The organism is Methylocella sp. (assembly GCA_037200525.1).
In the GTDB taxonomy this organism is placed as follows: domain Bacteria; phylum Pseudomonadota; class Alphaproteobacteria; order Rhizobiales; family Beijerinckiaceae; genus Methylocapsa.
Genome location: JBBCGG010000001.1, coordinates 1,708,441 through 1,822,412, shown reverse-complemented (window position 1 = coordinate 1,822,412; position 113,972 = coordinate 1,708,441). Strand labels below are relative to the sequence as shown.

The 113,972-nt window shown below is 58.0% G+C and carries 108 protein-coding genes, 1 tRNA gene and 2 pseudogenes (1 of these 111 running past the window's edge); 44 read left to right on the top strand and 67 right to left on the bottom strand.

Features of this window, described 5'->3' with window-relative positions:
* On the top strand, nt 1–453 hold the 3' portion of the coding sequence (locus WDN46_08815) for a GyrI-like domain-containing protein (protein ID MEJ0093525.1). The gene continues 231 nt to the left of window position 1, outside the view; only the last 453 of its 684 coding nucleotides appear in the window; its start codon lies off the left edge, out of view; its stop codon occupies nt 451–453.
* Between the two features lie 90 nt (nt 454–543).
* Here WDN46_08815 and WDN46_08810 read toward each other — a convergent pair whose 3' ends face one another.
* On the bottom strand, nt 544–726 hold the full coding sequence (locus WDN46_08810) for a hypothetical protein (protein ID MEJ0093524.1): 183 nt from the start codon (nt 724–726) through the stop codon (nt 544–546).
* Nucleotides 727–824: 98 nt separating this feature from the next.
* Entirely contained in the window at nt 825–3,566 is a 2,742-nt protein-coding gene (locus tag WDN46_08805) for an ATP-binding protein (GenBank protein MEJ0093523.1), read from the bottom strand.
* A 247-nt stretch (nt 3,567–3,813) separates the two neighbouring features.
* Between WDN46_08805 and WDN46_08800 the strand changes: the two genes are divergently transcribed.
* Nucleotides 3,814–3,890, top strand: a tRNA-His gene (locus tag WDN46_08800).
* Between the two features lie 586 nt (nt 3,891–4,476).
* Here WDN46_08800 and WDN46_08795 read toward each other — a convergent pair.
* Nucleotides 4,477–4,713, bottom strand: a complete 237-nt coding sequence (locus WDN46_08795) for a hypothetical protein (protein ID MEJ0093522.1) — start codon at nt 4,711–4,713, stop codon at nt 4,477–4,479.
* A 1,242-nt stretch (nt 4,714–5,955) separates the two neighbouring features.
* Between WDN46_08795 and WDN46_08790 the strand changes: the two genes are divergently transcribed.
* Nucleotides 5,956–6,360, top strand: coding sequence for a PRC-barrel domain-containing protein (locus WDN46_08790; GenBank protein MEJ0093521.1), 405 nt, complete (start codon nt 5,956–5,958; stop codon nt 6,358–6,360).
* Nucleotides 6,361–7,633: 1,273 nt separating this feature from the next.
* Here the strand turns inward: WDN46_08790 and WDN46_08785 are convergent.
* Both WDN46_08785 and WDN46_08780 read right to left on the bottom strand, forming a co-directional pair.
* Entirely contained in the window at nt 7,634–8,074 is a 441-nt protein-coding gene (locus WDN46_08785) for a hypothetical protein (protein MEJ0093520.1), read from the bottom strand.
* 2 nt (nt 8,075–8,076) lie between these two features.
* Entirely contained in the window at nt 8,077–8,394 is a 318-nt protein-coding gene (locus WDN46_08780) for a hypothetical protein (protein ID MEJ0093519.1), read from the bottom strand.
* 269 nt (nt 8,395–8,663) lie between these two features.
* On the opposite strand from WDN46_08780, the gene WDN46_08775 reads away from it, so the two are divergent.
* Nucleotides 8,664–8,972 (top strand): hypothetical protein, encoded by a 309-nt coding sequence (locus WDN46_08775; protein ID MEJ0093518.1) that lies wholly within the window; start codon nt 8,664–8,666, stop codon nt 8,970–8,972.
* A gap of 68 nt (nt 8,973–9,040) precedes the next feature.
* Nucleotides 9,041–9,430, top strand: a complete 390-nt coding sequence (locus tag WDN46_08770; protein MEJ0093517.1) for a hypothetical protein — start codon at nt 9,041–9,043, stop codon at nt 9,428–9,430.
* A gap of 154 nt (nt 9,431–9,584) precedes the next feature.
* Here WDN46_08770 and WDN46_08765 read toward each other — a convergent pair whose 3' ends face one another.
* The 6 genes from WDN46_08765 to WDN46_08740 all read right to left on the bottom strand — a co-directional run bounded on the left by WDN46_08765 (nt 9,585) and on the right by WDN46_08740 (nt 14,660).
* Nucleotides 9,585–11,177 (bottom strand): IS66 family transposase, encoded by a 1,593-nt coding sequence (locus WDN46_08765; GenBank protein ID MEJ0093516.1) that lies wholly within the window; start codon nt 11,175–11,177, stop codon nt 9,585–9,587.
* Between the two features lie 74 nt (nt 11,178–11,251).
* On the bottom strand, nt 11,252–11,596 hold the full coding sequence (gene tnpB, locus WDN46_08760; protein MEJ0093515.1) for an IS66 family insertion sequence element accessory protein TnpB: 345 nt from the start codon (nt 11,594–11,596) through the stop codon (nt 11,252–11,254).
* Nucleotides 11,593–11,946 carry a transposase gene (locus tag WDN46_08755; protein MEJ0093514.1) on the bottom strand — a complete coding sequence of 118 codons (354 nt, stop codon included), beginning with the start codon at nt 11,944–11,946 and terminating at the stop codon, nt 11,593–11,595. Before WDN46_08755 ends, tnpB begins: the two co-directional genes overlap by 4 nt.
* Nucleotides 11,947–12,031: 85 nt before the next feature.
* Nucleotides 12,032–12,712 carry a hypothetical protein gene (locus WDN46_08750; GenBank protein MEJ0093513.1) on the bottom strand — a complete coding sequence of 227 codons (681 nt, stop codon included), beginning with the start codon at nt 12,710–12,712 and terminating at the stop codon, nt 12,032–12,034.
* Nucleotides 12,709–13,335 (bottom strand): 7-cyano-7-deazaguanine synthase, encoded by a 627-nt coding sequence (locus tag WDN46_08745; protein ID MEJ0093512.1) that lies wholly within the window; start codon nt 13,333–13,335, stop codon nt 12,709–12,711. Before WDN46_08745 ends, WDN46_08750 begins: the two co-directional genes overlap by 4 nt.
* Nucleotides 13,332–14,660 (bottom strand): nucleoside 2-deoxyribosyltransferase, encoded by a 1,329-nt coding sequence (locus WDN46_08740; GenBank protein ID MEJ0093511.1) that lies wholly within the window; start codon nt 14,658–14,660, stop codon nt 13,332–13,334. The genes WDN46_08745 and WDN46_08740 overlap by 4 nt, the downstream gene beginning before the upstream one ends.
* 904 nt (nt 14,661–15,564) lie before the next feature.
* Between WDN46_08740 and WDN46_08735 the strand changes: the two genes are divergently transcribed.
* Nucleotides 15,565–15,726, top strand: coding sequence for a hypothetical protein (locus WDN46_08735; protein MEJ0093510.1), 162 nt, complete (start codon nt 15,565–15,567; stop codon nt 15,724–15,726).
* 74 nt (nt 15,727–15,800) lie between these two features.
* Here the strand turns inward: WDN46_08735 and WDN46_08730 are convergent, their stop codons facing one another.
* The 5 genes from WDN46_08730 to WDN46_08710 are packed head-to-tail and all read right to left on the bottom strand — an operon-like array spanning nt 15,801 to nt 18,824.
* Nucleotides 15,801–15,947: a hypothetical protein gene (locus tag WDN46_08730; GenBank protein ID MEJ0093509.1), complete on the bottom strand. Its 147-nt coding sequence runs from the start codon at nt 15,945–15,947 to the stop codon at nt 15,801–15,803.
* Between the two features lie 37 nt (nt 15,948–15,984).
* Nucleotides 15,985–16,569, bottom strand: a complete 585-nt coding sequence (locus tag WDN46_08725) for a hypothetical protein (GenBank protein ID MEJ0093508.1) — start codon at nt 16,567–16,569, stop codon at nt 15,985–15,987.
* On the bottom strand, nt 16,566–16,745 hold the full coding sequence (locus WDN46_08720; GenBank protein MEJ0093507.1) for a hypothetical protein: 180 nt from the start codon (nt 16,743–16,745) through the stop codon (nt 16,566–16,568). Before WDN46_08720 ends, WDN46_08725 begins: the two co-directional genes overlap by 4 nt.
* A gap of 10 nt (nt 16,746–16,755) precedes the next feature.
* Complete coding sequence (locus WDN46_08715) at nt 16,756–17,376, bottom strand: hypothetical protein (GenBank protein MEJ0093506.1); 621 nt, start codon at nt 17,374–17,376, stop codon at nt 16,756–16,758.
* On the bottom strand, nt 17,376–18,824 hold the full coding sequence (locus tag WDN46_08710) for a hypothetical protein (protein ID MEJ0093505.1): 1,449 nt from the start codon (nt 18,822–18,824) through the stop codon (nt 17,376–17,378). The genes WDN46_08715 and WDN46_08710 overlap by 1 nt, the downstream gene beginning before the upstream one ends.
* 204 nt (nt 18,825–19,028) lie before the next feature.
* On the opposite strand from WDN46_08710, the gene WDN46_08705 reads away from it, so the two are divergent.
* A complete protein-coding gene (locus WDN46_08705; GenBank protein ID MEJ0093504.1) occupies nt 19,029–19,283 on the top strand; it encodes a hypothetical protein in 255 nt (84 codons plus the stop codon).
* A 564-nt stretch (nt 19,284–19,847) separates the two neighbouring features.
* On the opposite strand, the gene WDN46_08700 is transcribed toward WDN46_08705, so the two are convergent.
* The 5 genes from WDN46_08700 to WDN46_08680 all read right to left on the bottom strand — a co-directional run bounded on the left by WDN46_08700 (nt 19,848) and on the right by WDN46_08680 (nt 24,130).
* The gene (locus WDN46_08700; protein MEJ0093503.1) at nt 19,848–21,023 is read right to left on the bottom strand and encodes an AAA family ATPase; all 1,176 of its coding nucleotides are present in this window, start codon (nt 21,021–21,023) and stop codon (nt 19,848–19,850) included.
* Nucleotides 21,020–21,490 (bottom strand): hypothetical protein, encoded by a 471-nt coding sequence (locus WDN46_08695; protein ID MEJ0093502.1) that lies wholly within the window; start codon nt 21,488–21,490, stop codon nt 21,020–21,022. The genes WDN46_08700 and WDN46_08695 overlap by 4 nt, the downstream gene beginning before the upstream one ends.
* The gene (locus tag WDN46_08690) at nt 21,487–21,738 is read right to left on the bottom strand and encodes a hypothetical protein (GenBank protein ID MEJ0093501.1); all 252 of its coding nucleotides are present in this window, start codon (nt 21,736–21,738) and stop codon (nt 21,487–21,489) included. The genes WDN46_08695 and WDN46_08690 overlap by 4 nt, the downstream gene beginning before the upstream one ends.
* 479 nt (nt 21,739–22,217) lie before the next feature.
* A complete protein-coding gene (locus tag WDN46_08685) occupies nt 22,218–22,874 on the bottom strand; it encodes a hypothetical protein (protein ID MEJ0093500.1) in 657 nt (218 codons plus the stop codon).
* The gene (locus tag WDN46_08680; GenBank protein ID MEJ0093499.1) at nt 22,871–24,130 is read right to left on the bottom strand and encodes a tyrosine-type recombinase/integrase; all 1,260 of its coding nucleotides are present in this window, start codon (nt 24,128–24,130) and stop codon (nt 22,871–22,873) included. Before WDN46_08680 ends, WDN46_08685 begins: the two co-directional genes overlap by 4 nt.
* Before the next feature lie 534 nt (nt 24,131–24,664).
* Here WDN46_08680 and WDN46_08675 point away from each other — a divergent pair.
* The 3 genes from WDN46_08675 (at nt 24,665) to WDN46_08665 (ending at nt 27,858) form a co-directional block, all read left to right on the top strand.
* Nucleotides 24,665–25,438: a methyltransferase domain-containing protein gene (locus WDN46_08675; protein ID MEJ0093498.1), complete on the top strand. Its 774-nt coding sequence runs from the start codon at nt 24,665–24,667 to the stop codon at nt 25,436–25,438.
* A 93-nt stretch (nt 25,439–25,531) separates the two neighbouring features.
* Complete coding sequence (trpC, locus tag WDN46_08670) at nt 25,532–26,335, top strand: indole-3-glycerol phosphate synthase TrpC (GenBank protein MEJ0093497.1); 804 nt, start codon at nt 25,532–25,534, stop codon at nt 26,333–26,335.
* Between the two features lie 305 nt (nt 26,336–26,640).
* The gene (locus WDN46_08665) at nt 26,641–27,858 is read left to right on the top strand and encodes an MFS transporter (GenBank protein ID MEJ0093496.1); all 1,218 of its coding nucleotides are present in this window, start codon (nt 26,641–26,643) and stop codon (nt 27,856–27,858) included.
* Between the two features lie 99 nt (nt 27,859–27,957).
* Here WDN46_08665 and WDN46_08660 read toward each other — a convergent pair whose 3' ends face one another.
* A complete protein-coding gene (locus tag WDN46_08660; GenBank protein MEJ0093495.1) occupies nt 27,958–28,902 on the bottom strand; it encodes a hypothetical protein in 945 nt (314 codons plus the stop codon).
* Nucleotides 28,903–29,102: 200 nt separating this feature from the next.
* On the opposite strand from WDN46_08660, the gene WDN46_08655 reads away from it, so the two are divergent.
* Both WDN46_08655 and mtnA read left to right on the top strand, forming a co-directional pair.
* On the top strand, nt 29,103–29,429 hold the full coding sequence (locus tag WDN46_08655) for a hypothetical protein (protein ID MEJ0093494.1): 327 nt from the start codon (nt 29,103–29,105) through the stop codon (nt 29,427–29,429).
* 80 nt (nt 29,430–29,509) lie between these two features.
* On the top strand, nt 29,510–30,625 hold the full coding sequence (mtnA, locus tag WDN46_08650; GenBank protein ID MEJ0093493.1) for an S-methyl-5-thioribose-1-phosphate isomerase: 1,116 nt from the start codon (nt 29,510–29,512) through the stop codon (nt 30,623–30,625).
* Between the two features lie 33 nt (nt 30,626–30,658).
* Here the strand turns inward: mtnA and WDN46_08645 are convergent, their stop codons facing one another.
* The gene (locus WDN46_08645; protein MEJ0093492.1) at nt 30,659–31,243 is read right to left on the bottom strand and encodes a hypothetical protein; all 585 of its coding nucleotides are present in this window, start codon (nt 31,241–31,243) and stop codon (nt 30,659–30,661) included.
* 704 nt (nt 31,244–31,947) lie between these two features.
* Here WDN46_08645 and WDN46_08640 point away from each other — a divergent pair.
* Complete coding sequence (locus tag WDN46_08640) at nt 31,948–33,663, top strand: hypothetical protein (protein ID MEJ0093491.1); 1,716 nt, start codon at nt 31,948–31,950, stop codon at nt 33,661–33,663.
* A 412-nt stretch (nt 33,664–34,075) separates the two neighbouring features.
* On the opposite strand, the gene poxB is transcribed toward WDN46_08640, so the two are convergent.
* Nucleotides 34,076–35,806, bottom strand: a complete 1,731-nt coding sequence (poxB, locus tag WDN46_08635) for a ubiquinone-dependent pyruvate dehydrogenase (protein ID MEJ0093490.1) — start codon at nt 35,804–35,806, stop codon at nt 34,076–34,078.
* A 532-nt stretch (nt 35,807–36,338) separates the two neighbouring features.
* On the opposite strand from poxB, the gene WDN46_08630 reads away from it, so the two are divergent.
* The 4 genes from WDN46_08630 (at nt 36,339) to WDN46_08615 (ending at nt 41,390) form a co-directional block, all read left to right on the top strand.
* A complete protein-coding gene (locus WDN46_08630) occupies nt 36,339–38,036 on the top strand; it encodes an NAD-dependent malic enzyme (GenBank protein MEJ0093489.1) in 1,698 nt (565 codons plus the stop codon).
* A 133-nt stretch (nt 38,037–38,169) separates the two neighbouring features.
* Nucleotides 38,170–39,576 (top strand): class II fumarate hydratase, encoded by a 1,407-nt coding sequence (fumC, locus tag WDN46_08625; protein ID MEJ0093488.1) that lies wholly within the window; start codon nt 38,170–38,172, stop codon nt 39,574–39,576.
* Nucleotides 39,577–39,594: 18 nt separating this feature from the next.
* On the top strand, nt 39,595–40,959 hold the full coding sequence (locus WDN46_08620; protein MEJ0093487.1) for a threonine/serine exporter family protein: 1,365 nt from the start codon (nt 39,595–39,597) through the stop codon (nt 40,957–40,959).
* Between the two features lie 200 nt (nt 40,960–41,159).
* Nucleotides 41,160–41,390 carry a hypothetical protein gene (locus tag WDN46_08615; GenBank protein MEJ0093486.1) on the top strand — a complete coding sequence of 77 codons (231 nt, stop codon included), beginning with the start codon at nt 41,160–41,162 and terminating at the stop codon, nt 41,388–41,390.
* A gap of 422 nt (nt 41,391–41,812) precedes the next feature.
* Here WDN46_08615 and WDN46_08610 read toward each other — a convergent pair whose 3' ends face one another.
* Complete coding sequence (locus WDN46_08610; GenBank protein MEJ0093485.1) at nt 41,813–42,343, bottom strand: SRPBCC family protein; 531 nt, start codon at nt 42,341–42,343, stop codon at nt 41,813–41,815.
* A gap of 427 nt (nt 42,344–42,770) precedes the next feature.
* Here WDN46_08610 and WDN46_08605 point away from each other — a divergent pair, with 427 nt between their 5' ends.
* Entirely contained in the window at nt 42,771–43,316 is a 546-nt protein-coding gene (locus WDN46_08605) for an extensin family protein (protein ID MEJ0093484.1), read from the top strand.
* A gap of 51 nt (nt 43,317–43,367) precedes the next feature.
* Here the strand turns inward: WDN46_08605 and WDN46_08600 are convergent, their stop codons facing one another.
* On the bottom strand, nt 43,368–43,751 hold the full coding sequence (locus tag WDN46_08600; protein MEJ0093483.1) for a nuclear transport factor 2 family protein: 384 nt from the start codon (nt 43,749–43,751) through the stop codon (nt 43,368–43,370).
* Nucleotides 43,752–44,181: 430 nt separating this feature from the next.
* On the opposite strand from WDN46_08600, the gene WDN46_08595 reads away from it, so the two are divergent.
* The gene (locus tag WDN46_08595; GenBank protein MEJ0093482.1) at nt 44,182–44,886 is read left to right on the top strand and encodes a Crp/Fnr family transcriptional regulator; all 705 of its coding nucleotides are present in this window, start codon (nt 44,182–44,184) and stop codon (nt 44,884–44,886) included.
* A gap of 57 nt (nt 44,887–44,943) precedes the next feature.
* Here the strand turns inward: WDN46_08595 and WDN46_08590 are convergent, their stop codons facing one another.
* From WDN46_08590 to WDN46_08575, 4 genes are all read right to left on the bottom strand, one after another.
* Nucleotides 44,944–45,246: an EthD family reductase gene (locus WDN46_08590; protein ID MEJ0093481.1), complete on the bottom strand. Its 303-nt coding sequence runs from the start codon at nt 45,244–45,246 to the stop codon at nt 44,944–44,946.
* Nucleotides 45,247–45,339: 93 nt separating this feature from the next.
* Nucleotides 45,340–47,148 (bottom strand): AsmA family protein, encoded by a 1,809-nt coding sequence (locus WDN46_08585; protein ID MEJ0093480.1) that lies wholly within the window; start codon nt 47,146–47,148, stop codon nt 45,340–45,342.
* A 282-nt stretch (nt 47,149–47,430) separates the two neighbouring features.
* Nucleotides 47,431–47,817: a response regulator gene (locus tag WDN46_08580; protein MEJ0093479.1), complete on the bottom strand. Its 387-nt coding sequence runs from the start codon at nt 47,815–47,817 to the stop codon at nt 47,431–47,433.
* 119 nt (nt 47,818–47,936) lie between these two features.
* Nucleotides 47,937–48,332, bottom strand: coding sequence for a DUF423 domain-containing protein (locus tag WDN46_08575; protein MEJ0093478.1), 396 nt, complete (start codon nt 48,330–48,332; stop codon nt 47,937–47,939).
* Nucleotides 48,333–48,482: 150 nt separating this feature from the next.
* Here WDN46_08575 and WDN46_08570 point away from each other — a divergent pair, with 150 nt between their 5' ends.
* On the top strand, nt 48,483–49,067 hold the full coding sequence (locus WDN46_08570; protein MEJ0093477.1) for an invasion associated locus B family protein: 585 nt from the start codon (nt 48,483–48,485) through the stop codon (nt 49,065–49,067).
* Between the two features lie 159 nt (nt 49,068–49,226).
* A complete protein-coding gene (gene mepA, locus WDN46_08565) occupies nt 49,227–50,156 on the top strand; it encodes a penicillin-insensitive murein endopeptidase (GenBank protein ID MEJ0093476.1) in 930 nt (309 codons plus the stop codon).
* 18 nt (nt 50,157–50,174) lie between these two features.
* On the opposite strand, the gene WDN46_08560 is transcribed toward mepA, so the two are convergent.
* From WDN46_08560 to WDN46_08550, 3 genes are all read right to left on the bottom strand, one after another.
* Nucleotides 50,175–50,426: a hypothetical protein gene (locus WDN46_08560; GenBank protein MEJ0093475.1), complete on the bottom strand. Its 252-nt coding sequence runs from the start codon at nt 50,424–50,426 to the stop codon at nt 50,175–50,177.
* A 129-nt stretch (nt 50,427–50,555) separates the two neighbouring features.
* Nucleotides 50,556–51,215, bottom strand: coding sequence for a peptide-methionine (S)-S-oxide reductase MsrA (gene msrA / locus WDN46_08555; protein ID MEJ0093474.1), 660 nt, complete (start codon nt 51,213–51,215; stop codon nt 50,556–50,558).
* A 191-nt stretch (nt 51,216–51,406) separates the two neighbouring features.
* Entirely contained in the window at nt 51,407–51,724 is a 318-nt protein-coding gene (locus tag WDN46_08550) for a hypothetical protein (GenBank protein MEJ0093473.1), read from the bottom strand.
* A 346-nt stretch (nt 51,725–52,070) separates the two neighbouring features.
* Between WDN46_08550 and WDN46_08545 the strand changes: the two genes are divergently transcribed.
* A complete protein-coding gene (locus tag WDN46_08545; protein MEJ0093472.1) occupies nt 52,071–52,787 on the top strand; it encodes a cell cycle transcriptional regulator TrcR in 717 nt (238 codons plus the stop codon).
* A gap of 948 nt (nt 52,788–53,735) precedes the next feature.
* On the opposite strand, the gene WDN46_08540 is transcribed toward WDN46_08545, so the two are convergent.
* Nucleotides 53,736–54,248, bottom strand: coding sequence for a DUF2244 domain-containing protein (locus WDN46_08540; protein ID MEJ0093471.1), 513 nt, complete (start codon nt 54,246–54,248; stop codon nt 53,736–53,738).
* A gap of 45 nt (nt 54,249–54,293) precedes the next feature.
* Here WDN46_08540 and nth point away from each other — a divergent pair, with 45 nt between their 5' ends.
* Nucleotides 54,294–55,058: an endonuclease III gene (gene nth / locus WDN46_08535; GenBank protein ID MEJ0093470.1), complete on the top strand. Its 765-nt coding sequence runs from the start codon at nt 54,294–54,296 to the stop codon at nt 55,056–55,058.
* Between the two features lie 14 nt (nt 55,059–55,072).
* On the opposite strand, the pseudogene WDN46_08530 reads toward nth, so the two are convergent.
* The 3 genes and pseudogenes from WDN46_08530 to WDN46_08520 all read right to left on the bottom strand — a co-directional run bounded on the left by WDN46_08530 (nt 55,073) and on the right by WDN46_08520 (nt 56,797).
* Nucleotides 55,073–55,839, bottom strand: a pseudogene (locus tag WDN46_08530) (IS5 family transposase).
* 83 nt (nt 55,840–55,922) lie between these two features.
* A complete protein-coding gene (locus WDN46_08525; GenBank protein MEJ0093469.1) occupies nt 55,923–56,678 on the bottom strand; it encodes an ABC transporter permease in 756 nt (251 codons plus the stop codon).
* Nucleotides 56,675–56,797, bottom strand: coding sequence for a hypothetical protein (locus tag WDN46_08520; GenBank protein MEJ0093468.1), 123 nt, complete (start codon nt 56,795–56,797; stop codon nt 56,675–56,677). The genes WDN46_08525 and WDN46_08520 overlap by 4 nt, the downstream gene beginning before the upstream one ends.
* Before the next feature lie 276 nt (nt 56,798–57,073).
* On the opposite strand from WDN46_08520, the pseudogene WDN46_08515 reads away from it, so the two are divergent.
* The 3 genes and pseudogenes from WDN46_08515 to WDN46_08505 all read left to right on the top strand — a co-directional run bounded on the left by WDN46_08515 (nt 57,074) and on the right by WDN46_08505 (nt 58,542).
* Nucleotides 57,074–57,244, top strand: a pseudogene (locus WDN46_08515) (transposase).
* Entirely contained in the window at nt 57,211–57,834 is a 624-nt protein-coding gene (locus WDN46_08510) for an IS5 family transposase (protein MEJ0093467.1), read from the top strand. The pseudogene WDN46_08515 and the gene WDN46_08510 overlap by 34 nt, the downstream one beginning before the upstream one ends.
* A 93-nt stretch (nt 57,835–57,927) precedes the next feature.
* Nucleotides 57,928–58,542 carry a lipase family protein gene (locus WDN46_08505; GenBank protein ID MEJ0093466.1) on the top strand — a complete coding sequence of 205 codons (615 nt, stop codon included), beginning with the start codon at nt 57,928–57,930 and terminating at the stop codon, nt 58,540–58,542.
* A 47-nt stretch (nt 58,543–58,589) separates the two neighbouring features.
* On the opposite strand, the gene WDN46_08500 is transcribed toward WDN46_08505, so the two are convergent.
* The 4 genes from WDN46_08500 to WDN46_08485 are packed head-to-tail and all read right to left on the bottom strand — an operon-like array spanning nt 58,590 to nt 62,779.
* Nucleotides 58,590–59,525 carry an ABC transporter ATP-binding protein gene (locus tag WDN46_08500; protein MEJ0093465.1) on the bottom strand — a complete coding sequence of 312 codons (936 nt, stop codon included), beginning with the start codon at nt 59,523–59,525 and terminating at the stop codon, nt 58,590–58,592.
* 37 nt (nt 59,526–59,562) lie between these two features.
* A complete protein-coding gene (locus WDN46_08495; GenBank protein ID MEJ0093464.1) occupies nt 59,563–60,711 on the bottom strand; it encodes an ABC transporter permease in 1,149 nt (382 codons plus the stop codon).
* Between the two features lie 50 nt (nt 60,712–60,761).
* Nucleotides 60,762–61,652, bottom strand: a complete 891-nt coding sequence (locus tag WDN46_08490; GenBank protein ID MEJ0093463.1) for a glycine betaine ABC transporter substrate-binding protein — start codon at nt 61,650–61,652, stop codon at nt 60,762–60,764.
* A 35-nt stretch (nt 61,653–61,687) separates the two neighbouring features.
* Nucleotides 61,688–62,779, bottom strand: coding sequence for an AAA family ATPase (locus tag WDN46_08485; protein MEJ0093462.1), 1,092 nt, complete (start codon nt 62,777–62,779; stop codon nt 61,688–61,690).
* Nucleotides 62,780–63,023: 244 nt separating this feature from the next.
* Between WDN46_08485 and WDN46_08480 the strand changes: the two genes are divergently transcribed.
* The 4 genes from WDN46_08480 to WDN46_08465 all read left to right on the top strand — a co-directional run bounded on the left by WDN46_08480 (nt 63,024) and on the right by WDN46_08465 (nt 65,721).
* Nucleotides 63,024–63,533 (top strand): DUF3455 domain-containing protein, encoded by a 510-nt coding sequence (locus WDN46_08480; GenBank protein ID MEJ0093461.1) that lies wholly within the window; start codon nt 63,024–63,026, stop codon nt 63,531–63,533.
* 111 nt (nt 63,534–63,644) lie between these two features.
* Nucleotides 63,645–64,520 (top strand): S-methyl-5'-thioadenosine phosphorylase, encoded by an 876-nt coding sequence (locus WDN46_08475; protein ID MEJ0093460.1) that lies wholly within the window; start codon nt 63,645–63,647, stop codon nt 64,518–64,520.
* Nucleotides 64,517–65,050, top strand: coding sequence for an adenine phosphoribosyltransferase (locus tag WDN46_08470; protein ID MEJ0093459.1), 534 nt, complete (start codon nt 64,517–64,519; stop codon nt 65,048–65,050). The genes WDN46_08475 and WDN46_08470 overlap by 4 nt, the downstream gene beginning before the upstream one ends.
* 140 nt (nt 65,051–65,190) lie before the next feature.
* On the top strand, nt 65,191–65,721 hold the full coding sequence (locus WDN46_08465; protein ID MEJ0093458.1) for a copper chaperone PCu(A)C: 531 nt from the start codon (nt 65,191–65,193) through the stop codon (nt 65,719–65,721).
* A gap of 20 nt (nt 65,722–65,741) precedes the next feature.
* Here WDN46_08465 and WDN46_08460 read toward each other — a convergent pair whose 3' ends face one another.
* Nucleotides 65,742–67,934, bottom strand: a complete 2,193-nt coding sequence (locus WDN46_08460; protein MEJ0093457.1) for a TonB-dependent receptor — start codon at nt 67,932–67,934, stop codon at nt 65,742–65,744.
* A gap of 191 nt (nt 67,935–68,125) precedes the next feature.
* Here WDN46_08460 and WDN46_08455 point away from each other — a divergent pair, with 191 nt between their 5' ends.
* Nucleotides 68,126–70,132, top strand: coding sequence for an acetyl/propionyl/methylcrotonyl-CoA carboxylase subunit alpha (locus WDN46_08455; GenBank protein ID MEJ0093456.1), 2,007 nt, complete (start codon nt 68,126–68,128; stop codon nt 70,130–70,132).
* Nucleotides 70,133–70,213: 81 nt separating this feature from the next.
* On the opposite strand, the gene WDN46_08450 is transcribed toward WDN46_08455, so the two are convergent.
* Nucleotides 70,214–70,729 carry an Hsp20/alpha crystallin family protein gene (locus tag WDN46_08450; protein ID MEJ0093455.1) on the bottom strand — a complete coding sequence of 172 codons (516 nt, stop codon included), beginning with the start codon at nt 70,727–70,729 and terminating at the stop codon, nt 70,214–70,216.
* Nucleotides 70,716–70,877, bottom strand: coding sequence for a hypothetical protein (locus tag WDN46_08445; protein MEJ0093454.1), 162 nt, complete (start codon nt 70,875–70,877; stop codon nt 70,716–70,718). The genes WDN46_08450 and WDN46_08445 overlap by 14 nt, the downstream gene beginning before the upstream one ends.
* 120 nt (nt 70,878–70,997) lie before the next feature.
* Between WDN46_08445 and WDN46_08440 the strand changes: the two genes are divergently transcribed.
* Nucleotides 70,998–71,351: a hypothetical protein gene (locus WDN46_08440; GenBank protein ID MEJ0093453.1), complete on the top strand. Its 354-nt coding sequence runs from the start codon at nt 70,998–71,000 to the stop codon at nt 71,349–71,351.
* An 87-nt stretch (nt 71,352–71,438) separates the two neighbouring features.
* Here the strand turns inward: WDN46_08440 and WDN46_08435 are convergent, their stop codons facing one another.
* The 4 genes from WDN46_08435 to glyA are packed head-to-tail and all read right to left on the bottom strand — an operon-like array spanning nt 71,439 to nt 74,997.
* Nucleotides 71,439–72,053, bottom strand: a complete 615-nt coding sequence (locus WDN46_08435) for a riboflavin synthase (GenBank protein ID MEJ0093452.1) — start codon at nt 72,051–72,053, stop codon at nt 71,439–71,441.
* Entirely contained in the window at nt 72,053–73,165 is a 1,113-nt protein-coding gene (gene ribD, locus WDN46_08430; GenBank protein MEJ0093451.1) for a bifunctional diaminohydroxyphosphoribosylaminopyrimidine deaminase/5-amino-6-(5-phosphoribosylamino)uracil reductase RibD, read from the bottom strand. The genes WDN46_08435 and ribD overlap by 1 nt, the downstream gene beginning before the upstream one ends.
* On the bottom strand, nt 73,162–73,680 hold the full coding sequence (gene nrdR / locus WDN46_08425) for a transcriptional regulator NrdR (GenBank protein MEJ0093450.1): 519 nt from the start codon (nt 73,678–73,680) through the stop codon (nt 73,162–73,164). The genes ribD and nrdR overlap by 4 nt, the downstream gene beginning before the upstream one ends.
* Nucleotides 73,681–73,692: 12 nt before the next feature.
* On the bottom strand, nt 73,693–74,997 hold the full coding sequence (gene glyA / locus WDN46_08420) for a serine hydroxymethyltransferase (GenBank protein MEJ0093449.1): 1,305 nt from the start codon (nt 74,995–74,997) through the stop codon (nt 73,693–73,695).
* Nucleotides 74,998–75,431: 434 nt separating this feature from the next.
* Here glyA and WDN46_08415 point away from each other — a divergent pair, with 434 nt between their 5' ends.
* Nucleotides 75,432–76,832, top strand: a complete 1,401-nt coding sequence (locus WDN46_08415; protein ID MEJ0093448.1) for an OmpA family protein — start codon at nt 75,432–75,434, stop codon at nt 76,830–76,832.
* 68 nt (nt 76,833–76,900) lie between these two features.
* On the opposite strand, the gene WDN46_08410 is transcribed toward WDN46_08415, so the two are convergent.
* The 3 genes from WDN46_08410 to WDN46_08400 all read right to left on the bottom strand — a co-directional run bounded on the left by WDN46_08410 (nt 76,901) and on the right by WDN46_08400 (nt 80,632).
* Nucleotides 76,901–78,208 (bottom strand): L,D-transpeptidase family protein, encoded by a 1,308-nt coding sequence (locus tag WDN46_08410; protein ID MEJ0093447.1) that lies wholly within the window; start codon nt 78,206–78,208, stop codon nt 76,901–76,903.
* Between the two features lie 460 nt (nt 78,209–78,668).
* The gene (locus WDN46_08405) at nt 78,669–79,181 is read right to left on the bottom strand and encodes a winged helix DNA-binding protein (GenBank protein MEJ0093446.1); all 513 of its coding nucleotides are present in this window, start codon (nt 79,179–79,181) and stop codon (nt 78,669–78,671) included.
* Between the two features lie 695 nt (nt 79,182–79,876).
* Nucleotides 79,877–80,632, bottom strand: coding sequence for an acetoacetate decarboxylase (locus WDN46_08400; protein ID MEJ0093445.1), 756 nt, complete (start codon nt 80,630–80,632; stop codon nt 79,877–79,879).
* Between the two features lie 1,263 nt (nt 80,633–81,895).
* On the opposite strand from WDN46_08400, the gene WDN46_08395 reads away from it, so the two are divergent.
* Complete coding sequence (locus WDN46_08395; protein MEJ0093444.1) at nt 81,896–82,492, top strand: hypothetical protein; 597 nt, start codon at nt 81,896–81,898, stop codon at nt 82,490–82,492.
* Between the two features lie 396 nt (nt 82,493–82,888).
* On the opposite strand, the gene WDN46_08390 is transcribed toward WDN46_08395, so the two are convergent.
* The 10 genes from WDN46_08390 to WDN46_08345 form a co-directional block, all read right to left on the bottom strand.
* Entirely contained in the window at nt 82,889–83,668 is a 780-nt protein-coding gene (locus tag WDN46_08390; protein ID MEJ0093443.1) for a cupin-like domain-containing protein, read from the bottom strand.
* A 214-nt stretch (nt 83,669–83,882) separates the two neighbouring features.
* Nucleotides 83,883–87,014 (bottom strand): beta galactosidase jelly roll domain-containing protein, encoded by a 3,132-nt coding sequence (locus WDN46_08385; protein MEJ0093442.1) that lies wholly within the window; start codon nt 87,012–87,014, stop codon nt 83,883–83,885.
* Between the two features lie 345 nt (nt 87,015–87,359).
* Complete coding sequence (locus WDN46_08380) at nt 87,360–89,579, bottom strand: polysaccharide biosynthesis tyrosine autokinase (protein MEJ0093441.1); 2,220 nt, start codon at nt 89,577–89,579, stop codon at nt 87,360–87,362.
* A 266-nt stretch (nt 89,580–89,845) separates the two neighbouring features.
* Nucleotides 89,846–91,024, bottom strand: a complete 1,179-nt coding sequence (locus tag WDN46_08375; GenBank protein MEJ0093440.1) for a hypothetical protein — start codon at nt 91,022–91,024, stop codon at nt 89,846–89,848.
* A gap of 201 nt (nt 91,025–91,225) precedes the next feature.
* Complete coding sequence (locus WDN46_08370; protein ID MEJ0093439.1) at nt 91,226–92,440, bottom strand: glycosyltransferase; 1,215 nt, start codon at nt 92,438–92,440, stop codon at nt 91,226–91,228.
* 47 nt (nt 92,441–92,487) lie between these two features.
* Nucleotides 92,488–93,702 carry a hypothetical protein gene (locus WDN46_08365; protein ID MEJ0093438.1) on the bottom strand — a complete coding sequence of 405 codons (1,215 nt, stop codon included), beginning with the start codon at nt 93,700–93,702 and terminating at the stop codon, nt 92,488–92,490.
* A 51-nt stretch (nt 93,703–93,753) separates the two neighbouring features.
* Nucleotides 93,754–94,872: a glycosyltransferase family 4 protein gene (locus WDN46_08360; protein ID MEJ0093437.1), complete on the bottom strand. Its 1,119-nt coding sequence runs from the start codon at nt 94,870–94,872 to the stop codon at nt 93,754–93,756.
* A gap of 484 nt (nt 94,873–95,356) precedes the next feature.
* A complete protein-coding gene (locus tag WDN46_08355; protein ID MEJ0093436.1) occupies nt 95,357–96,016 on the bottom strand; it encodes a hypothetical protein in 660 nt (219 codons plus the stop codon).
* Nucleotides 96,017–96,320: 304 nt separating this feature from the next.
* Entirely contained in the window at nt 96,321–97,664 is a 1,344-nt protein-coding gene (locus WDN46_08350; protein ID MEJ0093435.1) for a WcaI family glycosyltransferase, read from the bottom strand.
* 549 nt (nt 97,665–98,213) lie between these two features.
* Nucleotides 98,214–98,480 (bottom strand): hypothetical protein, encoded by a 267-nt coding sequence (locus WDN46_08345; GenBank protein MEJ0093434.1) that lies wholly within the window; start codon nt 98,478–98,480, stop codon nt 98,214–98,216.
* A gap of 424 nt (nt 98,481–98,904) precedes the next feature.
* On the opposite strand from WDN46_08345, the gene WDN46_08340 reads away from it, so the two are divergent.
* From WDN46_08340 to WDN46_08325, 4 genes are all read left to right on the top strand, one after another.
* Nucleotides 98,905–99,741, top strand: a complete 837-nt coding sequence (locus WDN46_08340; protein ID MEJ0093433.1) for an FkbM family methyltransferase — start codon at nt 98,905–98,907, stop codon at nt 99,739–99,741.
* A gap of 446 nt (nt 99,742–100,187) precedes the next feature.
* Nucleotides 100,188–100,775: a serine acetyltransferase gene (locus WDN46_08335; GenBank protein ID MEJ0093432.1), complete on the top strand. Its 588-nt coding sequence runs from the start codon at nt 100,188–100,190 to the stop codon at nt 100,773–100,775.
* The gene (locus WDN46_08330) at nt 100,775–101,800 is read left to right on the top strand and encodes an NAD-dependent epimerase (GenBank protein ID MEJ0093431.1); all 1,026 of its coding nucleotides are present in this window, start codon (nt 100,775–100,777) and stop codon (nt 101,798–101,800) included. The genes WDN46_08335 and WDN46_08330 overlap by 1 nt, the downstream gene beginning before the upstream one ends.
* Nucleotides 101,801–101,988: 188 nt before the next feature.
* Nucleotides 101,989–103,161 carry a glycosyltransferase family 4 protein gene (locus WDN46_08325; protein MEJ0093430.1) on the top strand — a complete coding sequence of 391 codons (1,173 nt, stop codon included), beginning with the start codon at nt 101,989–101,991 and terminating at the stop codon, nt 103,159–103,161.
* A gap of 823 nt (nt 103,162–103,984) precedes the next feature.
* Here the strand turns inward: WDN46_08325 and WDN46_08320 are convergent.
* Nucleotides 103,985–104,443, bottom strand: coding sequence for a hypothetical protein (locus tag WDN46_08320; GenBank protein MEJ0093429.1), 459 nt, complete (start codon nt 104,441–104,443; stop codon nt 103,985–103,987).
* A 111-nt stretch (nt 104,444–104,554) separates the two neighbouring features.
* Here WDN46_08320 and WDN46_08315 point away from each other — a divergent pair, with 111 nt between their 5' ends.
* The 3 genes from WDN46_08315 to WDN46_08305 all read left to right on the top strand — a co-directional run bounded on the left by WDN46_08315 (nt 104,555) and on the right by WDN46_08305 (nt 107,489).
* The gene (locus WDN46_08315; GenBank protein MEJ0093428.1) at nt 104,555–104,779 is read left to right on the top strand and encodes a hypothetical protein; all 225 of its coding nucleotides are present in this window, start codon (nt 104,555–104,557) and stop codon (nt 104,777–104,779) included.
* 129 nt (nt 104,780–104,908) lie between these two features.
* Nucleotides 104,909–106,153 carry a DUF2252 family protein gene (locus tag WDN46_08310; GenBank protein ID MEJ0093427.1) on the top strand — a complete coding sequence of 415 codons (1,245 nt, stop codon included), beginning with the start codon at nt 104,909–104,911 and terminating at the stop codon, nt 106,151–106,153.
* A gap of 355 nt (nt 106,154–106,508) precedes the next feature.
* Complete coding sequence (locus WDN46_08305) at nt 106,509–107,489, top strand: alpha/beta hydrolase (GenBank protein MEJ0093426.1); 981 nt, start codon at nt 106,509–106,511, stop codon at nt 107,487–107,489.
* 600 nt (nt 107,490–108,089) lie between these two features.
* On the opposite strand, the gene WDN46_08300 is transcribed toward WDN46_08305, so the two are convergent.
* Nucleotides 108,090–108,617 (bottom strand): DUF4142 domain-containing protein, encoded by a 528-nt coding sequence (locus WDN46_08300; GenBank protein ID MEJ0093425.1) that lies wholly within the window; start codon nt 108,615–108,617, stop codon nt 108,090–108,092.
* 550 nt (nt 108,618–109,167) lie between these two features.
* Between WDN46_08300 and WDN46_08295 the strand changes: the two genes are divergently transcribed.
* From WDN46_08295 to WDN46_08285, 3 genes are all read left to right on the top strand, one after another.
* The gene (locus WDN46_08295) at nt 109,168–109,416 is read left to right on the top strand and encodes a hypothetical protein (protein ID MEJ0093424.1); all 249 of its coding nucleotides are present in this window, start codon (nt 109,168–109,170) and stop codon (nt 109,414–109,416) included.
* 172 nt (nt 109,417–109,588) lie between these two features.
* Nucleotides 109,589–109,792 (top strand): hypothetical protein, encoded by a 204-nt coding sequence (locus WDN46_08290; protein MEJ0093423.1) that lies wholly within the window; start codon nt 109,589–109,591, stop codon nt 109,790–109,792.
* 454 nt (nt 109,793–110,246) lie between these two features.
* The gene (locus WDN46_08285) at nt 110,247–111,650 is read left to right on the top strand and encodes an aldehyde dehydrogenase family protein (protein MEJ0093422.1); all 1,404 of its coding nucleotides are present in this window, start codon (nt 110,247–110,249) and stop codon (nt 111,648–111,650) included.
* Between the two features lie 396 nt (nt 111,651–112,046).
* Here the strand turns inward: WDN46_08285 and WDN46_08280 are convergent, their stop codons facing one another.
* The 4 genes from WDN46_08280 to WDN46_08265 all read right to left on the bottom strand — a co-directional run bounded on the left by WDN46_08280 (nt 112,047) and on the right by WDN46_08265 (nt 113,953).
* Nucleotides 112,047–112,691 carry a hypothetical protein gene (locus WDN46_08280; GenBank protein MEJ0093421.1) on the bottom strand — a complete coding sequence of 215 codons (645 nt, stop codon included), beginning with the start codon at nt 112,689–112,691 and terminating at the stop codon, nt 112,047–112,049.
* A 9-nt stretch (nt 112,692–112,700) separates the two neighbouring features.
* Nucleotides 112,701–113,036, bottom strand: coding sequence for a hypothetical protein (locus WDN46_08275; GenBank protein ID MEJ0093420.1), 336 nt, complete (start codon nt 113,034–113,036; stop codon nt 112,701–112,703).
* 336 nt (nt 113,037–113,372) lie between these two features.
* Nucleotides 113,373–113,576 carry a hypothetical protein gene (locus WDN46_08270; GenBank protein ID MEJ0093419.1) on the bottom strand — a complete coding sequence of 68 codons (204 nt, stop codon included), beginning with the start codon at nt 113,574–113,576 and terminating at the stop codon, nt 113,373–113,375.
* The gene (locus WDN46_08265; GenBank protein ID MEJ0093418.1) at nt 113,573–113,953 is read right to left on the bottom strand and encodes a hypothetical protein; all 381 of its coding nucleotides are present in this window, start codon (nt 113,951–113,953) and stop codon (nt 113,573–113,575) included. The genes WDN46_08270 and WDN46_08265 overlap by 4 nt, the downstream gene beginning before the upstream one ends.
* Between the last annotated feature and the right edge of the window lie 19 nt (nt 113,954–113,972).

Genomic DNA, 113,972 nt, shown 5'->3' with positions numbered 1-113,972 from the left:
ACCGTGGACGTGCCGGCCCGCCCGGTCGCCCTATTGACCGGCGATGCGGAATGGGCGGACGGATTCAAGTCCATCGTCGGCTCCATCGAGAAGGTACAAGCCGCGATCAAGACCGCCGGGCTGAAGCAGGCAGGACATCCCTTCGTGGTGTTTCTATCAACCGACGAAACCAGCTTTCACTTCGAAGCGATGGTCCCCATCGGCGACAAACCCGAGGGCAAGGGCGACCTGCCCGATGGCGTCAAACTCGGCGCATCGCCGGCAGGCAAGGCGATCAAATTTCTGCATCGCGGAGCCTATGACGATATCGATTCGACCTACGATCTCATCACCGCCTATCTCGATGAAAAAGGTCTCGAAGCGCAAAACCTGTTCATCGAGGAATATCTCACGGATACGAAAGAGAGCGACGACGCCAGCCTCGAGGCGGATATTTATGTTTTCCTGAAGTGAGCTAGAAGAATCGGAGAGACCTGACAGCATCCAAATCTGTCTCGGCGCGGGGGGGACCCCTCTCCCGCGTCCGGTCTGGTCGAAGCGAGACTATTTGGCCTTTCGGCCCTTGTGGTCCGGCGCGCCCGCCGTCGCTCTTGGCTGCGTCACCGATGGCGGATCGCTCGCGGGAAAGGAATCCTCAAGCTCCTGCTCAAGCTCGGCATCTTGGCTTTTTTTGCCCTGTTCCTGCTTTGCCTTGTCGCTCGCCTTCGACTTCGCTTTCTCAGTCATGCTGATCCCTTCCTCTGATGCGCCGCAGGGACAGTAACGGTCCCTGCCGCCAACCGTTCCTTTACCTCGCCGAGAAAACCGAAACCAGCGTTCGGCGGTTATTCCGTCAAAATCGGAGCCGGTGGAAAAGCCACCTCGACCAAGGTGCCTTCGTATTTCTTGCTCTTGATCGAGAAGAAAGCGCGGTTGGCCTCGACCAAAGCCTTCGTCAGCGGCAAACCCAACCCGGTGCCCCCTACCGCGCGCGAGGTCGCAACCTGCCGAAACGGTTCGAGCGCGACTTCAATATCGGCCGCTGACATGCCGACGCCCGTATCGCGAATGCGCAGCACAGCGTGGCCGCCATCGGTCAGCGCCGTCGCTACAATCACCTGACCGCCCGGCTGATTGAACTTCACCGCATTGGAGAGGAGGTTCAGGACGATCTGACGCAATGAGCGTTCGTCGGCGGAAATATGCGGCAGCCGGTTCGCGAGGGAGAGCCGCATGATGACACGCGCGCGGCTCGCCTGAGGCTGCATGATCGAGACGCACTCGGTCACGATGCGATTGGCGTCGACCGATTTGAACTCCAGCTCCATCTTGCCGGCCTCGATTTTAGAGAGGTCGAGAAGATCGTTGACGAGACTCATGACGAGCGCGCCGGAGCTATGAATGTCCTTGAGATAATCCTTATAGCGTTCATTGCCGATAGGCCCGAAACGCTCGTCCATGATGACCTCGGCAAAGCCCAGAATCGCATTCAGCGGCGTGCGGATTTCATGGCTGATCTTGGCCAGAAAATCCGATTTCAAAGCATTCGCGCGTTCGGCCTGTCGCCGCGCGTCGTCGAGTTCGCGCTCGACCTTTTTCCAATGCGTCATGTCGCGCAAAAGCGCGCAGTAACGCAGATCCTGGTCTGTTTCAGAGCCCAATCCGAAATGAACGCCGGAGCTGACCCGGCCGAGGGTCATGAAGATGGGAATTGCGCCGCCTTGCCGGGCAAGGCCGGTGATCTCGCGCCCATCATTCAGCAGACTGGCGACCCCATGCGATTTAAGCCCCTCGAGATAAGCTTCCATCCGCTCGCGGCTCTCAGGCGCGATCAGCATGGTGAAAGGCTCTCCGGCGACTTCGGCTTTATCATAGCCAAATAGCGCCTCTCCGGAGCGGTTCAGGGTCACGATGCGGCCTTGCGAATCCAGAACCGCGACGCCGTCCGTCGCCGTGTCCAAGATCGCGTTGAGTTCGCGCGCCTCATTTTGATAATGGCGCAGCTCCGCTTCGAGACCCGCTCGGTTGCTTTCCGCGCGAGGCTGTAGAGAGACGAGGGTAAGCTTCTGGGAAAGCCCGTCGAGGCTTTCCGCACGCATGCGCAAGGAGACGGTTTGTCCGACGCTATCCCGCGCGTCGACGCTCCCGCCTTCGCGCGAAAGACGCGGCAGGCGATGGATGATGGGCTCCAAGGCCCCGACGGCGCGGGCGCTGAGAAGATCGACGCAGCCGAGAAGATCAAGCAGAAAGCGGTTGGCGAAGATGGGCGCCTCATCGCGGCAAACGAGTACGCCAATCGGGAGCGCATCCAAGATCGCCTCGGCATCCGCCAGGATCTCTCCCGGCCGCGCGGCTGGCGCCCCATCCATCGCCGTCCACGGCCATTCCGCCTCAAGCTTTCGGGCGAGATCGGCGACGCTGGCTTGATTGACGAATGGCGGGACGTTGCCGACGCCTGCATCCGCCCCAAGACCTGCATCTGCCAGAAGACCTGTATCCGCCCCAAGAGTCGTCGCGATGGCGCGGAAGGCCTTCTGCTCGTCCGGGGTCAATGCGCCGGCGGTTAAAGCCGCATCATCGCCGTGCGGAAACTCCCCGGCCTTCGGAGTTGGCGCAAGCGGCCGCAAAGGTATGACATTGGCATTCGACGCGAATCGCGGCGGTCGGGCCTCAAGGCTCGTCGCGCCCGATAGGGTGGCGGCGACGCGCTCGGCGGGGATCCGCTGCGCGGCGGAGCGCAGACGCTCCAGATGGATCAACCCAAAGCCACGGTAACCCAAAAAGCGCCGCTCGCCGTCAAAACTCGGCGAAGCGGCAAGGATGATCGGAACGGCGGCGGTGGCGCCGGAGATCGGCCAGTCGATTTCAACTCCGCTCCAGCTCTTCTTTTGCTGTAGCGATTGAGCGAGCCGCGCGCCCTGCCCAGCCTCGAGACGCTCCGCCGCTTCGGCTAGGTCCCGACCCGTAAGATCGGCCGCCGCCTCGCCGACGATCTCCGCCAGCAATGCGCCGACATTGATGATTCGATGCTCGGCGTCCGTCCGCCAAAGAAATCGCAGCGCGCCCGCGTCTTTGAACGGCGCAAGCATGACGCGGACATCCTCAACCCCGCGGGGTCCGCGCTGCAAACGGGCGCCGCTTTTCTCAGCAGAACCGCGCGGGGGTGGCTCCGAGTCGACGAGAGCGCTTGGAATGTCGAGCGCGGCCGCCAGGAAAAGCGGCCGGCCGTGCGCATCCGCCACCCGCCGGCAAAGAAAAGTTACGCTTCGCGCCGATGACCCAAAGCGGAACCGCAGCCTTTCGAGGCGCGCCGGTCCCTCGAGCGGCAGAGTCGCGGCGAGTTCCCTGAGCCGGCTCAGACCCGGCGCATCGGCCTTCGCGATTTGCTCGGAGAGATCCGCGAGCGTAACGGCGCCAAAGAGACGCATGACCGCGCCGCTCGCGAAAACAGCCCGCTCCGCTTCCGCCGCACGGCCGCCTTCCAACGCAAGGACCGGCGTGTTGGCGGCGAGCCTTGGCGACAGGCTGCGCAACGCATCCGCGACGTCTTGTCCGGTCAAGCCGGACTCAATGCAAATGTCGGTCATGCCGCCCCAACGGCTTCCTTCTGATAACCTTAAGCAAATCCTAACGGCGCTATCGCGGCGGGTCCATCGACAGAAGCGATTTCAGTTAAAATTGATAATCTATCCTTAACTTTTCAATCACACGCGGCAATGATTGCCTTTGGGCCAAAAGAATGGTTTGAAATAGGACCGATCAGGCCTAAAGACGCGTCGCGCTAGGCCTTGCAATCGGATTTCGTTCCTTTTAGGGTCCGGCGCTTGTTGATGCGCCGCCATAGCTCAGTTGGTTAGAGCGCTAGATTGTGGATCTAGAGGTCCCCCGTTCGAGCCGGGGTGGCGGTACCAAACAAATCAAAGGCTTAACGCGCCATTTCGACCCGTCATTAGGATCGATGGGCTTTCGGGGCAACGTTTGGGGCAACAGCGCCAATATTTCGTTGTCAATCACGAATCCGTGAACGGTCTTCTACCGAGGCCCCGCCGACACAGCCGTCGAGGGGCAGGTGTAAAACATCCCGGAAATTTTGACGGTAGAGCAAGTGCAGCCGCGACACTCGTGACGATTGACAATTGTGGTAACGTCATCTTCGCCGCAGTAAAGGGCTTACTGCGGGCTAGAGCCGCCGTGGGGGCGACGGCTGTAACTGAGGCTATGCCTGCGCTGGTGGGGACCTTCGCGCGGTCATAGTTGGCAGATAGGAATTTCCGATCGGGCTACCTGACGGGCACGATTCCGACTTCTTCTGACTTGGGACCAGGCTTTCGAGCCTGGTTCTTATTACGCCCTTGGCGGAGCCTTTAGCCGATCCACCAAACACTCCAGTGCACCATGGCACAAAGAAGGCTTCCAGTTTGTCGGGCCGCCCACGCATGCCCGCGCTCCTAGGCCGAACGACGCCATCGAGGTGCGAGAGGCGGAAAGTAACAATCGCTACTTTGGAGCCATTTTGTCTGACGGCTTAGCCCCGCTCTGGGAACCGCTTTTTCCCTCGACGCCGGGCGTTTCTACGGCTGGCGGCGTGCCCGTCATGCCTGGATCGGTGTCCGCGCCTTTTTGCATCGCGGGGTCCGGGGATCCGCCACTTGTTTTCCCCATAGAATCAGCAAGGGCCACACCACCCATAAACAGGGTTGCTGCAGCCGCAAATGTCACGATTTTCCTATTCAAGCTAACCTCCCAAGTTTTGGTTGATTAACCGGATAACTTGTCTTCCAGAGTTTCGTTCCTTCAACTTGAAGTTGAACTAAACGATGACATGGTCGTTAGTTCCTCAGCATTGGAGGTTATTATGTTTAAGGTCCAGCTTTATGGGCGCGGCTTAAGGATGCGCGAAGTCGCCAGATCTTTCCTGACCCTTAAAGACGCACTCGACCAGGCTGAATCTTCAGTGTCGGCGAGAAGTGATCTTTTCGGCAAAGTGACGAACTACAGTATTAGCACTGACTGCGGAACGGTACTGCTGGAGGCGGAAGTTTGTGGCGGCCAAAGACGTTTTGTTCACAGGAACCTGAAGGCCTAGTGTTGGTACTGCGACTAGATAACGTTTGCGAGATTGCGTCTTCAACTCGCGTCTTCAAATGGAGGAGCAAATGGATACGACCACGCTTCTTATCATCGTGTTAATCGTTTTGCTCGTTGGTGGCGGTGGATGGTATGGCCGCGGACGGTGGTACTGAACGCCCTTGATTGAAACTCGTCTCATCCGTCGGAATGGCTCCTGCTACCGCAAAGAAGCCCGCCTTAGCGCTGGGCCTTTTTTGCTGCTGGATCGGTCGTTGCCGGCACGGTCAGCGCCTTGTCTCCGAGGAGCGGGCCAAAAAAAAAAGCGATCCATTCGGGCGTGCTCATAATTGAGCGTATCGCAGATCAAATCATCGAACAGTTCCCGGCGGTTGGCGGTTAGGGCAAGCGACCTGGGAGGAAAACATGAATTTGATCGCGACGCTATCTGCAGCCATGCTTACGTTCTCACCGATCGCACTGGCGCAAGGCTATGACACAAATCGGACTGGGCAAACCATGGGTCAAAGTGGGCAGAAGGGCGATTCCAACCCGTCTACTGGCTCCAAAGAGCCCGGAGGCGCCGGAAACGCCGCGGGTCAAGACGGGCTGCCTTCGCCAAACAGACTCGGCCACGGTAGCTCATCGGGTGATCCGAAAGGCCACGACCAATAGGCCGATCGTGAGTAATCGACTGCGCGACGTCCAACTCCGCCATCCGCCGGCTCCTGCCGCTAGAACGGGGCAGCTACAGATGCGCGATCGCACTGGCCGGTATACCCAATTTTTCATGGTTTCTCTTTGTCGCTCATTATTTTGCCCCCCTCAATTGAACCGAAAGGCCCTGCCGCTGTTCATTGGGAAACTGCGACCGCTGGCTCTCGAACTTCCGCGGACCGCGAGCTTCAAATGAAAGGAAACGACATGAGACGCGCGATCACACTTCTGGCGAGTGCGGCCTTCACCGCAACCGCATTTAGCACTGCGGCCATTTCCCAGGGCGCGCCACAAACGGTGACTCTGATGCGAGTTGACCCTGCATCCCTGGCGACCGGATATAGGACTTCTAAGGTTGTTGGCAGCACCGTCGTGAACGAGGCCGACCAAAACGTAGGAACGATCGACGATTTAATCGTCACCCCCAGCGAGAAGGTCCCCTTCGCGGTGCTATCGGTTGGCGGCTTTCTAGGAATCGGCACTAAGTACGTGGTCGTGCCGTTCAGCTCATTGCAAGTGCAAGGCAAGAAGATGGTCCTGCCCGGCGCTACCAAAGACTCGCTAAAGAGCCTTCCCGATTTTAAATATAATACCTGATTGTTTCAGTGATCGATCTTGGCCGGGTTTATCCGCGCTTATCTGGGCCAAAACGCGGGGACTTGAGGCTCGCCACCTCGGCCGCGTTTCTCAGCGCTCGGTTCTCAACGTGACCGGCGTCGTCCCTCTCGCATCGCATTTTGTTTCGCTGAACATTACCGCCAGCTGCACGCCCTTTCGATATAATGCGCTGCCATCTTCAAGATGGCTCGGTTCTTGCGTCTGTCTGTATGCGCCTCGGCAGGGAATCGCCGTTGCGGCTTTTCGGCTTTTTCCTCGTTTCCCCAACTAATAGCTCGGCTTAGCGCTGGGCTTTTTTCTGCGCGGGCTAACCCTTGACCCGCACGGGCCGAACCCATCGCGAAGTGGCGCGTTACGACGAGCATCCTTTTGGCCGAGGGCTCCAGGTCCCCCGGCCAAAAACGCGGGAGGCTTCAGCCCGCGCGGGAACCGGCCGTTTCGCCACCCCCTCGATCCATATTCGACGAATCCAATTGGACCGAGGCCCAACGATCGTGATCCGGTAGCTTTGTTGTCCCGGCTGCCCCCGCCGCGTCTTCGCTGGCCGGCGGGGGTTCCCACTCAAAGGGCTCGGTCTCAACATGCTCAGCGAGAAAGGCGCATTCCTGCGTAGGCGCTCAGATCCGGAAGCCGCAGAAACAGTCCCCGCTTCTTACGGCATTTATTTCTTTGAATGCTCGTGAGCGGTGGTTGTGTGCTTGTGAGCAGCGGTGCTGTGTTCGTGAGCCGACACAGCGTGCTCTTTGGCCTCGGTGTCCCGGCCGTGCTCGTGGTGATGCGCCGCCTGCCGGTGGTGATGTGCGGCCGTTTCGTGGTGTGCTGCGGCCTGATGGTGGTGGTCTATAGATGGATGTTTTGTAGTGGCCATGGTCCAGTTCCCTTGATTTCGGGAGGTTTCCCGGTTGATTGGACGCGCACTTGGAATAGTCTCGGTGCGCGACGCCGGAAGCAGACCACAGCTTTCGACCTCCGTGAAGAGTTCCGGCGGTCGATAATGCCCTTACCTATCGAGAGTTCATTAAAATCGCGCTGTATTGATAGATTATAGCTATTGATTGGCAGTAGTTGAATAGTCAAGCTGTTCCAGTATTTGGAGTTTGTTGGCGATTCTAAGGTCAAGCTTTCCGCCTAAATTGGTTATCTCCAGCACGCGATCTTTCGAGGTCATCGGTTATCCGAGCCGCCAGACCCAATAAGCTCATAGCGACCCAAATCCGAATACGCGCCCATAACGTGCGGTGAAGCGGCTGGGTCATGCCGCAGCCCTCTTCACGAACTTCCGTCTGAGCTCTCTTTCGCGCGTTTGGCCCATACGTAGGATGTCAGCCTTGATAGCGTCGAGCGCCTGCAATGCAAACAATTCGGCCCACGAGGCTTCACCGTGCTTGGTGATGCAATAGGTGGCGACCTCAAACTTACGAAATATCATCCATTCATAAGGCACCGGCGCGGTTAGGATGAGCTGTATCAATTCGTCCTCGCGCTCGAAGAGTTTGTCATCTTCGGCCTCGTCAGCCCCCTCGGCGGTCGTGCGCTGTAGCAACCACTCGTTGAAATCCGCCTCGAACTGAAGGCGAGTGGCATAGTCCGCTTCCCAGAGCCTACGCTCGTCCTCGGTCTCGTGGAGATGGGCGTTGGTCGGACGGTCTCGTCTAAATTCCCTGGCCTTGGCCATTGCTTCTTCATGCGTCATGGTCAGAGCCCCTCCCGTTTGGCTTCGGGCACGAAGGCGTGGAACCACGTCTTAACGGTCGTGATCTGGTCGAGCGCCATCGTAAAGAGCTCTTCCATCGCCTCCCGCTCGCCGCCGAAAGTGGTTTCGAGGCTTCGTGCAGCGAGCCCCCCGATGAGCATCAACGATTGGGTGCGGTCGATGGCAAGCTCGGCGTCGATGTAATCCGGCCATTGACGCCCGGGGGCCGCGGATTCGGACATCGATGGCTTTTGGTCTTTCGATTGGTGATTGAGATTTGGCAAGCCGGTATCGGCTGCCGGAACTGTGCTGTTCGGCATTGTGGTTGCTCCCTTGATGGTATTGCTGTACACCATGTACATACATGGACCAGACATCTCATGTCAATACATGATGCAAGGGAATCGATGCCGCTTATAAACGACAAGCAATTCCAGATGCGAGCTTCGCAGGAGTTTCTGACAACGTTGGACGAATGGCGTCGGTCGCAGCCGGACTTACCTGGGCGAGCGGAAGCCATCCGGCGGCTGGTCCACTACGCGCTCGAGAAGATGGCTAAAGAGCCCAAGCCGAAACCGACGGGGAAGTGATGACTGATTACGCTAAAACAACAAGGCCAGACGAGTTCAATGTTGGGGACGAAAGAACCGACAAAGAACTTAGGGAGATAGCCCGCGCTATCTACGGCGATGATGTTGGAATCCCGCCGAACGCCGCTGTCTGTCGGGGGCCCGCCGGAACCTGGGTCGAGGCATTCGCTTTTATCCCCGTCCTACCGAAAAAACCCGAGCCGGATAAATGGTCGCGCGTCGTGTACAAAAAGAAACTATTCACAGGCCCGGATGGGAAGTTGCACACGACGGTGGTCAAGAAGAAGCTCACAAATAAAATACCTTGACCCTGACGGCGTGGATTCCTCTCCGACAATGGCGGAGGAACTGGCGTGAGGCTGAGGAAGGGCGAATAATGGCACGACCTCCGATTGGAAAGCGCGCGATGACTCCGGCGGAGCGCCAGAGACGCCGACGCAAGTTGCTTGTTTCAAAACAATCAGCAGCAGTCGCAAAAGCGCTGCGGGCCAAAGCGAGACAGAAGGCGGCGGAGAAATATATACCCGCGCCGCCTGGAATCACTTATTGGGAGAAGGTCGAAGTGACGCTCCCGTCAGGGGAACACAAGGTAATATACACCCCGACGACGAAGCCACTCGCCGCCTGCGAAACGATGCTGGATGACGACGACGTCATCGCGCTTGTTCGCCGCCTCGGCTCTGTAGCGACCGAGCGCGGGATAATTGACGCGGCGTTGTCCGCGCTTCGGGCCGGAAGCGGAACCGCCGGGATAATGATTTCGTGACTCGCGCTGTCACGAAATAGCTCCTTTTTGCAGGCGGCCGGGGCGAATAGCTTCGGACACCTGTTCTTCGTGATCGGCACGGGGAACGCGCGAGAACTGGTGAAACTTTAGATGAGAGATAACTGACCATTGGTAAGCGCTTAGCCGAGGCCGTTCAGGCGGCGTATTTCCAGGGCATGAGGGCATCGATTTCGGCATTGGGCCAGCCGTTTGCGACGCGCTCGAGTGTCTGGGTGAGCCAGGCCTGAGGATCGATGTCGTTCATTTTTGCAGTTTGCAGCAATGTGGCTATGGATGCCCAAGTACGGCCTCCACCATCGCTGCCGGCGAAGAGTGAGTTTTTTCGTGTGATTGTTTGCGGCCGGATTGCACGCTCTACGATGTTGGAGTCGATCTCGATGCGGCCATCATTCAGGAAGCGTTCGAGCGTCGCCCGGCGTGAGATGGCGTAACGTATCGCCTCGGCGAGCTTAGACTTGCCGGAGATACGTGGGAGCGCATCTTGCCAAAGCCTGAACAGATCAGCGACGATCGCCACCGCAGTTTCTTGCCGGGCCGCAGCGCGCACTTCTGGCTCTTTGCCCCGGACGTTTTCCTCGACCTCCCATAGATGGGTCATGCGTTCAATCGTAGCCGTGGCAAGCTCGGAGCTGCCATTGACGTGCAGTTCGTAAAATCGTCTCCGGACATGGCTCCAACATCCCGCGAGCGTGACGGCGTCATTGCCGCGGTCTGGCCTCGCGAGGCGATTGTAGGCCGTATATCCGTCGACCTGCAGAATGCCCCTATAACCACCGAGATGACGGGCGACACAATCGCCAGACCGGCTATCTTCGAAGCGATAGGCAACCATCGGCGGGCCGCTGCCGCCAAAGGGGCGATCGTCTCTCGCATAGGCCCAGAGATAGGCTGTCTTTGTGCTGCCGGAACCGGGCGCCAAGGTCGGCAAGGTCGTTTCGTCGGCGAAGATTCTTTCCGCCTGTTTGATCCGGGTGAGGACGTGTTCAGAGAGGATCTCAAGTTCAAACCCGAGCCGGCCCATCCATTGGGCCATCAGGGCGCGATTGAGTTCCACCTTGTCGCGCGTGTAGATGGCCTCTTGCCGGTAAAGCGGCAGGCCATCGGCATATTTGGAAACGGCAATAAGCGCCAGGAGAGCTTCCGTCGGAACGCCGCCCTCGATGATATGGGCCGGCGCTGGAGCCTGGATGACACCATCCTCATTCTTGAATGCGTATTTAGGCCGGCGCGTGACGATGACGCGGAACTTGGCCGGCGTGACATCGAGCCGCTCGGAGACATCTTCGCCGATCAGGATCTTCTGTTTGCCTTCATTCTCGGGAAGAGTGTCCGGTTCGATGACGATTTCGAGCCGCTCGAGATGGGCGGCAAAACCTTTGCGGGGACGTGCGGCTCGTTTGGCCTTATCGGGACTGGGCCGCTTGTCGAGTTCGGCCTGGATGGCTCCGATCCCCGTTTCAATCTCGTCGAAGACGAAGGCACTCTGTTCGTCATCAAGAGCTTTCGAGCCAAGCTTCTCGGAGCGGCGCCCGAACCTTGCCCGTTCCAATGCCTTGAGGATGGAGGTCAGTCGCGCGATGCGTTCGTCGGCGCTCGCATTCAAGGCTTTGAGATCGGCAACTTCGGCTTCAAGAGCTTCCGCGCGAGCCGCTTTTTCAGTCATGGCCAACACCATGGCCTTGAGCGCATCAACGTCGTCGGGGAGCTTGGAGCCAGGCACTACCATGGGGCTCATAAGAGCACATTTTGCCCGCGATTGCCGCCCTATTGAAACGCCCGATTCACTCTGTCGCAGGCGTTTTATCCAGCAAACTCCGGCCGTTTCACTGCCACCGCGTGAACGCGTTTCCAGTCCATCCCATCGACCAGCGCCATTAACTGAGCCTGGTTGAGTTGAATCCGGCTATGCCCGATCTTCGGCCAGCAAAACTGCGCTTTCTCAAGACGTTTCGCATAAAGACAAACGCCGGATCCATCCCAAAATACAATTTTGATTCTGTCGGCCCTTTTTGCACGGAAGACGTAAAGCGCGCCATCGAATGGATCGCTGCCGCTGTCACGGACCAGGGACAGCAAACCGTCTACGCCCTTGCGAAAATCGATCGGGTGACTTGCCAGAAACACTTTGACGCCCGATGGGATCATGCCGAACGAACCGCGCGGATCACGCGCCGCAAATGTGTTTCGTCGGCCGTCGCATCCGCGCGGATGACAACGCCGCCGACAACAATTTCGATAACGCAAGGCGTGGGCTGCGTGACTTCAAGAGATGCATCCGCCGGTGGCGCTGGCAGGCTGGCCGATCCCTTACGTAAGGCCATGCGCCGCCAATCAAAAAGCTGCGCGGGACTGATGCCGATGCCTCGGGCGATCGCCGAGACATTCGCTCCAGGCACCAGAGATGCAGCTACGGCCTGTTCTTTGATCTCGTCCGACCATCGCCGCCGCAGCTGCGACGGTGCTCCCTCAAGACGATCAGGAAGCACCTCGATCATATGGAAGCTTCTATCCCTAGACCTATGCGCAGACATAGAAGTTCAAACCAGCATTTATTGCAGCTCCCGCATAAATACCTGCTCGTCAGACGCTCCGCCATATGGGTCCAGCTTGGCGCTTACGACCATTGCTCGCTCTACGAGCCGAAATAGTCCGCCAGATCCAGGCGTCGAAGTCCCGGCGTGCCACGCCGAGCAGATCCGCCGCCCAAGAAACAATCGATTTGAGGTGTTCGTAGTCGCTGACTGACACCCCCGCCTCGCTCGCAAACGTCTTGACGTGTCGATCGACTGCGATGCAGTCGACACCAACTAGACAACACAGATAGTCGTAAGTCTTCGGACCGATGCCATGCAATTCAAGCAAACCCTCTCGTATGCCGCTAACGCCAAGCCCGCGTTTGAGATCAGTGGTTGTTTCAATGCCTTGTTCAGCCAGGAATTGTGCTAGAATCACGAACCGTAGTAACTTGGTGGGGTGGTTCCAAAGCAGAAAATCGCCGACCTCTTCACGGTCGATGAGCGCGGTAACGCCAGATAGCGTTGCTGTGTCAGGAAATCGTGATTTAATTCGTTCGACGCGCACTCGCACCACTGTCCGGTAGCTCATGCCAGCTTGTAGAACAGAGTCAGCAAGCACCGCACCGAGGTGATCCGAAACGGCCCGCGAGGCAACTGGCCAACGGTGAACGCCGAGCCGATCAGCGTGATCAGCAATTTGGCGTGCGAATGCAAGTTGCTCTAGGATGCCGGGCGAGGAGGTCAAGCGACTACTCTGTTGGCTTCGATTGCATTTAATCTTTCGACGCAATTTGGGCATGCTCCGCAAGGAACGTCGCTGAGTAATTGACATGAATAGGTAGCACCAATCGCAACGCCCAACCTCACCGCCTCCGCCACCACCTGTGTCTTCGACCAAAAGCGAAAGGGCATGTGAAAGCGGACTGGGCCGACGCTCTCCGCTAGCGCATCAAGTCCATTCAGAAATCGCGCCGAACAGTCCAATTCCTTAGCGTGATTGCTATTGATGAAACCACTGTAGACGTCGGTTAGTCCCCGAGTTTGCGCACATGCCGCTCCCATCGAAAAGAAAAGGAGTGTGCGGTATGGTATGTATAGATCATCATCAGCGACTGGCTCGCGCCACAGATCAGCTTCGACGATAAGCCGAGATCTCGACCCACGAAAGATGGCGGAGACGTCGATCCGTTCCGCTGGGAGCACGTCCTTCCTCGGGAGCACCCGTCTAAGCGTCTGCCATTCCTTCTCGACGCAGTGTTGGCCATAGTCGAAAAAGATTGGAAGGATCTCAATCTCACGTTCACGCAGCCAGTACCCTAGCGTTGTGGAATCGAGACCACCTGAGCAAAGCAGTAGCGCGGGCGTCATTGAACCGAGGCTCGCGATAGAATTTCGAACACGGCATTAAGCGAGGCATCTAGATCAGCCGAATAGTGCGCCGCACCAGCGATCACCATTGTATTCGCGTTTTCGCGTGCCGGGTCGTAGACTACGACTGGGATGTCGGCCTCGATCGAAATGCCGATTTCCACAAGCGTCCCTGGATCTCGCCCCGTCGGAACGGCAAACACCAACGAGCATCGCTTCAGCATCTCATAGTCCGCCTGATAAGTCTGCTGGAGGGCGAATGGGGCCGATTCGGGCGGCAACTCGCCATTTTCGAGAACGGGGCGCCGGACGGGGAAATTATGATAGCTTAGAGAAGCGATTGCTTTGTCTAATGCGCGCCGATCGGCGGTGCTGAAATCCGGTGCGGCGAGGTAAATCTGATATTGGCGCCGCTTCTCCCATGGTAAAAATACGCCCCAAAGCTGTCTCATGTCATCAAGACTCAACTTTAGGTCGCGCTGAACATATGTCTTGAAAAGATCGGGATAGGTTGTCTGCGAGTATGCGGCCGCAGCGTAAGTCGCTCGCCAAGCTGCTCCAACGTACCCGCGGTCGACATGCACGACATACGCGGCCGCGAACACGTCGCCGACGCCCACCGAATTAATCGTCGTTCCGAGCTGAGCGGGCAATGCTTCTATTGCCGTGCTGCCGGCGACAACCATTCTCGCGCCACCGCGATTCTCTTTAAGGATGAGCGTCGCAGCAGGGCACGAAGCGAACGCCGCAATTACACCGCTAAAGCCCTCGCCAGCGACCGATTTGAACAACGGTGATGACGTTGAGATTAGGATGGTCTGAATACGCTGGGGAAGCTCCGCAAGGATCTTGGGATCATCAAGGTCGTAAGCAACGTCTATATGCAGTAGCGCATCCGAGGGTAGCGTTGCGCAAACTTTCGCGAGATCATAACTCCCTGGGAAGATTAAGATATCTTTACATGACGCGCGGTCGAAATCGACGGAAAATAACTCAATCGTCTTCTCTTCACGCAGCAGCGTGTCATATCCTTGGTCCGCGACTTCGGTCGCATCAAGAATCACTGTAACGTTCGGCGCGCCGTGGACGCGCCCCACCACATAGAAATCGACGCAACCGAGGGCGACGAAATAGTTGCGCGCTAAGACTTCTAAATAACCTGGCAAAATGACCGCGGCACTGAATGGCGCATTGAGCGCCCAAAAGCCGCGCGCGGCATGCGTAATGCCACCAAGTCTTAGCTTGTTCTCAGCTCCATGTTCGGACACCGTAAAATCGACGAAGATTTCGCCAACCAAAAGTGGGGCCGATTGCTGTGTGCTCATGGAGGAGACGTCGCGGCGAAATCAGCCGATATGAAAATTACCGGCGGACCATTAGAGACACCTTGGACTGCCCCGACGTACTTCCACCCGGCGCTCAGGCATGAGGCAAGGTAATTGTGCGACGTCGGGAGATTACCGACGCTTTCCCCGTTCGCGGCCTGAGCAACAAGCCGTTTGCGTTGAACTACTTCCAATCGCGTACCCACCGACGGGGCCGACCCGCGTGCCAGATAGTGGTCAGACTGCTCGACGTCCTCTAAGCGCACGCTAAATGCGCGGGCACAGCGATCCTCGGGAGGACCGCCGTTGCTACCGGCCCCACCGCCAGGTTGGTCCTGTGATGACGAACCTGGATAATCGCTAATTCTTCCGGACCCGCTGCTTCCCATGGCCTCTCCCCCTAGACTAAAGGCTGCACCGACGAAGTCACAGCATCATTATTTTCCCAGAAACTTATCGTCCGAGACCTTAGTCCCCTGTAAAATTTCTGGGTTGCCCGACGATCCTTAGATCTTGAGTGTCGTTCCGGCCACCAACTCCGCTCGCATCACTGTGCCGCCGGGCTCATGTTGCGGACGAGATCGCTGTCCATGATTAACCGCAAGCTACGTTCATGCCCGGCGGTCCACACATGGCGTAGCCGCCATGATGAGACGCCCGCGTCGGGTGCAGAGCATAAGCCATCCGGACCTTCGTCAGCACAAGTCCTGTAACCGCGACCCTCAGATCAGTTGAGCATAACGCCCAAGCTCAGGCTTTAACTTATAACATTCGTTTGTAACCAATTCGCTCAGTTTTCGTAGTCGATATGTAGCAACACCTGCCTATTATGCGGCGCTCCCACTCAACTTATCGTGTCGTTCGCGATCGCCAAGATCGCCGGCGACTATTTTCAGTAAAGACTGTGAGCATGCGTTACATACGGCTTTTAGGCACTATCGTCTTGTCCGCTGGAGCTGGCCTTCTCCTGGGCATCAATCTGGGCGCAACCGATACATCGGTCGAGGCTGCATTGCTTGGTCTGACACTGGGCTTCGGCGGCGGTCTCGCCATAGTAGTGCTCTAATGCAGCAATGAGCGAGCGCTACGTGCGAGGCATTTGCTCACGATGGTGCCGACTTCGGCGTAGGCGTCGGCGCGTCAATTGTTCTGTCGGTCATTGACGAACTCTTTGTAAGCCTTCTTGATCTCGCGGCCGATTTCCCGAAGCAAATGGATGATCTCACGCAGCTCTCGGTAATTCGGACCGCCCTGCATCAAAGCGCCATGGACGAGACGCCTCCCCATCCCATGAATCGCCGGTCTCCCGTGCTCATCAGAAGCCTCAAGCAATGACGGTTGGAGCAACAGCGGCGGCTCGAGCCTCAAGTTCTGCAACGATGGCCGCCTTATGCTGCCGAACCTTCCCCAGATCAGCCGGCGTTAGCAGCGACGCCCGAACAGCGGCGACGGAGCCGTCTTCAGCAAGTGTCAGCGTGATTCCGCGGCCAGTTACCTCGGCGATAAAGGTCGCCGCGTTGAAGGATTGTGCCTGCTGCGCAGCGATGTTGGCCCACACGGATTGCTCCGCCTCAAGCTTTTCTTGGTGGGCACGATTCGCGGCGTCTATGTCGAGAATGCCGCGATAAGCAGCCTGCTGCCGCTCCGTGGGCGTGGCTGTCGCATAGCGTGCAAAGATGTCAGCAGCTGCGTTCAGCGCCTTGATTGCAAGTTGCGGGTTCAAGGACTTGATCTGTTCCTTCGTCGAAAAATACTTCTGCTGGGCACGGGGATTGCCGCTGACTTCGACGGTCCACGCATTGATATATTCCCGCTCAAAACGGGCCTGTGCCTCGGTGAGCTCCGCACGCGTAGATGCGGCGACGGGGTCAAGCTGGTTGATGAGGCCTTCGGGATTCAACATGTTCATTTCTGTTCTCCATCGTTGGTGTTGGGTTTGCCAAAAAGGTGTTCGATGTTTGCTTCGGATTCCGCCTTCATGCGCTCAGCGCGTCTGGCGCTATAGGCGTCAATGCCGGTCAAAACCCGCTGCCATTGCTCCTCTGTGAGCTCCCGGGCATGCTTCTGTGTGATGTCGTCAGTCATTCAACTGTTCCTATGTGCGGCCGGCGATGAAGCCGGGCCGATGGTTGCTGCGGTAAATTGGATTGTCGATTTGGGGTAAGGGCGCCTTGCGCTCCAGCCACCAGATCGGCAACGCGACCGCCCGCGCGAGACCGTCGACGGCGCCATCGCGGGCATTGGCGAGTTCTGCGGCCAGCGCCGATGCGGCGGGCAAGTCTTGGGCGATCCTCAGTCGTCCGGCGTCAAGAATTGAGGACAGCGCCGACGCCAAATTCAACGCCGGAATGCTGAATTTGAAATCGGCAGATTTGTTTTCGGTCGCACCATCGTGAACGAGGCAAGTCAGCGGCCGTAACCCCGCCTTCTTCATATCAACGCCAACGGGGCGACCGACAGTCGTTAAGTCCGCTAGCAACATTGGCGAGCACGGAGCATTCGGCAGCGCCTCCATAATCCTGACGAGGTCGTCGATCTGCTTGCCGATTGAATCATCCGCGGCGAACTGTGCGACCGCCGGGACGTTATGGATTGGCGGCATGCGCTCATCGTTCTCAATCCGCGCCACCCGTTCGATAACGGCGATTGATGTCCGGGCGCCAAAACTGACGCCGACGACGAAGCCGATGCGGCTGGTGTAAGAGGACGTTGTCATCACCAAGTTGGCAGCTCCAGTCGGAGGGGTTTGACGTCGGCGCTGAACGCCGCATCGATTGATGCACGACGGAAAGACCGCTGCCCGCTAACGGCTTGAGTGAGCGCGCCGCTGCAGCTATTGGCATAGTCGTCATGTTGAGACGGCGGATGGTCGATGCTGTCACGGCCGCCGCGTGCGGTACGACGTTCCAAATTGCATAGCTCGGCAATCAAAACCGGATGATCAAGCAATCGAGCCTTGCTGGAATTCAGCAAAGGCAGCTCGCGATATAGATCCGATTTCGGTTTCGCAGATTGCTCGCAAACAATGCCGTGGCGCATGAAGGCCTCAGTCACGAATTCCGAGCCCCATCGGTCAGCCGTAACCCGGCGAATGCCATAGCGCTTCAGCGTTTCGGCGAAATCAGCGACGACGCTTTCGGGCGAGAACGGCGGTTTCACTCCGCGCAGGCAATCGAGGACGGCAACCTCGCCCTCGGCGTGAGCTACGGCCATCGCCATGCTGTCCGATCCAGAGCCACCTGCGGCGTCGACAAACCCAACGTAACCGATGGAATGCTGAGGCCCGATTTCGTGGCAATCTGGCTCGATGCAAGAGTCGATGACGTCGCGAGATACGAATGCTTCCAGGTCGGTGCGGAACGCCGCCCCATATTCCGCCGCCGCCGAGGCGGCATCGCGCTCAAACTCCGCGTCAATGAAGCTTTGCGGGACGGACGGGTTCATCACACGTGTCGCAGCCTGCCAAAACAGGTTCCGCGGGTCATTTTTGCCGTAATATTTGCGGTGGGCGTCCCAGAGCAACCCGCGACGGCTGTATGGCGAAGAAGCAATGACCATCATGGCTTCGTCGCCAAACGTTGCCATCGATGCGCGAATGGCGGTGAAGACTTCAAAATCTGGGCTGGCCGACCCTTCGGAGCGCCAGAACGCGACCTCATCGAGCAAGGCGCAGCAAACCGAACGCCCACGGGTGGTGCGATACGAACAGGTCACCACTTCAACGATGACATTGCCACGGAGCTCGATCGAATCCGCCGTCTCCGATTCGACGTGTTGCGACAGGATCGGAGACGATAGGATGCCGGAGATATAGCGCCTCAGGATCTTCGCTTGCTCTCTATCGGCGGCGACTGATAGCACGACCGCACGCTCGCCTGGCGATAGGCTATCCGCCCAGTCCTTGAACACGGCGATGTAGACCGCCATGACGGCCATGGCGAACGTCTTTCCGCCGCGCCGGCCAATGGCTAGCCACAGAAAGCCGAATGCGGCTGACGGAAGCTCAGCGCGGCCCGTACACTGCCGAAAAAGGCCCGCGCCGTCACTATCTAGCGGCAAACCGAAGAGAGCCGCCAGCAGCGCGCGCCAGGGCCGCCACGACTCGGGGTCACGAATGGCGGACCCGAGCAAGCGCTCGTCGTCAATGGCTTCAATGATGTTCATCGAGTGAGCACGAACCCCCGGAGAGCTACGCCCTTGAATGTCCGGGCCGGACAAGGCTGTCGCCTTGCCCGACGCCGCGACAGCTTCCTCGGATTACGGGTGTCAATGTGCCCCGCCTGCTGCACCGCGAGCCGCGATGCCTCATTTTGCGCCGACCGATCCGAGGCGTCGTTGCCCTCTTCGCTGTCCTGAACCGAGGGGGAAATGGCGGACGGGGAATTCATTACTGCTCTAGCCACGCTTCGGGTAATTCGCCGCGATGTAGCTGGCCAGATCCGGCGTTACGTCACGCTTGGTGCGCTTGAGACCGAGGCGTTGAAACGCGCGCCCGATGCGGTCGGAGAGCTGGCCAAAGACATCCAAGTCAATTGCCTCGCCAGCAACCGACTTTGCTTCCATCTTCTCGCATTCCACGCTCATCAGGGCGCATCGACGCGCAAGCTGGCGCTGGCCTTCTGACAAGCCATCGGCGCCGCCAAGATCGGAGATAATCTCCGCAAGGACGTCACGAAATCGGCGAGCCTCTTTTGAGCGGCCATCGACATTGTCGACAAACAGCTGCGACCCGTTGGAGACTGCGCTCCGACTGGCGGGCGGTGGTGAGGCGAGGAGTGGGCCATCCATTAGTTTGAGCATCCAAATCAGCAAAAAGATGCCCCATTGTTGCCCCATACGCTATATTTTTCAATACTAACAATCTATCTAATTGATTATCATTGTGTTTATTATTTTGGGCACGAGACTATATTCATGGGCGCGGCCGGCGTTTGAGCCCCGAAACGCTGAATTAACGTGCAGTCGCTACAGCTGGGCCGGCCGCGAAAAAATTAAGGTGGGTTTGCCTTTTTACCTTTCGTCTCAACTTGAGATGAAAGTCGGTCACCGCGAGGCATTCCGGCCTTCCCGCTCGGAACAAAAGGAACAAAGGGAACAATGTGCCTCTGTGTTCCGGGTGTACCGGGGCGGAACAAAAGGAACAGGGTTCTATAAGAACCTGTTCCTGTTCCTCCCACCTGTTCCTCTTCATACTGGCCACGCGTATGGTTCCCAGATTGCAACGGCCGTTGCGGCGACAAGCGCCTCTGATGCACGTTGGAAGGCCATGCGTTTCGCTCTGGGCTCGTCCGATGAACAAATGCCGCGCCGGAAGGCGTAGTCTCGCCACTGGGCTACCGTGACTGTCCTCACGGCTGGCGGGATATGGCTCGCAGCGAGAGGAACCACCCCAACGTCACTGATCGCCTCCTGCAAGGCGGCAAGTGCGATCTTAGCGCCCTTGGTTAGCCTAGACCGTCCTGTGCTCCGGGAAAACGCTAAGCCTTCGACTGGCACGATGACGCATGACGTGATCGGATCTCCATCATCGTCGACTCCAACTTCGACGACTTCGAGTTGGCTTGCCACCTCTTCGCCCTGTGCGCCGTCTTTCATAAGATCGATGGTGGCGATGATATTGTCGGCTGCGTCGCGTTTGACGGACAGCTGAGCGTCGACAGCGCCCATGAGACTGCTGTGGCCCCGCGGACGGCTGGCGTCGTGGCCGCAATGATGAACGATAATGACCGCACACTTGAACGCGTCTCTGATGGCATCGGCTGCTTTCACATAGGCCGCCATATCTCGGTCATCGCTTTCCGAGCCGGCTAGTGATCTGTTTAGCGTATCGATGACGACGACGCCGGGGCTGACGGTCCCCAGCGTATCGCGGATCGACGCGACCAGGGCCGCATGGTCAGCGACCAGAGTCATCGGCGAGGCCATGAGATGGAACGGTACTTCTACTGAGGTCTCCGCTAACCGAGTAAACCGGAAAGCCTCGACTCGGCCTCTAAAACCTTCTGCTCCCTCCAAGGCGCAATATACGACATGCCCCTGCCTGACGCGTTTGCCCCTGTACTCCCAACCGAGCGCGACATGCATAACGAGGTCAAAAACGAAAAACGATTTGCCGCACTTCGGTGGTCCCCATACGACTGTGAGGCCGACGCGAGGAACCAAACCTTTGACGAGATAGGCAGGCGTTGTATCGAGCGCGATCTTTTCGAACGGAACAAGTTGGAATCGCGGGGCCGATTGGGCAGTGATTTCGCTCTTGCCTGTGGGTCTCGCCCACCAAGCGTTTTTCCTTTCTTGCGTCCAGTCTTCATATCCAACCGGCGCAATGTTCATGGGATATGGATCGTGGGCGGACTCCATCATTGCACCCACCCTTTGTCGATCTGCGTCCACAACGCGATGCGAATACCGTCGCCGTGTCGGCCACGGACGACTTTGACCCATTCATTGACACGCGACTGCCTAGTAGAAATGACGACCGAATGCAGGCGCAGTTCTTTCGCAACCCTCACGGCATCGCAGTACGCCTGCGGGCATTTACAAGCGATGATCGTGACCAATGCGGCTATGTCGAAGAGCTTGGCCAAAGAGTCTGCGTCGAATCCGGCCGGCCCTGCGTGGTCGTCATCGGCATCAAATATTTTGACAACCGTCGGCTTTACGAGAGACGCCGGCATAAAGGGTTGGCCGCTCAACCAATCCTGCAGAACGGGTATGTATCCGCACTGATGATCGCGGACTGCGGCAAGAATCGAGTGACTCGTCTTGCTGCCCTTCGCGAGCATTTTGGCGGCGGTAGCCTCTGAGCAGGTAGGAAGGCGTACGGTCATTCGGCGCCTCCATTTCGGAGTTCGCCGATACGCTGACTTACGAGCGTCGCCGAGGTCACGTGCGCGGACAAGAACTTCAGCTGGCGCGCAACGCCGGCAATGTCATTGATGTTGCAAAACGTCTTTATCAGCGTCACCTGATGGTCGACGTGGTTCATCCGCTCGAAAATGCGATCAAGCAGAGTATCGACATCATCGATGCTGTTCGCATCAACAGGCGGCGAAGTTTCGTTGCCAGCGACACTCATGCGTCACCGCCTAGCTCGGCGGTGTAACGGCACGAAGCGAAGAAAACAGTTTGGACTTCTGCGAGTGGAAGTGCTATAACTCGGTAGTCAATCGCCTGGCAGCAAGAGACATTTCCGAGCCCCGCCGCGACGCCATCGCGCGCGGGGTTCGCTGTTTCTAAAACCATGTTTTAGACGGCCTCCCCGCAGGACACGAGGGACTGCTTAGGCTGTCCTTCAGCGTTTGACGGCATGCGTCGAGGACGGGATTCGAGCCACTCGTTGAGCTCGTCTTCAAACCACCCAATTCCGCCGCCGATCTCGACAGCCAGCGGAAATCCACGCTCTTTCCGCATTCGATGCAGGGTCATTCGACTCCCGCACACGCCCCGCTCTACCAAATCATTGTATCGCAAAACCTTGCGCATATTGGACATCCTCTCACGTTATCGCTCCGTGTCTCAGCGGTGCTTATGGTGAAAGTGATGGATGTTAGCGCTTCACATAAGTGTCGAAACTTCAGGTTTTTGGGATTGTTTTGACACCTTCACCGCGCGCCTCAAGAGCTCGGCAAACCCACGCTTGAATTCGGCGGCGTCTGGAAGCATCCCGGCAGCTATCGTTACAAATTGCGAGAAGGTGGTGTTCGGCTTTTCAAAAGTCGTGCTGCCGGAAATATGGGGCTTTTCGCCGGTGCCCCGAGTCCATGCCTCGGCAAGATGAGCGGCAAAAATCGTTGTAGCCTTCGTCGGAGATCCCGGCTGTTCTAGTTTATCCAGTGCGGCGGCCGCGCCATTGCAAATGAGCGCAAGGGTTGCTTCCAAGTCATGTAACGCCTGCAGATGTTTGTTAACTGCTGCCGTCTCAGCGACTGTTACGGGAGGCACTATCGCCTCCAAGAATCGGATATATTCCTTAGAGCCGAGCTTCGGCATAACCTTACACAATTTTTCAGCAGCCGTTCGGACAGTCTGAAGGCGATACTTTAAACGCTCATTCTCTTGGGCGTGCCCATACCTGCCGATTGCGATGTTAACGTCGTTAAGCATCTGATCACGGCGCGCAGGGTCAACCTTGTGCTTTTCAAGGAAAGCAATCAGAGGGCGTTGATCGATCTGGCTAGGGTGCAAAGAAAAGAAAAAGGACATGGCGGTCATACCCTTGCCAGATAAGGCGCAACGGCAAGGCATTCTTTGGTCTCAACGATCGACGAAAGACGCTTCGCCCAAAGCTCCAGCGCACGCCGCTTTTCCTCGCGATAGGTGTGGCGATCATAGACTTTATGCAGCCCCGGCTGAGCGTGCGCGATGACGAGCTCGGCGGCGTTCGTCGGCACCGGCAGTCCGCCTAAGTGGGTACGCATAGTGCGTCGGAGGTCATGGAAGGTCCAGTTTTCCACTTCGCTATCCAAAAGTTTATCCAGCCGAGCCTTGGCTTTCGAAAATCCAGAAACAGGACGATGGCCGCCGGTTGTGGAGAAAACGCAAGGTCCGGTGCCCCGCGGCAACGAACTGAGTAGAGCTAGGGCCTCGGGGGCCAATGGAACTTCGTGCGCAACCTTGCCTTTCATCCGACCTGCGGGAATCGTCCAAAGGCCCCGATCGAGATCGACCTCACGCCATTCCGCATTCGCGACTTCGCGCAAGCGCTGACCAGTTAGAAGTAAGAAGTGCATGAAGTCGCTGAATGGATAGCCGAGCCGTGAGGATGCGCTCCAAATCGCCCGGAGCTCGGCGTCGCCAAGAACGCGAGCCCGAGGCTCGCTCTTACCGATCAAATCTGAAGCGGTGACGCCGCGGTCGCATGGCGAGGCGGTTAGCCCATAACAGTCCTGGGCCACAGCCCATCCAAACAGCTTTTTGCAATAGGCCAAAAGGTGACGGCTCGCAGTCGGATGTGCCTCCGCGTCTTTCTTAACGATTTTGATAACGTCGGATCGAGTGATATCGCTAATCGGCCGATCGCCCCACGCGGGGATGAGCTTCTGCCTGATTGCTGATGAGACGTTAGCTGCCGATCGCAGGTTTTTGACGTGCTGTGCGATGAAGGCCTCGGCGACGACACCGAAGCTGTTTTCCTGCTGTTTTTGTTTTTCGTTCCGCTCGGCGCGCCTTTTTTCCTTGGGGTCGACTCCCCTCGTTATGTCAAAAAGCGCCGACCGCGCCTCTTCTCGCGCCACGGCCAGCCCGACTGGCAATTCCTTAGGGCCGCGAAGGGGAACCTGCCAAGCAGGCCCAATGCTGCGGCGAATAAGCTTCCCGCCGAGTCGGCGCATGATGACGAACGTGGCCGAACCCTTGTCGGTCACACGGACGCCGAAGCTCGGCACGACGGCATCCCAAATCATGACGCGCTCGCCGGGGGGCGCAGGCACCAATGCCTTCAGACGGCGGTCGGTCAAAACTTCTTTCATGAATTGCTCCCGTGCTCCGTATGGGCAACAATGGGGCAACACATGGCCTATGTCAACGGATGTTTTTGGTTGATACGTTTTGGGATGCTGCTTTGGCCTAACCCACTCAAATCGCTTGGTATACTGTCGTGCTTTGGTAAAATATGAGAAGGGATGATAAATGGATTTGTCTGATTGTGGATCTAGAGGTCCCCCGTTCGAGCCGGGGTGGCGGTACCAAACAAATCAGAGGCTTAACGCCACTTACAAGCACTCGCGTCGCCTTGATCGCTGTCCGAGCAACGCCTGCGGCGACGGAATGCGTCGATCCGAGCGCGCTTCCTCAATTTATTTTGGCTGAGGCGCGCCGCTTCGCTTTCTTGCCCCATGCGGTTATCCGCCTCGATCGACGGCGCGTTACGCCCGCAACCAACTTCCTCTGCGGTGAAATCGCGAAGTAGTGTAGCCAATCGACGATTCGAGGCGAATGGCCGTTCACGACGAGCTATGATTCGCAGCCTCAGTTACCCCCGCCCGACCATAATAGGACAAACGATGCTCCCGGCAGTCATCTCCATTCCGTACCGCATCGCCATCTGCGGCATTGCGCTCGCCGCAATGCTCGGCGCGCATAATGGCGCAGCTGGGCAGACTGTCGCGCCCGACTACGCGGCGATCGTGGCCGCGCCTGAACGCAGCGACGCGGACCGACAAACTGATCAGCCGCGGGACCCGGCGAAGCTCTTGGCGTTTGCAGGCGTTCGTCCAGGCATGAAAGTTCTGGATGTAGGCGCAGGCGCCGGCTACAGCACCGAGCTGCTTGCGCGCGCCGTGGGCGACGGGGGCGTCGTATACGCGCAGGACTCGACTCAGGTGATCGAGCGCTATGTGAAGGACCGCTTCGATCTGCGCGCAAAGGCCCTCGCGATGGAGCATGTCGTGCATCTTGTGCGGGATTACGATGACCCCTTGCCGCAGGATGTCCGCGATCTCGACCTTGTAACTATATTCTTCTTCTATCACGCCATAAGCTTACAGCCAGTCGACCGCGCGAAGATGAATCAGCGGCTGTTCGATGCGTTGAAACCTGGCGGGTACCTTGTGATTGCTGACCACTCGGCCCGCCTCGGCGACGGGACGGCGGTTGCAAGCACATTGCTTCGCATTGAGGAGAATGTGGTGCGGCGCGAGGTCGAAGCGGCCGGCTTCAAGCTTGTCGCCGAAGGCGATTTCCTGCGTCATCCAGATGACCCCCGCGATGCGCTGGTCGCCGGGTCTAAGACTCCAGTGGACGAGTTCGTCCTCAAATTCGAAAAGCCGCTCCGATAGCCTTGCAATTGTAACGCTCTTTTCGGGTCTTGAAATATTTACATAGCATGTTCCCGACACAGTCCGGCGACTGATTACGTCGCTGGAGAGACTATGAGCGATATCCTCGCCAAAATCGAACGCTACAAGCGCCAGGAGATCGCCGCGGCGAAAGAGGCGATTTCTCCAGCTGAAATCGAGCGGCGAGCGGCCAAAGCAGCGCCGCCGCGAGGCTTTGCTGCAGCCATCAAGGCCCGCGTGGCAACGGGGCGTCCCGCTCTTATTGCCGAAATTAAAAAGGCGAGCCCGTCTAAAGGCTTGATCCGCGCGGACTTCGATCCTCCGAATCTTGCGAAGGCCTATGCGGAAGGGGGAGCGACTTGTCTCTCCGTGCTGACCGACAGCCCTTCGTTCCAGGGGCGTCCCGAATATCTCGCCGCCGCGCGGGAAGCATCCGGGCTGCCGGCCCTGCGCAAGGATTTTCTTTTTGAGCGCTACCAGGTCTTCGAAGCGCGCGCTTGGGGCGCCGATTGCATTCTGGTGATCATGGCGAGCGTCACGGATGCGGATGCCCGCATCCTGACCGAAACGGCGCGGGAACTGAGCATGGATGCATTGGTCGAAGTCCACGATGAACAGGAGCTCGACCGGGCGCTAAGCCTCGACACGACGCTCGTTGGCATCAACAACCGCGATCTCCGGACTTTCGAAACAAATCTCGAGGTATGTGAAGAATTGGCCCCGAAAGCGCCGGGCGATCGGATTGTCGTCGCCGAAAGCGGCATCTTCACGCATGACGACATTCTGCGGCTTTCCCGCGTTGGCATCGGCGCCTACCTGGTGGGCGAAAGCCTTATGCGCAAAACGGATGTCGCGGCGGCGACCCGCGAGCTGTTGGGGACCAATCCCGCGGCATGATCGCTGGCGGGCGAAAGCGCTTCGACAAATTCGGCGATGGGGAAGGCCTGCGATTGGCCTCCAACAGTTCATGCGGGAGCCGGTAGATTGAAGCCCCCGATCCCCCAAATCAGGACCGTTCGTGACTTCGCAACCCTGTTGAGATTACGGAACGCCAATGGCATGGCGCAAATTGTGCGTCATCCAAACGTGTTTTGACAATGTGTGAGAATGGCTGATAAGCGAAATTCTCGGATTGTCGACCTGGAGGCTGAGGGTCCACGCCGCGCCGGCGGCTCCAAGCCTCTGAAATCAAAGCTGGCTCCATGGACGCGAAAACGACCCAACTGGCGCGCGACGCCGGCAGGGATCAGTCTACCCATCTTACGATTCTCATGGCGCTCAGCCTCACTCATGGCTTGAACGACCTCGTCCAGTCGTTAATTCCGGCGATCTACCCGATTCTGAAGACGACCTTCGCGCTCGATTTCAGACAAATCGGCTTCATTACCCTCGCCTACCAGCTCACGGCCTCTCTATTGCAGCCCTTTGTCGGCCTTTACACGGACCGCAAGCCGGTCCCCCATTCTTTGGCGGCCGGCATGGGACTGACGCTCTGTGGCCTGTTCCTTTTATCTGTCGCGCCGAGCTTTATCATGGTGCTCGCCGCCGCAGCGCTGGTCGGGCTGGGATCTTCGGTATTTCACCCAGAGGCCTCCCGCGTGGCGCGCGCCGCCGCGGGGACTCAGCACGGACTGGCGCAATCGATTTTTCAGGTCGGCGGCAACGCCGGCACCGCGCTTGGGCCTTTGGTCGCCGCTTTCATTGTCGCCCCATATGGTCAAAAGAGCGTCGCCTGGCTCGCCTTCTGCCCGCTCGCCGGGATTTTGATCCAGTTTCTGATCGGACGATGGCACATTGCGCGGATGAAGGCGGCGCGGGCGCGCCCGAGGTTGGCGCTAAAACCTCTTAATATCCCTCGAAAAACAGTGGTGGCCTCGATCCTGATCTTGCTCGCGCTGATTTTTTCAAAGTATTTCTACATAGCGGCGCTCAGCAACTTCTATACCTTCTACCTCATCGAAAAATTCGGGCTTTCCGTCCAGACCGCACAGGTTTTCCTGTTCTTCTTCCTCGGATCGACCGCGGTCGGCACATTCCTTGGCGGCCCGATCGGGGACAGGATCGGCCGCCGCCTCGTGATCCTCGTCTCGATCTTCGGCGTGCTGCCCTTCACGCTCCTGCTGCCTTACGCCAACCTCTTCTTCACCGGCGCGCTCAGCGTTCTCATCGGTCTGATCCTATCCTCGGCTTTCGCCGCGATCCTTGTTTACGCAACCGAGCTTCTCCCCGGAAAAGTCGGCGCCGTGGCGGGCCTGTTTTACGGATTTGCTTTCGGCATGGGCGGCCTTGGCGCGGCCGTGCTGGGCGCGCTCGCCGACGCGACGAGCATCGGGTTTGTCTACCGCCTCTGCGCGTTCCTGCCGGCGATTGGCCTTCTGGCCTATTTTCTTCCCCGGCTGGAGAGATACGAACTGAATTGAGAGCTCGGCCGAAGACGAGAAGGCCGCAAAACAAGAAAGCCGTTCGGCGCCCAGAGACCGTTGAGGCTTCCGGGCGCCGTAACGGCGATTCGTCGGGTCTTAATTCATCGGAAACATGTTTCCGCGGTCGTAGTCGACAAGGCCGCGGCTTGTGATGACGATCCAGCCGGGGCCGCGCCGTTCAATCGCCTTCACTGTGCCGGCCCCAGGAATGGTTTCGCCAAGCGCTACCTCCAACGAGCCCCGGGCATTTTCCACTAGGGCGACGCCGTCATAGACGTCGCGCACCACCCAGTCGGTGATCAACGCCAGATGTTGTTTTGGCGGGCTCGCGCTATCGGCCGGCGACTTCGCCTGCGCCATGTCCGGCCGGCCTTGCGTCGCGGCCTTGACCATCGTGGCGGACGAACTTGTGGAAAGCGGCGCCGCCGTCTGTTTTTCGATGCGATCCAGCCGCTCGACGACCTGTTTCAATGCCGGATCATGCTGCATGTGGTCGACTTTGTTCGAAAGCTCGGCCAAAGCGCCGCTGGTCTCGGCCTTCGCCGCATCCAGCCTCGTCTTTAGGGCCTCGACGTTCTTTTCGAGTCCATGCTGATCTTTCGCGCTTGAGTTTTGCGCGACGGTGGATCGCAACGCATCGACATTGGCTTTGAGCTCGCGAATGTCCTCGACCATTTTTTGTGTCGTGCGCAGCATTTCGGCGCGCTCGGCGCCCTCCTGCGAGACGACCGCCGCTGTTTTCAGCCCCTTGCCCGGAATATCGCCGCCAAAGAAATAAGTGCCCGCCGCGAAGGCGAACCCCAAAACCCCAGCGACAAAAGCAGCGTTCGAGGCGAAATTCAGCAGGGGCTGGAAGCGTCCCCGCCGTCCTTCTCCCGCCGCCGCGCGCTCAAACAGCTGGGCGAGATCGATGGGAGCGGCGTCCAGCGGACTTAGATCCTTACCCTGCGCCTTGCCTGATCCCGTTCCGGATGTTCCGCCCGAATTCTCTGGCCGCCCGTCGCCTGCATTGGAGCCGGCATTATCTTCAGGATGGTCCATACGCGTCCTCCACGGAGGTTAAACATTTAACAACGAGGATTGAACCGTTTCCCTTAAATCCGCGTTAAGGGTTCGGCGTCTGCATCGGACAAGAAAGCCCGAAAATAAGTCTTTTTCGGCACATTTTGCCTCTTGCGGCCCCTGAATCGGCAATACTGCGCTTCAACTTGAGTTGATGATGGGTTTGTTGTTTCAGCGCAATGACAGCTTCCAAAACGGCTGCAATTATTCGGCGCCGGGGCGATGCAGGCGGAACGGTGCAGGAGAAAGCGATGATCAAAATCAGTCTAGCGACCGTCTTTTTTGTCGCGATGGCGGGTGTTTCCGCTAACGCCGATCCTTCTAATGTCGGGAGGTCCGTTGGCGGATCGGCTCCGCGCCTTTTAAATCAGGATTATCTGACGTCGACGGGTGAAACGGTTCCTCGGCTGGGAGCAGCCCCCCTCGAACCCACCGGGACGCCGCTCGATCGACACATCCTCGATTTGGATGATCACGTGGAGCACGGCATTTGCAGCAATTGCTGAACGCCGCTCTTTCCGCCCGCCTGTAATCGCAATTGAGTCCGGAATGCTCTATGTCTCCATGCGAGACGAGGAGCTGACGGATGCGGGTCGAGGGCAAAGCGCTTAGAACAATTTGGGTTGGCGACGACGCGGCGAGCGTTAAAATCATCGATCAGACGCGGTTGCCGCATCGGTTCGAAATTGTGACAATCGCCAATGTCGCCGACGCAGCGCGGGCCATCAAGGATATGCAGGTGCGCGGCGCGCCGCTGATTGGCGTGACGGCGGCGTATGGAGCCGCGCTAGCGATGCGCGCCGATCCCTCCGATCTCAATCTCGAAAAAGCGTGCGCCGTTCTGGCGGCGACGCGGCCGACCGCCGTCAACCTGCAATGGGCGCTGACTTCTATGCGCCGGCTGTTGGCGGCTTTGCCGCCAACTGAGCGCTTTGCAGCCGGCTTCAAGCATGCCGCCGCTATTGCCGCCGAGGATATAGCGCTTTGCGAAGCGATCGGCGATCATGGGCTCGGCCTGATCACCGCCGTCGCCGCTCGGAAAGTCGCCGGTCCTAAGGCCGGGCAGCCCGTCAATATTCTCACCCATTGCAACGCCGGCTGGCTGGCGACAGTGGATTGGGGCACCGCCACGGCGCCGATTTACAAGGCGCATGAGGCCGGCGTCGCGCTGCATGTCTGGGTGGACGAGACTCGCCCGCGCAACCAAGGAGCCTCGCTGACCGCCTGGGAGCTCAAGCAGCATGGCGTGCCCCACACGATCATCGTCGACAATGCCGGCGGCCATGTGATGCAACATGGCGAGGTTGATCTCGTCATCGTCGGCACCGATCGCACGACTGCCTCGGGCGACGTCTGCAACAAGATCGGCACCTATCTGAAGGCGCTGGCGGCGCGAGACAATGGCGTGCCCTTTTATGTCGCGGCTCCTTCGCCCTCGATCGATTTCTCAATCTCCGACGGCGTGGCGGAGGTCCCGATCGAGGTTCGATCGGAGCGCGAGATCACCCATATATCGGGGCTTGGCGACGACGGCGACGTCAAAACCGTTCGCCTCGCCCCCGCGGGAAGCGCCGCTCACAACCCCGCTTTTGATGTGACGCCCGCCCGTCTCGTCACCAGACTGATTACCGAGCGCGGCGTGATCGCCGCGAATCGCGACGCTTTGGCGAAGGCTTTCCCTGAACGCGTCGCGCTGCGTTAGCCGCTTTGGCCCTTCGTTCGCCGCATCTGGCGTTCAAACTTCAAAGTGGTGAGCAATCTTCTCGCGCCGATCGCTGCGTCGGCGCCACAGCACCGTCGCGACGACGGCTACTATAAAGAGCGCTGCTAAAGCTACGATGAGAGCGGATTGATCAAGCCAAGCGATTCCCGGCACGCTGATCGCCATGACGAAGCCGATAAAGCAAATCTGCCATGACGAAATGTGAACCCCCGAGATGAACGTGCCGAGGGCGAGCAGCATCAGAAGCGTCAGCCCGGTTGCCTCCGAATTCAGCATTCTCTGCACGCTCGGGAGCAGCACCAGATTCATCGCGAACAAAAACGCCAGCCAGTGGAGCGCTTGAGTCCACACCAAACGCAATCGCGCTTTGCTATCGTCAACGCGCAGCCAGCCAGTAATGATGCAGGCGATTCCTATGAGGATAGCCAGAAATTCCCAATAGGTGACCAGCGGCTGTTTCGAAAAGCTAGTATAAGCAACGCCAATCACCGCCAACAAAAGCACGACAAGATACGGCGATTCGCGCAGCCAAAATCCCGCTTTTGGCGAAGGCGCGGGGGCGACATCCGGACTCGTGTCTAGCATCGGTGCGCTCATCAGAATCCGCCCATCAAGTCTGTCCCGCGCCCCACAGACGCCGCGCTTGCAGTCAACATAGCGCGTCTGCGCTAAAACGCTATGAGCTGCCGCTGGAATTCCAAATTTGCTTGGCGGAGTTGGGAATTGCCCTGCATAGCGCCAAACGAAACAAGCACGACCGTAGCAGCAAAGTTGCCAGCCGCAGCGTATTACTGTTAACTGCACTATATAAGTGCGTTCAGTCGGCGCACCAAAATATACGCATGAAACAACAAATAACAGCTCATTGCGTTATACCTTGCATGACCTATAAATAGCAGATCCAATATTTTGGTACGTGCATATATGTTCAAAAATTTATTTCAATAAACATTTCCATCCGCAGACTTGCGTTATACGCTGCATATTCGGAGAACGTCTTATAGGCTGCCCATTTTTTCATCACACGAGACAGATTTTTAGTTGCGTTTGTAATTTTAGCGCTGACAGATATTGGGCAACGTCAGAATTTCAGCGTGACAAATAAGGCACATTCATTTCGAATCATTATAGCAAGCAGCCCCGCGCTACGGCCACAATCTTGAATATCCTTTATTTTCAAGGTGTTACAGTAGAGACAGTCTAGCTAGACAATTGAGGGGCCGTCACTTAGCTGTCATCGAGATACTGTGAATCAGCACTAGGTACATTCGTGCCTTTCGCCGATTGAAGGGGCAACTTTTATGAAACGACGAGAACGCAATCAGGCCCTAGCGGCCTTGACCTTGGGGGCGCTTGTAGCGTTCCAGGGGACTGCGCGCGCAGACGACACTTCCGAGGAAATTCGCCTGCTCAAGGCTCAGCTGAAGAAGCTTGAAGAGAAGGTCAACGACCAGGCGCGCAAGCAAAAAGAGACGCAGGTTCAGATCCGCAACGTCGAGGCGCGCCCCGCCCCGGCTGGGGCAGGATGGGGACAGGCCGGGTCAGGCATCGGAGTGGGCAGCCTTGGCGGCGCGGCGCCCACAGGACTCACCGCGCAGGAGGCCGCGATCCAAGGCCGTCCCGTGGCTGGCTCCCCCAGTCTGTTTATTAACGGCGTCACAATTACGCCCGGGGGCTTCCTTGCCGCGGAAAGCGTTTTCCGCACCCGCAACATTGGCGCGGACATAACGACCCCGTTCCAAAACATTCCTTTCAACAACGTGCGCACCGGCAACGCCAACGAGTACCGCATGAGCGCGCGTCAAAGCCGCGCCTCGCTTCTCGTGCAGGGCGACGCCACGCCGACGACGCATCTCGCCGGCTGGATGGAGCTCGACTTCCTCGGCGCAGCGCAGACCGCCAATAACAACGAGAGCAACTCCTTTACGCCGCGTATCCGCAATATCTACGCGACGATCGATCAGGACGATTTCGGCGCGCATCTCCTCGCCGGTCAGAACTGGTCGTTGCTGACGCCAAATACGAGAGGCATCACGCCGCGCACGGAGGACATCCCTCTGACAATCGACGCGCAATACGTGCCTGGCTTTAACTGGGCGCGTCAGCCGCAGATCCGCGTCGTCAAAGACTTCGACCAAACCTTGTGGTTCGGTTTGTCGGCGGAAAGCCCGCAGACGAACACCTTCGTCGGACCCGGCGCGACGAATGGCGGATTTACGAATGGCATCGCGCAAGCCGGACCGACAGCCGCTCTCCCCAGCACCCTCGTAGACACCTTCGTGCCCCCGGGCTCGTCTTTGTTCAATTCCGGGAACTCGATATCTCTCAATCACATGCCGGATATCATCGGCAAGGTGGCGTGGGATCCGACTATTGCCGATCGCCATATCCATGTGGAAGCCTTCGGCCTGTTCCGCGATTTTTATAACCAGGTCAACGGCAGCAATCAGGACGTCGCAGCCGGCAGCTACGGCGGCACCATCATTGTTCCCGTGCTTCCGCACGTACTCGACGTCCAGTTCACCGGCATGAACGGGCGCGGCATCGGACGCTATTCCTCCGGGCAACTTCCTGACGTCAGCGTCAATGCGAATGGCTCGCTTTCGCCCATCCAGGAAACGACCTTGCTCGCCGGGCTGACATGGCATGTTACGCCAGAGTTCGACTTCTACACCTACGCGGGTCAAGAACAACAGCAGGCCAGCTTCTCCAACAGCATCACCACGGCTGGCGGAAAGACAACGGTCAACGCGTTCGGCGATGGCAATCCGCTGTACACCAATGCGGGATGCTCGAATATTCTCAGCTCCGCTTGCGTCGGCAACGTCAAGTTGATCCGGAATATCACCGCCGGCTTCTGGGATAAGGTCTATCAAGGCTCCTTCGGCCAATTGCGGGTTGGCCTGCAATATGCCTTTACCGAGAAATACTCTTTCCAGGGCTTCGGCGGCGCAGCCAAGGCCACGGAGAACTCGTTCTTCACCAGCCTTCGCTACTATCCGTTCCAGACGAATTGAGCCGCTCGCTCTCGCCTGGCTGGCTAGACTCTCTGCCTGACAGGACGAGCGACCTAAATCTCTCAGCCGAACGCAGGTTCGGCTGATAGCGCGCTACCAAAACGCAGCATCGCTAAAGAGCATGATGGCTTCCTCTTGAAGCAGTCATGCTCTTTTTGTTTGTCGTCGACAGACGCCTGGCCGCGCGAAAGGCAGGCGGTCGACAAGATTGTCCTGCGTCATCCCAACCGATTTCCGCGCAAAAGCAATCGCAGTCGCGACCGCGCGTCCGGCATCGGCGAGCAACGCCCAGCGCTCGCATTTCGCGCGCGAAGATAAGCTTCTCGGAGACTGTCGCCAATTTACCGGGTTTTAGGCCTCAACATGCGAGCTGGGAAACCCGCCGGCGACTGCCCACGTCCGCCTCGGAGAATCAGCGCCAGAGATTTGTCCGCGCCAAATCGATGACTGCGTCGGCGCGGCCGCTCATCACCGCCTTCACCATATAGAGAGTGAAGCCCTTGGCCATCTCGGCTGTCACCTTGGGCGGCATGGCGAGCTCCAGCCGGTTCACCACAGCGTCGACCAGCACCGGCCCGTCATGGGCGAGCGCCTCGGCTATGCCGCGCTCGACGTCGGCTGGATCCTCAAGTCGGATTCCGCGCACGCCAACGGCTTCGGCCATCGCCGCGAAATTCGGGTTCTTAAGCTCCGTGCCATTATCGATGAAGCCGCTCGATTTCTGTTCCAGCTCGATGAAACCAAGAGCGCCATTGTTGAACACGATCACCTTTACGGGCAGGCCAAGCTGCGCCATGCTGAGGAAGTCGCCCATCAGCATTGTGAACCCGCCATCGCCCGACAGTGAAATTACCTGCCGGCCGGGGAAAGCCGTTTGCGCGCCAATCGTCTGCGCCATCGCATTGGCCATGGAGCCGTGCCAGAACGACCCGATAAGTCGCCGCTTGCCATTCATCGCGAGATAGCGGGCGGCCCATACCGTCGGCAAGCCGACATCGCAGGTGAAGATGGCGTCGTCCGCGGCCAATTTGCTGACCGCGCTGGCGACTTGCTGCGGGTGAATGACCTTGCCAGGCGTTCCGACCGCAAGCGCATCGAGGCCTTCGCGCGCCTTGCGATAATGCTCCAGCGCTTGATCGAGATGCGCGCGATCGGTTTTCTCATTGAGCAGCGGCAATAATGCCTCGAGCGTCGAGCGGACATCGCCGACGAGACCAAGATCAACCGAGGCGCGGCGGCCGATCTGTTCGGCCCTGATGTCGATCTGCGCGATGCGCGTCGCTCCCCCTTGCGGGTAGAACTGGCGATAGGGAAAGTCAGTCCCCAGCATGAGCAGGACGTCGCAGTCGTTCATCGCGAAATAGCCGGACGAGAAGCCAATCAGCCCGGTCATGCCGACGTCATAGGGATTATCCCACTCGACATGCTCCTTGCCCTTGAGCGCATGAACCATCGGCGATTTAAGTCGATCGCCCAGCGCAATCAGCTGATCGTGAGCGCCCTCACAGCCCGAGCCGCAAAAAACGGTGACGCGGCGGCTGCCGTTGAGTAGATCGGCGAGCTGCGTCAGAGCGGCGCGCGGCGGCGTCACAAGGGCCTGAGGCGGCAGAAGGCTGGAGAGTTTAGGCGCAGGCGCTTCAATGGCGGGCTCGAGGGCGACGTCGCCCGGAATTACGATGACGGAGACGCCGCGCTTGCCTACCGCGGTGCGGATGGCGATCTCGAGCACGCGCGGCATCTGGTTTGCGCCGGAGATCAGCTCGCAATAGTGGCTGCATTCGCGGAACAAATCCTGCGGATGAGTTTCCTGGAAATAGCCGGAGCCGATCTCAGCCGAGGGAATCTGCGCGGCGATGGCGAGCACCGGCAGGCGCGACCGTTGGCAATCGAACAATCCATTGATGAGATGCAGATTCCCCGGCCCGCAGCTGCCCGCGCAGACTGCAAGGTCGCCAGTGAGATGCGCCTCAGCCCCGGCCGCGAAGGCGGCGACTTCCTCGTGCCTGACATGGATCCATTCGATTTTGCCCTGGCGACGGATCGAGTCGGTCAGTCCGTTGAGGCTGTCGCCGACGATGCCATAGATTCGCTTGACGCCCGCCGCCGCAAGCGTCTCCGCAAATTGATCCGCCACGGTCTTCATGATCGAGCTCCTTTAATTCTGATGCAGGCATCTCAAGGCAGAGCGGCCATTATGCAGAACCGCAATCGGGACGCCATCAGAAGTTATGGTTGCAAGTATCGAAAGCCGAGGCGTCAATCAACCACGATTACCGGCTCCGCGCCATGAGTTAGCTGATTAAGACATGCGTTAATTGCGTGAGCGCCGACCTAATGCTAATTTCATGTGGGTGCAGGTAACGAACTCTGCTGTATAGAAAACGCGTCTGGCATCGCCGCGCTGTGCTTCGGTCACATTGGCGTTAGAATCGCGCAACGCTGTAGCAAGGCTAAGCTGGAGCGGCGGGTTTTAACGTCGCTGCTCCCCAAACAAAAGCAACTGACATCCTGTGGCCATTCCTTGATCGACGACGCCATGTTGTGCGAGGAGGTGCGTGCGCAGACAGCGCGGGCGGCGCATCTTCGCACGGTCTGAACGATGATGGAACCGATCGCGCTATCCGCCTTGTTCGCGGCCCCGGATTTTGGCCGGCGCGTAGTCAGGAAAAAGTACAATGACGACAGCCCCTAGCATGGACTCCCCTCTCGAGACTGATCTGACCGGCTTCGCTTTGATCAACCAACCCATGCTCAATAAAGGAACCGCTTTCACTGAAGAGGAGCGCGATCTTTTCCATTTGCATGGGCTGTTGCCGCCGCACATCGGCTCGCTCGACCAGCAGATGGCGCGGCGGCTTAAAGTCTTGCGCGCTTTTGAGACGAATTTTGAACGTTACGCCTTCTTGCGCGATTTGCAGGACACCAATGAAACGCTGTTTTACGCGTTGCTGGTAGGCAATCTCAAGGAGATATTGCCATTGGCCTACACGCCGACGGTCGGCGAGGGTTGTCAGCGTTTTAGCGAGATCTGGCGCAAGCCGCGCGGATTGTTTCTAAGCTATCCGAACAAGCGGCGCATCCGCGAAATTCTGGCCGATTCGCGGTTGGACGCCGTTCGCATCATTGTCGTCAGCGATGGCGAGCGCATCCTGGGGCTTGGAGACCAAGGGGCCGGCGGCATGGGGATCCCAATCGGCAAACTCTCCCTCTATACGGGTTGCGCCGGAATTCATCCCAATCAAACCTTGCCCATCCTTCTCGACGTTGGAACCAACAATCAGGATCGTCTGGACGATCCGCTCTATATCGGCTGGCGGCACGAGCGGGTGCGCGGCGCCGAATATGATGCTTTTGTCGAGGAGTTCGTCTCCGCCGTTTCCGAGCGTTGGCCGAACGTTCTTCTGCAGTGGGAGGATTTCGCCGGGCCCAACGCCGGTCCCCTCCTCGAGCGCTACCGCGATCGCCTTTGCACCTTCAACGACGATATCCAGGGCACGGCGGCGATCGCCGCCGCGACGCTTCTCGCCGCGATCAATGTGACGGGCGTAAAGCTGACGGATCAACGGATCGCCTTTCTCGGCGCGGGCTCTGCGGGATGCGGGATCGCCTCGCTTTTGCTGCGGACGATGATCGAAGGCGGCTTGAGTGAGGCCGAGGCGAGGAGCCGTTTCTATGCCGTCGATCGCGACGGGCTGCTTGTCGAAGGCATGTCGGGCATTCGCCCCGCGCAGGCGCCCTTTGTTCAGACGCGGGAAGCCGTGGCCGGCTGGACGCTCGCCAAGCCAAATGAGATCAGTCTTTTCGACGTCATGGTGAACGCCAAGCCGACGGCGCTGATCGGCGTCTCAGCCCAGGGCGGCGCCTTCAACGAACCGATCGTGCGCGCTATGGCCGCAAACGTCGACCGCCCCGTGATTTTCCCGCTGTCGAATCCGACATCGCGCAGCGAGGCGACGCCGGAGCAACTTTTGGCATGGACCGATGGGCGGGCGCTGATTGGCACGGGAACCGCCTTTCCGCCAGTCACATGGAATGGCAAGCCGGTACCGATGAACCAAACCAATAATTCTTACGTTTTTCCCGGCGTGGGCCTTGGCGTCCTGGCCGTTGGAGCGCGCCGCATCAACGACGCTATGTTTGCGGCAGCCGGCAAGGCTGTGGCCGAATTATCCCCGACAAAGAACGACAAGAACGGGCCGCTGCTGCCTTCTGTGGATCAATTGCGCGCGGTGGCGGTTGCGGTCGCGACAGCAGTTGCGCGCCAAGCGCAAGCGGATGGCCTTGCCGAGCCCTGCGATGACGCGGCCTTGGCCGAGCGCATCCGCGCCCATGTTTGGGAGCCGCGCTATCGGCCCTATAAAAAGCGGGGTTAAGCCGATCTCGTTCGGGCGAGGCGCCGCGCCTATCTCGCGCATGGTTGCTGGACGACCGCCGCGACCGCCCTTATCCTCCATCCGTCGACGCGCGCGGCCTAAGGATGCGTCTCCACGGCTCAGGAGAATGACCATGACTGACTTTCGCACCGAAACCGATAGCCTCGGTGAGGTTCGCGTGCCTGCCGACAAGCTCTGGGGCGCGCAGACCCAGCGGTCGCTGGAGCATTTCAGCATCGGCAAGGATCTGATGCCTCGGGAAATGATCGGCGCATACGCGATCTTGAAGAAGGCGGCGGCTAACGCCAACCATGCCGGCAAGAGGCTCGACGATCGCGCCCATAGTCTGATCGTCGAGGTTTGCGACGAGATTCTAGCCGGCCAGCATCAGGACATGTTCCCGCTGCACGTGTGGATGACCGGCAGCGGCACGCAGTTCAACATGAATGTGAACGAGGTGATATCCAATCGCTGCAGCCAGCTCGCCGGCGCGCCGCTTGGCGGCAAGACTCCGGTTCATCCAAACGATCACGTCAACATGTCGCAATCGTCGAACGACACGTTTCCCTCCGCGATGTATATGGCCGCCGCGATCAATGTCACGCAGCGCCTGATCCCCGCGGTGAAGGCCCTGCGCGACGCCATTGCGGCGAAGGCCGCGGATTGGGCCGATATCGTCAAGATCGGCCGCACTCATATGCAGGATGCAACGCCGATCACGCTCGGACAGGAATGGTCTGGCTATGCGGCCATGCTCGCGGACGATCTGGAGCGCATCGACGACGCGCTGAAAGGCGTCTACCGCCTGGCGCTAGGCGGTACGGCCGTCGGCACCGGCATCAACGCGGCGCCGGGATTTGCCGAAGCGGCCGCCGCCGAAATCGCCAGACTGACGAGCCTGCCTTTCGTCACCGCGCCGAATAAGTTCGCCGTGCAGGGCGCCCATGATGCTTTGGTGCAGCTCTCAGGCACGCTCCGCACCTTGGCGGCATCGCTCTATAAGATCGGCAACGATATCCGGCTGATGTCCTGCGGCCCTCGCGCAGGCTTCGCCGAACTGCTGATTCCGGAGAATGAGCCAGGCTCCTCGATCATGCCGGGCAAAGTCAATCCGACGCAAGCCGAAGCGCTGACGATGATCGCGGCGCAGGTGATGGCGAATGACGTGGCGGTCGGGTTCGGCGGGGCCGGCGGCTATCTGGAGATGAACGTCTATAAGCCGCTGATGATCTATAACATCGCTCATTCAATCACGATCATGACCGATGGATGCGTGAATTTCCGCAAATATCTGGTTGAGGGAACAAAGCCGAATCTCAAGAAGATCAAGGAGTATGTGGACCGCTCGTTGATGCTGGTGACGGCGCTGGCGCCAGTGATCGGCTACGACAAGGCCTCGAAAATCGCGCATTACGCGATGGACAATGACCTCACGCTAAAAGCTGCGGCTCTAAAACTCGGATTCGTCACTGAAGAGGAATTCGACCGTGTGGTCGACCCGGTGAAGATGGTCAAACCCTACGTCGCAACCAATGGGTAAGAGACTGCGTGCGAAAGCATGAGCAATTCCGACGCGGGGAGAAACGCCGCGCATTCGCCCGATGCGCCGCGGGATCCCGCAGCCGCGCCTTCTTGTGCAACGCTGTCGCGGAAAGACGCCGCGGATCTGATCCTGACCTGCCTCAGGCTTCTAATGGTCAACGGCCAGACGACTGAGCAAATGGCGGCGGCCGCAACGCATCTCGCCGAGGCTCTGGGCTTTCAGGCGATTCTCTTTCCGCATTGGGGGGAGTTGACCCTCCGCATCGAGGACGACGCCGGCGTCCATTTCGAGATTATCGCCGTCGCGCCCACAGGCGTCGACATGAACAAAGTCGCAGCGACGATGAATGTGATCGACGATCTCCGCGATGGGCGGATCAATGCCGAAGCGGCGCGATCGGATCTTGAGGCGATCACGCAATATCCGCCCGTCTCGATTGTGCGTTTCGCATTGCTGGCGGCCGCTGGAGCCGCGGCGCTGGGGGTCATCTTTGGCGCCGCTGACCCGCTTAGCCTTATTCTGATCGCGTTCAGCGCGGGGGCGGGCGCTGTTCTGCGGCGCGGAGTGGCAAAGGTAACCGCCAGTCCATTCGCGCCGCCTTTGTGCGCCGCATTGCTTGCCGGCGTCATTGGCGCGATCGTCGCAAAATTTAATCTCAGCCCTTCGTTGCGCCTTATCGCGGTATGTCCGTGCATGGTGCTGGTGCCCGGCCCGCATCTCCTCAATGGCATGCTTGATCTTGCCCGGACGCGCATTGTGCTTGGGGCGGCGCGCATTGGCTATGCGAGCCTGATCATTCTCATGATTTGCGCGGGTTTGCTCCTTGGTCTTTCGCTCGGCGGCGTGACCGTGCCCGTTTCAGAGTCTTCAAGCTCGGCTCCGTTTCTGTGTGACGTGGCCGCCGCCGGCGTCGCCGTTGCGGCATATGGCGCATTTTTCTCAATGCCGTGGCGGATGCTGCCGATCCCGATTCTTGTCGGAATGCTCGCCCATGCGTGCCGCTGGGGCATGATCTCGGCATTAGGCGCCAGCGTTGAGGCTGGAGCGTTCGTCGCTTGCCTTGTGGCGGGGATTATCACCACGCAGGCCGCGGATCGGTTGCGGCTGCCTTTCGCGGCGGTCGCCTTCGCGTCGGTGGTGTCGCTGATACCGGGCGTCTTCATCTTCCAAATGGCGGGCGGCCTCGCCGAACTGATGACTCTCGATGGGCGCGCTCCTTTCGGTCTGCTCCCTGCGGTGTTCAAGGACGGAATGACGGCGTTCCTCATTACTCTGGCGATGGGCTTTGGCCTGATCATTCCAAGAATGTTCATCCCGCGATTCTGCTCGGCTTCAGCCAGATTCGGGCGAGCTAGCTCGGGCCGCCGGAGGGCCGGTTGAGAGGCATCAGCAGTTCTCACGAACCGAAGCGCAAAACGTCTTCGGCGGCGACTGCCCCGAAGCGAAATTTAATTTCACTTCAGGTAATCCGTCACCAAATGATATTAAATATCAGCCGAAGCGGAACTATTCCTTGTTCGGATCGTTTATTTGCGCGGGTTTCTGGGGAGGATGCCTGTCTTAAATAGGGGGAGAAAATCATGAAGACGATTCAATTGCTTGGAGCCATTGTCTTTCTCGCGGCTTCGATGGGCATCAGCTATGCTCAGAGCGAGGAGCCAAGGGAGCAATCCGGGCGCTCGATCGAAGAGAAAGAACGTCCGGCGAATGAAAAATATGTCCCGAGGAACAATTGCACGCGGGGTGAGCCTTCAACGACGCCCGAGGGGACGCCATCGTTGGACACGCTCGAAATCTGCCACGACGATTAAGGATAGTTCTTTAGTTGAGCGGTCGCGCTTACGAAGAGCGGAGTCATCCAGCCAGTAGCCAGGTGCTCTCGCCGTCAGTCATTTGGCCGTAGAGCAGTTCCGCTCAACTCCAATGAGTGACGGCCGCAGGTTCAAACGTCGTTTCGTCTATCTATTCAATGGCGGTCAAGCAGTGGATGTCGTCGCGCTGGCCGGCGGCACGCCACTTCGCCGGTCACGCTCGCGGGGTGTGACCAGCGCTTGGGTAATTTCCGACATCATGTTCTGGCGGTTTCGGGAAGGCGGTTTCCTGCGGCTGCGATGCAAGCGAGTCCAGCCGAAACCGGCGGGATTCGCGAAGACTTCCGCAGCCGAGGCGTCATAAGCCGCGGTCAGGCGATGGCGAACCCAAGGCAAGCGAGGGATGGTGGCCCTTACGCTTCCTACATGGCGGCTTTGGCTTTCACCGCGTCAAGGCCGGATTGATAGATGCCGCTAACGGCGGTGTCCGCATCAGCTTCCTTGCCGCTCACCGGCGTGAAAGTGCTGAACCAGGTGATCGTCGACATGCCGTCGCCCTTGGGAACGACCTTGATCGTCGAGAGGTAATTGCTGAGCGGCAGCGGGCTTGACTTGATGGCGTAGGAATAGCTCATCCCTTTGTCGTCGCGGGCGGTCTCCAGCTCTACAAAAGTAGCTGCGCCATCTTTGGTGACGAGCGTGCGGGTTGGCTCCGGCTTACCATCCGAAGTGCACGTGCCGATGGCCGGATGCCAAGCGCTGATCGAGCAGAACGGACCGATCATCGCCCACACCTTTGCCGGCGGGGCGTTGACATCAATGCTTTTCGTCACTGAGGCGGCGGAGGCGGAGCCCGCGGCAATACTCAAAAGCGTCGCGGCGACAATCGTCCCGATATGCATTGGCTTCACTCCCATGATTGCTCTTTTCAGGCTTTTAGCGCCTGCGCGCATTTGATGCTGCGCCGAATCTTATCGCGTGCTTTGCCACATCCTGTCCAGCCCCGCGCCGCGGACCGCTCGCACGTTTGGCTCAGAACTTCTCCTCGCGCGAGCGAACTATTTTGCTTCGAGAATATTGTTCGTTGCAGACAGGAGAAACGCCATCAGATTTGAAATCGAAACAAAGCGCGAGAAAAACCCCGCGCAGGCGAATTCTAGCGAGGTCTCCCGCCAACGTATCTTGCTGAGCGTCGCGCTTATCTGCGTCTTGCAGAGCTTTACGTTATCCGACGCTAAGTCTGCTCCCATCGAGCTTCCACGGGACGAGAGGGCGGACGTTCCTCTTCCTCCCGAAAGACCAAAATCGCCAAAGCCAGCCGAGGTCGCCCGCCCGCCTGAGCCGCTCGCAGCCCCAGCGCCTGCAACGTCAGAGGGCTGCATGGAAACGCTCGCGGCCCAAGGCGTCGTCGCAAAGCCGGCCGCGATTGAGGCGTCGAGCGATCGGCGCTGCCTTATTGCGCAACCGGTTACGCTTGAGGCTCTGACGCTCCGAGGCGGGCAGCGCGTCGATTTGCCGGATCGTCCGACGGTAGCTTGCATTACCGCCGCGACCTTCGCCAATTTCACGAATGAACTGCTAGTCCCCCTCGCCAAAGGCGCATTTGACGCTTCCATCATTGCGATTGGGACCGGCCCCGGCTTCGAATGCAGAACCCGCGACCACGTCGTGGGCGCGAAGCTGAGCGCGCATGCTACGGGTCTCGCGATCGACATCGCCGAAATCAAATTTACGGGCGGGAGGACATATCAGGTCGGGAAAATGGCCGACGAGACGGAGCGCGGATTCGACCGCGCCGCCCGCTCCGCAGCTTGCGGCTATTTCCATACGGCGCTAGGTCCGGGCTCCGACGCCTTTCACGCCAACCATTGGCACTTTGATCTCGAACCACGCGGAAGCGATGGAACATCGAAGTTTTGTCAGTAGCGAAAGGCCGGCGCTTCGATGGATCAAACGATGCCGAGAGCCCTTTTTCCTTCACGCGAAAAAGGCGTTCATGCCTTCGACATCCGACAAATAGGTTTCAATGGCGCGGATGATTTCGCCGTCAAGTAAGCAGACCGTCGCCAGATGCTCATCGAGCAAAGCATCCCCGCGCCGCGCCGTATTGTGCAAGCCAAGCGCGACATTGTCCCGGCTAACGAGAATGTGCTCGAGTTTGAAATTCACGCCGAAGGCTGCGATTTTCTGAAAATGGGCGATCACCGCGTCGCGGCCAGCAATTTCGCCCGACACCTGATTATCGCCCGGCAACGTCCAGACGACATTTTCCGCGAGCATCGCGCCGAGCGCAGCCCAATCGCGCGCGACCAGGCTCGAATGGAGGAGGCGTCCAATGGCGGTTTTTTCAGCGTAAGTCATTTGCGGACTATCCTCTCATCGTTGCGTTGATCACCAATTGAGCCCGGGAGAGCCCAATTTCAAACGGAGGAATACGCAGCTCACTCACCCGGCGGATATTTCGCTTGCCCACCAATGCCTGCAGTGCGGCATTTCCGATCCAACCGACGCTGATCATCGCCCAATAGTCGAAGCAAGTCGATCGAACGGCGGCACTTCGGATGATGCGTCACGCAATAGTCGTCGGCCTAGCACTATTAATTGGCGTGGGGAACTACTCAACGCGCAAGGCGTAGTATTATAGGGCGTCTCTGGCGCGGCGGCGTTCCGGGAGATTGACAGGACTCGCTAAAACGCGATGCAATCGAAGATACGATCAATCTTATGGCTTTTGCTAATCTTCCATCCTATGACCGAATTGAAGTGAAATAATTTTTATGGTTTTTTGATTATGACCCAACGCCCCCTGCAAACCCTTGCTCGCGTTCCGTTTTTCAAGGATGTCGCCGATATTGATTTCGATCGCTTCGACCGGCTCTGCAATTGGCGCCGTTTCGATGATGGCGAATTGGTTGTCGATTATGAGGACGAATCCTCGGACGTTTATTTCATCATCATCGGCGAGGTCCGCGTATTGATTCGCACCGCAGCCGGCAAGGAGATCATCCTTGGCGAGAGCCGGGCGGGCCAGTTCTTCGGCGAAATGACGGCGATCGATGGGGCCAAACGCTCGGCCAATGTCACCGCCCTGACCAAGTCCGAGCTTTGCATTATGCCGGCGTCCGTGTTCCGCGAGGTGATTTTTGCCTCAAAAACCGCCTGCGATCGGATTTTGCGGCTCCTCACAGGGCGCGTGCGCGAACTCAATTCACGGCTCGCCGAACATTCGATCTTCGATCTAAAGCACCGCCTCTATTCAGAGCTTTTGCGCATGGCGCATCCCCGTCCCGGCAAGCCTGCCGAGCGCACGGTGACGCCGCCGCCCTTCCATCATGTCCTCGCTGCGCGCATCGGCTGCCGGCGCGAGCAGGTCACGCGAGAACTCTCGGCCCTGGTGCAAGAAGGTCTTATCGAAAAAACCCGGGGCGCCCTGGTCCTCATCAAACCGCAAGTTCTGGAAGCGCGCCTCGACGAGGCGATGCGCGAGGGCGGATGACGCTCCAAGCCTGGAGCATGACGAGGACCGGTTTCGATCTTTTCGGCGAGTTCGTCGCTATTTTTCGTCGTCGACGTGCAGGATTACCGGCGCCTGCGGCGAATAGTTGGGAATGTCGGCGGCGACTGCCTGCCCGGCTGGCGAGCCCAACGCGTCATGGATCGCTTTAAGATTATCAAACGTGCCGATGAAGGTCCAAGAGAATGCCCCGGCGGCTCCATCCAACGATGTGCTGGGTCCATAGACCGCATCTTTCAATCCGGGCATTTTGCGGACCAGCGGCATGTGGGTTTCGCGAAAATAGCGAGCAAATTTTTCCGGATTCTCCGGCGCGGAATATAGGACAACCAGTTTACTCATGACCGTTCTGCTCCCCCCTTCGCTGCAACCAGCTCAGCTTATGCTTGCACGACGATGCGCCGCGGGCAAGGAGTCTTCCTGGCCGAAGCTCTGCTATTTGCCATCTGAGTTGGCGGTTGGCTTGGCTGCTGCAGGCTGTTGCGAAAAAAGCGGAGCCGCGGCTCCCGATTGCCGGATCAGACTCTGCGCATCGGGAATCAAGGCGAGATCATCCCAGGAGCCGGCGACGTCGAAAGCAAATTTCGGCTCCGGCTCCGCTCCGTCGTCCCTACCGGGAAGCGATGCGATGGCGTGCACATTGAGCGTGCGCTCAAAGAATTCAACCGCGCCGCCAAACCCCAGATTGGCGCTCGAACTGCGGAGCTGCCCGTCGTCAATTGCGCCGACGCCGGCGACGATGCGCAGACCAAATCCCGCGCTGTCGAAAGCGGTGCCGCCATAATGGATGTCATTGGCGAGCGCGAGCGGTCTTTTGTCGAGCGAACCCAGCGCCTTCTCGAGATTGATGCCGCCGAGTTCGCCATGGTCGAGCGCGACTTGGGCGCGGCCCTCGAGATTGCGCATAACTTCGCTCATGCTGGCGCCCGAGCTCTCGAAATTGCCCGTGGCGGTCACAGCTCCTGAGACCGTCCACGGCCCGATCGAGTTAGGCAGTAAGGCCGCAACGTCAACGTCAGTCATTGCCCCGCTCGCGCGCACCTCGATTCCGTCGCTATTCGCCGTAAAGGAGGCGCGGCCTCGGATTTCGCCCTGATAGGCCTTGGCGCCAACCAGCGCGACCTCGAGGCGGCCATTCTGGCTGAGCAGCGAGAAAGCCGCGTCGCTCATCTCAATTTCCGGCAGAATCAGGCGACTCGCCGAGACGCGCAGGTCAAGATCGGCGAAAGTCGCGCCTTCGAGATCGAACAGATCATGACTCCATTGGCCATCGCGAGCAATGCCGGCGGGCAGGCCTTCGAGAAAAGGACGCAGGGACAAAAGATTTGCCGCCAAAGTGCCGGAGAGGACTGGCTTTTTCCCCCCGAACAGAACCGCCAGCGCGCCCTCATATTCATTGCCGTCCAGCTGCAAATGGAGACCGGAAAAACTTGCGCTCGCAGCGCTGAGGCTCGCCTCGCAAGTCAAAGCGAAATCCTCAAAAGGAGCCGGAAGATCGACGAAATAGCCGCCGGTTTCGACCAGCTTTCGCACCGAGGGGGCCGAAGCGGCGAGGCGGCCGGTATATTGCGGCCTCGGCGCGCTCGCCAAATTACCTTCGGCCGAAAGCGAAAGCGCTGGGCCATCGATCTTCAGGCTCAGCGCGGATTGCTCGCCTCGCAACAATTCGGACGGGCGCGCAATCATGGCGGCGATATCAGCGGATTGTCCGCGAAAGCGCACGGTTCCGGCGAGACTCGCCGAAGCGCCGAGGGTGCGCCAATCGAGCGTTACGTTAATGTCGTCGATCCAAAGATCCGAACTGCCGGATTTGCTTTTCAGACGCGCGCTGCCATCGACAAGCGAAACCACGCCCAGACGCGCTTCGTCGGCGAAAGTCGCTTGCGGGCTGGCTGATTTTGCATAGGCGGCGCGGCCGATCGCGCTGTCGGCCGGCACCGGGTGGCCGTCAAGATCGATAACAATTTCCGGGGCGCCGAGCGTCGCTGACGCTATTTCAAGTCGCCCGCGCAGAAGCGCAGAGACGCGCAGATAGCCCTTGAGATAGCGCGCGTCGATCCGCAGCGCGCCCGAGGGATCCGCGAAGTGGATGTCGTCAATGCTGATGTGCGGTTCGGGCAGAACCACGAAAACCGCCCGGCCTTGCGACAGCGCGACGAGGCCCGTCATCTGACGGATTTGCGCGACGATCTCGTCGCGCAGCACGCTCGTCGAAAACAGCCAGGGGACCACGGCGGCGGTCATTGCGATTACGATGGCGCAGGCGGCTAAAGCCCCAATGATTCGGGAAGAGTGTCTACGGGGAGGCGTCGGAGAAACAGAAGCGATCGTCGCCATCTAGACCATGGCTCTCAGTTGCCCTCAGGCTCTCCGCCGTTCTGACGGCGCCGCCGCAAATCCTGCGGAAACAAAGTCGTAGTCTTTGACTATGTCACGATCAAGGCGGCAAACCGTTTCGAGCCGCTCCGACGGCCACGCGTGGAACGACGAGCAAAAAGCAAGCCGCATCGAAACCGGTTCGACCGACTAGTGGCCGACGGCCCCGAACACTGTCAGCAATAAAGCGGCGAGGTCTTTGGCCCCAAATGGTTTTTGCAGAACGGCTCGATCGGCATACGCAGCCGGAACGCCGGATCGCCCGTGTCCGGTCGTGAAAATAAACGGGCAGGCGCGCTCCGCCAGCAAATCGGCGACGGCGTCAACCCGCTGCGTGCCGAGGTTCACGTCCAAAAGAGCGCCGTCAATATGCTCGCGGCCAATGAAATCGATCGCAGCCGAGACGTCGCCAACGCAGCCTGCGACGTCGAAACCAAGGTCCGACAGCGTATCGACGAGCGTCAGCGCAATGAAAGGCTCATCCTCTACGACCAAAATTCGCTTTGAAGGCAAGTCCGAAGCGTGGGCAAGCGTCATTTTGAGACCTGATTGGCTCGAACGCGGACTTTGCCTTGCCCGATGCTTAAAGTCCAGACAATCAATCGTGGTCGCTAATTGTGGTTACGATTTGTTCATGGCGCATCCCTGCGGCGGCCTCAGACCCTCTTTGCGGACAAAGCTATGAGCGCCGCAATGAACGTAGAGATCCAGCCAAGGATCAACAGCGTTCCGCCGATAGGCGCCGCCATCGCGAAAAGGCGCCCCCCGGCGAGGGCGCGCATGGAGAGATCGCCGCAAAACAACAGACTGCCCAGCAAAAACAGGATCGCCGAGCCGAGAAACCAGCCGCTCCGTCGCCCCGCGCCCGTCGCGAGGCCGGAGACAGCCAAAGTCGCAACCGCATGGATCAGCAAAAAGCTGGACGCCGTTTCGAGCAAGGGGCTGGCCGCGACATGCGCCGCGACGGCGGAGAGGATTACCCCGCAAGCGCCGAAGAGGCCCGCCAGCGCGCTCGCGATCAATGCCCATTTTTGCGTTTCAGGATTTGTCAAAGCAGGATGCTCGCCAATGAGATGGGATTGCGCCGTTTAGCATCTTCCTTGGAAAAATGCCTGCGCAATTCGATCTGCATCAACTTGACCTTGGTTTGCCCGCGCAGTTGGCCTATCGATGGGGAGTCAGGCTGTCATTGAGGTGGGTTGATGCGGAAAACTCAGATCATCGCGTTCGGCGCATACCTTCTTTCATGCGGCGCCGGACTGGCGCAAGCGCACGCGCCGGCCGCGCCAGCTGCTCCGTCGGCGGGAGCGGAGGGCACGAGCGAAACATTCGGCGACTGGTTCCTGCATTGCGGCGTCTCCCCCACGGGATCCGGCGAACAGGCCTGCGAGGTCACAACTACGATCAAATTACAGGGAGACGCTCCCGTCGCGCGAATTGCATTTGGCCGAGCGATCCAGCCGAAAGGGCAGGCGAAGGGCAAAGAGCCGGCAAAGGACAAGCCGCCGATGCGGCTTGTCGTGCTCGTGCCGGTCAATGTTTTGATCGCTCCTGGCGTCGATATCGCGCCTGACGCCGCCAAGCCGCACCTCACTCTGCCTTTCAAATCCTGCATCCCAGCCGCTTGTTTCGCGGAAATGGAGCTCGACGACGACCAGATGCAGACATTCCGCAATCATTCGCAGCCGGGGCAGCTTGCCTTCACCGATCCGGCGGGTAGTCCAAAGCCGCTTGAAATATCGTTCAAGGGATTGGATCAGGCGCTCGACGCGCTGGCCAAACGCTAGGCCCTTCGCAACTCCCTAGGTCAACAAGCTCACTCTGCCGGATTTGTGTCTCAATTTGACCTAGTCTAGTTGGGACTGGCTGCGATTCGCCGCCAGCGCGACAAAGCCGCGCCCGATTGCGGGCGGCCCGTCTTTGACGCCGGACATGGAGGAGCTTTCATGCGACCGTCCCGTGTTTCTTTGTTTATTGCGATGATCGCCGGTCTGCTGGCGCCGGCCGCGGTTCTTGCGCAGGACATAGGCTCGCTCGAGCCAAGAGTCCTGCCGCCGCTGGAGCACCCGGACGATCCATCGACTCCAGCGAAGGAATTATTCGGGCGGCAGGCGGAGCCGGCGCCTCTGGCCGCGCGCACGATCGGCTTTTATTCGCGCGGCTGCCTTGCGGGCGGAAAGCCGCTGCCGGTCAATGGACCAGCTTGGCAAGTCATGCGGCTATCGCGCAACCGCAATTGGGGCCATCCCGCGCTGATCGCTTTTCTCGAGCGATTTGCGCGCAAGATTCCGACCGTCAGCAACTGGCCGGGGATTCTCGTCGGCGACATGTCGCAGCCGCGCGGCGGCCCAATGCTGACAGGACACGCCTCGCATCAGATTGGGCTCGACGCCGACATTTGGTTGACACCCATGCCGGCGCGCGACTTGTCGCGCGCCGAACGGGAACAAATGTCCGCGATTAACGTGGTGCGCGCGGACCGGCTCGATGTCGAACCGTCGAAGTGGACTCCGGATCATTTGGAAGTGATCAAGGCGGCGGCGCAGGAACGCGAAGTGCAACGCATCTTCGTCAACGCCGCGATCAAAAAAGCGCTGTGCCGGGAGGCGACAGGCGATCGCTCATGGCTGAATAAGGTGCGCCCCTTTTACGGCCATGATTATCATTTCCATGTCCGCCTGATGTGCCCGCGGGGGCAAGAGGCCTGCCGGGAGCAAGACGCCGTCCCCCCGGGAGACGGCTGCGACGCCTCGCTGGCCTACTGGTTCTCCGATGAAGTTCTGCATCCAAGGCCTGCTGCGCCGGAACGGCCCAAACCGCCGTTGACCATGGCGCAATTGCCTACCGAGTGTAAGGCGATTCTGACGGCGAGATAGAGATTTCTCGAAGAGCCATCAATCGTTCGGCGCAGGAATTTCCGTGACGATTGGCGTTTCAATCGAGTCCGCCGGCTTCATCTTGACATGGTGCATCTTGGTTTTGTGATGCATGCTGACGCTGCGGCCCAAAGCGATCGGAACCTCATCCGAACCGCTGTCGACCGCCTTGGCGCCCGGAGCGTCGATTGTGCTCCTGCCGGCAAGCGCCGCGCCCACCGCAAAAAAACTCACACAAGTAAAAATTGCGAAGGTTTTGCGGAAATCCATCGAAAACTCCCAACGCCACTTTCCGCCTGAGCGGATCTCGATTTCTATAGAACGCGCGCGAACGAAAAAAAAGCGCGCGAAATCACGCAGCAATCTTTATTTTGAGCCTGGAAGCGAAGCGCTCCCACCTCATGCCGCCGGAACGCCGACGCCGATTGGACAAGAAACGCCAGTGCCGCCCAAACCGCAGTAACCAGCAGGGTTTTTGGCGAGATATTGCTGGTGGTAGCTCTCGGCGTAATAAAAAGTCGGCATATCGACGATTTCAGTAGTGATCGGATCAAAACCCCGCGCCGCCAGCGCCTTGGCGAACACCGCCTTGCTCGCTTCGGCGGCGGCCCGCTGCGAGGCGTTGGCGACATAAATCGCGGATCGGTATTGCGTGCCGACATCATTGCCCTGCCGCATCCCTTGCGTCGGATCATGATTCTCCCAGAAAACCTTTAACAAGGTCTCATAGGAGATTTTCGCCGGGTCGAACGCGACCAGCACGACTTCATTGTGGCCGGTCAGACCGGAGCAAACTTCCTCGTAAGTCGGGTTCGGCGTTATTCCGCCGGCATAACCGACCGCCGTTGCGTAGACGCCCTCCCCCAGCTCCCAGAATTTGCGTTCGGCTCCCCAAAAACATCCGATCCCAAACAACGCCGTTTGGATCCCCGCCGGAAACGGGGGAGCAATGTTATGGCCGTTAACAAAGTGGGTAGGCGAGGTCGCGATCGGATCCCGCCGGCCGGGCAGAGCATTCGCAGCTGTCGGTAGGGTCGGGGGTTCGCGGAATGAGAACATGAGCCCTCCTTCGAACAAAATCTCTTCCACCCAAATGGGTTCGAGGCCAGCCGCCGACAATGGGGTGCGCCGCAACCAAACCTTCAAATGCGCCAAATTCTCAGACCATAAGCATATCGATGCGCGGCCTGAGCGAAATCGCATCGATGACGCCCTCCTTCCGCGAATCTTTCTGCATGCGCCTGGTCGAATCAGCGGCTCGAATACCCGATCTTTGGCCGCGGCGTGCGCGCAAGCCAAAGAAACACTACTCCCACGGCGCCAACGACCAAAAAGGTCGGCAGCCGCAGAGCCCTCGTCAAGGTTTGGTCGAGAAGCGGATGCGCATGAGGATCGATCGCATTCTGAAGCAAGGCGAGTTTGGCGGGCGCAAGCGCCGCCGCGGTTTGCCCTATCTGCGTTAGCGCGAGGCTTCCTCCCGCCAATGATCGTGAGACGTCAATAGCGAGGGCCGCGAAGGCGCTCGCCAGGATGAAAAAACCCAAGAAACGCGCCGTTAATCGAATCATAAGATAAAAATTCCCCGCCCGGAAACGATTGCGCGAATTACGGCGCCTTGGCGCGAAGCCGCGGGCCGGCGAGCACGATACTTCAGCGGCGCCGAGCCTGCCTATGTCCGTCGGCCGACCGAAGACAAAACGGCGTGAAAAACGCCGCGACGAAGATTGAGCGCCACTTAAAAAGGCAGATTAGATTGCCTTCTCGCGCGGCGACGCCTATATGTCGTCTTATCCCTGTCATGGCTATTGAATTGAGCTTCGCTCATGAGCCTCGCCCCTGCGCGACGGGGGGACGAAGCGGCGCGTCCGCCTCCTCGCGGGATTTTCCGTTTTCGAGCGCAAAGGAGAAGATGATATGAGCAATGCGCCGCTGATGCCCAAAGCTACCGCCGTCTGGCTTGTCGAGAATACGTCTCTGACATTCGATCAGATCGCCAATTTCTGCAAACTTCATCCGCTTGAGGTGAAAGGCATCGCGGACGGCGAAGTCGCCGCCGGAATCAAGGGCCACGATCCGATTACTTCGGGGCAATTGACCCGCGAGGAAATCGCCATGGTGGAGAAAAACCCCAGCCGCCAGCTGCAGCTCGCGGTCTCCAAAGTGCGTTTGCCGGAGCCAACCCGCAGGCGCGGCGCGCGCTATACGCCTTTGTCGCGTCGCCAGGACCGACCCAACGCCATTCTCTGGCTGGTGCGCAATCACCCGGAGTTGAAGGACGCCCAGATCATGCGTCTTGCCGGCACCACCAAAACCACGTTGCAATCAATTCGCAACCGCACTCATTGGAACTCGGCGGCTCTCGTGCCGGCGGACCCCGTCACACTGGGACTTTGCTCGCAAATTGATCTCGATTTCGAGGTCAACCGCGCCGCCAAGGATCGGCCCCACATCGTCGAAAATCATGGCCAGACCCTGGTGTCGGCTGAAGTCACGACGCGCGCGGCGCATGAGGAACCCCGGACCGAAGCCGAGGTCTTCGGCAACGCGCCTGCAAGGCAGCAAGAGCAAGACGAAAATATTGATGCGGATTCGGTCTTTGCAAGCCTGCGCGGCCTCAAGGTCAAGGAGTAGAATCTCCTTATGGTTGCATTTTTCCCGTATTAGTCGTTATTTATGCTGCTTTAGCGCGCATGCTGGTGTAAGATTAGATCGAATCAGGCATCGAGGTTCCTTCGATGCGGAGCGCTAGTTGCGCCCGATCTAACGCGCTGGAGAATGCGATGAAGAGCCTATTTGCACTCGCGGGATGGGCATGGGGAGCGGCCTTCGCGCTTTGTCTCGCGCTCGGCGTGGGGTCAGTTGAAGCGGCAGATTTCGGCTATGGGCCGCCGAGCGCTTACCTTCCCCCGCCGCCCGTTTACACTTTTAACGTTGATCCGAGATGCCGGATCATTCCGGCGCCGCAATTGGACCTCGTTGGCGACACAGCCCGTTTTCGCGCCCAAGCCGTGTGCCAGTCGCGCGGCCTCTACGCCGATTCGCTGGTTTTTCCTGAACCGCCCCTGATTTATCGGGGGCTATTCTTACGGACGCGAGCGATAGCTTTGCGGCGATAGCGCGATTCTTGGTCGCGGCCAACTGCGGCCAGCGGCGAGCCGACGGAATAAATGCCCGCTTTGGCGCCAGCTACGCCAGAAAAGGCTCTTTCTTTTCCGATTTTTACCATATTTGGGTCAAGAAGTTTGACGCGGCAGGGGTTAACAATGAAAAGCGAAGTTTCGATGCCTTCGCAACTCTCAGATGGTTCCGCGCCCGCTTCGACACCAAGCGTCAGCGCAGACCTTATCTGGACCGGCCGCCCTTCCCCCTAGGGCGGCCGGATTTATATTAAGCTTTTTGATGCGAGGCGGCTGCTTTCCGATTGTGATTATGTCGGGCCTAAGATCCCGCGTTTGCGCGTCAAACTCTTTTGATAGCCGGTAAATTGCCGCTGCAGCCGGCAGCCAGATCGCCCTTTCGACAGCCCATGTCGGAAAAGGCCGATGACGCCCCCAAAACGCTGATCTCAAAACAACCGCCTCAGGAGAATCGCGGACCGCGCCGCGCCTCGGCGAGCGCGCAATTGAGAGCGCTGGCAAAATCCGCTTTCTCCCCCGGTCCGAGAAAAGCCGCCACCTCGACGCTCCGGCCGCGCGAGACCAAAGCCAGTTTGAGCGTTCCAAATTCTTCGTGTTCTTCACGTTCGAGGCGCACGAAAGCTGGATTGAAGCGCCATTCTGCGCGCCGCCCCTCGGCGCTCACCTTCGCCACCAGAAGTTCAAAAGGCGTCACATGCACATCTTCATACGCCCGCGCGGCGCGGAAATTGGATTTGAACGCGATATAGAGCAAAGCGACGTCAAGCCCCATGAAGCCGGCGACCGGCCAAGCGCCCAAAATAATGAAAGGCAGGCAGGTAAAAATATTGGCGCCCAGGAAAAACATCAAAAGCAGACGAAAATTCCGTCGCGTCAGCGAGCGATGCGGGGTGATTCGCGCGGCAAACAGCGCCGGATCTCCAGCGTCTGCGACTCCAATATTCGCGTCTGACATGCAGAGGCCCTTCTATCTCCAGCTATTGGAATCTATAACGCGCATATGGTCAAAAGGACTACCGCAAATCATCCCGTTTCGCAGCCCCCGCAGTCTCCGGCCGGGCCGGTCGCGGCCCCGCCAAAGAAGCACAAATCCCCGGTGACAGCGGCGCCGTCGCGGCGGAGCCCGCAGGATGAAGCCCGCATCGCCGAGATTTTTCGCCGTTTTGCGGCCGCCGATCCCAGTCCGAAGGGCGAGCTCAATTTTGTGAACCCGTTCACGCTTCTCGTCGCGGTTGTGCTTTCGGCGCAGGCGACCGATAGCGGCGTCAACAAAGCGACCGGGCCATTGTTCGCCGTCGCCGATACGCCGCATAAAATGCGGGCTCTCGGCGAGGATAAAATTCGCGAAATGATCAAGACGATCGGCCTCTACCGGACCAAGGCCAAGCATGTGGCCGCCTTGTCGCGGCTGCTTGTCGACAATTTCGGCGGCGAAGTTCCGAACGATCGCGAGGCTCTCGAAGGGCTTCCGGGGGTTGGCCGCAAGACCGCAAATGTCGTGATGAACACGGCGTTTGGCGCTCCAACGATCGCGGTGGACACGCATATTTTCCGCGTCTCCAACCGGATACCGCTAGCCCCCGGCAAGACGCCGCTCGAAGTCGAGCGCGGTCTCGAACGGATCATTCCGGACGCGTATAAATTGCACGCGCATCACTGGCTGATCCTGCATGGCCGCTACGTCTGCAAAGCCCGCCGTCCAGAATGCGAGCGCTGCATTATTTCCGACCTTTGCGAATTTCCGGGCAAGCTCGTCCCGTCCTAGGCAGTAGTGACGAATTACCTGAGCATGATAGCAATAGCGGCGAGCAATACGAAGCCTCGGTAGTTTGCGAGGAGCTTGTCGTATCGGGTTGCGACGCGCCGGAACTGCTTCAGTTTATTGAAGAAACGCTCGACGAGATTGCGCTCCTTGTAGAGCGCCTTGTCGTAGGGGAGCGGCGCGCGGCGATTGGATTTTGATGGGATCACCGGCTCAGCCTCACGCATAAGAACAGCCTTGCGCAAGTGATTGGCGTCATAACCTTTATCGGCGATGATCGCATCGGCCGCAAAGCCTTCGATCAGGGCGTGCGCTTTTGTGATGTCGTTGCGCTGCCCAGGTCCGAGAAGGAGCCGAACGGGGTTGCCGAGTGCGTCTGTCGCGGCGTGGATTTTGGTGCTCAAACCACCGCGAGAGCGGCCCAGGCCTTGGGCATCCGCCCCCCTTTGGCGATCCTTGCGCCGGCCGCGTGCTGATGGGCGCGCACGATTGTTGAGTCGATCATCAGCCATTCGAGATCGGCCTCGGCGGTGAATGCCTCAAGAAATCCGTCCAAGGCGCCGCGCTCGATCCAGCGATAGTAGCGGCGTTTCACCGCCTGATGGTCGCCGAAGCGTTCGGGCAGATCGCGCCAGCGGCCGCCCGAGCGGGCCATCCATAACAGCGCGTCGACGAAGCGTCGATTGTCGCAGCGCGGCCCGCGCTGGCCGGCTCTTCCGCCTGGCACAAGATCACAAAGCCGCTCCCATTGATCGTCTCGCAGCGCATCGACATCCCGAATCATCAAGGCTGATCTCCAAAAATCAGCCTTGAATCATGGAAAGATCCTCGCGAGAATCCCTCAAACGCCGAATTCGTCACCACGGCCTAGTTCTGGGCCGGACGCAAAAACTCCTCCAGCGCCGCGAAACCGCGATCGACCACAACGGCGAGCAGCGCGACAATGACCGCCCCCTGTATGACATAGGCGGGGTTCGAGGCTGAGAGTCCTTCGATGATGGGCGAGCCTAGCGACAGAGCGCCAGCGGTCGAGCCGATCGTCGCCGTTCCGATATTGATGATGACGGCGTTGCGCAGTCCAGCGAGGATGAAAGGCAGCGCCAGCGGCAGATCGATCCGCCACAGGATATCGGATGGCGAAAAACCGATGCCTGAGGCGGCATCCCGTGCGGCGATGGGGACGCCGCGAATCCCGGTGATGGCGCCTTCGAGAATCGGTAGAATAGCATAGAGACTGAGAGCGGCGAGCGTCGGCGCCGCGCCGTAGCCAAGCAGCGGAATGGCGAGCGCCAACACCGCGACCGGGGGAAAGGTCTGGCCGACGGCGGCGATGGCGCTGACCATAGGCGCAAATTCGCGCCCGCTTTGGCGCGTGACAAAAATGCCAAGTCCTATCCCGATCGTCGCCGCAATGAGGCTTGAGATCGCGACAAGCTGGCAATGCGCAATAGTCAGCTCAAAAAAGCTCGCGCGCGTATAGAGCGGATGCGGGTCGCCGGGAAACAGCGCCCGGAACAAAGGCGCGCTCAAGGGCATCGCCGCGATCAACGCGATAAAAAGAAGCGCAAGCCAAAAGACTGGCTGACGCGCGCGTCGGGCCGCGACCGTGAACAGCCTTGTCATTTCCCGCCAATTGTCATGATCTCGATAGAGGTGACCGTAGTCTCGAATTTCCTCCCTTGCAAAGAAAGTGAAATCCGGTAGCGTTTCAGTTTGCCGGTATAGAGTGAGGAGCTATTCATGTCGCCGCCGCAGACCGTCGGGACCCTTCCGCATACAATCACATGGGCCCCTGGCGACTTGCCAACTTTGCGTGCGGCCTATTCCGACCGTACAGCAGCTTTGATGGCGTACCTGGCTGCGTTTGCTTATGATCACAGCATCGAGGCCTTTGTAAATGATCAGAGCATCGAGTCCGAGCTGCCGCCCCCAGTGCCAATGAAGCTTTCTTCCCTAGGCTCAGGACCTATTAAATTTGCCTGAGATGTGATTCCTGGTCTCCGCATGGGGAGGCTGGGATGAGTGATTTGTTTTTGTTGGGCGAGCGGCAGATGGCGCGGCTTGCGCCGCATTTTCCTCTGTCGCATGGCGTTCCGCGGGTTGACGACCGTCGGGTGGTCAGCGGAATCGTCTATGTGATCCGCAACGGCCTGCAATGGAAAGATGCGCCCAAGGATTACGGGCCGCACAAGACGCTTTACAATCGCTTCATCCGCTGGAGCCGGCTCGGCGTCTTCGACCGCATATTCGCCGCGCTCGCTGGCGAAGGTCCAAAGCCCGAGCGCATCATGATCGACGCCACGCATCTGAAGGCGCATCGCACAGCGGCGAGCCTGCTCAAAAAGGGGCTCTTCCCCGCCGTATCGGGCGCACGAAAGGCGGACTGAACTCGAAGCTCCACGTCGTTTGCGACGGCGCCGGCAAGCCCCTCGTCATGTTGCTCTCGGAGGGCCAGATGAGCGACCACAAGGGCGCGCGGCTGATGCTCAAGGCTTTACCGCCCGCTTCAATGTTGATCGCCGACAGGGGCTACGACAGCAACTGGTTCCGCGCCGCGCTGAAGGCCAGGGGCGTCGAGCCCTGCATCCCGCCAACCAGAAGCCGCAAGCTTCCCATTGCCTATGACAAGACGCTCTACCGCCAGCGTCACAAAATCGAGAACATGTTCGCCAAGCTCAAGGACTGGCGGCGCATCGCAACCCGCTATGATCGATGCGCCCACACCTTCTTCTCCGCCATCTGCATCGCAGCCGCCGTCCTCTTCTATCTCAATCAATGAGTCCTGAGCCTAGGTTTCAACAGGCTCTGGTCATTCCATAATGGGCTGACGAACGGCTGGGCCTATCTCGCCGCCAGCCCCGACATAATAGTATTGTCATTTCGTGGAACGCAAACGAAGCAGGATTGGCACACGAATTTCCAGGCCGCTCTAATTCATCCTGCCAATACCGATAAGAATCTGCTTGTTCATTCTGGCTTTTACAACGCCTTCGAAATCCTTGCGGATGGCGCCAACGGGCTCGGCGCAAAACTCTTGGAAATTAAAACCACGACAAGCGGCGTCCCAATCTATATCACCGGGCATTCTCTCGGCGGCGCGCTAGCGCAGATCGCCGCCGCCGTCTTGGGCGATGATCGAGTTGCTGCATGCTATACATTTGGGTCTCCGCGCGTCGGAAATTCTTATTTTGACCTATGGGTGAAAGTGCCCAGCTATCGGGTCATCAATTTCGCGGACATTGTTCCTCAGGTGCCGTTGCCAATCATATATCGGCATTCAGGCGATCCTCGCTATTTGCCTGATCCAGTAACTACATCGCCATATCGTTATCAACCGAACTTTCTGACTCGCTCTCGGCAATTCGCCCAAGGCGTCGTTCAGTTCATCAAGGCCGGGGGCTCGATACTTGGCATTGCAGACCATTCGATAGCCGAATATTCTAGTAAGCTTGATAAAATCGCGGATGTGCGCGCTCAGAGCAGGTGACGGATAGATGGAGGCGGCCTGAGCATCGCCCTCAGCGATCTATAGAGTCAATTCGCATGATGGCCCGCGACAATATCGGCAATGTCGATTTCCCCGAGGCTCGCGCCATTATCATCCACGACATGAAGGCGCGCGTGATGACGTTCGAGCATGAGGTTCAGCGCATCCTTGAGACTGGCTGACGCTTTGATCGTTGCGCCGAGGGAGCCGGAGCCCGGAGCGGCGCGTTCGCCGACTTTCACAAAGTCGAGCAAGCGAAACCCCAAAGCCTCGCGACCCAGAAAAGCGCGGACAAAATCATTTGCTGGATGCAGCAGGATCTGCGCCGGCGCGCCTGTCTGAACTACGCGGCCCTTGTTCATCACCAACACGTCAGTGGCGAGACGCAGAGCCTCATCCATGTCATGCGTGACAAAGACAATCGTCTTGTCGCTTTGGGCATGCAGACGACGCAATTCGTCTTGCAGATTTGCGCGGCTGACCGGATCGAGGGCGGCGAAAGGCTCGTCCATCAGGATGATGTCTGGATCGGCGGCAAGCGCACGGGCGACGCCGATGCGCTGCTGCTGACCGCCCGATAATTGTCGCGGATAGCGCGCCAGAAGGCTGCGATCGATTTGCAGGAGACCGACGATCTCCTCGACGCGCGCGTCGATTTTGCCTCGATTCCAACCAAGCAGGCGCGGCACAGCCTCGATGTTTTCGGCGATGCTCCAATGCGGAAAAAGGCCGCCGGATTGGATCACATAGCCAATGCCTCGCCGTAGCTCGACTTTGTCGAGGGCGCTGATGTCTTTCCCGCGAATTTCGATCGTTCCGCGATCAGCCTCGATCATCGCGTTGATCATGCGCAGCACAGTGGACTTGCCGCAGCCGGAGGGCCCGACAAAAACGAAAAAGGCGCCGGCCTCAATGCGCAGCGAAAAATCTTCGACCGCCGACGAGGGGCCAAAAAACTTCGACACATGGCGCAACGCGATCATGTTCTTCTCCGTTTGACGCCCAGCACAGCGGCGCGGACTATCTCAGCAATTCCGCGGACGATAGGCTTCGTCTTGCCGCAGCAAGCAGCATTTGAAAGAGAAAATCGGCGGCGAGCGCGAGGAGAATGATCGGGATTGCGCCCAAGAGCACAAGTTCGAGCGCATATTGTCCGATGCCCTGAAACACGAAGACGCCAAGGCCGCCCGCGCCGATGAGGGCGGCGACGGCGGCAAGGCCGATCGCCTGGATCGCGACGACGCGCAATCCTGAAATCAGCGCCGGCAGCGCCAGCGGCAATTCAACGCTCAAGAATAACGCGCGGGCGTCAAAGCCCATGCCGATGGCGGCGTCTTTCACGTCCTCAGCGACCTCTGCGAAGCCGGTGTAAAAACTTCGGACCAAAGGCGGCAATGAATAGAGCGTCAGGGCGATGATGGCGGGCGCTGCGCCGATTCCGTCGATTCCGAGGCTGCCCAAAACCGGCCAATGCGCGCTGAGCGCCGAAAGCGGCGCGATCAAGACGCCAAACAGGGCGATCGAGGGTATCGTCTGGACGACGCCAAGAACCGCGAAGACGACGCCCCGCGCAGGCCGCCGGCGCACGACGATCGCAGTCAGCGGAATGCTGACAAGCAGCGCGAAAAAAATGGCTGCGCCGACGAGGCTGAGATGGCGGCCTAGTTCGCGCATGAATATGGCGCGATGATCGAAGAATTCTCTGGCCAGCGCGAGGTTAGAGAAACTCCTTGCCTGCGCCATAAGCGCGAAACCGCCCGCCAGCGCAGCCCCAAGGCCGATTTGCGCGGAAAGAGAGAGGTTGGCCCGCTGCGCGGCGTCGAGCATCGCGAGAAAAGCGACGGCGAGCAAAACCCAGAAGGCGGCGCCAAGCGAAATGCGCGCCGCCGGCGAGCCGGTTTGCGCGAGTTGATCGGCGAGCCGCCCGGCCCCGGAAAGGCAAGCCCAGAGCAGCGCCGTGCCGACGAGCAAGGTCGCGAAAGAGCGCGCCTTCACGTGTGCTGCGAAAGATAAGAGCGCGAGGCCAGCGAGGCTGAGAATTACGGTCGCAGTTTCCAGCGCGGGAGCGCGCCAAAGAGGCAAAGCAACGCCATTGACGAGAGCGTTGTTGGCGTGACTCAAGAAACCGCAGAAGGCAAGTGCGACGGCGCCGAAGCAGCAGAGCGTCAACAGCACGCGGTCATGAATTCTCGCATGAATTCCCAGCAGCGCGCGCGGCCTCACAGCAAGTCTCGCTCGATCAAATATCGTCGCGCGACGACGCTGGCGTCCTCCCCCTCGACCGCCACTTTCTCGTTCAGACCGCGCAGAGTTTCGAGATCAAGACGAGCGAAGACAGGCGCCAAAACAGCCGCTATCTGCGGATAGGCTAAAAGCGTCGCCTCCCGCACCACTGGCGCTGGCGCATAGACGGGCTCGGCGTGGCGAGGATCCTCCAGCGCATGAAGATCAAGGGCTGCAAGGCCGCCATCGGCGCCATAGGCCATGGCCGCATTGACGCCCGAAATTCCATCGGCTGCGGCCTTCATCGTCGCTGTGGTTTCGCCGCCGGATAAAACCAGAAGCTGCGTCTCGTCCAGCCTAAAATCATAGGTCGATTCAAAAGCGGGAAGGCCGGCCTCGCTCTCGACGAATTCGGCGGAAGCCGCCAGTTTGATCCTGTTTCCGGCGCGAACAAAACCTGCGAAATCCGCCAGCGTCCGTAAATTCTTGGCGCGGGCCAGCGCGTTTGGAATGGCGATGACCCAAGCATTGTCCGCCGGCGCCGGCGGCAACCAGACGAGGCGGTTTTGCGCATAGTCCAGCGCCGCCGCGCGAGCGTAGCCGGCGGCGGCGTTCTTCCACACTGGATCAGCCTCTTGATGAAAGAAGAACGCCGCATTGCCCGTATATTCGACGCAAAGATCAACCGCGCCGGACAGCAAGGCTTGCCGCAGAATCGCGGTCGGCCCTATTTGCAGCTGATTGACTGTCGGAACGCCGGCGCGCGCCAGCGTCAGCAGCATCATCTGCCCAAGCAGAGCGCCTTCAAGATCGAGTTTCGAACCGACGACGACAGGCGCGCCGGCCAAAGCGCGGGGCGCAAAAAGCGTCGCGAGCGAAGCCAGCAAGACGCCGCGACGCGAAAACTGCCGCCTCGCATCCATCAGACGACGACCGTCAGCCGCTGGGCCGCGCGGGTGATGCCGGTATAGAGCCAACGATTGCGATGCTCGCGAAAAGCGCCGCTTTCATCGAACAGCACCACCGAATTCCATTGCGAGCCCTGCGCCTTGTGGACCGTCAGCGCATAGCCGTAATCGAATTCGTCGGATTCCCGCCGCGCCTTTGGCAAGAGGCTCTCTTCGCCGCCTTGGAAAAACTCCGGCAGCACGCCGATGCGGAGCGGCTTGCGCGTCGGATCATCCTCCGGCACGACGTTCAGCGCGAGTTTCTTCTTGCGCGTCGTCCCAGTGGTTTTCACCATCCAGATGCCGCCGTTGAGGAGACCTTTGGTCTTGTCGTTCTTGAGGCAGACCAATTTATCGCCGGCCTCCGGAAACTCCGACTCATGGCCGAACAGTTCGCGCATTCTTTTGTTGTACGATCGACGCGTGCGGTTCAACCCGACCAGCACCTGATCGCTCGCCGTCACCGCCGCTGAATCGATGTCGCGACGCTCGATCACCCGGCTTTCGCCATAAGCCCCGAGATGAAGGCGGCCGCCCTCGCGCACCAGCATCGACATCTGAATGATCGGATTGTCCGCCGCCTGGCGATGCACTTCGGTCAGCATCACATCGGGCTCGGCCTCGGTGAAAAAGCCGCCGCCGCGAACCGGCGGCAATTGCGCCGGATCGCCAAGAACGAGCACAGGCTTGCCGAACGACAAAAGATCGCGGCCAAGTTCGGCGTCGACCATCGAGCACTCGTCGATGATGACGAGGCTCGCCTTGGCGACATTGCTTTCCTCGTTCAAAACGAAAGTCGGCTCCTCCGCGTCAACCTCGCGCGGGCGGTAGATCAGGCTATGGATGGTGCGCGCATCCTTGCAGCCCTTGGAGCGCAGCACCAGCGCCGCCTTGCCGGTGAAGGCGGCGAAGGCGACCTCCCCCTCCGTATCCTCGGCAAGTTGCCTGGCGAGCGTCGTCTTGCCGACGCCGGCATAGCCAAACAGCCGGAAAACCTGCGGCTCGCCGCGCTTCAGCCATGCCGCGACGGCCGCAAGCGCGCCTTCCTGCTGCGGCGACCAGCTCACAGCAAGGCCTTGGTTTTTGCGGCTTCGGACTTCAAAATCAAACACATGCGCGGATTCCAGCTACGGCGTCTCGCCCCCCGATGGCGCCGCCCGGTTCGATCAGCGTGCAGGGTCTTGGCCGCAGCCGTCAAGGGCTTGCTCCTGCGCCTATGACAAGGGATTGATTGATTCGCAGGCTGGCGCGGCGGACAAGCTTACGGTAGGTTTGTCTACGCCAGCGAGCGTTGGCAATGGAGAACGAAAGATGAAAAGAATTGCCATCGCTATTGCTCTGGGGAGCTTTATCGCCGCAGGTTTTATAGAGCAAGCTTTGGCGGTCGACGCGCTCGCCGCGCCATCTGGAACAAAACTCGCGCTTGAGGCCTATGCCGACGGCGTCCAGGTTTACGTCTGCACAGCCAAGGAAAAAGGCTTCGCCTGGGTCTTCGACGGACCGGCCGCCACGCTTTTCAACGCTCGCGGGCGGGAGATCGGCACCCACGGCAAGGGGCCGATGTGGACGCTTGGCGATGGCTCGGCCATCACGGGCGAAGGCGTCGGCAAGAAAGATTCGCCAAAAGCAGACTCCATTGCGTGGCTGCTTCTCAAGGTCAATTCCCATGCTGGGACCTACGGGCAGCTTTCCAACGTCACCTATGTCCGCCGGATCGATACAAAGGGCGGCAGCGAGCCGGCCGACGGCTGCGATAGCCATAATCAGGGCGATATTGCGCGGATTCGCTATTCGGCGACCTATCAGTTCTATGCGCCCTGATTAAGCCCGGCGACGAACGCGCCATACCGCGAACTCCGACCTCTTGATCCTCCCTCTTGCGCGCCCCGCCAGCGCAGTTAAAACTGCGCCGTTCAAGAAGCCGGAGCTCGCATGACTAAAGCAATGATAGGAATCATCGGAGGATCGGGCGTCTACGATCTCCCGGGTCTTGAAGACGTCCGCGAAGAATATGTCGCAACGCCTTGGGGCGAGCCCTCCGACGCGCTGCGTTTTGGCCGCATCGGCGCGACGCAGGCGGTGTTCCTGCCTCGCCATGGGCGCGGACATAGGCTATCGCCGTCCGGCATTAATTATCACGCCAATATCGACGCGCTAAAGCGCGCCGGCGTCACTGATATCGTGTCGGTATCCGCCTGCGGCTCTTTCAAGGACACACTCTATCCTGGCCTCTTTGTCCTGGTGGATCAGTTCGTCGATCGGACGTTTGCGCGGCAAAGCTCGTTTTTCGGCAATGGCTGCGTCGCTCACGTCTCGATGGCCCATCCCATCGCCCCTTTGTTGCGCGCCCGCATCGCCGCGGCGGCTGAAGAGGAGGACATCGCCTGCGTGGACGGCGGAACCTATGTCTGCATGGAAGGCCCTCAATTCTCCTCGCTCGCCGAATCGCAAGGCTACAAGACGGCGGGCTATGACGTGATCGGCATGACCGCCATGCCCGAAGCCAAGCTCGCGCGCGAGGCGGAAATTTCCTATGCGACGATAGCCATGGTCACCGATTACGATTGTTGGCATCCGCAGCACGACAATGTCGACGTCGCCTCGGTGATCAAGGTCGTTCAAGCCAACGCCGGCAACGCCTCGAGGCTCCTGGCGCGGCTGTTGCGCGACTTCCCGGCGACGCATCAGCCCTGCCCGATCGGATCGGACCGCGCGCTCGATCATGCAATTCTGACGTCGCCCTCCGCGCGCGATCCCGAACTCATGAAAAAACTGGAGGCGATCATGCAGCGGGTCAATCATTCATGACATTCGACCTTAAGGGCGCGATCCGGACCATTCCCGACTATCCAAAGCCCGGCATCCTGTTTCGCGACATCACGACTTTGCTCGGCGACGCCCGCGCCTTCCGCCGCGCCATCGATGAATTGGTGCAGCCCTGGTCTGGCAACAAGATCGACAAGGTCGCGGGCATCGAGGCGCGCGGATTCATCCTCGGCGGCGCGGTGGCGCATCAACTTTCCGCCGGTTTCGTGCCGATCCGCAAGAAAGGCAAACTGCCTCACACCAAGGTTTCGATCGCCTACTCGCTCGAATACGGGCTGGACGAGATGGAGATGCATGATGACGCCGTGGCTGCGGGCCAGAGGGTCATCCTCGTCGATGATCTCATCGCGACCGGCGGAACGGCGACGGGCGCGGTCGGACTATTGAAGAAAATCGGAGCCGATGTCGTGGCAGCATGCTTCGTGATCGATTTGCCCGACCTCGGCGGCGCCGACAAGATCAGGGCTCTCGGCGTTCCAGTCCGCACCCTGATGAGCTTTGAGGGGCATTGAGCCACAACAGGAACGGCCACGGCCTAACTGTTTTGATTGCCGCCTTGGGGTCAGCGTCGCAGCGACAACCTCAACCGCTGGGGCTGCGACCGTTCGCCGCCGATGTCCTCGCGCGGGCACTATCATACGCGGAGATTTTGATGTCCATTCTTGCTCTTGCTCGCTTCGGCCGCGCCCGAGCCTTGCAGCGTCGATTTCGCTGTGTTCTCGCATCGATCGCCCTGCTTGGCGCGACCGGCGAGGCCTTTGCGCTTGACTTCAAAGCCGGCTCGATCGAGGTCGTTCAACCCTGGTCCCGCGCGACGCCCGCAAACGCCAAGGTCGCCGGCGGTTATGTCGTCATTCGCAATCATGGCGACGCGCCGGACCGTCTCGTGTCAGCTACGGTGGAAGTCGCCGGCCGCGCGGGGATTCACGAGATGACGATGAAAGACGGCGTCATGAGCATGCGGCCGCTCGCTGATGGCGTCGCTATTCCGGCCAACGGCGAGGTTGCGTTGACGCCCGGTGCTTATCACCTGATGCTCCTCGATCTGAAGCGCCAGCTCAAACAGGGCGAGACATTCGCCGGAACCTTGACCTTCGAGAAAGCCGGCCCGGTCGACGTTACCTTCGTCGTGGAGGGGATGGGCGCGACTGATGCTGGACATCAGGGCGCCGATCACAATTAGCGACATATCGTCGTTTAGCTTCAAAAGCGCTGGGTCAGTCCCGCCAGGATCGTGCGGCGAATGCCAAATTGCGGCGCGCCGACGCCAACGCCCGTGCCGTCGCGAATCTCGTAGACGGAATCGGTGAGATTTAGAACGTCAAGCCGAAGCTCCGTCCCTGCGCCAATGCCGAGATCGAGTTTCTGCACGATGCTGGCATTGACGACGGCATAGGCAGGCAAGGACGCGCCGTTCGGCACGGTTGGCGTACTGGAGCGAAGGCCGCTTTGCCCCAAGAGATCCATCGACACGCGGGTCAGATATTTGGTCCCCATGTTGAAGGTGTAAGCGATGCCGCCGGACGCCGTCCAAGTCTGGTCGTGATCGAGGTGGATGAAGTTATTCTGGATAAAGGCGAGCTCATCAGGCGCGAAGTTGAACTGCGCCGAGACAATGTTTTCGCCCATCGCGCGCGACCACGCGACATTGCCATAGAGCGACCAAGGTCCCTGATCGTAACTGGTCGTGAACTCGGCGCCGGCGACGCGCCCAGTCGCGTAATTGAACGCCGAGAGGATGATCGGCGCGCCGAACTGGCCTTCGTCGATCAGATCCGTCGCCAATTTATAATAGCTGTCGACGCCGACGGTCCAACCCGGCAGGACGATTTGACTGATGCCGACATCGAAATAATGCGAGCGTTCGGCCTTGACTGTCGAATCCTGGGTGACGGCGGGCGCGCCCGACGTATTGGCGAAGAGGCCAATGCTGTTCGACGACACGAGTTCGAACGGCGGCGGGACGAAGTAACGCGAATAGCCAGCGTGTATGGTCGTCGTATCGGTCGGCTTCCAGACCAGGTTGATGCGAGGGCTGACCTGAGTCGCCTGCGTAAATTCATCGACGCCGTCGAAGCGGAGTCCGTAATTCAACGTCAAAGCTCGCGAAATTCGCCATTCGTCCTGGACATAGGCGCCGTATATCAGGCCGGTCCGGCTGCTGTTGTCGATGACGTTGATCGGCTGGTTGGAAGTGGGCGCGCCGTTAGCATCGAGCGGAATCACATTGGAGGACGTGTTGGACGTCGAACCCTCTACCTGGACCAAAAAACCGCCGCGCAGCGTGTGGCTATCGTTGAGCCGCCAACTGGCGTCCTCCTGGACTCCGCCCGCTAGATTGGTGCGCGTCGCGTTCTCCTGGACGCCGTTGAACAACAGATCGGAAAAGGGGTCGGGGCTATAGCCGAGCGTGCTGTTGCGCATGAACAGCGACGTTTGCGTGTCGATGGCGTCGATGTGCTTTTGCAGCGAGAGCACGCCAAACTGCGTCGCCTCGGTCTGCGTCTGATTGCTCAGACTGCTGTTGACGTTCGAGACTCCATTCACGTTCAAGCCGAGCGATGGCGTCTGACCCGGATTATTCGGAAGCTGGAAATTGCCGAAGAAGGCGCCGCCGAACACGCTGACGCGGGTGTCTGGATCCAAAATGTCGTTCACAATGGCAAAACCGTGCCATTGCTGCGTCTCGTCATGCAGAGCGTTGAACGAGGACGCGGGGTTTTCAATGCCGCGATTGTTCTGCATGTAGTCGCCGGTAACGAACCAATCGGCCGAACCAAGACGCCCGCCATATTCGAAGCTGGGCTGCAGCCAGCCGAAGCCGCCGCCGTACATCGAAACCGAGACGCCGGGGTTGGTGATGCCGGTCTTGGTTTGAATGTCGAGCACGCCCGCGGTCTGGAATCCATATTGCGCCGGCAATGCGCCAGTGAGCAGCGAAATGCTCTGAGCGAAGCGGGTTTCGAGCGCCTGACCGAATACCGAAAGCCCTTCCGGCAGTTCCACCCCGTTGATCCGGAATTGAACATTGGCGTGATCGCCGCGGACATGGACCTGACCGAAACTGTCTTGCGCGACGCCCGGCGCTTGCAGAAACACCTGGTTCAACGGCGCATTCGCGCCTTGCGGAACTGTCTGCAACGCCTGCTGATTGAAGTTGTAGGTGCTGGCGCCGAGACTTGGTTGGATTTGCAGCCGCGCCTGATCGAGCTGCTGGGAAATGACCTCGATCGGATCGAGAGTGACCTCGTCCGCCCCAGCCGCCCCTTGCGGAGCAGGTGCGGAGCCACCCGCGTTTTCCGGAGCTGGCGTGGTGCCGGCCGCAAGAGCGGACCCTGCGGCCAGCGCAAGGCTCGGAGCCAGGGCGAAAGCAAAAAACGCGCGACGCGGCAACATATTATTCCCCTCAAAGTGGCGCCGTAACGCCAAAACCAATGATAGAGGTACGTTATAATGTTACATCCATCCAGTCCAGCCCTGGCTGTGAGTCTTTTGTGCATGGACGCGCCTTCCCGGCTTAGCCTACAAATGACGCAAGAGGATTCGAACTCGCGGCTCGCCGCCCGATCGCAAATTCCGGGGATCAAATGTTCAAGAAAATTCTCATCGCCAATCGGGGCGAGATCGCCTGCCGGGTGATCAAAACCGCGCGGAGGATGGGAATTTCAACAGTCGCGGTCTATTCGGACGCGGACAGAGACGCGCTGCATGTCCAACTGGCGGACGAAGCGCTCGCCATCGGCCCCTCCCCGGCCGCGCAATCGTATCTCGACATCGAAAAGATTGTCGCAGCCTCCAAGGCGAGCGGCGCGCAGGCGGTGCACCCCGGTTACGGATTTCTCTCGGAGAGAGCCGCCTTCGCCCAGGCGCTGCTAGATCAGGGAATCGTTTTCATCGGGCCAAACCCCAAGGCCATCGAAGCCATGGGCGACAAGATCGCGTCGAAAATATTCGCCAAAGCCGCCAATATATCGATCATTCCGGGATTCATCGGCGCCATCGAGGAGGCCGCTGACGCCGCGAAAATCGCCGAAGGGATCGGTTATCCGGTCATGATCAAAGCCTCGGCCGGCGGCGGGGGCAAGGGCATGCGCATCGCCTATGCGGCGGAGGATCTTGCCGAAGGATTTTTACGCGCGAAGTCGGAAGCGAAGTCGTCGTTTGGCGACGATCGCGTATTCATCGAAAAATTCATCGACGATCCGCGCCATATCGAGATTCAAGTTCTGGGCGACAAACATGGCGCCTTGATCCATCTCGGCGAGCGCGAATGTTCAATCCAGCGCCGCAATCAAAAGGTGATCGAGGAAGCGCCCTCCCCTCTGCTCGACGAGGCCCTCCGCGGCGCGATGGGCGAACAGGCGGTCGCCCTCGCCCGCGCCGTTAATTACGACTCCGCCGGCACCGTCGAATTCATCGTCGATCAGAATAAAAATTTCTACTTTCTCGAGATGAACACGAGGCTGCAGGTCGAGCATCCCGTGACCGAACTCGTCACCGGCGTCGATATTGTCGAGCAGATGATCCGCGTCGCCGCCGGCGAGCCGCTGACGATCAAGCAATCGGACATCCACATGCGCGGTTGGGCGATCGAAAGCCGCATCTATGCGGAAGATCCCCAGCGGAATTTCCTGCCTTCAACCGGGCGGCTCAGAACCTATCGGCCGCCGACCGAAAGACGCCGCGACGGCGTTACGCTGCGCATCGACGCCGGCGTCGGTGAAGGCGGCGAGATCTCGATCCATTATGATCCGATGATCGCCAAGCTGGCGACCCACGCGGGAGATCGCGGCGGCGCCATCGAAGCGCAGGCGCAAGCGCTCGATCAATTCGCAATCGACGGCATCCGCCATAACATCCCTTTTCTCGCGGCCGTGATGGGCCACCCGCGCTGGCGGGCTGGCAGGCTCTCCACGGGCTTTATCGCGCAGGAGTTTCCGGCCGGCTTTGCGCCGCTTTCCCCTTCAAACGAAATGGCGCATCGCCTCGCCACAGTCGCCGCATCGGTCGATCATGCGATGAATGAACGCAAGCGCCTGATCTCAGGGCAAATGCATACGTCGCGCCCTGTGAGCTTCGAGCGCGACCGCTCCGTCCTCCTCGGCGGAGCGCGTTATGACGTGCGCCTCGATGATGGCGACGCGGGCCTTTTGGTGCGCTTTGAGGCGAGCGGGCAGGCTCATCTTTGCTCTTCGAACTGGGGGGCGGGTCAGCCGGTGTGGACCGGCGCAATCGATGGCGAGCCGATCTCGATTCAGTTGCGCCCAATCCTTAACGGCTTCGCCTTGATGCATCGCGGCATCGCGGTCGAGGCCTATGTGTACACCCGGCGGGAAGCCGAGCTCGCAGCGTTGATGCCGGAAAAGGCGTTGGCGAACGGCTCCAAAGCCCTGCTTTGCCCGATGCCCGGCGTCGTCAAGGCGATTCATGTGGCGGCGGGACAAGACGTCAAAGCCGGGCAAGCCCTCTGCATGCTCGAGGCCATGAAGATGGAGAACGTCCTCCATGCCGAGCACGATGTCACCATCAGGAAGATTTGCGCCAAAGTCGGCGATTCCCTCGCGGTCGAGACGGTTATTATGGAGTTTGTTTGAAATTTTCCCCGCCTCGCTCCGGCGGCGCGGCCTGGCGCGTGCGCTGCAAGCGTCAGGCCAAGGTCGATATTAGGGTCAATATCAATGCTTCGTCGGCCCGTTGATTTCGATGCGTTTCATCTTTGATTGCGCCGGCGCGGTCTTCGGCAAGGTAACCTTGAGCAGTCCATTCCTGAATGACGCCTCGACCTTGTCTTCTTCAATGTCGAGACCAAGCGAAATCCGGCGTTCGAACCTGCCATAGAATCGCTCGCTGAACTGGCGGTCCTTGTCTTCGATTTCAGCTTTCTTTTCGCCGCGAATAATCAAGTTGCCCTCGTTCAACAGAAGTTCGACGTCTTTTTCTTCAAGTCCGGGGATCTCGGCAGAAATGAGGATGTCTTTCTCGGTTTCATTCACCTCGATTTTCGGCCACGCCATATTGGCGAGACCATGCCGGCCGCCAAATAGCGCCGGCGCATCGAAGCCGCGAAAAGCGTCTTCGAGAAGCCTGTTCATCTGGCGCTGCAGCGCGGTCAGGCCGCCCATTCCTTCGCGATAAAAGTCCGGCGGCTGATCTGAGCCTCGCGTCCAAGACATGAGATCACGCATGTTCATGACTTTTCTCCTCGATTCGAGCTTGCCAAGCCCTCAGGATCAAGTCGTTGACGCCGATCGGCGCATCGCTGCGCGGGTTTGACTGCGCGGACAGGCCCACAGCCGATGCGTTCGGTCGCGTCAGGCTTGCCGAGCGGCCGGCGTTCAAAACTTAGAGCGCGAACGATCGGGTTCAAGAGGAGCCAACCGGATTTCGCTTTCATCTTTTCGTCGCATCTCTTTCGCAATTACTCTTGCGCGCTGGCGCAGACCAAGTCATTCTTGAGGTTTGACAGCGGCATTACGCCACGCCAATGGCGAACCTTCGGCCGCGATTGGAGAGGCCATGATCATTGAATATGATTTCGGCAAGAAAGAACGGTCCGGCGCGAAGCGGATCGCAAAATCTTCAGACGACGAGGCTCAGCGCGACCCCCAGATTTTGGCCAGTCAGCCTTTTCCCGATCGCGCCAACCTGCGCGCTACGCTGTTGGAGAAGGCGTTGCGCGACGCCCACGCGGCTCATTCAGCCTTCGCCGCAAACCCGGCGGCCTCGGCCGAAAAAATCCTCGTCGACAAATCCGAATATGCGCGTTTGCTCCGATGCAAGGAGATCATCGAGGCGGCGCTGGCGAAGTTGTGAGCGGCCGCCAATCCTCATGCTGAGCGGCAGGCAAAACTCGCCTGCTTTCGACGGATGTTTCCAGCATCGCAGCGCTGAAGATTCTCCTCACGCCGTTTGCGCCGGATGTTCGCTCAACCGCGCCGCATAACGCGCCATCAGGTCGACTTCGAGATTAACAGCCTCGCCGACGCTCTTCTCGCCCCATGTCGTGACCAGCAGCGTATGCGGGATCAGCAGAACCGAGAACGCATCCCCCGCGACGCTATTGACAGTTAGTGACACGCCATCGAGCGAAACCGAGCCTTTTTCCGCAATGAAACGCGCCAACGCCGGCGGGGCGCGTAAAGCAATGCGCCTCATGCCGTCGAAATCCTCAATGGCGAGAATTTCCGCAATCCCATCGATGTGGCCGGTGACGATATGGCCGCCAAGTTCATCGCCAAGCTTCAGGGAGCGCTCAAGATTGAGTTTTACTCCCGGCTTCCAGTTCGCCGCCGTGGTGCGCGCGAGCGTTTCAGCGGCGACATCGACGTCGAACCAGGTTTTGTCGTCCAAAGCGCCTATCCCGACCGCCGTCAGACAGGGGCCGCCGCAGGCGATCGAGGCTCCGAGCGCGATCGTTTCGGGAGCGTAGGAGCAAAGCACGCGGACGCGTCGCAAGTTCCCCCGCGCTTCGACCTTTGCCACCTCGCCAACATCGCTCACAAGACCGGTAAACATCACAAAACTCTTTCGCTGCGGGTCAAAACATCGTCCCCGACGCTGCGCGTCTCGACGCGCCTATAGCGACGCGGATCATCCAGCGCGGCGGCGCTGGCGGCGGCGAGCCCTGCAAGCCCCTCCCGCCTGAGCGCCATGGGACTCCTAAAGAGAAGCACGTCATCGGCGAACCCGCGACTGATCAGGGCTTCCGCCAACGTCGGGCCACCCTCGCAAAACACCCGCGTTATGCCTCGAGCGGCAAGATGCCTGAGCGCCGCCGCGAGGTCGACATGGCCGGCCTTGTCGCGAGGCGCGAACGCAACCTCGACATTGTGCTCCTTGAGGCGAGCGGCGGCGGCTTCCGACGCGCCCTTCCCGGCGATGATCAAAGTCGGATAAGCGCCAGCCGTCGCAACCAGCCCGGACGTCAACGGGATGTTCAGCCCGCTATCGAATATGACTCGCAAAGGCTTACGCGCGCACAGTCCCGGCAGCCGCACGGTGAGCAACGGATCGTCGGTCAGAACCGTTCCGCTCCCGACCAGAATGGCGTCATGCATCGACCGCATGACATGGACGAGGCCGTTCGCAATGGGACCGGTTATGGCGATGCGAGGCTTATCCCGCGGGCCGCCTGCAAAGCCATCCGCCGTCAACGCAAGCTTTAAGGTGACCATCGGCCGCTGGATTGTGACGCGAAGCATGTGGCCGAGATTGGCCCGCATCGCCGCATCGGCCAGAACATCCGTGGTCACATCTATGCCAGCGTCGTTGAGGAGCTGATAGCCGCGTCCCGCCACGCGGAGGTCCGGATCGCCAATCGCCGACACGACGCGGGAGATCCCCGCCTTAATAATTGCTTCGGCGCAGGGCGGCGTGACGCCGTGGTGGCTACAGGGTTCGAGGGTCACGTAGAGCGTCGCCCCTCGAGCCGCTTCGCCGGCATCGCGCAACGCCTCGGTTTCGGCGTGAGGCCGGCCGCCCGGCTTGGTCCAGCCGCGCGCAATAATCGCCCCATCCTTGACGATCAGGGCCCCCACCGCAGGATTTGGCGCGGCGCGCCCAAGCCCACGCCGCGCGAGGGCGATCGCGGCCGCCATGAACCGCGCATCCAAATCGGCATCGATCATGCCTGGCTCGGCGAGCGCGTTTTTGGCGGCGCCGGAGCGATCTCGTCATCGGCAGGAGCAAGCGCCTCGCCGGCCAGTTCATCAATTAAATTATTGAAATCGCGCGCCTCGCGAAAATTACGGTAGACCGAGGCGAAGCGGACATAGGCGACGCTGTCGAGGGAGCGAAGGCCCTCCATGACGAGCTCGCCGATCTGCTGGCTCTGCACTTCATTCTCGCCCTGGCTCTCGAGCTGGCGCACAATGCCATTGACCATGCGCTCGACGCGATCCGGCTCGACCGGACGCTTGCGCAAAGCGTGCTCAAGCGAGCGCATCAGCTTGTCTCGTTCAAACGGAACCCGGCGGCCGGACTTTTTCAGAACCGTCAACTCGCGCAGCTGCACGCGCTCGAAGGTCGTAAATCTGCCGCCGCAGTCAGGGCAGACCCGCCGCCGCCGGATGGCGGAGGCGTCATCTGTTGGCCGCGAGTCTTTGACCTGCGTTTCAAGACTGCCGCAATAAGGACAGCGCATCGCGACAGAGCCTCAATAGATCGGGAAGCGATCCGTCAACTCTTTAACCGTGGTCTTGACCTTGGCTTCAACCGCAGCATTTCCGGCATCGCCGTTGGCCGAAAGGCCATCCAAGGTTTCAGCGATCAACTCGCCGATTTTCTTGAACTCCGCGACGCCGAAGCCGCGCGATGTGGCCGCCGGCGAGCCAAGCCGAATTCCCGAGGTCACCATTGGGCTGGCGGTGTCGAAAGGCACCCCATTCTTGTTGCAAGTGATCGAGGCGCGACCCAGCGCGGCTTCCGCCGCCTTGCCGGTCAAAGTCTTGGGCCGCAAATCGACCAGCATCAGATGGTTGTCGGTGCCGCCTGACGCCAAATCGAAACCGCTGCTCTTGAGAGTCTCCGCCAACGCACGGGCGTTATCGACAACCTGACGCGCGTAAAGCTTGAAATCGGGCTGCAGCGCTTCGCCGAAGGCGACGGCCTTGGCCGCAATCACATGCATCAACGGGCCGCCCTGAAGGCCTGGGAAGACCGCCGAATTGATTTTCTTTGCGATGTCGGCGTCATTGGTCAGAATCAAGCCGCCGCGCGGGCCGCGCAAAGTTTTATGCGTCGTCGAGGTCACGACATGGGCGTGCGGGAACGGCGAGGGATGCGCGCCGCCAGCCACCAATCCGGCAAAATGCGCCATATCGACGAAGAAATAGGCGCCGACCGAATCCGCGATCTCCCGGAAACGGGCGAAATCCCAATGCCTCGGATAGCCCGAGCCGCCGGCGATGATCAGCTTCGGCTTGTGCTCCGCAGCGAGGCGGGCGACGGCCTCCATATCAATCAGATGATCGTCGCGGCGCACTCCATAGGAAATTGGCTTGAACCATTTGCCGGAGAGGTTGACGGGCGAGCCATGCGTCAAATGGCCGCCTGCGGCGAGGTCGAGGCCCATGAAGGTATCGCCCGGCTGCAAAAGGGCGAGAAACACCGCCTGATTGGCTTGGCTGCCTGAGCTTGGCTGAACATTGGCGAATTTGCAGTCGAACAGGCGCGTAACACGCTCGATCGCTAGCGTCTCGGCGATGTCGACGAATTGGCAACCGCCGTAATAGCGACGTCCCGGATAGCCTTCGGCGTATTTGTTGGTCAGAACCGAGCCCTGAGCCTCGAGCACCGCCTTCGACACGATATTTTCCGAGGCGATGAGCTCGATCTCATGCTGCTGCCGACCAAGCTCCAGTTCGATCGCCTTGGCGATCTCGGGATCGGCATCCTTGAGACTCGCTTCAAAAAATGAGTTCGAGGCGAGGCTGCCTTTGTCAGCGTTAGCTTGGCTCATATTGAGAGCTCCTTTTGAGTACGGAGAAACCTACAGCGGCACCGAAGCTGTCGGCAAATCGGCCCGGCGCATAATGTCGAATAGTCGCCATACCATGTAGCTCCGCGCGCGTGAAGGCGCAGGGTGAAGGGATTGCCGGAAGGCGGCTGCGGCTTGGCGATCGCCTACTGGGTAAAAATTGGGCAGATTCAACCGAGCAGATAAATAAAGACATTATCCCAACAGATCGCCCTTCCGGCGGTGGACGAAACGAGGCCCCCAGGTCGATAATATAGGGATGACGTGTGAGCGTCACTAGACCAGCGGCGTCAGCCGACCGCATGCCCGCGCCTGAATCCCGCGCTTGGGGCGAAAGTCGGTAGACCCGTCATGGCGCGAAAGATCGACATAGATCGATCGAGAGCTAGCATCGTTATGGGAGGAGGATCGGAAAAATGGCATTATTCGACGCGCTTATCGAAGACGTCAAATCGCGATTTAGTCTTGGATCCCAAGCCGCTCCGCTCATTCAGGAGCTGCTGCGTCAGATCACCGGCGATCCTGGCGGCGTTGATGGCTTCCTCGACAAATTCAGGGCCAGCGGACTTGCGCCGCAAGTTTCCTCCTGGCTCGGCAAACCCGACAGCAACGCAATCGCGCCGCACGCCGTGGAGAAGGCGCTCCGCGGAGGCGCCGCGACGATCGAGAAAAAAACCGGGCTAGGGAGCGGAATTGTCGCCGCCGCGCTCGGCTATGCGATACCGAGAATTATTGGGCTGCTGACGCCGGGCGGCCTCGTTCCAACGTCGATCCCAGCTTCGGTCGCGAGTTTTCTTGAAGGGCCCATCACTGCGACGCCTTCCCCCTCCCGCGCGCACAGCATGTTTCGCCGGGTAGAATCGGCTCCGCGGCGCAGCCTTCGCGGCGAGGATACCTCTGGCGTAAACAGGTGGATTTTTCCGGGCGTCGCCGCGCTCCTTGCAACCGGGTTCGTGGCGCATTTTGTGCCAAAGCAGGCTAAGCCTCCTGTCGTCGCCACCCCAGCTCAATCGACTTCGGCTGCATCAACTCCCGCGCCCGTAGAAACTGCGCCGGCGGAAACTGCGCCGAGGGCGCCGGCGCGCCTGGCCCTCAGCAATGCAGATGGCGCGATCCTTTTTTCGGGCGTCGTCGCAGACAACGCAACCCGAGACTCGATCATCGACTCGCTCAAGACGGTGTTCGGACCCAACAAGGTCTCAGGCAATCTCGCCGTGGAGGCTCACACCGCCGCGCCGCCGTGGCTTCCCAAATTGCAAGCGGCCCTGGCGGCTTTGAACATATCTCGCTCGAAGGCCGTGTTTGAGGGCAATACGTTGAGCGTCGGGGGAGTCATTCCCGACGCGGCTCGCGAGGAAATTCTCGCTACCTTGAAATCAATTTTTGGCAATCAATTCGAATTTGCGAATTTATCGCGCGTCGCGACGAAGCCAGTTACCGACCTCTCGGCGCCGCAATCGGGCTTCAGCGGCAAAGATCTGGTTGGCGTGCTCAACAAGACGGTTCTCAATTTTGCGACAGGAAGCGCCGAGGTTGAGGCAAGCAGCAAACCGCTCCTGACGCAGGCGGCAAACTTGATCAAGCAATTGCCGGCCGGAACCGTCGTTCACATCAGCGGCTATACGGACAGCAGGGGCGATCCGGCCGCTAACCTCGTTCTATCGCAACACCGCGCTGATTCCGTCCGCCAAATCCTCGTCGACGCAGGCGCAGACCCCGCCAGCCTGATCGCCAAGGGATATGGCAGCGGAAATGCAAGCGGAAGCGATGCCGGCCAACTGAACGAACGACGCATCGAATTCAGCGTCGGCCCTTAACTAAGCCGGAGTTTTGTCAAGCCACCGCGAGCATGTCGCGGTGGCTTCGTTTTTCTTTGAGCGATCTTTTATTGTTGGTCGTCGTCGAAGGGCTCGAGCGGCTGCCCGCGCGTACTGAGCGAACGTTGCGCGGCCGGTTGCGGTTGAATCGCCTGCTCAAGCGGCGCGGGCGCGGAGGCATTGGAGGCGACCGGTCCAAACCCGTCGCGCTGATAAATGTCTTCGCGGAATTGGGCGAGACCGTCGGGCGTCGCCCAAGCCGTGACATAAACCCAATACACGGGAATCGGCGTCGCGATCTTGGCGTCGATGCGCTGGCCGGAGCGGATCGCTTCATCGATATGCTCGCGATCCCAGCCCGGCGTGTCCTTGAGCAGCCAGGTCACATAGTCGCGCACGTTCTGCACCCGGATGCAGCCAGACGATACGAACCGGACGTCATCCCCGAAGACGCCCTTTTCCGGGGTGTCATGCATGTAGACGCCGTAGGGATTGTTGATGTTGATGCGGACGACGCCGAGCGAATTGATGTCGCCGCCCGGATCCTGGCGGAATTTATAATTGACCGCGTCCAGCGAATTCCAATCGATCTGGCTGGCCTCAACCTCTTCGCCGCTCTTGTTGAAGATCCGGATTTTATGGTCGCTGAGATAGTTGGCATCTTTTTGCATCCGCGGAATCAAATCCTTGCGGATGATTGAGACGGGCACGGTCCAATAGGGGTTGAAATTAATGTCGATCGCTTTGGTCATCATCACCGGCGACTGACGGTCGATCTTGCCGACGCCAGCCTCGTGATGCGTGGCGACGACGCCGTTTTCAACCGTTTCAACCGCCATCGCCGGAATATTGGCCATGACGAAACGCTCGCCGAGGTTGCCCGAGTATGAACGCAAGCGGACCAGATTGATCTCGAGCTGATGCAGGCGCACATCGGCTGGGATATTGAGCGCGGCGAAGGTTTCCTTGGAGACGACGCCTGTCTGCAACAGCCCATGCCTAGCCTGGAAATGCTTCACTGCGGCGTCGACATAAGAATCAAAAATCGGAGAGGCGCCGGCAGAGGCGTCAAGATCGTCCGAAGCCGCCAACCGTTTCCTCAGCGCAACGACGGCGCTCCCGTTGACGCCGAGTTGCAGCACATGCGTCGCGGGAACCATATTCCAGCCGCCGTTTGCGACGATCTGCCGGTAGGATTCAATCGCCTGCTCCGTCGCCGCCAAGGTTTGCGGCGAAAGAACCGGCGTATTTGAGCGGGTGACGGCCAGATGCGGATCGGCGTCGTAGCGCTGCGCCCACTCCGCTTGTTCGCCAAATTGCGCATCGCCGGGGGCGGCAAGCGCATGAAGGGACGGGTAGAAACAAAAGCCAGCCATCAAAGCGGCCAAGGCCGTTCCGCGCCGCAAGGCGATTCGCGCTGAACCGATCAAATTTGTCGTCACTTTGAACTCCAACCTTCGATACGCCAAGCTTCGCTCTCCCATGCCCTGCTCCTTTACTTCGGCGCGCGAATCTGGCGATTCGTCGCGGCGGCGGCATTGCGATGACGCGCGCAAGGCCGCTTAAAGCGATGCTAGACCCGATCTCGAAGACCACGTTTGAGGCTCAGCGGCAAACCACAGCCGCGTGAAGGCCCAAGCCCAGCCACATCCGGCCTTCCCTTAGCATCCCGATGGTTAACAAGAGACAAACAGGGAGGCAAATCTAAGGCAATGCGGTGATTTGCATGGGCGGTGCGTTTGGCCGCCCCGCATCGCACATGATATATTGCTTTCCGTTCAGTAGAGAATTGCGCAAACGCTTACTTAAGCTTGGCTTTTAACCGTAAAGCTGTCATCAAAGCCGGTATCGAATTTGATCCGCCCAAAATCGCTCGAGTCGAACCAGCGATTGATTGAACCGGGCGAACTCGTCCGAGGCGATGCCGCCAATCTGTTCCACCGTGGCTACATGCTTATCATAAAGCCCGGACACGATATCATGCACATCGCGGCCCTTTTCGGTCAGACTGATGCGCACCGCCCTGCGATCAATTCGCGAGCGCGCGTGGTGAAGATAGCCGGTTTCAACCAGCTTCTTTACATTGTAGGAGACATTGGAGCCGAGGTAGTAGCCTCGCGTGCGCAACTCGCCGGCGGTCAGCTCCTTATCGCCGATATTATAAAGCAAGAGGGCCTGCACCGAGTTGACGTCGCTGCGGCCGCGCCGGTCAAATTCATCCTTGATGACGTCAAGAAGCCGGCAATGCAGGCGTTCGACCAAAGTCAAGGCTTCGAGATAGACCGGGCGAACCTCGGCCGGCCGCTCCCTGCGAGCCAGCGACGCGTCGCTCTTCAGCGCATTATTCATAACCACATCCTCGTCTTTTGCCTGCGGCGCCGATTCGCTTGGCGCTCCATGGCGCAAATTTAGTTGCAACTAATGAAAACCAGTTTAAGCAAAAAACTGAATCAACTCTTTATCTAACGCCAAAAATCATATTCTTAACTAAATTGAAAGTTTGCGATTACATATGTTGAGATTATTAATACCATTAAGTAGACGATATGTTTTGCGTATTTAATGTTAAAAGTTGCATAATACATCAGATATAATTATTTATAGTCACATACATCTCATAACTATCTGAGTATGCCTACAAAATATGGAAGTCATATTGAGCAATTGCCAGAGAAAAAAAGTCGTCTCGGAAATGTTCAAGAGCTGATGCCGCAGAGGAAGCAACCCCGCAACTCGGCGCGATTCTATCGCGACCAATACAAACCGTATGATCGATAGAATGAGACGCGGCTCCCCGCGATCGGGCTCAAGGCAATTCGCCGAGCGCATCGCCAAAAAGCGAGGCGTGCGCAGCGAGACTAATGACTATGCCAAAAGTCTTTTCGCCAGCGCAGTGGATGCTTCTCGGGAGCTCAGAACGCAGACGGCGGGTTTGGTCGTCATGACGGCCGCGTTAATGCTCGCGACCGTCCTTCTCAGGCGCTTCTTGCGCTTGGGCTGGGATTGCGCAGAAGGCCGTCTCGGAAGAAGAATGCCTCGTCCGATCAGCTCTTCAAATAATCATAAACGACCTCGCCCAGCCCAAGGGTGAGGTCCGTAATGAAATGGGTGGCGGAGACGACGCCGCGCACCGGCAGGCGGTTGACGTCGCACATCGCGTGATCGAACAATTGGATGGCGGCGGGGCCGCTCCATGCGCCTTTCACGGTGACGTCCTCGACATAATAGCGCACCAGCTCGCAGATGCGCGGCGTGCAATCGACATGCGGGATGATCTTGATCATGAAATTGGGTTTTGCGAGGCTTTGCAGCAGCGGAGCCTTATCAATTTCGCGATGCTTATAGCCCATGGTGGCGGAGACGCAGAGCACTGAGCCGTAATGCAGAGTGCAGACCAAGGTCTCGCTCTCGTGCGAGACCAGCGGCGTCGCGAGCTTCTTCGGAAAGCCCCAGATCTCACGTCCGCCAGCGATGGGCGAATTATCGTCGAGATACATCGCATGGACGTAGCCGCCCTCCTGCGCGATCCCGTCGGCGCCGGTAAAGCGCACCGGAATAACCTGGCCGGTCTCGGTGTAATCGCCAAAGCCGGTTGAGTCCGGCATGCGGATGAACTCGTAATTGACCGTGTCGCCAATCACTTCGAGCGGCTCTGGAACGACGGCGCGCAGCGCGTCCGGGTCGGTCCGGTAGCTGATCACGATGAATTCGCGATTATAGAATTTATACGGTCCGCGCGGATAGGCGGGATCGTTCAGCGGCATGGCGAAAGCTTTTTTACGAACTTCGGCGAGTTTCATGGGTCGCTTCTCCAGAGCGCAGGATAGTTCAGAAGCGTTGAGTTATTTTGAGCATTTGCGCAAGCGGCGGGAATTTGCGCGCGCAACTGGCTGCTCGGGAAAGGGAAGCTCCGAACAGCCGCGGTCTTGAAGTTCAATCCGCTGAGTGGAGCGAATCACGAAGAAACCGATGCTCTCATCGTCGGGAATTCTTTCTGCGCGCCAGTCCAAAAACGCCTGCGTCAGATCAGCGCGCTGTTGAATCTGGTGCCTCACGCGATAGATGCATCCGGCATTGCGCTGCAACCTAGCAGACCAAGCAACTATCACGATCTGACCAAGAAAACCCTTCAGAAGCTCCTGCTCGGCCTCTCATCGCATTGTTTCCGTCGTTCCTATCCATAGCCGGATTCGGCATCCATATCGCCTTGTCCCGAAGGGCTTTTTCCGGCCATGAATGAATGGCATAGCTCTGGTTACGGGACTCGTCGCAGCGCTCCGCGCGGCGAGATCCGCCATAAGAACACTGCATCGCCAAGCCTCATCTTCCCGATTGCCCTCATTCGCGATTTGAGCGCGCTTGGCCATGCGGGCGGCGTCACTTACGCGGTCGGTTTTCGCCAACTGAGACTAGACATTTATGGCGGCGTTGTATTATTAGCCTAAGCGTAAGGAGCCTGCATGAAACGGTCTATCCAGCTTAAATCGGTCGCGATCTTATGTGCATTTCTTTTGACATCTTGCACAAGCTTTCCTCGTTCTGGCCCGGATCATCATATCATTGATAGCTCTGCAACCGATGGTATACCCTCAGACCAGCAAAGCCCTCCTTCGTCTTATGCACTTCTGGACCTCACGCCGGCAATACTTGACCTGCTTCCCCCTCCTTCAAATGGATCGATATACAAAACCTTTGGCGGCGGATCTGGCGGGCCGCCGGTAATCAAAGTCGTCGAGGGCGACCAGCTGCAAATCACCGTGTTCGAGTCTAGTTCGGGCGGCCTCTTCATTCCGCGCGAAGCAAGCGTGCGCCCGGGCAACTTCGTGACTTTCCCCGCCGAAATAGTTGATCGATCGGGGACCATAGCTGTTCCTTATGCGGGACGCGTCCAGGCTATCGGCCGCAGTCTTTCGCAAATTCAAAGCGATATCGAAACGCGCCTCGCGGCTCGCGCAATTCAACCTCAAGTCATTGTATCGTTCGTCGACAGATTATCGCAGGCCGCCGTAACCGGCGATGTCAACGCCGCTAACAAATTCACAGTCAATCTAGGCGGCGACCGTGTGCTGGACATGATCGCGAAAGCTAACGGCCTTCGTTTCGAAGGGTGGGAAACTTATGTAACTTTGCAGCGCAACGGAAAAGAGTCGACGATTTATTTCCTTCGACTTGTAGATGATCCCAAGGAGAACATTTTTGTTGCGCCGAAGGATATTATCTATGCGTACCGCAAACAGCGTTTCTTCCTCGCCTTTGGTTCCGCTGGTCAGCCAGGCCGCTTCGATTTCGATGCTGAAAATGTATACCTTGCTGACGCAATGGGTAGGGCTGGCGGCTTGCTGGATAACCGCGCAGATCCCTCGCAGGTTTTTATTTATAGGGCCGAGGATCGCGAAGTGCTTGAGCGCGCGGGGTCAATATTGACAAGTTTCCCCCCCGAGACGAGGTTTATTCCCACCATATATCACCTCGATCTTCGCCAGCCCTCGAGCTTTTTCTTGACGCAAAAGTTTGCGATGCGAGATCGCGACGTCGTCTATATTTCGAACGCAGACACAGTCGAAGTATCGAAATTTCTTCAGCTGCTCAACTTGGCGTCGTTCAACGCTGTTAACATCACCGAATCTGGCAACGCCGCCAAGACTCTTGTTAGGCCGTAACGATGATTTCCGGCTGGGGATTCTTATGCTGCGTTTCACATGACGCAAGGCTGATTTAGAGGTCAGCCTTGACGATTCGAAATGTGGATGCGCCGCGCGATGAGTAACGGGAGCGCTCATCCCGCCGAAATCAAGTCGCCGGGCCCTGCCTCCCCAGCAACAAAGCGCTCTGCAAAGAGGGACGCCGTCGAGCCGGTCGCCTTCCTATTGGGATGCGCCTCGAACGGCTGATGCTTGCCGATGCGGATAACGAGAAACTTCTCCAAAACGCTTTGGCATTGGCGCCCGACAGGAGAGTTGCCTGCCGTATCGCCAAAAAGGCTCCGCCGCCCCAGAGACAATCACGCAAGCTTCCCGGAAGAAGGGCGCATTAGGAAACCTCAGCCCTGCCTCAGGCTATAATGGGACAATGCGTTCTTTCTTTCGGTTCCGCCAAAGATCGCGCATTCGAGGCGCCGCTCGCTTCATTATCATTTGCGGCGTCATCCACCATTTATTGACCGAAATTGTAACATCAAGACATGATACTTTGTGCCACCAGCCGTAAGGCAAGTACAACATCTCTCCAGGATGAACAATTATATCGTAGTCCGGCTCAAACTCGCTCAATGGCGGAATGCCGGAACTGGCGGCGTTTGTATAGTCGGTCAGGCTAAAGCACGAATACCACGTAATGCGGCATGGATATCTCGACGGCTCTCGCTCCGGTGCATAAAGCTGAAATCGTTTCCGTCCCAATATCTGAGCAAACAGATTATCGGCGTAGTCGGCATGAAGACGCGAACCGTCGACGCCCATCCAGAAATAGATCCGAGCTAATCGGGGAGAAAGCTCATAGCTGGGAAATTCCAAATCAGCTTTAAGCGATGGCGCATGCTCCAGTAAATTATATGCCGACAAATAATATGTCTTGCGAGCGCCATCACTAGTGAGCGCGGAAATATATTCGCTCAACAAAAGCCGGGTAGTCTCAGGCTTCGTATAGAAATCATCCTTGTTGTAGAGAATGGGAGAAACGTCGAGATAACCAAAATTCTCCTTCAACCATTCAAGGGACCATTTCTTATGCGCGCCCCATGGCGCCGGAATTTCAAACTTGCAGGGGATATTTGACTTCGCAAACCGCTCCTGGAATGTCGCCCTATCTGGAAGAGGATAGGTTTCTATCTTTTGCACTTCGTCAGCTCCCTAGATTTATTCCCCCTTCACTTCGGATTTGAACCGATCTATAGGGAGTTGAAAGTAAGCATTCGTCGCGAATGCATCGCGCCGATGCCAGCTTTACCGCCATTTGCTACGCTGGCGGCAGGTAACTCGCTCTTCCCCCAGTCTCGGTCTCGCCGCAGCTTCAAACATCCTAGCCCTGCCACTACTGGACCAGAATACAGCCTTACTGCACAATAAACGCATTTAGCTCCATAGGACCTGACTCCAAGTCGAATTGTAATTCGTTATTGGCGATGATCGTTGGAACCGTCTTGCCGGTGACTAAATTCCTAACTGTGACGTTCGACTTCAAAGAACCAGGGAGATCGATGGTGAGTTTCTTGGAGGTATAGCCTCGATAAGCCACTCCTACATAGGTTTCATTTGGGGAGGAATAAAGACGGACCTTGAGATCAGGGTCAGTTTCATTGACAACCGTCCCGTCGATGGCGGGAAGCGCGAGAAAAGCTTCGGCAAACCTCCTATGCGCGTCGGCAAATCCCCGCCCATAAGTATAAGCCGTATATGTCAATGTTCGGGCATCACCGTGGAAATAAGCCAAAAGCTCAAGCGCCATGCTGAAGGCCGGGCCGGCCGGAGTGATCATGCTCGCTTCGTATTTGGGATTAATCGTCCGAGACGCCACTTCGTCGTACGAGACAAGATTACTTACGCCCAACCCATCCGCCGTCTTGAAGTAATTCAGATACTCGAGGCTATTCGCGAGATAGAGGGAACCCGTTGGCGCCAATAATTCAATCCCCTTGGCGTGCTGATAAAGTTCCGGGCGTAATCCGTAATCGGCCCGGTTGATCCCTCCGCTTGCTTTACCAAAATTCCCGGAACGGATTGTCTCTACGTAATCATCATCTTTGATCGACCTGCGATCGTCACGGTCTTTCTCATAAACCGCGCGGCTGCCTTCCTTTGCAGCAGCAACTTGGCTCAAGAAGGCCCAGCTATTGGCGTCAGGTAAAATTAAGCTAAATTTATCCTCGTCCCAGTTATAATAATATAACTTCATTGTTGATCTGTAGCTTTCAAGAAGATCAACCAGCTTGGAGTGAAACTGCTGGCGTTTTTGGTGCCACCAATTTTCATATGGGACTTTTCCAGCGCCGTTCGACGCCCACGCCGCAAGCGCCGCGTCAGATCCCTGGGGAATAATGGACTTCGTTTCGCTAGCAAACAGCGCAATGTCGTACCGGCTGTAGCTAATCGGCATGCGATTGCTTCGGACCCGCCACAAAATGCCGGACAATTGTGGGTTGTCCTTAACGTAAGGCTTGAAGAGATGGTCCACGAGCTTGGCAAGATCATCCCAAGTCGCCGGATGCAAAAGGTCGGCGCACCAAGCGGCAAAGCGCTTAGGCTTCGCGAGTTTACCATTGCTGGCGATGGCTCGCGCCTCGACAGGAAGATCAAGCGAGCCGCCGTATTCAATGCGCGGCACATAATCGACGCCGGAGTTCTTTGTCGCGGCCAGATATTTGACGTGAACCGAGTCGACGCCTGGCAGGGCTGGCCCCGCATCTTGGGTCAGCGGCTGGTAAAGCCGCGTTACCCAGTAATCCCGAGCATCAACATTGACTGAATTATATCCATTTAAAGGATCGCTGTAATTTGCAAAGCCCCATTTGAGGATCACCGGAGATATGGCGTTATATCCCATCAACTTTGCGTAGGCGACAAGGTCAGCTGGATGATGATCGGGTTGGCGCTCCCAATCAAACATCAGGACGCGTTGCGGCAGATTCTTGGGCTTATTGATAAGAGGCGCGTTTTTCTCAGGGTCAATCTCATATAGCTTGATCCTCGCGACGGCTGGGCCGCCCTCATACAAAGAATTATACTTTTGGGGAAAGACTTTGTTGATGAAATAAACCCAGAAGCCGTTTTCAGCCGACGCGCTGCCGGTGCCCCCCGTACCTACTGTCTCGTCATCCAGTGGCACTATTGCGTCATACCACTGCCAACTCTTGCTCAGCGGCCAGTTATCGTAAGGATCATTGGCCCCAACTCCGTTTTTCCACCCGATATCCATAAAATTTTGTCCCACCTGCACTTCGACAGGGGCTAGGCGCGGCTTGTCTTCGGGATATTCGATGCGAAGCAAATAGGTCGAGTGGGGCCGAAGCTTTCCGCGTCCGATACGGTATGCGAACCAGCCATTTTCGCTTTCCCTGGCTTTTTTGCCAAGGATCTCATTGACCATGACTTTCACAGGAGAGCCCGGCGTCTTGAACATCTGCGCCTTGTCGAAACCGCTCGCCAGATAGGGGTGTTGCTCCTCGGCCAAGGATTGCGAGGAATCGATCTCATCTATGAGTTTGAGCTTACCATAGGGAGTATCCTCCACGGCCTCAGCTAGAGGAGGCAAAGATTGGGAATCTCTGCTGGCGAAGGAAAGATGATCGACCTCCGTCGAACTCCGATACAGCGGACTGCCGCCATCATCGGATACAACTACATCCGCCTTAAATCGGCCGCCGAGGTAGATTGCTTGCGACATTTCATGATCGACGTTCACGATCCCACGGGCGATGCCATCATTGCCCACCTTGACGGGGGTCACGCCGGCGCCAATCGCTCCGCCATAATAATCCGCCAAGGCGTAGTGCATTTGCCCCGCGCCATTGTTGAGTATTTCCTTTGGAAACCGGAAAACCAGCTCAAATGGCTTGCCTCTCTGGGCGTCGCTCAGGTCGAAAAGCTCGATATTTCGCTCGGCTGAATCGTCGCTTCCTTGTTCTCTCGCCGCTATGCGATAAGAACTGAGTTCAGCAGTATAAGGCCCAGCGACGAGGCCGCTTTTGCTTCCGATAAAGGTAAGATTGCCCCCCCATACCCGAATAGCGATCGTGTTTTCCTGCCCGTAACGCAAGACCGTGGGAGGAACCGTGTATACCCGTTGCAATAGATTGGCGTATTTATACTCGCCTCTGATCCCTCCCACGTGCACGCCGTTGACGTAAATGTCGTCGTCCGACGGCATTGGAGCGAGGGTGAGCACGAGATCGCTGCCTCGATAGTCTTGGGGAATGAGAAGCTTCTGCCTGTACCAACCAAATCCATGATGGTCGACGCCCTGTTCCTCCCAGGACAGCCCCGATCGAAGAGTTCGCCAGGCTGAGTCATCGAAATCGCCGGCATACCAGCGGCGGGTAATTCCTTCATCGCCCGGGTCCGTGGCGAACTTCCAACTATCTCCTAATCGCAGGGTGATTGCCGGCGGTCCTGGATTGGCCGCCGCAATATTTGCATGCGCGCAAAGACATAAAAGGAATATAAGCAGACTCTTTGCAATCGCTTGCATCTAACTATCGTCCTATTCTTATTGAAGTCAGATTGCCCTGCGTCAACGAGATCAGCTCATCGATTGGAGCGGAGGGATTCACACGGAGGCCTGTTTGAATTTAAATGCGCCTTCGCAGCGCAATCTGCGTCCCCCGCAGCGCGTGAGAAAGCCCGAGACGGCGTCGCCGCCAGTTTCTGAAGCGCTTCCTTTTCCAGAAGCGCTGCAATTGCCGCCGCCATAAACTTGAAGCAGCTCTGGTCTGGCGAGGAATGGCGATCCCAGAATCGCGCAAAATCGCCAGAGCTCACCAACTCTACAGTCTTTCCAAGCGCCCGAGAAAGAAAGCCGCCCGGCGCGTCAAGCTCAATGATAGTTGCCATATCCATAGGCCTGGATGCTATCCGGCGCATAATGCGCGATTCGATATGGATCAACCTTGTTAAGCACGGCTCCGATGCACTTCTCATGCACGACCGGATTATGAAGAAGCACATCCCTGGCGACGCTTCGCGGCGTCTTGCCCCACTCAACCACAAACAACACGCCGTCAAGCACCGGCGCGATGGCTCGGGCATCGATGAGGGAGAGGAGCGGCGGCAAATCGATCAAAATATAATCGAATGCTTCGCTCGCGCTCTTAAGCAGCTGCTCCATTCCCGCAGAACGCAAGATTTCACTTGAATTAGCCGTTTCGAATGCGTTGCCCGCAGGTAGAAACGACAAATGTTCCGATAGCTTTATAATTGTCGACTCAAAACGGCTGGCGCCTCTCACAACTTCCACCACGCCCGCCACAGCGTCGGTTCCGAAACTTTTCGACAAGGCGCATTTGCGAAGATCCGCATCGATCAGCAAAGTTTTTGCGCCTGTATCGGCGCAAAAAATCGCCAAGTTCGCGGATGTGACGGTTTTACCTTCTCCCTCTCCGGCGGACACTATTCCGATGGTTTTCCCATATGCCGTAGAAGAGTGAAGGTCGATCGCCACCTTGGTCGTCCGTATCGTGTCGGCGAACCGGGAAAACGGGGCCGTCGCCGACATCTTCATGACGGCAGGGATGTCGAAATTAATCTCGGTCTTTCCTCTTGGTCCCAACTCCCGCGCATGCTGCTCGGCCGTTTGCAGAGGCAATATGCCCAGAAATTCAAGCGCGAGTTCAGACCGCACGTCGGCCGCTGTCCTGAAGGACCGGTCGCGATATTCTCGCAGCATGGCCGCGCCGGATCCGCCCGCAAGACCTAAAAATATGCTCGCTGCAAGAATAAGCAGGGTTTTCGGCTGGCTGGGCGCGGTCGGCACGATAGCCTCGGCGATGATGCGCGTTTCCGTTATTGGAAAGGTTTGCTGTTGCACGAGCTGCTGATAGCGCTGCAGGAAATCCTGAGACAGAATGCGATAGGTATCAGCCGTTTGTTGCTGCTGCTGAAGGTTGATCATCATGCGATTATCGCCCGCCGAGCTGCCGGCGAGGTTGGTAAGGTTCGCGGTGAGAGCCACCTCGCGCTTTTTGGCAATCTGCAAGTCGCTTTGATAAGTTTCGGCGATGCGGCCAAGCTCTTCAAAGATCTGGCCTTCGTAGTCGCGCATTTCTCGCTCCAAACCAAGCACCTGGGCATGATTTGTACCAACCTTCGCGACAAGATCAGCCCGTCGCTTGGAAGTATCAAGATAATGATTCCGCAATTCCGTGATGACGGGACTGCTTAATTCCTCGGAAATAGCCGCGTTTGTCTGCTTAGTGTCGATGATTTCGCGAATATGATCAAACTTGGCTTGCGCGTGTGAGACATCCGCGCGCGCGGCGCTTATTTGGGAACTAAGCTCGCCAAGCTGCTGGTCATTGAGCAAGCGGCCGCCTGCCGCGACAAGATTGTTGCTTTCGCGATATTTCTCGACCGCGAGATTAGCCTCCAGGGATTTTTTCTGGAGTTCCTCAATTCGATCTTGCAGCCAAGAACTCGCGCGAGTGTTGGATTCAAGCTTGGCGTCGAGTTCATTCGTGACATAGGCTTGAGCGATGGCGTTCGCGATATCAGCCGCTTTCCGCGCGTCTTTCGACAGGAAATCGATCTGCAAGACATAGGTCTTGTTGACGCGAGTGATGGTCAAGAGATCCGCGAACCTGTCAAGCACTCGCATCTTCAAGGCGGCCTCGGGATTAGCCGGCGGTTTTGACTTCAAAAAGGGCACCGACCCGATGATCTTTCCTATCAAGGAGGGCGCTGTGAATTCCGGATCCTGCATCAACTTGAGTTTGTTGATCACGTCCAGCGCTACGCGCTGAGATTTCAGGATCTCCACTTCATTGTCGACGGCGGTCGTATTGAAAACGAGCTGGGCCGACTCCCCCGTCGTGGTGGTTCCGAAGGAATGAAAATCGATGACGATGATCGAAGTGCCGGTGTACATCTTCGGGGCGAGCGCGAGATAGATCGCCGCCACGGCGATCATAATCGCGAGGCCAGCTACGATCGATTTCCATTGCCGCCGTGCGCCAGTGAGCACCGCGTCAAGGTCTATCGCTTTCACGCTGTCGCTCTGCGGCGGCGGAGGCAGCGCCTGCGCTGTTCCCGGAACGGTCATGTTTGTCAACGTATGCTTCATCGCGATCACGCGCCTCCTGATATCGATGCCAGCCGCCCTAAAGAATAATGCCCATTTTCATTTAAAATACGGCAAGGCGCTATTATCAGCCAACGTAATGAACTGTGACTGGCCACGACGTTCATCTATTTTCGCCATTCATCTTCACAGCCTGAATCTTGATCGAAACGAACGGCAAAGGCCGTCAGCTTCAGGATCGGCTCGAGGGACACGCAAAGTCGACTCTTGCCTTGGCGATCCAACCATCATTCAGACCCCTGATCCGGCCGTCGATGCATGAACTGAATTCCTGATGCGATTATATTGAATACCATATAGGTCACTATGTAACCTATACTGGCAAGACCGATAATCAAGACCATCCTGTTAAATGGCTGCTTGCTATACACATTCCTGTGTATGTTTATCATAACAAATAGCGCAAATATTGTCAAATATATATAACCACAATAGCCATACCTGAGCTTGAATAGAGCCCACCCAAAATGGGCATTGCTATAATTTGGCGGAGCAAAACCATTTGAGAAGACCATGTCATAGACGGCGCCATGACCATAGCCGATCGCCTGAGCCAGAAGGCCGCCTTCGTTTATCTTTTTATCTATTGCCGTGGATTCTTCTTCGCGTTCACCGACAGAGCCAGATCCTTCCTTGACTTCGCCCGGCCCGGTCATCGCGGCGATGCGATGGCCAAGGGGGCTCTCCGGCGGAACAAGAAGAGGTAATGAAACGGCTGCGATTCCGATCATCACAAAGAATAAATAGAGCCTGAAGCCCGATATGGCAATTGTCCGAAAGAATATAATTAACGCGGCGATCAAAAGAAAGGCTAATGTCGTCCTATTGAAATTGGGGGCGATAAGCGCAAACACGACCAAGTTAAACAATACGAAAATAATGCTAAAATGACGGCGCCCCCACACGGACACGACAATGATCGTAATGGATATCGTAGTTGAGACGGCTCCGCCCAGGCTAACTACCGATGGCTTTCCGAGTTTAACCGCCAAGGCGCCAAAGAAAACCATGATAGCGACAAACGCTATATTGGCTTTGGCCATGCGATCAAACGACATTCCCTTAAACGCGTTGGCATGCGTGGCTAAGACAATATTAATCGCAGCGATGACTAAAGGAATGGTGTCGGTCGCAATCTTAATGGGGTTATTCTTCCATCCAATCCCCAACAAAAGACCATGTAAAGCAAGGAAGCCGAAAAATAAAGCCACAAGCAAGCTTTGATCGGGATAAAACTTCCCTTTCACCATTTTTTTTATTTGAAATAGATACTCAATGAAAAGTATTCCATAATACATCGCCAGCTTTTGTTCAAACAAAGCGAACGAAAACATGCCGAGCCCAAATTCCAAGACAACGCGCGCAAATAACTCCGGTATCAAAGCGTAATAGATTAGGCGTTCCACGAATGGAATATCATCGAAATACGAGAAATATTTCCGATGAGAATATGCTGAATGCTGGCGGAGGCTAGACGACGCGCTATCGGCCGAAATCATGACAATACTCGTTTCATGGCGGCGCGATTTCCGCGGTTGCGCTTGCAGATGAATTGGCGAGACAGATCAGCGCCAATCGGCTTGCCCCAACTGAATCCCGACGCCGCGTCAAACAAGGGCCGCACCGAGGGCGCCGCGTCCATCCGTCATCTGCGCCAGCTCCAGCACCGAGCGCTCATTCAGCTCTATCGAACTGCGACGAAAATCAGGAGAGGTCGTAAACTCGACTACTTTCTCAAATCGATCGCGAAAAGATTGAGTGGAAAACCGCTTTGCATTGTCGTGGCAGGCATAAGATGAAAAGGCTTTCTCAGTGGCTGAGAAGTCCTCGACTGCTTGCTTTACGCACTCGACGGTTTGCTCGGCGAAAAGCATTCCCGTTTGCGGCGCCCGACTGTGCCCCTCTATGACGATATCGCGCGAGCCGCCATGGTGGAATGCGATGACCGGGGTGCCCGCCGCCTGCGCCTCGACCATGACGATCCCGAAATCTTCATAAGCGGCGAAGATAAACGCCTTAGCCCGGCTGATCGACTGAATGAGTTCGCTGCGGCTCACATGACCTTTGAAGACGACATTGGGGGTGGCGCGAGACGTCAATTTAGCCATCTCAGGTCCATCTCCAAGGATCACGAGTTTCTTCGTAGGCATTTGCGCAAAAGCGTCGACGATGAGATCAATCCGTTTGTAGGAGACAAGACGCGATGCGACGACGAAATAGTCGTCCTTGTCGACGGTCAAAGGAAAATCCTCAAGACTCACGGGCGGCGGCAGCACGAAAGATTTTCGTCCGTAAACCTGTTCTATGCGTCGCTTCACCGTAGATGAGTTGGCCAGCAAAACGTCCGGGCCATTGGCTGTCCGGCTGTCCCATATGCGGAGTCGATGGAGCAGAAGAAGGAGCAAAGGCTTGAGAGGCGAGCGCGAGAGGGGCGTGCCCGCCATATACTCGAATGTTTGGTCCCAGGCGTAGCGGACGTTTGTATGAACATAGGCTATGTGCCGTTGATGCGGATGAGTGATGACGCCTTTGGCGAAAGCCGCGGACGAACTGACGACGAGATCATAGGCGGAAAGGTCAAAGCTCTCGATCGCCATGGGACATAGCGGGAAAGTCCATCTGTAATATCGTTCGCAAAATGGAAGCTTATTCAGATAGCTTGCGATGATTTGCTTGGCGCCGATGCGATCGCGATCTTCCTCGCTTAGGAAATCAAACAGCGTGTAGAGATCTGAGGGACCGGTAACGCGCATAATTTGCGCGACGACCTGTTCGGCGCCGCTGAACAGTGGAAGCCAATCATGAACGAGCGCTATCCGCATAACTGCAATGTCCCTATTAGCAACATGAAAAATACAGACGCGACGCGTTAGGTTTGAGCGAGCTGCAGTTCACGGCTTGCGAAAAATCTCACCAAAAGCACAATCGAGATCGAGATCTGAGCAATCGCCGCGATCATCATGGCTGCGAACGCGCCATCAACGCCAAAACGCGGCACGAGAACCAAGGTCGCGATAATGATCGCCGCCAGCGAGATACATTGAATGGCGAAGAACGCTCGCCGCATCTGGGCGGCGAAACAACCATTTGTGATGATTCCTGCGGCATATATCGGGCCCGCAACAAGGGCGGCGGCGACCAGCATGCGTCCTTGACCAGCAAAGGCCACCCCATAAAAAAGACCCAAGAGCTGCGAGCCGATGGCGATGGCGAGGAAGACGCCAATTATCGACAAGCCCTGGATAAGCGCCACCGGCCACAGAAGCTGCCGCCAGAAACTGCGCGGAGAATGGTTGCTGATTGCATCGGCAAGATGGGGCAGCAAAGATTGACCGATGGAGCCCGCAGCAATTCCCCCGACCGTCAGAAAATGGCCTACGGCGGAGAAAAAGCCCAGTTCTTTCGGCCCGAGCGCAGCCTCGATCAAAAAACGCGGCGCGTAGATGGCCAGCGACATTATCACCAGCGACATTCCGACCGGGAAAAGATCGAAGACGATTGCGCGCCGACGCCTCAATCGCCGCATCGTCATGTCAAAAAGATCTGAGGCCGCCACCGAAATCGCGAGACGTTTCCTATCGATGAAAAACAGCGCGACCCAGAGCGCCGATACCGCAAAAAGGGAAAGCGGCAAACTATGGGTCGTTATGTAGAAGCCGCCGAATAAAGGAATGGAGAGCCCGCCGCGCACGAGATTGGTTAGCGCGACGCCGGCGATGTCGCCGCTGCGCTGCATTTTCCCGTAGGCTAAATCGAAAAAGCCCTCGACATATTTCATCGCGAAGACGCCCGAGGCGATCCAAAAAAATTGCGGCGAGTCATAAGCAAAGCCGATGAAAATGAGCAACGCGCCGAACACGATCAGCGGCGCGACCGTGCGGAGAAAAACAAAATCCGCGAATGAAGCGCCGTCGGCCGGCGCAACGAGATATTGCTGACGGATCGACAACCAAGCGAGATAGCCGGCCGGCGTCGCATAGGCTTGCGCGAGCGCATACTGACCGACGAGCACGGGCCCATCGAAATGCGCGACGAAGAGCATGATCGCCCATTGCATGATTGCGACGGCCAGGGTCGCAACCATGATGTAACCGGAGGTTAGGCTATGTTTTCGCCAGGACATTTGGGAGCCAAACTAGGAGTGATGCATCGCAAGCTGATATACATTTCGGACTTCTTCGTGGAGACGATCGAGCCCGAAGTGCGACAAACTGTAAGAACGGGCCTCTTTGCCGATCGAGCGTCGCAGCGCCGGATCATCCTGCAGACGAAGGACGGTCGTCGCGAAAAGCGAAGGGTCGCTGACCAGAAACCCGGTTTTGCCGTCGATGATCATTTCCGGAATGCCGCCGCAAGGCGTGGCGATCACGACAAGGCCTCGCCCCATCGCCTCCATGACCGAACGAGGAAATGGGTCGGGCATAGTGGATGGCACGCACACGATATCAATATCGTCGTACACCCTGTCTGGGTCCGCGACGAAATTCTCGAATGTGATGACATCGCTCAATTCCAAAGCCGCGATAGCCGATTTTATCTGCCCCTGGTAGGCCGGCGTTTCCTCGGCGTAGGCCCCGCGCACGATAAGACGCACCCTGCAGCCGAGAGCCCGGGCTTTGGCGAGACCCTCAAGCAAGAAGTGCAGGCCTTTTGCGGGATGTATGCGTCCGGCCGTAAAGCCGAGAACAAGATCATCCTTGGCGGTCAAGTTTGGATCCTCATGCGCCGAGCGCAAACCGTTGTGGACGACATGAACTTTGGCTGGCAACCGAGCTGCGGACGCGCAGGCGCGCGACACCAGAATCGTGCGGTCGGCGGCGAGCTGAAAAGCCTTCCAAACAGTCTTTTCTAATTTTGTGTTGGCGATGTCGCGGATGTGGATGACCGCCGGGCGTCCGCCAATGCGCTTGGCGGCGAGCGCAATCGCATGCGCCTTGAGACCATTGCTATGCACCAGGGCGACGTTTCGTTTGCGGGCAACGCCATTCAGCTCTCGCGCCGCTCGCATCAGGCTTCCGAGGGCCTTCACCCCATCGCCCAATCGAAACGGGCGCTGAACGCTGCTTATGCCATCAAAATTTATAAGATCCCATGGGACGCCAAGCTCATCCGCCCGCCTGCTCAGCGGCCCTTCGGCGGGAACAGCCAAAAAAGGCTCGATATGCGGGCTTGTCACAAGATCCATGAGCGAACGCTCGGCGCCGCCCTTGAAGTTTGGGACCGGCGAGAGAAACAGCACGCGAATACGGTCCATGCGAAAGGGTTCCCAAAAAACCTCCTGAGAATTTACAGGTTACATCAAAAGACTTTCGTTACCAAGAGAATAGGGCGAAGGCTTAGCAGAAATAGCACGTTGATTTAGCTCATTTTATGCAGCAGCAGAGCGGCCGACCGAAGTTTGCCGCGTTGATTTGTCGCATCAGCATAGCTAACCAAAGTAGGCGCTGAGATTACCAATCTAGGATCAACGCCGGCTATGCATGATATTCATCGCGCTCGCCACGGAAGCGACTAATCAATAGCTAATTATTGTGCAGATGATGCTCAATTTGAAAAGATTCTGCTCGGCACATCTCGCCGATCTAATGACGCGCCGCGGCGCATTCTTGGCGACCACGGGGCGCGTAAGGACTATCCGGCATAATCGCGCGGTCGGACAGTCCCAAAAAGCGACACAAAAATAAGGCAAAGACGAACCCAACGCCAAGCCGCGCGCTTTCTAAGGCGACAACTGATTCTCAAGGAACAGGTCCTATTGTGCGGTGAAAATATAAAGCATCTGGCGGAAGTTTAGCAGCGATGATCGCGGGCACGCCCGAGTAAATCACATGAGTTTGCTCTTGCTTTCGATGCAACGTCGAATTGGCGGCTAAGACGCAATAATCGGGCAAAGCTGAACCCTTTAGGATCACAGATCCCGTGCCAACGAAACAATAGCGGCCAATAGTCACCGGCGCAGAACGCTGGCGATTGGCTTTTATGTCGATGGCGTGAGTCATGATCTGCGTGCCGGCTCCCGCAACCGTTGAGAACTCCCCGATTGTTATGCGATTACAGCAGTCTATGAAATGACGCCCGGTGATTGAGGCATGACGGGCGATGATCAGCTCTGGATGACGCTCCTGTTCATCGGTGAAATGTTTGGGATTACCGCTGTCAACGCCAGAGACCCAATTGAAGGCTCCGATCTTGGCGTGCTCGCCCAGATGCAACAAATCCAAAGATTTGATCACGTTGAAGTGACCGATCGAACTCTTATCTTCCATTACGAGCCTTTCGCCGAAGATCAGCGAAAAACCAATGCGCGCGGTCTTGGCTATTTTATAGCCGCAGAGCGCCTCAAGCACGCGGCGACGGATAAACCACGGCAAAGGAATGCTAATAACAGACCAAAACAATCGAGGGGTCATTCGAGACTGCTTCCGCGACATATTTAGCTACGTCGACATGACGCTTAAAGTTTTCTTCCCAGGAGCGAAGAATCTGAGGTTTGTTAGAAATCGACAGTCCTCACAAAGCGGAGGCTACGCTGGGTTACGCTGCAATGCAAGATAGACGTTCGCGAAACATAAGCGCGTCGCTGAGGCGGATTTTTGGCGAATTCGCTATCGAGGCAAGGGATCGGGGGAGTTTGCGCAGAACATTCCAGCAACAATTTTCGCGTCGGAGGATTACTTCACTCGGACGCTACCGGATGGGGCGCTATTTTTCCTCAGCCAATGCGCCGCTCGCCATGAGCACCTGCGGGTCGTTTTCCGCGCGAGAGGCCATCATGTCGTGAACAGAGCTTCGGGACGACCGATCGCGATGATGAGGATCAAGATAGGCGCAAAACTGCTTAAGGCAGGGCTCGCGCGCGAAAAGTTCAGCAAGAAGGCGCCCTTCGCCCAGCGCCGGATGCTTGCCCTCGACGACAAGACGTTCGATCTCCGTCGCCATCGCCGCGCTATCGCCGGCGGGCGTGAGTATCGACGTGCCCTCTAGAACCTCGAAAAGCTCTGTCCCCGCGTCGGCTGTCACCAGCACCGGCTTGCCGCTGGCCAGCATGCCGCCAAGCTTCGACGGCAGCACCAGGTCGGCGGCGCCGCTGCTCTGCGGTAGAACGTGCAAATCAGCGAGATTGAGAAGTTCGCAAAGCCGCGCTTCCGGCTGCAGCGGCAGGAAATGGACGGTTTCAAGATCGCCGTAGTCACGCATCAATCGCGCCTTTTCAGGTCCGTTGCCTGCGATGACGAAATGCACCTTATGTTTTTTGGCGAGCGTCCGCGCGGCGTCGAGGACAACGTCAAGGTCCTGCTTGATGCCCACATTGCCTGCGTAAAGCACGACAAAATCATCGTCAGTCAACCCGAGTTCGCGCCGAAACCCATTTGGCCCCTCAAGCGGCTTGATCTTGGTCAGATCGACCCAATTGCGAACAATGCCGATCCGGTCAGGCTCGACGCCCTTATCGATCAGCCGCTGACGCATCTGCCCGGAGATCGTGATCAGACTATTAAAGCGCCGGAGCAGCCAGCCTTCGACGCCGGAGATGATTTTCTCGATCGCGCCGCTTTTCAAATGACCTACGGCAAAGGCGGCGTCGACTTCAAGATCCTGCACGTGAAGGACCACGCGCGAGCCGAATAACCTCGACAAAAGCGCCACGGGCGACGCGAATAAGGTCGGCTCGATGCACAAAACGACGTCGGGCCGCATCGTCAGGATCTGCCAGAGAGCAACCGGCGCTGACGATATGGCGAAGCTCAACGGCGCGATCAGCCGCCAGATGCCGCGCATGTCGGCGCGCAAATATAATGGGCAGCGCAAAACCTTGGCTCCCGCCCGCATTTCGCGCGCGTAGCGGCCCGCGTGAAAAGGCGGCGAAACCTGCCAGCCTGGATAATGCGGAGGAGCGGTGACAACGGTGACTGCATAGCCTTGCTCGGCCAGGTATGCCCCGATATCGCCAGTAAAGCGGCCGACGCCAATCATTTCCGGAGCGTAGTTTTGCCCGTAAATCAGGATCCCCGGACGATTTCTAAGTTTCGCTCGCGATTGGAACATCTGCTATCTACCTTGGAATGGCGAAAATACGCGGCGTGTCGCAGACGAAATAGTTCAAAAGCGACGATTAACGACCTCTATCGTAGGCAATCAGGCATTGGAACTCCCAATTGGGTGGCTCGTGCTCGGCTTGTAACATTCCGCACTTCGGTGCAATCACTAAATATTATTCCGAACATCATCACGCATAGGCTGAGACTACGCGGCAGTTCACATAACACGAAGTGCGCTCAGATCATATAGAAAATGATCAGCTTAAGTCTTAATGTTAACTATGCTTTGACGATTGATATCTGAACGATTTATTTTTCGTTCATTAAAATGATACTTGGTATGAAACTGCCTCTCGTTCCGTCATTGAGCCAACGGCTCAAAACAAGCCAAAGAGATTTACCCAACCGAAAGCTTGGGGAGGCTAGTTGTCATTCGTCGGCGCGCCGGCAATACGCGGCCTTGGCGGACTCGATGCGACGTAAAAGATTGCTTTCGTCTTTAGCTCTTCGCCTGCAGTTTAGATCAACTGCGGAGCCTGAGCGTAAAACTATTCGCTCATTCCCAGCGGACGGAGCCGCTCAGTCCGGTGTCGATTTCATGCCGCCGCGCAATCTCGATCTTCACGCGAGCCCAATGCGAACGCGGTCGCCCGCCCTCGACCAAGCCGTGGCCTTTGGAAAGTTGTTCCGCCTCGTAATAGGCCTGATCGCCATAGCGCGTGATGAGATCGACCGTGTCGGCTTCAATATAATTGGCGTGGTTCGGCCGGCGATTGATCCGCCCAAATAAGGCTTTGATTCCTGTCGCGGGCCAAAACATCATCTTCGCCAGTCGGAAACCCGATCGCGCCTGCCCGCGAGGAGCCGATTTCGTCCCTACACCAGACGGCGAGGACAGCCATAGGTGTAAAACCTTAGACATCATTTTCTCTGCCGCTTCCCATTCCGTCGCAGACCTTTTTATCGGGCTTATTAAGCTTTAGTTATTTTCAGTAAATGTCAATTGAAGATTATTCGTAAATGTCATGCTGATGGCCGGGATAATGACATAATTTGCAGCTAGAGCTTGGCTAATTGCCGCTGGGAACAGAGTGCGGAAATACGGGCGGGAGGACCGCCCGAACGACCGGCCGGATGCGTGCGACAAAACAGCCCTTACCCGACATATTGCCCAGCTATAGCTCAGCGGGCTTACGCAACCGTTCCCTGCGCCTCGCATTGTCTGGCAATATAGCAAGGAGTCGAGCATGATCGTTCAGGCCATAGATACATTGGATTTCGCGACACGGATCTATATGCGAATGCGTTCCTGGGTCGCGCCTGCTGGAATTGCGAAAACATTCCTGGGCTTCAAAATGTATTGCGATACGCGTGACTTTATTCAGCGGCGCATATTTTACTTTGGGATGTTTGAGCCGAATTTAACCTACTATATGATGTCACAATTGCATGCATCAGATCATGTTGTGGATATTGGCGCCAATGTAGGATATATTACGCTGTTGGTGTCCCACATAGTTGGCGATAGTGGACGGGTTGTATCGATCGAGGCGTCCCCGACGACCTTTGCGCTTCTTTCCCGCAATCTTAAACTCAATGAAACAAGTAACGTCCTGGCGCTTAACATGGCGGCGACCGGCGAACCTTGCGAGGTCGAGATCGTAGCCGGAGGAAGTCGCAACAGCGGCTCCAACTCAATTCAGCGTGTGACAGGCCGATCGGCGACCGTCGTCAAGGGAGACGCCTTGTCAAATCTTGCCGCAGTAGACAAGGAGCGACTTAAATTTATAAAGATCGATATTGAAGGCAGCGAGACGCCGGTGCTGCAGGATATATTGAATAACCTTCATAGATATCCAAAGCTAAGAAACATTGCCGTCGAAATGTCTCCGGCCTCAGCAAATCTCGTGCCTCTCTTCGTCGCTGCAGGCTTTCGCGTCTACGCGCTGCCAAATAATTACAGCATAGGATATCTATTTGTCCGCGAGTATTTGCGCCGATCCAAGGAAGATGGATTTGTCGTCAAAAAGCCCATAGATGCATATGATGCAAGCTATACTGACTACGTCTTCGAGCGCGCTTAAAGTCACCTCCGCCGCCGACCCCGCAATTAAGAATTGAGTTCCGATCATCCCCGCCGCCGCGATACAATTCTGCGGCTTCAAACTTGTCTGCGGCTTCAAGCTTGAGCCAAGCTGGCTTACCGCGGTCTACGCGCCGCATTCGCATCGGAAGCTACAGGCTGCGACAAACTCGCACATCGGCTCCGCCCGAGCAGCATAGACGCCTTAAAACAGAACCCTTCCCAGCCTCTCGAACTTTTCTCGGGTTTAGCATGCGGCTTTAACCTCATTCCAGCAGTTAACCCCTTGCCTCACAAGGGCAAGCGGTCCGAGGTCCGGTCGTTGGACGCATTTATGATGACGACTCAACAGATGACAAAAGCCGTCAACTATGGCATCGCTAGCCCACTGCTACGCTTAATGGGGCATAATCGGCAGGATCCCATTTCGAACGTCAAGTTAGGGTGATGAGGGATTCAATTTGGCGCGCGCTTTCCGAGGATCTGAAAGCCAACACCGGCGGTGGGGGGACGGTTCGCGGAATTGCAGCATTATTTTACAATCCGGGTTTTTGCGCGGTCGCGCTGCATCGTATTGCGGCGCGCCTCAATAGTTTTGGCAAGCTCGGCCAGGCATTTGGACTTCTGGTCTGGCGCCTGAACGTAATTCTGAATGGATGTTATTTTAACAATCGAGCAAAAATTGCCCCAGGTTTACGACTTCCACACCCGATCGGTGTCGTCGTGGGGGCGGATGTTTCTATCGGAGCTAATGTGACAATATACCAACACGTAACGATCGGGGTAAATGAGAATTGTCATGCTCTGTGTCCGACTATTCATGCTGATTGCGTGATCTATGCGGGAGCCGTGATTGTAGGCGCGATTTCGCTTGGACCGAATGCTGTCGTTGGCGCAAATTCTTTTGTAAGAATCAATGTCCCAGAAGATTCTCTGGCGGTAGGCTTGCCGGCCATCATCAAGGCGCGCTTGCGGGCGCCGATCGCTGAGAATGGAGCCCTAAACACATCTGACCGACCAGGAGGGCTTCTCTAATGCCGATATCGACCGAAGTTCGCAGCGTTTTGGTGACGGGCGCCGCAGGATTCATTGGTTCGTTTCTCGCCGCGCGCCTTCTCGACGAAGGCGTAGCTGTCGTCGGACTCGACAATATGAACCACTATTACGACCCTAAACTTAAATTTGCCCGGCTCGCGCGGCTCCAGGCACATAAGGGATTTCGTTTTTACCAGGGCGATCTCGCCGATACAGAATTCGTCGATAAAACCTTCAATGACGCTCGTCCAAATATCGTCGTCAATTTGGGGGCGCAGGCCGGCGTTAGATATTCGCTTGAGAATCCTCGCGCCTATATCGACTCGAACGTCGTCGGCTTTTTAAACATATTGGAGAACTGCCGGCGCACCAAGATTGATCATTTGGTCTATGCGTCCACAAGCTCCGTCTATGGGGCTAATCCAAAAATGCCGTTTTCGACTGAAGATAATGTCGATCATCCGGTAAGCCTTTATGCGGCTACAAAAAAATCAAACGAGCTGATGGCGCACTCCTATGCCCATCTCTATGGCATTCCCACAACGGGGCTGAGATTTTTTACCGTTTATGGTCCTTGGGGCCGGCCGGACATGGCTTATTTTATTTTCACAAAGAAGATTCTCGCCGGAGAAACCATAGACGTATTCAACAACGGCGAATCATCGAGAGATTTTACCTATGTCGATGATATCGTCGAAGGAATACGACGGGTGATGAATTTAATCCCCAGCGGGGACGTAGCTTGGGCTGCCAACGGCGCCAGCGCGTCGCGGAGCACGGCGCCATACCGGCTCTACAACATCGGCAATAACCGGCCAGAAAAGCTGATGGACATGATCGGCTTCATCGAGTCGGCGCTAGGGAGTCAGGCCAAGACTCGATTCCTGCCCCTGCAGCCGGGCGACGTCGTGTCCACCTGGGCGGACATAGAAGATTTAAGCCGCGATACCGGCTTTGCGCCCTCGACCCCACTCAATGTCGGCCTCAATCGCTTCGTCGATTGGTATCGGGATTTCTACCGTTGAGTAAAGAGCCTTTCCCTCCGATCGAACCGACGGCGTTCGTTAACTTGGCATCGCCTTGCCCAATGTAGTACGGAAGTCGTTCATGTAACCAGATCCGCTCGAATATTAGCGAGCTTCCTTAATCCGCTAATCTCTTTATAACAATATCGCCGCCCTGAGATTATACAGTAAAAAAGGAACCTTGCAGAATGTACCGAATTGCATTCGTTTGTGACTGGGACGCCTCGAATCCTTCGGCTATGTCAGGCGCTGCTTACTCTATGAGGCGCGCTTTGCTTGAGGCTGGGCACGAAGTATTGGATGTCTTTCCCGCCGAACGAGATGCGCTTTCGCGAGCCGCGATGGTTAGCGGATTATTCATAACATCGTTTTTCAAGCTTTTCGGTCTTTACCACAGCCCCAAGCGCGAGACCGCCTATTTGAAAGCGGCTGGCCTCTATACGGAGAGAAAACTCCGCCGCTTGGGCCAGTATGATTTCGTGTTTTCTCAATCGGCTCTGCCCGTTGGTTTTGCAAGAATAAGTAAGCCGATTGTCTTCACCACCGATCAGCCGTTTGAAGCCTACATTAAGGGATATGTTCCAAATCCATCGAATCGCTTTTTGAAGATTGGGCGAGAGCTGGAGACGCTTCTAGCCAATAAATGCAGTCTCATTATTTTCCCTTCCCAATGGGCGGCGGATGAGTTTCTGAAAACGCATATTGGAGCGAAGCCCAAAGTTAGGGTTATTCAATGGGGAGCCAATTTGTCGGCATCGCCGTCAAGAGAACAGGTTTATGAAAGTATAAAAACACGAAAATCAGAGAAATGTTTGAATCTTGTTTTTATCGGCCGCGATTGGGAGCGAAAAGGCGGCCAGGTAGCGGTCGACGTCGCACAAAAATTCCATGCGAACGGACAGGATTGCAAACTCACGGTCATCGGAACCCGGGCCGAGATCCCCGATGAAATTAGAGGTCAAGTTATTCCCTTTATAGACAAGAATACTCCTGACGGCATTGCTCTTCTTTCAACTATATTGAGCAAATCGCATTTCTTAATTGTCCCTTCGCGCGCCGAGGCCTATGGACATGTTTTTTGCGAGGCCGCGGCATTCGGGGTTCCCTCCGTATCGACATCCGTCGGAGGCATTCCTTCGATTATAACGGATGGCGAGAACGGCATTTGTCTCCCGGTCTCGTCTTCGGCGGAAGCATTCTATCAGCGTATAAAGGATATATTCGCGGACGATCAGGCGTATCAGACAATGGCGACGAAGGCTTTTTCCTCATTTGAGGAGCGGCTAAGCTGGAAAGCGTTTACTGCCAGCATGCTTGAGGGGGGTCAGCGACATTTTGCCGGAGTCGCACGCCAAAAATAAGAGTTAATTTCTCAGCAAATTGATATTTGCGCTCCTGACGAGCGCCAAGTCCGTCGCCGATTGCTCGACGGGCCTGTTCAACCGGCCATCTTCCCAGAATCCTGAGCTATAAATCTTGGGATTTGGCAACTATTTCCGAAATCGCCCGACTTGAAAGATGTGCGCCTGTTTTGAATGCGCCGGGGCAAGCCTGCCCAGCATCCGCGTGGCGCCCCGCACGCAAATCGCGGCCAGAGTCCCGATTTTTTCCGGCGCAAGCGGCTTTGCCGTTTTCGGAACCGATCTAGAAGCGACCGGACTGCGTTAAGTTCGAGGCAGCGCTCGGCGAGGAACCCACCGGGCTCCGCTGTTGGTTATTTGCGCTTGTCCAGTCGCCTGACGTGCGGCGGCGCACATACGGCGGCATTTCGCGAAGCGTGTACCAAACGGGCTATGGCTCCCCCAGATATAAACAGCTAGATACCTGCTAGAGTCTTACTACAGCAGTTTAAATGATGATTTTGAGTTATCGTTAATCCACACTTACTCGTTCCATTTGAATAATACGCATGTGATGGCATCTTTTTGCTTGCATAAGCCATAATTAATAGACTATTAGATAATCTATATTGGCTTTTTCGATGATAAGTCCTATCAATCTGTTGTAATAAAACGTCTATATACCGGTTTTTAGTTGCCGAATACGCCGAACGATGGAAATTCATAATCCATTTTTAGCTCAATAATTTAATCATGTGGGGAGATAGCCTATGTCCTCTGGAGGAATAACCGGTCTATTCCAAGACTTCTTTCGCACAATGCGGCCCACCGGATACGTTCGGCACTACTCCGTCAGAAGTCGCGACCAATACGTCAGCTTGAAGTTAGCGCGGTTCTTAAACGTTCGATTGAGACCGGATACGGCGCGTTGGATCGGCCAATGGCTGATCGTTGCGGCGGAGCGGGCTGATCGCGGCGACAAGGCTTTTGTTTCGTCACCCCGTAGATCCATCGGCGGAGGCTCCGTGGTTGAGGTTCCGGCCCGCGCGTTCAACCGCCGCACAAGGTGAACTGTCTCGCAGGCAAGCGGCGGAGCGTGATTCCGCGACCCGATCCAGACCTCTCGGCTCCATCGCCGGAAGTCAGCTGATCCAATCCCGGTGCGGAAGGTCAGGTCGCGACGCAGCGCAAGTTGACGCCCCTCACTGACTCCAAGCCGGGTCTTGCCGCGACGCTCCGACAGAGATTCCGCGGTCCTTGCGCCCCTGCGCGGCGGACGCAGGAGCATCTCCGCTTCACGCATGATCGATCCCCTGCGGAACTTCTTCTTTGCAAGGTGGTTGGGCCGCTAGGAAATGGTTCGCAGCCATCGAGCCTATCGGGCGGCTTCGAGACTGCGCTTCAGCGAGGCGTCATGTCGTTTTGGATCGAGTTTCTAAAGGGCGGAGATATCGTTGATTCGACGTTCTGGCGCGGCGACCTAGCCTCCGCCCGGATGAGTGCGATCGATGGCTTTGAAGTTCGCAAAAAGCAAATAGACGCGACGTTCGTCCGCGTGATCGACGTCAAGCGGCAGCGGATTGTTCTGTCTTTTCCTGAGACGATGACGATTGGCGAGCAGGGGTTGGAGAGGCGTTGATCGCCCCCTGCTCCCAGCTCTCCGGGAGCGCGTTTTCGCTCCTTCGACGCGACCTCGGTTAAGTGGAATCCCAGAGCTTCGATCTCCGGTCTGGCGTCCCCGCACTGCTTAGACGCGATAGGATGCGGCATGCAATCGAAATTCACAGGGAGCCCGACGGTCGAAGAGCGCGAGCTCATACTGAATGGCGTGCGCAATCTGAAAATGGCTCGATCCGCGCACGCCTATGTGCGCGGCAACACGATCCAGTTCTATGAATGGATCGACTCTCTAAGCGTTGGAGCCCTTCCGGAGGGGCCTGCCGTATGGATCTGCGGCGATTGCCATGTCGGCAATCTCGGTCCCGTCGCGGACGCCAACGGGCGGATCGAAATAGAGATCCGCGACCTGGATCAAACGGTGATCGGCAACCCCGCGCATGATCTCATTCGTCTTGGTCTGTCGCTGGCCTCCGCGGCGCGCGGCTCCGATCTACCAGGCGTCGCGACGGCGCAAATGCTGGAGCAGATGATTGAAGGCTATCAGCGCGCTTTCGATGCGCCTGAAGGGCGGGTGGGGGAAGACCGGCCTCTGACAGTGCATTTCGCGATGAAGCAAGCGGCAAAACGATCGTGGAAGCATTTGGCGCGGGAGCGCATCGCGGACACCGATCCGATCATCCCGCTCGGCAAGCGGTTCTGGCCGCTTTCCGACGTGGAAAAGCAGGACATCGTTCGGCTCTTTGAGACCGAGGGCGTTCACCAATTAGCCACGATGCTGAAATCGCGCGACGATGATGCGGCGGTGCAGCTTCTCGACGCGGCCTATTGGATGAAGGGATGCAGCTCCCTTGGCCTGTTGCGCTATTGCGCGCTGCTCGGGGTCGACGGGAAATCCTTGTCCGACATGGATATGTGCCTGATGGACATCAAGGAGGCGGCGAAGGCGGCGGCTCCCCGGAGCGCCAAAGCCACCATGCCTTCCGACGACGCGCAGCGCGTTGTCGAAGGAGCGCGTCATCTGTCGCCTTTTCTGGGCGAGCGCATGCGCGCCGACCATTTGCTCGGCCGCTCCGTATTCATCCGCGAACTTCTGCCGCAAGATCTGAAGATCGAAATTAGCGCAATGTCTCATGAGGAAGCGAAGAAGACCGCCGGTTTTCTCGCGGCGGTAGTCGGGAAAGCGCATGCGCGTCAGATGGATGAAGCAACCCGGACCGGCTGGCGCAACGAGTTGAGCAAGAAGCACTCAAAAACCCTCGACGCGCCATCGTGGCTTTGGTCGAGCATTGTCGACCTTCTCGTCAGTCATGAGCGCGGATATCTCGAACATTGTCGCAAATATGCTTTGGCGAACAGCGCCGGCGCGACCGCGAAAACCGAAGCCTCTTCATAAATCAATGTGGTGCGGACGACGGGAATCGAACCCGTATGACCAAAAGGTCGAGGGATTTTAAGTCAGCCGTCCCACGTTGATTTTATTGGAGTTTGTTACGCCATATCTTTGCTCGGGAGCGGCGTGTTACGATTTTTATGGCGCTATTGACCTGGAAGCACGCAATGCGAACACTGACCGAATGGTCAGCGCCGCAATCCTCTCTTTTTCATTCCGAGGTGCGTCAGGAAAGCGTTATCAATACACGCTGCGGCCGGTCACGATCCGCTAATCCTAGGAACTTTCAGCCCAACGGCTTGTTCGCAGGGGAGCAATCGCCTCTCGCGCCGGATGCCGGTGCTTATGGATTTCAAATATGAAACTCCCCATGACGCGGGCGACCCGCCCAACTTCAAATGCACGAAACTACGCCGTAGCAGCCGCTGTTGGAGGGGCCGCCCTCGGTGGGCTTGCGCTTATCGCCCGTCGGCAAGCGAGCAACGCCACTCAGAACCATCCGGCGGCGGGCAGGTTTCTTGATGTTGACGGGGTGCGCCTGCACTACGTCGAATGGGGGGTTGGGGAGCCTCTTGTACTTATTCATGGAAATGGCACGCAGATTCAGGATTTTGAAACGAGCGGCCTCATCGACCTCGCAGCCCAAACATTCCGCGTCATTGCCTTCGATCGTCCGGGCTTTGGATATAGTTCTCGGCCTAGGGGCACAATCTGGACGCCTTCCGCCCAGGCCGATCTTATACACAAGGCATTAGTGCAGCTGGGCGTTGAACGCTGCATTTTGCTGGGGCACTCCTTGGGTGCCTCGGTCGCGACGGCGCTCGCGCTGCGACACCCGTCTTCGGTTAAAGCGCTGGTTCTTGTATCTGGATATTATTATCCGACAGAGCGCTTCGACTCAGGCTTCCAGATCGCCCAGGCGTCGCCCATCCTCGGCGACGTCCTGTGTCATACGCTTGCGCCCTTATTGGGGCGCCTTGGGTGGCCTGCTTTAATGCGGAAGATCTTTTTCCCGGCGGCCTGCTCGCGATCCTTCTCGGCGGCCGTCAAGGAGATGGCGCTCCGTCCTTCACAACTACGGTCAAGCGCCGCCGACGCTGCTCTCATGGTGCCCACCGCCGTCAAGATGCGGGCTCGATACGGGGAGCTCTCTATGCCGGTCGGCATAGTCGTTGGGGCAAACGATCAGCTGATAGACCCTCAATCGCAGTCGATCCGATTGCATGGCGAGATTTCCGGAAGCTCGATTGATGTGATTTCGGGGATGGGTCATATGGTGCATCACGGCGCGAAAACCGAAGTCATGAAAGCGATCAACGCGGTCGCAGGCGTAGCCTGAGGCTGAAAACGACTCTAGAATGGGACGTAGATTCGAGCGTGTGATGTTGCGCTCCAGAAGCGAAGCAGGAAGGCTAACTCATGCGTTAGGTGCAAATTGTCGCCATCGACGCGGTCATGGGCCATCAAAAGCCAGCGCGCTAATCGCTCCTCAATCTTGCTGCGTCCGTTCGCCACTGCTGTATCAGCCGTCTGCATGAAGAAAGCATGCCCGTAATTCAGGAAAGAGCGCCGCCGCGTTGGGCTTTGCTCCATGCCCGCCGCAGCGTGGCGGCGCTGATGCGCAGACCGGCTCCTCCGAGCTGCATATAAGTCTCAGCGGCGTTGCGGTCTGCACGGGGAAATCGACGGCTCAAATTGGCCTTCGAACATGCCGAAGTCGTCTCGTGAAAGGCGCGAGAGGATACGATGGCGAGTCGGACGGACGCACGGATCTACTTGCATGGCTCTTCCCATCATGGGCAAGAGCAGTGGCATCTCTCAACCGCTGCGCCCGGAGAAACGGCAGACGGTGAGATACCTTACTCCTATTATCGTCTCTTGGTCGTCGCGCTGTCACGGATTTCTTATTTTTCGGAGCGCCGTGATCGCAGCGTTGGGCTCATTTCAAAGCTTCCGCCATTTCCAAGTGTGACTTAAGCGTCGGAAGCGTTTTGGAAGCCCACTCCTTCAGAGCCTCATTATCGCCGCCCTTTGCATAACGTTCGAAAAGATCGACAGCGCTTTTATGGGCGTTAATCTGATCGTCATCGTATGCTTCGGCAAAATTCGCGCCACTGGAAGCGCCCAGTCTGTCGAGCTTGTCTTGGTGTGCTTTATCCAGACTGCTGGGAATATCGGCCTTCACCGCTCCACTCGCGACGAGCCCCTTCAGTTCGCTTGAGGTCTTTTCGTGATCGGAAATCATGCGTCCGGCAAATGTCGCCGCAGCTCCGTCCGCACGCGCTTTTGCCAGTTCACTCGATTTGATTTCGAACATGTCGCTGATGGCTACTTCTTTGACGAAATCAGGCGTACTCGGGCTGACGCCCAGAACCGAGTTTACGCCCATTTTCTCGGCGGCAGACTGGGCGACAACAGCCGCCGGAATGCAAAGAACCATGGCTCCCAGGATGATCGCGCGTTTCATAGGTGCTCCTTCAATATAGAGAAAGCCTTGACCGATATCGGAGAGGCGTGAGTCGAACAGTCTGGATCGCAACCGGTTCCGAAAGCGGTCGGAAGAAGCCGCGCTTTTATCGCCCTTGATCACCTTCAGTCGGCGCTGGCCTTGGGTCGGGAGATCGGGCGGCCGCGGCGGCCAGTCAAGATCAATGAAAAATGCGCCGCAACGACTCTGCAACGCCTGTCTGCGCTCCCACACAGCGCAGTCGTCCGCCAGCTGGGCGAGCAGGTCCGTCATGGCGATGTCAGGACCGTATTTAGCCGCCAGCCGCGCAAGGCTATAGCTGCCCGTCCGATTGCATTTGCGGCAAGCCAGCCGAACCTTAACGTATGGATCGGTGACAAGCGTATCGCACTTCATACTCAGAACATAACGAGAACGCTGAGGGAATCAAGAGAGGCTTAATCCAGCGCAACTCGCGCACACCCGACCATTCCGGTCCTAGACAGGTCGAACCTTCTGTTTTAGAACAAACGCAGAACTCAAGAGCCACCCGCTAACGAGGAGAAGTGCAGTGGCGAACGTGACCTATTTTGTGGCGCTGCCATTCGTCAGGACCGACGACGGTGAGCTTGTAGCTGGAGAGGCGCAAGAGCGACAGACGACTGGAGCCGCCGTACGCGAGGCTCAACGCATGGCGCTTACAGCGGCCGGTGCCGTCGCCTTCTCAAGGACTGGCGACCCTGCGTCGGGAGAGTTTCAGGACGCCGTTGTGATTAAACGCTTCGGCGATACGCCGGATGTGGAGGCTTTGCTAGGCTGACGTGACGATGGCGGCCATGGACTTTGTCGCTTCCTGTGTTGCCTTCCGCCAGCGGGCTTTGTGACGTTTGGGATAACACTTTACATTTAACAAATAGCCCGCCGATGCAAGGCACGAACTTGACAATAGTAGGATGTAGCATGACCTGAGTCGTTCAATTATGGGGGAAATCATGGCTACGTTCCCAACGGCCGAGGAGCACGCAAGGCTTATCTTGACGATTCTCAAAGCTCACGACACGGGTGTCGACGAGGCCAGGATGATGGCGGCCGCTGTCGTTTCTCAGTTTATGAAGGCCGGATACGATGCCGAGGCATACAAGGCCGGGATAGACTTCGCGGTCGAACAGGGCTGGAGGGGTCCATGGTCAAACTAACGGCCGCAGGCGCCGCTTGGCCCCGCCGTTCCAGTTGAGCCGACCGGAAACGGTCTTATGATAAGTGAGGCTTTGGCAGTTCTCGGGGATGGTCACGACGCCTGATGTGTAATCTCTACTCGATGACCCGCAATCAAGACGCGATCCGGCGATTGTTCAGGTTCCGGCGCGCTTTGGCGGGCAATCTGCCGCTGATGCCGGTCGTTCGCGTGGCTTCAGATGCGGCAACCCTCGGGGGCAGCCAAACGGATTGCACGCTTTCTGCTCTGAAATTGCGTTGTAACATGGCTCTGCGAGAATCCTCCGTCTAACAAACTTCTTAGCGGAAGCGGCAGGATCACGAGGCGAAAAGGACGGCAATGCCAAGGCGCGCAGCATAAATGTGGCGCCAACCGCCAGCGGAAGAGACTTCGCTTGACGCGGTCTGGCGAAGGAAAGCATCGAGGACCATAAGATGAACGAATTTAAGTTATTGATCGGCGGACGGCTGACAGCGGGCTTCACCACTTTGGACGTTATTAATCCCGCGACTGGGGAAGTGCTGGCGGTCGCACCGCGCGCCGACCGAGCACAGCTCGATCAAGCCGTGTCGGCCGCCAAAGCGGCCTTCCCCGCATGGGCGGCGAAGCCGATCCGGGAGCGTGGCGCGCTGTTAATCGCTCTGGCCGATGCCCTCGAAACGCAGCAAGGCGACTTCGCCCGGCTTCTCACAGAAGAACAAGGCAAGCCGCTGCTGCAGGCGACATATGAAATTGCCGGATCGATCGCCCTGATCCGCTATTTCGCGTCGCTCGATCTCCCCTTGAAAGTGCTCAATGAGGACGCAACGCAAAAAGTGCTGCAGCAGCAGTCGCCGCTGGGCGTCGTCGCCGCCATCACGCCGTGGAACTACCCGATGGCCCTTCTGATGGTAAAGGTGGCGCCGGCGCTGCTGGCCGGCAACACGGTCGTGGCGAAGCCCGCGCCTACGACGCCGCTTACGACGCTCAAATTCGGCGAGATCTGCGCCAAAATTCTGCCGCCTGGCGTGATGAATATTATCGTCGATGCGAATGATCTGGGCGGCGCGCTAACCAGCCATCCCGACGTCGCCAAGGTCGCCTTCACCGGCTCCACGGCGACAGGCAAGAAGGTGATGGAGAACGCCGCGGGCACGTTGAAGCGGCTGACCCTCGAACTTGGCGGGAACGACGCCGCTATTGTTCTCGACGACGTCGATGTGAAAGACGTGGCGTCCAAAGTCTATGCCGGCGCTATGCTCAATGCTGGGCAGGTCTGTCTCGCGATCAAGCGATTGTACGTCCATGACTCGCAATATGACGAGATTTGCGACGAGCTCGGTCGGCTCGCGCGGGAAGCCGTGGTCGATGACGGTCTGAAGCAGGGCACGCAGATGGGGCCGCTGCAGAACAAAGCCCAGTTCGAAAAGGTCAAGGGCTTTCTCGAAGACGCGAAGCAGAACGGGACAATCGTCGCTGGGGGCGCAGCGCTCGACCGCAAGGGCTATTTCATCCAGCCGACCATCGTCAGGGACATTCCCGACGATGCGCGATTGGTGAGGGAGGAGCAATTCGGGCCGGTGCTCCCGGTGCTGCGCTACTCCGAGATCGATGACGCGATCGCACGCGCCAACGACACTGACTACGGGCTTGGCGGCACCGTATGGTCGAAAGATTCCGATAGGGCGTTCGAGGTGGCCTCGAAGATCAATTCCGGAATGGTCTGGATTAACCAGCACATGGCCTATTCGCCCGACGTCCCGAGGGGCGGCGCCAAGCAGTCGGGCTTCGGCGTGGAGCTAGGGCAAGAAGGACTTGAGGAGTTTACCCAAGCCAAGATCATCAACATGGCGAAGTGACGGCTTCAACCGGCTGGATCACATACGTAATCGGGCCCCTGGCTTTTGATAAGGAACCCCCGCTCGCAGGGTCTAAACAGCGGCGGGGGCAGTTCTTCTCACTACCGGGACACGATTGTTGGGCCTTCTGCGGGAGGCGAAACGGCCCGGCTCCCGCGGGGGCGCAACCCCGCACTTTTGACCAGGCTGGAGCTCATCGCAGCCCTCCAGCCTAGTCGATCAACGATTATGGAACAGCGATGTTACGACGTGATTTCACCTTCGAAAAAAGTCGCCGCAAATCGAGGATTGTCGGAAAATGGGGGCGATCGCGGCCAACCAATCGCCCCCACTCCATAACAAATTGTCGCGTTCTTAAATGTTGCAACACTCGGTCCGCCACATTTGTGGGTCAAATCACGACCAGCAAAACCCCGAAACAGGAATGCCAATTATCGTGATGGTTGCAAATTTGTCCTTCCATGGACCAGCACCACTAAACTCGATCTTCGCGGTCCATCTGTGCCCGGTCGTCGTCGCTGTGACGGTGATGGCCTCGGTCGAAACCGGTCCCGTCCCCGTGCTATAAACTCCGCACGGCGACAACTCGATTGATCCGCCTGCGGTAGCAGAGGCGGCGGCTGTGAAGTTGATAAACAAGCTTTCTGCGGCAGGCGGCGTGGTGCCTCCAAACTGCGATGCGCCTGTGCACGGATTTTCAATAAAAATCGTCATGCGCGTCGAAGCCGACGCAACGAGCGTCTGCGATGTGCCGCCCGTAGTCACCGCGCCGCTGCGGTCCGTCAGCGTCTTGACGTTGGGGACGATGGTGACAGCCACGGCCTGAGCCAGCGGCGTGGTGCCGCCCAGAGGCGCGCTGATCGCGCCGCCGCCACCTTCCCCCGCCGCCGCCAGTGCAAGCGGGATGCCCTGGGTACCAGGACTGTAGATCGCCGGCAGAGAGTCGCATGAGGTGACAACGAACGCACGCATTTGCGCATGAGCCGCGGCCGGCATCATGACCATGACCGCGAAATTGACCGCCTTGATGATCTTGATCATATCAGCTTTTCATACTCGAAACCCGCGTTGCTCCCGCGCTTTATCAAGCTCGTTGTTCAGACGATCGATCGTCGCCGCCAGTTCGTCGACCTGGTGCTTCAAATCGTCGACTTGCTCCATATACCCAGTGATGATTTTCTCGCAGGCATCGATGTGCTTTTGATAACTATCGATCAAAATTTTCATCCGCGCGTCGATCAGAACGGCCATCGGCGGCTGGCGCTTGATCAGAGCCACGACGACGATGGCGATGGCGCCGACGACGGCGCCGATGCTCCCAGCGCCCAGCAATTGCCCGAGGCTGCCGGTCACCGCGTTGAGAAGATCGTTCTCATTGGTCGCCACGATCGGCCCTCCCTTCCGAGTGTCTGGTGCAAATCAGTTTCACAAAAACTCCGTCAAAGCCGCGCGGGCCGGCCGCTAGCTCCATCTGCGCGTTCAGGCCGCCGACTGCGCATTCGAACGGAGACACTTCGCGGCTGACAGCGTCGAAGGCCGTTTGCTCGGTACAGGCGTCCGGGCTCAACGCTGCGGAGCAAAATAAAATCAGGGCTGGGATCACTATGACCTCGCTCGGATGATTGCGGCTCGGCGCACAGGCCGGCGCGTCAAGGGATGACGAGTGGAGCGATGAAAGTCGGGAAGATGCCGTAAGCGATCGTGGGCGCCGAAGGTGAATTTCTATTTCCTCAGCGGTTCGCAGAGGATTTGGATGCGCCCTTCGATCCGGCTCATTTGAGGCGGAGTGACCGCCGCGGCGCTTGAGGCGCCGCAGAATCGCCGCTCGATCTCAACGTTCTGCCGATTGACCTCTTTCCAATGCTGATGCGGCGCCCCGCCCTCGAGGATCGAAAAGGCGATCGCCGCTTTGACGAGGACCATCATTTTCCGGCGGCGGTCTGCGCGGCCGCGAGAGCCTTCATGACGGCAGCGTAGGCCGACAAAGCGGTCGAAAGCGTGCCGGCGACGGACGTGAAGGCGGCGGGGTTCGCACAGAGCTGGTCGACGCCGGCGACGGCGGCCGACTCGTCCGAGATGACGCTAGCTGCGAGAGGTTTTCCAACACCCGCTTGTGTAGCGGCAATCGTTTGGAAACTGGCGTCCGCACCTTGAAGCAAGGCGCAAGCGGTCGGCACGTCGGAGGCGACTTGAGTCGCGACCGTGTTAACCGCTCCGGTCGCCTCTGCGATCTCTTTGGCGCAGCCCGCAAGCCAGGATCCGATACAGAGGATACCGATGAGGGCGACATATTTCTTGATCATTTTAACAGTCTCCAGTGAT

Bases quoted from the DNA above. Each gene is read 5' to 3' on its own strand.
- WDN46_08810 (MEJ0093524.1), bottom strand. From the start codon at position 726: ATGACTGAGAAAGCGAAGTCGAAGGCGAGCGACAAGGCAAAGCAGGAA.
- WDN46_08805 (MEJ0093523.1), bottom strand. From the start codon at position 3,566: ATGACCGACATTTGCATTGAGTCCGGCTTGACCGGACAAGACGTCGCG.
- WDN46_08790 (MEJ0093521.1), top strand. From the start codon at position 5,956: ATGAAAGGAAACGACATGAGACGCGCGATCACACTTCTGGCGAGTGCG.
- WDN46_08785 (MEJ0093520.1), bottom strand. From the start codon at position 8,074: ATGACGCATGAAGAAGCAATGGCCAAGGCCAGGGAATTTAGACGAGAC.
- WDN46_08780 (MEJ0093519.1), bottom strand. From the start codon at position 8,394: ATGCCGAACAGCACAGTTCCGGCAGCCGATACCGGCTTGCCAAATCTC.
- WDN46_08775 (MEJ0093518.1), top strand. From the start codon at position 8,664: ATGACTGATTACGCTAAAACAACAAGGCCAGACGAGTTCAATGTTGGG.
- WDN46_08770 (MEJ0093517.1), top strand. From the start codon at position 9,041: ATGGCACGACCTCCGATTGGAAAGCGCGCGATGACTCCGGCGGAGCGC.
- WDN46_08765 (MEJ0093516.1), bottom strand. From the start codon at position 11,177: ATGGTAGTGCCTGGCTCCAAGCTCCCCGACGACGTTGATGCGCTCAAG.
- tnpB (MEJ0093515.1), bottom strand. From the start codon at position 11,596: ATGATCCCATCGGGCGTCAAAGTGTTTCTGGCAAGTCACCCGATCGAT.
- WDN46_08755 (MEJ0093514.1), bottom strand. From the start codon at position 11,946: ATGATCGAGGTGCTTCCTGATCGTCTTGAGGGAGCACCGTCGCAGCTG.
- WDN46_08745 (MEJ0093512.1), bottom strand. From the start codon at position 13,335: ATGACGCCCGCGCTACTGCTTTGCTCAGGTGGTCTCGATTCCACAACG.
- WDN46_08740 (MEJ0093511.1), bottom strand. From the start codon at position 14,660: ATGAGCACACAGCAATCGGCCCCACTTTTGGTTGGCGAAATCTTCGTC.
- WDN46_08730 (MEJ0093509.1), bottom strand. From the start codon at position 15,947: ATGGGGAGGCGTCTCGTCCATGGCGCTTTGATGCAGGGCGGTCCGAAT.
- WDN46_08725 (MEJ0093508.1), bottom strand. From the start codon at position 16,569: ATGAACATGTTGAATCCCGAAGGCCTCATCAACCAGCTTGACCCCGTC.
- WDN46_08720 (MEJ0093507.1), bottom strand. From the start codon at position 16,745: ATGACTGACGACATCACACAGAAGCATGCCCGGGAGCTCACAGAGGAG.
- WDN46_08715 (MEJ0093506.1), bottom strand. From the start codon at position 17,376: ATGACAACGTCCTCTTACACCAGCCGCATCGGCTTCGTCGTCGGCGTC.
- WDN46_08710 (MEJ0093505.1), bottom strand. From the start codon at position 18,824: ATGAACATCATTGAAGCCATTGACGACGAGCGCTTGCTCGGGTCCGCC.
- WDN46_08705 (MEJ0093504.1), top strand. From the start codon at position 19,029: ATGGCGGACGGGGAATTCATTACTGCTCTAGCCACGCTTCGGGTAATT.
- WDN46_08700 (MEJ0093503.1), bottom strand. From the start codon at position 21,023: ATGATGGAGTCCGCCCACGATCCATATCCCATGAACATTGCGCCGGTT.
- WDN46_08695 (MEJ0093502.1), bottom strand. From the start codon at position 21,490: ATGACCGTACGCCTTCCTACCTGCTCAGAGGCTACCGCCGCCAAAATG.
- WDN46_08690 (MEJ0093501.1), bottom strand. From the start codon at position 21,738: ATGAGTGTCGCTGGCAACGAAACTTCGCCGCCTGTTGATGCGAACAGC.
- WDN46_08685 (MEJ0093500.1), bottom strand. From the start codon at position 22,874: ATGACCGCCATGTCCTTTTTCTTTTCTTTGCACCCTAGCCAGATCGAT.
- WDN46_08680 (MEJ0093499.1), bottom strand. From the start codon at position 24,130: ATGAAAGAAGTTTTGACCGACCGCCGTCTGAAGGCATTGGTGCCTGCG.
- WDN46_08675 (MEJ0093498.1), top strand. From the start codon at position 24,665: ATGCTCCCGGCAGTCATCTCCATTCCGTACCGCATCGCCATCTGCGGC.
- trpC (MEJ0093497.1), top strand. From the start codon at position 25,532: ATGAGCGATATCCTCGCCAAAATCGAACGCTACAAGCGCCAGGAGATC.
- WDN46_08665 (MEJ0093496.1), top strand. From the start codon at position 26,641: ATGGACGCGAAAACGACCCAACTGGCGCGCGACGCCGGCAGGGATCAG.
- WDN46_08660 (MEJ0093495.1), bottom strand. From the start codon at position 28,902: ATGGACCATCCTGAAGATAATGCCGGCTCCAATGCAGGCGACGGGCGG.
- WDN46_08655 (MEJ0093494.1), top strand. From the start codon at position 29,103: ATGACAGCTTCCAAAACGGCTGCAATTATTCGGCGCCGGGGCGATGCA.
- mtnA (MEJ0093493.1), top strand. From the start codon at position 29,510: ATGCGGGTCGAGGGCAAAGCGCTTAGAACAATTTGGGTTGGCGACGAC.
- WDN46_08645 (MEJ0093492.1), bottom strand. From the start codon at position 31,243: ATGAGCGCACCGATGCTAGACACGAGTCCGGATGTCGCCCCCGCGCCT.
- WDN46_08640 (MEJ0093491.1), top strand. From the start codon at position 31,948: ATGAAACGACGAGAACGCAATCAGGCCCTAGCGGCCTTGACCTTGGGG.
- poxB (MEJ0093490.1), bottom strand. From the start codon at position 35,806: ATGAAGACCGTGGCGGATCAATTTGCGGAGACGCTTGCGGCGGCGGGC.
- WDN46_08630 (MEJ0093489.1), top strand. From the start codon at position 36,339: ATGACGACAGCCCCTAGCATGGACTCCCCTCTCGAGACTGATCTGACC.
- fumC (MEJ0093488.1), top strand. From the start codon at position 38,170: ATGACTGACTTTCGCACCGAAACCGATAGCCTCGGTGAGGTTCGCGTG.
- WDN46_08620 (MEJ0093487.1), top strand. From the start codon at position 39,595: ATGAGCAATTCCGACGCGGGGAGAAACGCCGCGCATTCGCCCGATGCG.
- WDN46_08615 (MEJ0093486.1), top strand. From the start codon at position 41,160: ATGAAGACGATTCAATTGCTTGGAGCCATTGTCTTTCTCGCGGCTTCG.
- WDN46_08610 (MEJ0093485.1), bottom strand. From the start codon at position 42,343: ATGCGCGCAGGCGCTAAAAGCCTGAAAAGAGCAATCATGGGAGTGAAG.
- WDN46_08605 (MEJ0093484.1), top strand. From the start codon at position 42,771: ATGGAAACGCTCGCGGCCCAAGGCGTCGTCGCAAAGCCGGCCGCGATT.
- WDN46_08600 (MEJ0093483.1), bottom strand. From the start codon at position 43,751: ATGACTTACGCTGAAAAAACCGCCATTGGACGCCTCCTCCATTCGAGC.
- WDN46_08595 (MEJ0093482.1), top strand. From the start codon at position 44,182: ATGACCCAACGCCCCCTGCAAACCCTTGCTCGCGTTCCGTTTTTCAAG.
- WDN46_08590 (MEJ0093481.1), bottom strand. From the start codon at position 45,246: ATGAGTAAACTGGTTGTCCTATATTCCGCGCCGGAGAATCCGGAAAAA.
- WDN46_08585 (MEJ0093480.1), bottom strand. From the start codon at position 47,148: ATGACCGCCGCCGTGGTCCCCTGGCTGTTTTCGACGAGCGTGCTGCGC.
- WDN46_08580 (MEJ0093479.1), bottom strand. From the start codon at position 47,817: ATGACGCTTGCCCACGCTTCGGACTTGCCTTCAAAGCGAATTTTGGTC.
- WDN46_08570 (MEJ0093477.1), top strand. From the start codon at position 48,483: ATGCGGAAAACTCAGATCATCGCGTTCGGCGCATACCTTCTTTCATGC.
- mepA (MEJ0093476.1), top strand. From the start codon at position 49,227: ATGCGACCGTCCCGTGTTTCTTTGTTTATTGCGATGATCGCCGGTCTG.
- WDN46_08560 (MEJ0093475.1), bottom strand. From the start codon at position 50,426: ATGGATTTCCGCAAAACCTTCGCAATTTTTACTTGTGTGAGTTTTTTT.
- msrA (MEJ0093474.1), bottom strand. From the start codon at position 51,215: ATGTTCTCATTCCGCGAACCCCCGACCCTACCGACAGCTGCGAATGCT.
- WDN46_08550 (MEJ0093473.1), bottom strand. From the start codon at position 51,724: ATGATTCGATTAACGGCGCGTTTCTTGGGTTTTTTCATCCTGGCGAGC.
- WDN46_08545 (MEJ0093472.1), top strand. From the start codon at position 52,071: ATGAGCAATGCGCCGCTGATGCCCAAAGCTACCGCCGTCTGGCTTGTC.
- WDN46_08540 (MEJ0093471.1), bottom strand. From the start codon at position 54,248: ATGTCAGACGCGAATATTGGAGTCGCAGACGCTGGAGATCCGGCGCTG.
- nth (MEJ0093470.1), top strand. From the start codon at position 54,294: ATGGTCAAAAGGACTACCGCAAATCATCCCGTTTCGCAGCCCCCGCAG.
- WDN46_08525 (MEJ0093469.1), bottom strand. From the start codon at position 56,678: ATGACAAGGCTGTTCACGGTCGCGGCCCGACGCGCGCGTCAGCCAGTC.
- WDN46_08520 (MEJ0093468.1), bottom strand. From the start codon at position 56,797: ATGAATAGCTCCTCACTCTATACCGGCAAACTGAAACGCTACCGGATT.
- WDN46_08510 (MEJ0093467.1), top strand. From the start codon at position 57,211: ATGGAAAGATGCGCCCAAGGATTACGGGCCGCACAAGACGCTTTACAA.
- WDN46_08500 (MEJ0093465.1), bottom strand. From the start codon at position 59,525: ATGATCGCGTTGCGCCATGTGTCGAAGTTTTTTGGCCCCTCGTCGGCG.
- WDN46_08480 (MEJ0093461.1), top strand. From the start codon at position 63,024: ATGAAAAGAATTGCCATCGCTATTGCTCTGGGGAGCTTTATCGCCGCA.
- WDN46_08475 (MEJ0093460.1), top strand. From the start codon at position 63,645: ATGACTAAAGCAATGATAGGAATCATCGGAGGATCGGGCGTCTACGAT.
- WDN46_08470 (MEJ0093459.1), top strand. From the start codon at position 64,517: ATGACATTCGACCTTAAGGGCGCGATCCGGACCATTCCCGACTATCCA.
- WDN46_08465 (MEJ0093458.1), top strand. From the start codon at position 65,191: ATGTCCATTCTTGCTCTTGCTCGCTTCGGCCGCGCCCGAGCCTTGCAG.
- WDN46_08460 (MEJ0093457.1), bottom strand. From the start codon at position 67,934: ATGTTGCCGCGTCGCGCGTTTTTTGCTTTCGCCCTGGCTCCGAGCCTT.
- WDN46_08455 (MEJ0093456.1), top strand. From the start codon at position 68,126: ATGTTCAAGAAAATTCTCATCGCCAATCGGGGCGAGATCGCCTGCCGG.
- WDN46_08450 (MEJ0093455.1), bottom strand. From the start codon at position 70,729: ATGAACATGCGTGATCTCATGTCTTGGACGCGAGGCTCAGATCAGCCG.
- WDN46_08435 (MEJ0093452.1), bottom strand. From the start codon at position 72,053: ATGTTTACCGGTCTTGTGAGCGATGTTGGCGAGGTGGCAAAGGTCGAA.
- ribD (MEJ0093451.1), bottom strand. From the start codon at position 73,165: ATGATCGATGCCGATTTGGATGCGCGGTTCATGGCGGCCGCGATCGCC.
- nrdR (MEJ0093450.1), bottom strand. From the start codon at position 73,680: ATGCGCTGTCCTTATTGCGGCAGTCTTGAAACGCAGGTCAAAGACTCG.
- glyA (MEJ0093449.1), bottom strand. From the start codon at position 74,997: ATGAGCCAAGCTAACGCTGACAAAGGCAGCCTCGCCTCGAACTCATTT.
- WDN46_08415 (MEJ0093448.1), top strand. From the start codon at position 75,432: ATGGCATTATTCGACGCGCTTATCGAAGACGTCAAATCGCGATTTAGT.
- WDN46_08410 (MEJ0093447.1), bottom strand. From the start codon at position 78,208: ATGGCTGGCTTTTGTTTCTACCCGTCCCTTCATGCGCTTGCCGCCCCC.
- WDN46_08405 (MEJ0093446.1), bottom strand. From the start codon at position 79,181: ATGAATAATGCGCTGAAGAGCGACGCGTCGCTGGCTCGCAGGGAGCGG.
- WDN46_08400 (MEJ0093445.1), bottom strand. From the start codon at position 80,632: ATGAAACTCGCCGAAGTTCGTAAAAAAGCTTTCGCCATGCCGCTGAAC.
- WDN46_08385 (MEJ0093442.1), bottom strand. From the start codon at position 87,014: ATGCAAGCGATTGCAAAGAGTCTGCTTATATTCCTTTTATGTCTTTGC.
- WDN46_08380 (MEJ0093441.1), bottom strand. From the start codon at position 89,579: ATGACCGTTCCGGGAACAGCGCAGGCGCTGCCTCCGCCGCCGCAGAGC.
- WDN46_08370 (MEJ0093439.1), bottom strand. From the start codon at position 92,440: ATGCGGATAGCGCTCGTTCATGATTGGCTTCCACTGTTCAGCGGCGCC.
- WDN46_08365 (MEJ0093438.1), bottom strand. From the start codon at position 93,702: ATGGTTGCGACCCTGGCCGTCGCAATCATGCAATGGGCGATCATGCTC.
- WDN46_08360 (MEJ0093437.1), bottom strand. From the start codon at position 94,872: ATGGACCGTATTCGCGTGCTGTTTCTCTCGCCGGTCCCAAACTTCAAG.
- WDN46_08350 (MEJ0093435.1), bottom strand. From the start codon at position 97,664: ATGTTCCAATCGCGAGCGAAACTTAGAAATCGTCCGGGGATCCTGATT.
- WDN46_08345 (MEJ0093434.1), bottom strand. From the start codon at position 98,480: ATGATGTTTTGGCCCGCGACAGGAATCAAAGCCTTATTTGGGCGGATC.
- WDN46_08340 (MEJ0093433.1), top strand. From the start codon at position 98,905: ATGATCGTTCAGGCCATAGATACATTGGATTTCGCGACACGGATCTAT.
- WDN46_08335 (MEJ0093432.1), top strand. From the start codon at position 100,188: ATGAGGGATTCAATTTGGCGCGCGCTTTCCGAGGATCTGAAAGCCAAC.
- WDN46_08330 (MEJ0093431.1), top strand. From the start codon at position 100,775: ATGCCGATATCGACCGAAGTTCGCAGCGTTTTGGTGACGGGCGCCGCA.
- WDN46_08325 (MEJ0093430.1), top strand. From the start codon at position 101,989: ATGTACCGAATTGCATTCGTTTGTGACTGGGACGCCTCGAATCCTTCG.
- WDN46_08320 (MEJ0093429.1), bottom strand. From the start codon at position 104,443: ATGCGTGAAGCGGAGATGCTCCTGCGTCCGCCGCGCAGGGGCGCAAGG.
- WDN46_08315 (MEJ0093428.1), top strand. From the start codon at position 104,555: ATGTCGTTTTGGATCGAGTTTCTAAAGGGCGGAGATATCGTTGATTCG.
- WDN46_08310 (MEJ0093427.1), top strand. From the start codon at position 104,909: ATGCAATCGAAATTCACAGGGAGCCCGACGGTCGAAGAGCGCGAGCTC.
- WDN46_08305 (MEJ0093426.1), top strand. From the start codon at position 106,509: ATGAAACTCCCCATGACGCGGGCGACCCGCCCAACTTCAAATGCACGA.
- WDN46_08300 (MEJ0093425.1), bottom strand. From the start codon at position 108,617: ATGAAACGCGCGATCATCCTGGGAGCCATGGTTCTTTGCATTCCGGCG.
- WDN46_08290 (MEJ0093423.1), top strand. From the start codon at position 109,589: ATGGCTACGTTCCCAACGGCCGAGGAGCACGCAAGGCTTATCTTGACG.
- WDN46_08285 (MEJ0093422.1), top strand. From the start codon at position 110,247: ATGAACGAATTTAAGTTATTGATCGGCGGACGGCTGACAGCGGGCTTC.
- WDN46_08280 (MEJ0093421.1), bottom strand. From the start codon at position 112,691: ATGATCAAGATCATCAAGGCGGTCAATTTCGCGGTCATGGTCATGATG.
- WDN46_08270 (MEJ0093419.1), bottom strand. From the start codon at position 113,576: ATGATGGTCCTCGTCAAAGCGGCGATCGCCTTTTCGATCCTCGAGGGC.
- WDN46_08265 (MEJ0093418.1), bottom strand. From the start codon at position 113,953: ATGATCAAGAAATATGTCGCCCTCATCGGTATCCTCTGTATCGGATCC.